This window comes from Flavobacterium sp. T12S277 (assembly GCF_048514875.1).
Lineage (GTDB): Bacteria > Bacteroidota > Bacteroidia > Flavobacteriales > Flavobacteriaceae > Flavobacterium.
Genome location: NZ_JBLYEG010000016.1, coordinates 1 through 115343 on the forward strand (window position 1 = coordinate 1; position 115343 = coordinate 115343).

Here is a 115343-nt window from a genome sequence, read left to right on the forward strand (position 1 = left end):
TTACCGGACTTCCCGTATCATCTGTAGCTACAATAGCTCCTGATATTACCGGTACAGTAACCACTGCATCATCACAATTGGTCGGGTTGAGTTTCTCACATATTCTATAAGTCAATGTATAAGTCCCCACTGGGGTACCCGGAGCAACCAAAACATTGGTTCCCGACAGAGTAATTCCAGCATTGGTAGCACTTACAAAAGTAGTATTTACATCTGATGGCACTACAGCACTTCCATTTAAGGTATCATTAGATAATACATTCGTTAGTGAGGTTCCTCCTGTTGAGCCAACCACTGAGCTTCCTGCATCATCTGTAGCCACGATAGCTCCAGCTGTAACTGTTACTGAAACTGTAGCATCATCACAATTGGTCGGATTGAGTTTCTCACATATTCTATAAGTCAATGTATAAATCCCGGCCGGCGTATTTGGTGCAACCAAAACATCGGTTCCTGACAAAGTAATTCCAGGATTGGTAGCACTTACAAACGTAGTATTTACATCCGAAGGGATTACGGCACTTCCATTTAAAATATCATTGGTTAATACATTCGTTAGCGAAGTCCCACCTGTTGAACCGTTTACGGATACCCCTGTATCATCTGTAGCAACAATAGCTCCAGCTGTTACCGGTACAGTAACTACTGCATCATCACAATTGGTCGGGTTGAGTTTCTCACATATTCTATAAGTCAATGTATAAGTCCCCACTGGGGTACCCGGAGCAACCAAAACATCGGTTCCCGACAAAGTAATTCCGGGATTAGTAGCACTTACAAAAGTAGTGTTTACATCCGAAGGTACTACGGCACTTCCATTTAAGGTATCATTAGACAATACATTAGTTAATGAAGTTCCTCCTGTGGAGCTGTTTATTGAGCTTCCTGCATCATCCGTAGCTACAATCGATCCAGCTGTAACTGTTACTGAAACTGTAGCATCATCACAATTAGTAGGATTGAGTTTCTCACATATTCTATAAGTCAATGTATAAGTCCCGGCCGGCGTATTTGGTGCAACCAAAACATCGGTTCCCGACAAAGTAATTCCGGGATTAGTAGCACTTACAAAAGTAGTATTTACATCCGAAGGTACTACGGCACTTCCATTTAAGGTATCGTTGGTTAATACATTAGTTACCGAAGTCCCACCTGTTGAGCCGTTTACGGATACCCCTGTATCATCTGTAGCGACAATAACTGACGTACATGTTGGAGTTACTAATGTTGCCGAAGATGGAAACGAAGTACATCCTATTGAGAACGATTTAACAACAACTTCATAAGCTCCCACAGTAACATTTGCAAACACATTGCTAGTTTGGAATGTTACTCCATTATCAATACTAAACTCAAGATCAGGATTTGGTGAAGAATCCGTTATTGTAATAGATCCAGTTGGTGTAGAACATGTTGGCTGCACAACTGTAACAGCTGGCGAATTAGGTGCCAGTGTATTAATTGTAATTACTACATCATCATCACTTGTACAAGAACCTTGCGTACTAGATATGGTCCACTTAAAAGTATATACTCCAACCATGTTAAATCCATTAACGCGAGAGGTAATATTGGTAGGATTAACGACAGTAGGCATCGCTGCTCCCGGTGGAACACTTACAACAGTCCAAAGACCTGTCGATCCGGATGCTCCAAAACCATTTCCTTGCAAACTCACATCAGAAGAACATTCAAATGTTTGGTTTGCACCGGCATTGGAGTTAATCTTTTCTTCAACATGAATAGTAAAGTCTGCCTGAAGTGGTTCAGGAATTCCTGAACAAGCATATTCTTGCTCTAAAAAACTTGCAACTCCATTCCCATTAAAAGCGGTCATTCTAATTACGTAATCCCCAGGCTGCGTCAAATTAGAAACTGTGGTAGAGGTACTACCTATGCCTCTTTCTCCTTCATCTTCAAAAACCACCGGATCTGAGCCCGCTGGCTGGGACAATACTGTAAAATTATACAACCCCCCAAAACCATAAAAGTAAGTCGGATTAAGAGGCGTTTCTTTGTATACGGCAGGTAAAGTAATATCTACAGCTGCAGCACCAGATCCAGGATAACATACAGAAACATCTGGAACAAATAAAGCAGGTCTGTTACCATCCGAAATATGCATATAATATGATTGACCATTTGTGCACTCACCTGAAGAAATAATCACATCAAATATATAAGTCCCTGCTTTCCATCCATCTGGTCCCGGATCAACCGATGCAGATCTGCTCATCGTACCATCTCCAAAAAGCGTTATAGTTGGAGGAGTATTTGCTCCGGGAGGAAGATCTCCAGTAAAGGTAACTGTTGTGGTAGTCGATGGATCACTATTAGGATTCAAATCGAAATAGAATGATTCCGGAGTTGTTGAACCTACAAATCCACAATGTACTTCTCCAGCAGAACCCAGCCCTGTATAAGGTGCCAACTGCTCGGGAGCACCATGCCCAGGAGGCTGAAAATTAAGATCCGAAGGACCTTCTCCATTATTAGTATAGGTAATTTCATCGGTAGTATAAGATCCGCAACAAGCAGTTTGCACGGTCACACTAAAAACATAATCTCCTAAAATGTCCGCACCGTCAAAATACATACGGAGTCCATCAAGTGACCTAAAGCTAATGTTAGCACCAGCTGGTTGGCTTGTTACATTCAGAGTAATAGTTGTTCCATTTCCTACTGCTCCGGCAGAATTAGGGGTATCGGTATTAAAAGAAGGAGCATCAAATAGATCCAAAAATGTAGAACCATTATAAAGACACTGTGCATAATTTTGAATATTAATATGTGGATTGGGACAAAATTTAACTACAGCTTCATCAGTATAAGTACATAAACCATCCAGTGACTTGATTGTCAGAACCACTTTATAAGCTGGATCAATGTCATGATTTGATTTGTTAATCAACTCAAAAGTCGGTGTTGCCGAAGTTGGATCACTAAAAGAAGAATTATAAGAATCTGAAGTACCATATTTTTCAAAAGTAGTCATATGTTTTGCTTCCCAGGTTCCTGTAAAGCCAGGCGGTATAACTCCTCCTAATGTGGTTGATCCTGTTGAGGCACAAATTCCTGAAATATCGGGTCCAGCTGTAAAAGAAGCTGGTTTGGGATGAGCTGTTACTGTAACTAATGATTCTGAAACTCCTATCGCACATGGATAAGAAAGTTTAAAAATGTAGTTTCCGTCTACTGACATTCCAGTAATACCTGTAATAAAGGAATTCGGTGAAGCAATTGTTGGCGTAGCAGGTCCTGATACAAAGGACCAGGTTGCCCCTCCAGCTCCAAGAGAACCTGCGACAGATCCCTCTAAAGTAGCCGCATCACCACAAACCGTCACGTCTCCTCCTGCATTTGCAGTACAGTTCTGAGCACTCACTTTTTCTTGAGCTCCAAGAAAAAATAAGAAAAAGACTAAGCACAATTTAAGTCTTAGCTTGCCCTGATTAATAAGTTTGAGTAAATATTTTAACATATAAATAAATTTTAATTATTATTTTATTTGTGAAATCGTTAAGGCCATTTCTCTTATCCATATCTATTAGGATAATTACTAAAACTGGTAGTAGTAGCAACCCTAAAGAAGTGATTAAGCCTAAACAACTCCCATTGAGAAAATTCTACTAAAACCAATTTAAAATTATCCTTAGAAAATTTATACATATTATATGCTTCCATAATATAGTTATATTAAAAATTAAGGTTATACTTTAATGGTTAAAGAATCTTTGACATCAAGCATACGCTTCTTTAGAACTAAACAAGTACATTGATGAGTTCTAAAATCAGTATCAAATTCAGAAAGGCATCTCATCAGAATAAATAATTCTCGCATTATAGCCTTATCATATTTATATTCCATTTTGTTTTTATAACACAGTAGGTTAGGTTTTGCTCAGTGCAACTTTTATAAAATAATAGTCACACAAACAATTAAGTATTTGGGGTACTTTTTAAAACAATTACCAAGATATGGTGATGCGAACCGTAAATAAATTTTAGCATAAAAAGTAAATGTGTAAACAAATACCAGTAGGATTTAAATGCAAAATTTTAGTGTTAATAAAAAAATCTGATTTAGTTAGTATTAAATTCTTCGAATTACATTAGTTTAAATAAATTTGATTTTCATCATATCAGCAGTACTACACTCTAGTTTAATAATCGTTTAAACTATAATAGCATTACTGCTTCCTCGATTTTACATGAAATCTTCTTAATATTTGAATTCTTTCTCTTTTCATAATCTTACACACTTTTAAAACATACTAATTCACTACGACAAATTTAGTTTTAGTAAAACTTTTACGTTGTAGAACCCTAATTAAGAAATGTAGAATTATATCTACAGATAAAACTCTACATAGGGTCTGCTGAAGAACCCTAATCACTTTGAAAATCAACAGTATAATGCTATATTTGAGTATCTAAGTGCAAGGAAATATGAAAACATTCTCAAAAAAGCGTGCACCTATACCTCAATACACTAGTCCTAAACAGTTGACTATTGAAGGATTTGAGAGTCCTTTTGATAGAAAATTAAATTCGAGTAACCGTTGGGTTGTATTATCGAGACTTCTCCCTTGGGATGAAATATGTGAATTGTATTGGCAGGAAGTCCCTAAAAAATCCACAAATCATACAACCTTGAATCCAAGAATAGTTGTAGGTTCCTTGATTATTAAACACCTTTGTGATTTAGATGACAGAGAAACGGTTGCTCAAATCAGTGAAAACATCTACATGCAATATTTTCTTGGTTATTCTTCATTTACAGACGAACCTCCTTTCGATGCTTCCTTATTTGTAGAATTTCGTAAGCGATTGGGATTGGAACAAATCAACGCCATTAATGAACGAATTGTTAAGATAAAAAAAGATTTAGAGTTATCAAATCAAGCTAAGAAAGATAACAATCAAGACGATTCTCATAGAGGAAGCCTTATTTTAGATGCCACAGCTTGCCCACAAGATATTGCTTATCCCACCGATTTAGACCTGCTCAATGATAGCCGAGAAAAATCGCAAGAATTGATGGATTTACTTTTCGGTAGTTCATCAATGGATAAGAAGCCAAGGAACTACAGAGAGAAAGCAAGAAAAGATTATTTGAAAACAGCTCAAAAAAAGAGTAAAAACAAAAAAGAAATACGCAATACTATCAAAAAACAGTTGAATTATCTCAGGCGAAATATTCAGTCTATTCATTTACTGTTGGACACCTTTGACAGCATCCCTTTTTCAAAAAAAGAATACAAATATTGGTTAGTTATTCAACACTTATATGACCAACAAAAGCAGATGTATGATAATAAAATCCACAGCATAAATCACCGCTTAGTCAGTATTCATCAACCCCATGTTCGACCCATTGTTAGAGGCAAAGCCAAAGCTAAAGTAGAATTTGGTTCAAAAATAAATTTATCGATGGTAGATGGTCTGAATTTCTTAGATGATTTATCTTGGGGTGCATTTAATGAAGGAGCTCGATTGAAGAGCAGTGTCGAAAAATATAAAACCAGATTCGGATATTACCCAAAAGAAGTTTTAGCCGATAAAATATATTGCAACAGAGAGAACAGGACATATTTGAAAGAAAAAGGAATTCTTCTCAAAGCCAAACCCTTGGGAAGACCTTCCAAAGAGGCGTTGTCAAATCAAGTAAGCCCTGGAGAACGCAACCCAATAGAAGCAGAATTTGGACAAGTTAAGACTGGATATGGTTTAGACCGAATCAAAGCAAGACTGTCTGATACAAGCGAATCTTGGATAGCCAGTATTATATTAGTGCTCAACCTAGTCAAATTGGCTCAGGTAGCACTCCTATGGAAATTTGTATGTGAGGGTTTTAGAAAAAAATATTACTATCCAAAAAAAAATTCTTGACGCATTTTTACATGTATCAAGAATATTTTATAAATCTAAAGTTCAACAGCGGTAAATTTAAAACTGAATTTACGTGCTGAGTTTTTCAGCGGACCCTACATAAACACAACGGCTTTATAATCGTACTGTATTTTATAAAACTAACCAACTACATATGTATAAATTTGAACACAAAATGTTTACTTATCTCCTTATAAAGACTGAGATCAAGAAATCTCATTAATGATACGTTGTATCTATTTACACCTAACGGATAAATAATTCACAATATAGATGTTTTTTTTAGCTAAAATCTATTAAACAGTAAAATCTTAAAATAGACCATACCCTTAAAATTCTGATGAAGGATTACGATGAATTCGAGTAATTATCCTTACGATCTTTTAGAAATCATTAAATAAAATGATTTTAGTTCTCTACGTTTTTTTGGAGTAACTCATGACTGATATCTCTTTAAGGCAAAGACAAAAAAACTACTTTATAAAAAAAAGATTTTCTCTAGTTCATCTTAGTACTTATTACTTAATCTCAATCAACACAAGTAGCTTTTGCATCATCAAAAAAAAAACACATAGTTTACAACACACAGTAAAGTAGACATCTATCTACATAAAAATACAAATATTTCTACATTTTTTTTTATATTTAACATTAAACCACGCTACATTTGCCGCAGTTATTCGTTTCTTGTTTCAAACAAAAAGCTTTTTAATTAAATACTTATAATTTCCCTAATATAAACATCAGTAAAAAGACCTTAATATTCATTAAATATAAATAATTCTAAGCTATTAAGGCATTCAAAATCAATTAATAATTTATTACTAATAATTAAGTTTTATAATAAAACCTTTACAATAACACACTATATCAATATCTTTCAAATAGTAGATTATACATTGTATAAACAATTGCATTATTTAAAATATAATCATACATATCACATATAGAAAACAAAACAACTAATTTCTCATTCATTAGAGTCCTATTCCCTTTTTAGATTTTTGAATTTTTGAAGTGTTTATTTTTGGTAGGTCAGGCAGCAATACTTTATCTTACTGTTGATAATACAGAAAACTAATAGTTTTCGCTGCCTGAAACTCTAAGAATTTTTTCACCACTAAAGCCCTTTAATTTATTTCAAATTTATAGGCCTTTTTAATAATAATACAGTAACTTTATTTTTTCCATGCCTTCAAATACAAAAGTATCCTACATTTGTATTCTTTTTTTAGTTACATTTCCAAAAAAAAAGTTAATCAGCTAAAATAATTCGATACATCAAAATAATTTGTTTCTTTTATCCTCTATACTCTCAACTTTCAGGGATTAACTCCTCAATTAGTTTTTCCCCTTACAGAAATTAAACAAATAGTTAAATTCACAATTTTTAATTTTACATTTCTTTTACCAATAACACTATTAAGTTATAAAAATCATCTTAACCTAAACCCTTATTGGAATAATCCTCTGTAATTGATTATTTTTATTAAAATATAATTGAAAAAATTTCATTAAATCAGCTAAACTATCAATTCCCAGCTTCTCGTAAATTCTTTTCTTTAATGTACTAACAGTACTTTTTTTAATTCGCATTAGACCCGTTATCTCTAAGTTACCGTAGCCATCAATTAACAACCTTGCCACCTCCAGCTCTCTATTAGACAACTGATCCAATGGATTAATTGGCTTATTTAAAACAGAATAATCAGTAATTTTATCTTTTGCCATTTGCCTAAAATCTTCTCCTGACAGTAGCATCAAATTGATAGCTTTTCTGATTTCTACCAACGAAGCCCCTTTATTCAAATAACCAGATATACCTGCATCCAAATATTTCGTACCATAAATATTTTCATCACATACTGTAAGTACTAAAATTTTAATATCCTTCTGAAGCAATTTTAGTTGCTCAATAATTTCCAAACCATTGTCAACAATAGAATTTATTTCCAAAATCAGCAGATCAATCCTATTTTTCTTTAGCTCTTTAAAGATATCTTCAAAAGTTGCACAATGACATATATTAGGATTAAAGAATACCTCTTTAATAATTAAAGAAACTCCTTGTCTTGCAACACTATATTCATCTGCAATTAAAAAACGATAATTAGTTGATGTTTTCATAATATTAAAAATTAAAAATGATTACACAAATACATTCTTTGCAATTGAATTCTTTACAATTAATACGTACAGAAAGTAATAAAACTTTTCTTTTTACTGTTTTAGATTTTACTTAAAATTAAATTAAAGATAACCTTAGTACCGTCACCATTTTTGCTTTCAATGGTAATATGCCCTTCAAATAATTCGACTATTTCCTTACAAATATTCAACCCTAAACCGACCCCTAAATCTTGTACTTCTCCCGAAATAGATCCTTGGTAATAAGACTCAAACACATACCTTAAATCATTTTCTGAAATTCCTATTCCACTATCTTGAACTTCAATCTTTAAATTTATTTTAAATTCAGAAATAGCTTCCAAATCAATCCCAATTAATATGAGTCCATTTTGCGTATGCTTATTTGCATTGCCAATAATATTATAAAAAAGTTGATATATTTTTGCTACATCTGAACAAACATTACATTCCGGAATTAAATTCGCTTTTACCTCTATCCTATTTCCCTTACATTGTACAAGCGAACTCATTGACGAAATTATTTGATATATTTCCTTCTTTAATTCAATTTTTTTACATTTTAATTCAAATTTATGCTCTTCATTTCTGGAATATTCCAGGATTTGATTTGACAAAAGAAGTAATGAATTTGTCGTAAATTCAATTGATTTAAAATTTTTTATTATATCGACATCTTTGACCGATTCGGATACTAATTTAACATAAATTGATATTATACTTAAAGGCGAACGAATTTCATGACTTATCATCCCCATTATCCTGTTCTTAAAATTCAAACTTTGATGTATCTGGGCCTGAGCAATGGTCAATCTTCTTTCATACTCAAATGCCAAACGAGTAAAATTCAAAAGAATTACTGATATAATCAACATTACCACTATCAATATGACTATCACATAATTTTTAGTCATTTTATTTAAGTCATATTGATCTTTTAATCTCTTTTGTCTATCCGCTTGAAGTGTATTTAGAGAAGTATTATAATCCGATAATATCTTTTTACTTAAGCTCAACAACTCTCCATTGAGCTCCATCAATTTCAAATCCTGATTTCTTAAATTCAAAAATGACTGCTTTAATTTAAATAATTCATTCTCATAATACTTATTTGTTTTTTTTACTATATCTACCAATTGCTCTTCAATACTACCCGATATAACTTCGTCTTTATACCTTATTGTAACAATAACATTTGACCATTCTTTTTGTATATCTTGTTTACCTAATATTGCATTACCTAATCTTGAAAATAATCCTTTTCGTGGCACGCTATCTTTTTGTATACCGGAATTTATTTCAATATCATCTAAGATCGATCTGAATTTAATTTTTTTCAAATTTAAATGATCCGAAATATCATTTAAATTTGAATTAGTTCTTTTTTCTAATATGGATTGAATTATATACTTTAAAACAAAAACATTTTCTTCTATTTTGTGCTTCTCTCCAGCTAATTTTTTAAATTTTTCATTATATTCCATAGATGAACTCAAACTATCAATTACGAGGTTCATTTCATTTAAAGATTGAAAATATTTTTTTAATGAATCACCATTTTTACTTTTAATATAATTATTAAATTCCCCTTGTGAGGTAATAAATGAATTACTTAATTTATTTACCAATCGAGATATTTCTCTTGTACACGATACATCATCGAAGCTTTTATAAGTTTCGGCATCCTTATACCAAAGGATAGCAACTATAATTTGCAAAAAAATAACACATAACAACAAAGAATAGTGTACTATTTTTCTTTGTTCAAATTTTAGTTTCTCCATAAAAGTATTTATTAGGAAAGTATTCACTAACAAAATTTGTTTTTAATTTAATAAATTCACTCCATACTATCCCTCTCATCTTTGTCAAAACAATTACATAAAACCCCTTATTATAAAGCTTTTACAAAAGTCGTTCACCTATTTATTTCTCCCGATTATATTTCATAAACTAAAATTTAATCCATTACAAATATCTGTTAGGAAGCTACCAAAATAAGTCAATAGGATCTAATCTATAAATCAAATTACTTTAAGACAACAATTCCCATACATTCATGAATTTACAATATGAAAGGAATTCCATATTATAGAAATTTAAAAAAAAACTCTAGTTCAATATATTCTGAAAGATTCAAACGTAGTAATAACGTTTGTAAGATCATACCTTACATTAAAAAGCATTATTAGTTGCTAAAAACTTGAGTAATCATTCCACAAAAACAGCAGAGTAAAGACAAAAATTGCAGTAAAAAGTAGTTTTTAAGATAACTTGTTGCTTTGATCCATGATACCATAACAACATCCAAATCACCTCTTTGACTCATAAAGAGAACCAAATCACTTCTCTTATTGAAACTAACTCTTTCTTTTAATAGAAATCTTAAATTAAAAAATGTATCGAAATTTGTAGTCTGTTTCGATATTGCAAAAAATACTAAAATTGGATTTAAAAACAAGTAGTTCTTTCTCATAATTTACGTTTAATTAATTTAAAAAAAAAAAAACAGTGTACTAATAAAAAACAACAATTACATTGTTATTAAAATATCACATTCTACTTATTGTCTGGTTTAAACAACCCAGCCAAATATTTAAATAACGTTGTGGTTTTCCACATATTACTTACACAAAAAACAATCTCTTAATTGTGAAATTTGCAACTTAACAAAACTCTCGATTAAAATAACCTGAAGTTATCTGATAGTAAAAAAAAAGAATATTTTAATCTTCAAATTTCCCATATGCTATACAAAAAACTATCGTTACAATAGAAAACTGCCATCTGGTTATTATTCATTTTTGATTTATTAATAAAATACTTGCAATCATTTTTCTTAAAATTATTAAAATTTATATTGCAAATATATAGGTAGCCATTGTATTCTTCCTAATGATCCACATAAACAAATTATATACTAGAATAATAAAGTCTTATATAAAACAGATTCATCAGTTCAAATGAAAAAATAGCACTAAGATTAGATTCTTGAATACAATCTAATACTACTACAAATATACCATTATACTATACTGATAACTTAATTTAATATTTGAAAAAAAACTACACGTATGTAGAATTATATCTACAAACGCTAAAGCATTTACATTTATTCTATATGTTTGAGGACAATATGGATCTAAATGAAGCGGAAATACCAATATTATTTTTATATTTTAATGTTATTGCATATAAATAAGGTAACTTCTCAAGAAGATTATTCTATGCGATGGTATACTTCAGACAATAATGAACTACCTCAAAGCAGTGTAAAATCAATCGTACGTGATAAGTATAACTTTATATGGCTAACGACAGAGAATGGAGTCGTTAGATATGATGGAAATACATTTCTGGCATATAATTCTTCTACTACAAAATTAAATGGATCTCGATTTGCGGATGTTTCAGGAAGCATAAAAAAAGATAGTTTATACTGCTATAATGAAGGAAGAAAAGAATTAGTTCTTATTAATGATAGAAAATTACAAATATTTAAAAAAAACACACCTTTTCATGATATCGTAAAAAATGGGAAATTCTATTTTCTACATAGTGGTCTACCTACAATCAAAACAATAAATACTGATTCTCCTTTTTATATTAACCTTTCTAATGATCAAAAATATTTTATTGACAATAAAGAGATACAGCTGTGTGACTCTAAAATGAAATCCATCTACAAGAGATCCTATAAAAATAAATCTGTTTTTAATTTCTTTACACTAAATGACACGCTTTACTATCTGTATAAAAATGGCAAGTATGACTGCATTTCTGAAAAAATACGCTCAAAAAAAATAGATTTAACACTCTTAAACGGCAAACATGAGCTTTATTGGAACATGACAGCTAACCAAGTTTTTCTCTATTCTAAAGATAAAATTTATCTACTTAGATCCAAGAATAATCACTTAATTCCAATACTTATTGCAAAATTAAAAGATTTTAAGAACTATAATATAGCTTCTATTTTATACGATTCTGAAAGCAAAAAACTATATATGGGAAGCAATACCAATGGTTTATGCATTATAACTTTTTCGAGTTTTTCAACCGTAAAGAAAAAATCATCAAAGGCTGAAGTAAATTACTCTAACCTTGCTTTTAACTCAAATTCTATTATTACACCAAATGGATTAATTTTAACTTCAAAAGAGGTCATTGACAGCATTCCATTTAAAAGTAGCAACTACTTCATCGAAAAAATATCCATGACAAAAGATAGCAATGGAGGAATCTGGAAAGTCTATGATGGAAATTTACATCATTACCTAAAAAAAACAGGATATAAAAAATGTATTAAATACGGATTTAATCAGGAAATAAAAACTTTGTTCAATGACTTAAGTAATAACATTTGGATAAGTTTACAAGAAGATACCAAACGCAAAGCAAAATTATTTGTTATAAAAAATAAATTTGACAAAAAACCTAATCTTATATTAAACTCCATTCCAAATATCAATTACATCGCACAAAAGGAAAACTCAATATTATTGCTAGGAACCCAAAAAGGATTATTCAAATACAGTAGCGCAACCAATAAGCTATACTTTGTAAAAAAAACAAAAAGCCTAAACATTCGCAGTATTTATATTGATCGAGACAAGAAAGTCTGGATTACAACTTATGAAAAAGGCTTTTTTCTGTATCTCAACAATGTCATATATTCATTCCCAAAAGATAAGAACAAGTATTTAAACTCCTCTCATTGCATTATTGAAGATAAAAAAGGTTTTTTTTGGATAACTACAAATAAAGGCCTTTTTCAGGTTTATAAAAAATCACTTCTTCTACATATCAAAGATAAAACGACCAAAATATATTATTACAACTACAGCAAATCCGACGGTTTTCTCACTAATGAATTTAACGGAGGATGTCAACCTTGTGGAAATTATCTCGAAAACAATCAAATCACTTTTCCTTCTATGAATGGTAATGTTTTTTTTGACCCAAACAATATAAAGCCATTAATTTTCAGCAAAGGCCCCTTTATTGACAAGGCAATTATCGATCAAAAAGTTACTGATATCAAAGATACAATTGTGTTGAATAATAATTTTCAAAGAGTTAAGATTTTAATTGACTATGCCTATTATGGTAACTTAAATAACTTAGATATACAAGCCAAACTTTTTGGTATAAATAATAGTAACTGGGAAGAAATAGGAAGTAACAAATCTATAAGTTTTACAACTTTACCACCAGGAACTTATACCTTAATGATAAGAAGTATGCCTGGTTTTAATTCAACCTATAAGTATAAAAAAGTAACATTAATTGTATTGGCCGAATTTTACCAAACATTTACATTTAAGCTTTTCCTTGTTATAATAATTATTACACTGATTCTTTATCTTTGGCAAATGCGTTTATTATACTTAAAGATCAGAAACAAAAAACTAAAGAAAATTATTATTCATAAAACACAAAAATTAGCAAAAACAATTGTAAAATTAAAAATTACCAAGAAAAACCTTAAACAAGAAATTTTACAAGAAAAAAGACTTATCCAAATTATAAGTCATGATATAAAAAGTCCTTTAAGGTATCTAACATTAACAATTTCTCACATTCAGGATAAAATAGAAAAGCTAAATAACGAAATACTTATTGAACAAATAAAATCAGTACACATTTCTACTCTCCAATTATACGAATATGTCGAGAATTTAATTAAATACTCTATTATTTTCATTGAAGCTAAGAAGTTTCAAGAAGAAAATTATTCATTGCAACAATTAGTTGAAACTAAAATTCAATTATTTAAAAAAATAGCAATTTCAACAAATACTATAATAATCAATAATACAAGTCCAAATGAAAAATCAAAAATAAATAATAAAATACTCTCCATAATTATTCATAATCTCATCGACAATGCGGTTAAAAATACAAAATATGGACAAATCGAATTTAAAGCTATAAATAAAAAAAACAAACTCTTTTTAACTATAAAAGATACAGGAATTGGTATGGATGAAGAGCTTATAAATTACTACCTTAACCTTTCAAAAAAACCATCTTTACAAAACCATCATCTGGGACTACATATGATTATAGAGCTTCTTAATATCCTTAAAGGCGACATAAAAATAACAAGTGAAATTAATGAGGGGACAACTATAGAGATAATCATAGAAAACAATTAATTAAAATTAATTTTAAAGACATCAATAAGCTCCACGATGTTATTTACTTTAAGTTTTTCAAAAACCCTACTCTTATAAGTACTTACTGTTGACATTTGAATATTTAAGCGATTAGCGATCTCTAAATTACCTTCTCCCATTATTAACAATTCAGCTATTTCAAATTCTCTCTTAGACAAAACATCTAAAGGATTTATTGGCTTTTTATTGAGAACAGCTTCTAATAACTTATTAACAATTTCAGGCTGGATGTATTTTCCTGTCTCCAGAATTGTTGTAACAGCTAAGACCATTTGTTCTTCACTACACAGCTTATTCAAATAGCCATTGGCACCGGAAAGTATATACCTACATGCATACTGTTCTTCTTCATAAGCAGAGAAAATCAATATTTTAACATTCGGCTGAATAACTCTTACATCTTTAATCATACCAGTACTTTTACCTCCAAAAATATTGATGTCTAAAATAATCAAATCAAAAATATAGTCTTTTAAAATTGCAAGTAATTCAAAAAAATTTTCTGCATTTGATATTTTCACACCTTTAATCTGCCCTTTTAGAACCATGGCAATACCGGTTCTAACAACTAAATGATCATCTACAATTAAGATATTATATTCCATATATTTTTTTTTCTTTTTGCGGTTAAACCAATTTATTCAATATGCTTTTTTTTAAACAAAGTCAAAAAAAAACACCAAACAACAATGTGAATTATTGTTTTTTTTTAACAAATTAATTAAATCATAAAAATAATACTAAATTGCTATATATTATTTAATACAAAAACATTAACAATGATCTAGAAAAAATAACTACAATCGTTAAACATGTAAATCCGGTGATAACTACCAATCAATGAACCGATTTATTTAACAAAACTTATTTTATTGGTCAATAATACTGTAGCATTACGGCTCACAATTGTATTCTTTCACAATCTACTCAAATTTGCTAAAGAATACTTTTATCACAAATAATATTAGATTTTTTTTTTAATGAAAAATACTATAGTTTGATCATGAAAAACTCTCTAGTCAATTTTGAAGATATTACTTACAAATTAAAATTGTATTTATAACCTAATCTAAAAAATAACTTAATTCCAAAGTTAATTTCTCATGGATTTATCAAACTAGTTTATTAAGTAAATGCATGCAAACTATTTAAGACAAAGTATCAGTAAGATCAGAATACTTTTCTTGTTCTAATCTTGATTTTAAATCTTATAAAAAAAAGTGATTATCATTATAAAAAAAAAATTAAACCAATCTCCGCTTTTATGTTTGATTTAAGTCAAAATTAGTCTCAATAAATAAGAAACCAATAACTAATTGCAATACTCCTTTTTAAAACTTATAATATCCGTTTTTAAGTGAAATAATATCTTAATTATTCTTTGACGGAAAATTTTCTTAATTGAAAATTCAATAATACGTAAATACATTCCCTTACTTTGATTAGATAAATTAATAGTTTTTAAATTCCCTTTTTTTTATAAAAAAACTTTTCTCATATACATTTTGCTCCAAAGTAGTACTGATTCTTTACTGAATAATCTTCATCAGAAGAAGCCAATATCATATTGAACATCCAACTAGAAGGATTCAGATATATTATTACACTTTGTAACGTGTTTTCAAACTTTGATGCATATAAATTACTATCGCTAACTCCAACTGCATTAAGACTGTTTGTCTGCCACAGTTTCGATCTTTATGACTTTGCGTCACTGGTATCTTCTATCCAATATATCATGGCATTCACCTGATCATTAGTAAACATATTTAACAATCTGTATATAATCCGTATGATTTTCCAAATTAGCATATACACCACAATCATTTAGCAAAGTTCTGTCAACTCCAAATACTTCAGTAGTTGCAGAGGTATCATCCATACCGTCATTAATTGGGTCAAAGTCCTTTAAAAAATATGATTTAATCCAAAATAATACCCTAATTCATGTGTAAACACTTTAGCAAAGGTTGCAGATGCCTCAGAACCACATGTACTCCCTATAATAGCATAACTGAAAATTATATGATTTTGTATCAGGTTTATAGGTAAAGTGGCACAACCCGAACCCTGATTACCTTGCTCCGGGATGAGCTCCTCAACAATAATAATATCCAGATAGAATTTTTCATTTCTGCCATACCAAACGTAGTAGTATATCTTCTTATCATAACCATCTACAATTATGAGCATCTATTTGCCAATCCATCCCTGCGACTTCCACATCATTATCATCAAGATCTATAGTTACCAAAACAAAATTAATTGGTAGTTTACTCTTTACTGTATCAAATATTGAATCTGTCTTATTAAATTCTGGAAACAAACCATTGAAATCTTTATTGGCAATTAACAGCGTATCATCCATTCTACATTTCATCTTTTCTGTAATAAGAAAACCTTTACCACTTGTAAGAATATGAAAAACTACAGGCATAGTATAGGAATCCACTTTTTCTTTTTATTATTTTAAAAAAAATGAAATTTTCAACAGGGGTTGCTTAAAGGCTGTTTGTTCCGTCTCTAACATTTCAGTACCACATCCTATGATATTCTATCCAAAAGCAAACGGAATGGAAGCAAAAAAAAGTAAGAAAGTAATAGTGACAGAATATATGTTTTCCATGTGTTGTTTTAACAATTTAAATGTATTTTGTTATAAACGTTTATTAAAATCAACCCAACATCATTATTAAAAATACCTGATAGTTTATCTAAAATACTAATGTCCTTCACAGAATTTTTCTTACAGACAACATCAGTATTAAGTCCTTGACTATCAAACACTAACAAAGCACGCATAGGTTCCAACAAAATAAACGATAATAATATTTTTTTTAGATGCAAATCTTACAAAGGTATCTTCAAAAAAAACAATACAATGTAGAACAGTACTGTAGATTTTTATAGAATAAAATCTACAAAAAGTAAAAACATTTAACCAATTAATCGATGTATGCCCCCTGAATCAAAAGAAGATCCAAAGTAGGGTTCGTTAGTGTAAAACGGTTCATTACCACAGTCATTTGCTGAATTGGGATGATTCACACCAGATTGTGTGGAAATTACTTTTACAGCATAAACATTAAAATAGTTAACATAATTTTTCCATGGAGCTTGTGTGAAAAAATAATTGGACACTTTTTTTGAGTCATCGATAAATTTAGGTTGTTCTGCCGCATTATATCCATCTCCACGAATTAAAATATTTAAATATTTATCGTTATCTCCATTAACCTTTAAAACTTCAACACCAAATTTCTACGCATTTAAAACATTAATTATTAACAGTATAAAAAATATTAGTGTGTGTTTTTCACGAATAAATTATTGCTTTTTTTAAACATTAATTGTTTTTTTGATTGTACTCTTAGAGTTTCGAATATTTTCACCTCATTATTTTTTTTTGCGTCTTAAGAACAAAATCGGCATTGTTTATTAAAGTGTCTCTATAAGTATATTTACCATTCTCATTTACATACTCAAAATGCTTGTATAAAGGATCATCGATCGTTATTGTATCAACAAGTCGTTTATCTGAGTATAAATAGAGTATCAAATAGTTTGAACTTCTGTTTTTATTTTTAGTTTTCATTTTTTCCATAAATTCTGTCTTACTAATTCAATGATGCTAGTTCAATTAGTTTTGTCTCTGTGGATATTAAACACAAAAAATAAACTTAAATTAGATTCCGTATTATAAAGATTTGTTGTCGAATTAAAATTATTTTGGTGTGAAATAGCACAACTCACTATAAGGGATTGAAGTCAAATTACACTAGTAAATTGTTTTTTATTTTTCATAAATAGTTCTTTATTTAAAAATGGCATAAAGTAAAAATAGGCACCATGACCATCTTGTATATAAACAATCAGTGAAAGGCTAAAGGCCAGAAATAAAAAAAATGATCCGTGTTCTTCAACACGTAATAAGATAGAACATTTATCCTAACTATATATATCATGATTGATTATAAAAAATAAAATGTAGAAATAATTTTAGCTCTATACGGTTATTTATTAATCACAATATACATTTTCAACTACATTTTGATATAGATAATATTCTTGCAATAAATTATCATAAGAAACATTTATCAGTAATTCCAACGCAGTTTTTCTTGATTGACTTAGTCGTAGATTTGACTATAAAATTAAAAATTTGGTCTCCTGGTCGATATTATAATAAAGATATGCTGCATACAATTTAGGGCTATTAATTTTCAATACACTTCTCTTATTAAAATCAGCATTTCATTCCTCATGGCCTAAGTAATCAAATTACAATAAAAGCATTTTAAATCTTATTAAAAACATAGAAGGTACAAGCACATTTTACAGAGTATAAAACACAGTAAATACTATTGAATCAACAACAAAAAAGCAAAACATATAACTAGTAAAATTTAAAACGTTTCTCATTAAATAAAATTTGTTAAATAGCTTTTTTAACAAAAAATTATAGATCAATTAATCCTAACAACCAAAAGAGTTCCATATAAGAGCTCTTTTTTTTAAGTATCATGTAAAAATACTTTACCAATACATCTATATTATCAAGTCTGGTGGGAAAACATTTTTTTTCGATTTAAAGCATTGTAAAATAAAAAACAACAATAAAACCATTTTAATTTCTTCGCGATATTTCCATAAATTATTGAGTACCGCCACATATAAGACATTAGTAGATTTCGTAGAATAAAAAGACACTTTGCCATGAAAAATATAAAACTATTGAAAAATTTAATTATATTTCGAATAAATAAACCCCAATTCTTTTATACTTGAAGGTATGTGCTCTTTTTTTAGTATTTTTTCATTTTTTTTACTAATCCAGGATTTTGAGAGGCAAGATCCATTGATTCTTTTTCGTCTCTTAAAAGGTTGTAAATTTCCCAAGTGGTCTTTAAATTTTTCTTTATATTTCTTTTAACTCCCTTTCAGTTTCCCATCCGGATAGCTACTTGACCTCCTCTATCAGGAAACTCAAAATAGAGATAATTATGTTTTTCTTGTTTTTTTCCGCTTTCCTAGTATTTCACGCAAGAAAGAAATCCCGTCAGCATCCATTTTCTTTTGTCCTCTCAAATCTGCTATAGTACTGAAAAAATCAACCTGAGAACTTACTAAATCGCTCGTTTTCCCAGTCGGAATTTTATCATTCCATTTTATGATAAAAGGAATACGTATTCCCCCTTTCATACAAATCTCCTTTCGTTCCTATTAATCCTCCCATACTACTAAAAAAACAGGATCAAAACCACCAGATTTGAACGTAGCCCCATTATCACTACTGAACATTATAATTGTATTTTTGTCCAATCCAACTGCTTTTATTTTTTAAAGAATTACACCAACTTGGGCATCCAAATAAGAGACCATCGCAGCATAAGTCGATTTCGGGTACATCGTTGGTGAATAACCGTTATCTCCGTAATAAGGTTTCTCCTCAAATTGTCCTTTATACTTAATAATCCATTCTTCTGGCGCTTGCAAAGATAAATGGGGTAAGGTATAAGCTAAATATAAAAAGAATGGTTTTTCCTTATTTTTGTCAATAAAGACCACTACTTTTTGGGTCATTTTTTCAGGTGCATATACTTTTCCTTTGAATATGTCAAAATCGGCTGGAGTGGCGTTTTCTGGGTTTAATGGTCTACTGTGCACATTGATGTAAGGCTGTCTTAACTCATCCTTTACAGTATAATCTTCGTTAAATGAATCATTAGAGTTTCCTGATTCAATATTTTTGTTTTTTAAAGTGTTTCTTTTTGCATCAAATAATCCTTACTGACACTTTCCTAAAGATGAGAAGGGTAAAAATTATGAAATTGCTTTTGATCTAAATACCCATAAAAATAATCAAACCCTTGATTGGTTGGCATTCCTTCTGTTCTACTATATCCAAGCCCCCATTTTCCTACAAGAGCAGTAGTATATCCATTTTGTTTCAACAACTCGGCCACAGTAAAGGCCTTTGCTTCTAGTGCAATTGCCCTTTTTCATTCTCATCGCTATAATCGCCAAACTCTTTATTTCCAGGAATATAAGAATAGCCAGAATGCTTTCCAGTTATTAACATGCATCTTGACGGAGCACAAACCGGTGCCCCTGAATAATGTTGTGTGAATTTCATCCCTTCTGCTGCCAGTTTATCAATATTTGGGGTTTTTATCATTTTTTGTCCATAACAACCTAATTCCCCATAAATCAAGTCATTGACATAAATATAAATGATATTTGGCTTCTCTTGACAAAATATCATGTTAGTAGTCAAACATATTACTATTATGTTCCATATTTTATTCATATTGTCGAGTTTTATTTTTTTTGAAATCTATTATAACTAACAGAATCCTTTTTCCCCGTTTAGAAGGTTTACAAAATAAATCACTATAAATCAATTACTATTTTTCTTAAAATTCAAGAGTTTAAATATATTTTTCCAAAAAAAAACAAAGAATATTTTTATAAAAAAAAACAGTAATCTTAGGTGACAAAAACAACAGATAGTTATTAGAGTACCAATAGAAATACTTCTTTTCAATCTAAAATTACAAAAGCTATAATGTTCTTGTCATGGAGAAATATTAGTGAAATAATAGGTTCTTGAACATCTGATAAAATGCTAAAATAAAACTCACAAGAACTCGGGTTAGGATAAAACTATACGGAGAACTCACAAGGCATTACAACCTTACGAATCAAATGTTTACCTTTTACTCACGCAATAACGACAGTATCAAAATTGCCTAGTTTATTCCCATAAATTTTATGATTCATTACATCAAGAACATTGATTGAGAAGCTATTACCTATTTTAAGACAGATTGTTTTTATGTTATTGCCTGAGTAAATATCCGTTATAGTTATCATTTTAGTTATAGTTATAGTTATAGTTATAGTTTTAGCTAAAGATGTAGTGCATCCTGCTATGTCGGTAAATATCTTGTAGTTATATATTACGGACTCTGATGGGCGATAAGAGGTGATTCCTTACTACTTCCTACTCTAGAAGTAATTATAAGGGACCATTCCCTCCAATTTATCATAATCTTTTGTTTTAAATTAGTAAATAATTTTATCTATTAATGAGAATTAAAGTCAACAAAATGCACTCAATTATATTGTTAATATATCCCTATCTCGGCAAGCGAAGCAAAAGTAGAACCATCCCACGCTGTTGATGCAATCATTTTAAAATATCTGATTTTTTTTGGCGCGGTAAAATCAAAATACTGTGCCCCATTTTTGTTGGCAAATATATAAGTCCCAGCAGAAGTAAAGTTTATTCTATCGTCACTGGTAAAAAATTCAGCATTTTCTATGGAACGCTGTAGGCCGGATCTTTGTGTAACTGTAAAACATCGGCCGTTTTAACATCCGCCATAGCGATAACAAATTGATGTAGGTAATTTGCTGCAGCTGTCGTCCATCTGGAATGCCAATAAGTAGCGGCATTTCCGTCAATCAAATTAACTGCTAAACCATCCTTTGGTGCTGTTCCTCCATTTATTTCTTCTGAACTGAAAGATGCAACAATTCATTTTTGCTTACTCACTTCAGTGCGAGTGTTAAAGTCTAATATAGGGATTCCCCCCATAAAAGTATAAGAATATATCGTTTCGATTACATTCCCGTTTTCTTGTACCAACTTCACTATTAATTCGTATGGAATATTATCACTTTTTTATTCCAAATCAGAAATAGGCATTTCTATTGCAAAACCATCTGTGCCGATAGGTTTTGAGGTCCATACGATAGCGTTATAATCCTTGTTTACGCCAGTACCCTCATTATTTACATTAGGGTCATTAAAAAACAATACATCATTAATTGCCGATGAACTAGTATATTTTCCCGAAACAATAATTGTACCTTTCTTGGAATCATAATTTACATGTATTTCTGCAATTGATCCGGTGCTAGATGTATAATAATTTTTCTTATCATCATTAAAAATCTGATTGACATTAAGTACAGCGCAGTCTGCCGCGGTTAAAAAGGTTTTAGAAATACCCCAGTGCTATTGCCTGCCGACATTAAAGACATACCCAGTGTAACTTCCGATACATATTTTTGACAATTATGGGGTAAATTTAAGCCATGTCCTAACTCATGTACCATGCCCCCAATTCACTTAGTGGCTCTTACCCATAATGTCCCACCGGTTTCTAAGTACTTGATGTCTTGATCAGCATAATCAATTGCAAAACAAAATTTGCCCAAACCGTAAAAAGGAACGCCCCCAGGCTCACCATTGGCATCGTATGTTGATGCGGGCATAATTACCAAATAATGGTCTCCCGTAAATTCAGATGGGTGTGCAACTTTGTAGTTGCCGATATCTGTTTGAGCGGCCGTAGCTCCCCCGTCATAAGTGTATCCCGATTTTCCCTGACTACCTCTTATTACAATAAGTTTAATTCTTTTTTTTACAGTGTCTTTTAATAATCCAAAAGTTTTATTGCCATAACCATTACGTTGCATTTCTGAAGCAAAAAAATCTTGAACATTTAAGATAATCTCACTTATTCGACGATGGTAATCTGTTGGCTCTGTAACATCCATTAGGAATTAGATAAACAACGTTTAGGTTGTGTGCCTTATCACTGGCATACTTATATTCTGCTTTCAGTGGAAGATTTGAAGTTGAATCAGTAGCAATAGAATCATTATTTGAACAAGACTGAAAAAAGGTCATAAGAGTTAATAAAAATAAAAGTAGAATGTTTTTTTTTAATTTGTGGCTAATTAATTTGTTAAATATTTATAGTGCTAATTCATAGATATACTCTTATAATATATTAAATTTAAGCATTTTACATTTTTTGCGCTAAAATTCATAATTTACTAAATTTTAACGATGCTATTCTACTTTTAAGTCTGCCTCAGTTCATTAATAACAGCTTCAAATTTGCTCTTAAGCACTAAACATTCAAAACTTTATATTGACTTTATAATTGCATTGAATTACTGCGGTTACTATTTAAATTTTTATAATCATTGTAATATTGTTAAAATAGTTACATTGCTATTGATAAAACACCTAATCTAAAATTTTACCTTATTTAAGCGTTCCAACATTTCCAGTACGGGTCAGTACTCCCCAACTTTGGCTTTCTCCTTTTATGGCTCTTCTAAAAGCCTTAAATAAAATAACATACATTAATTGGCGGTATACAAGTCGTTGCGGTATCAGCCAAATTAATTTTGTTAATCTATCTTTTTCGAAAATAAACGCAATAAGACTCACTAACACATCTATAAGCATAAAAACCACATAATAAAGACCTATTTTATGCAAACTATCCATGTCATTATGATTCCATATTAAACTAAGTATAAGTACTAAATCGGCTAATGGTGCAAAAATCGGAAGTATGATCTGAAAAATTAATATGTTGGGTAATGAAACCATTCCTAATCCTTTGTATTTAGGGTTAAAACAAGCATCTCTGTTTTTCCAAAATGCCTGCATGATCCCATAACTCCATCGAAAACGTTGTTTCATAAACTCATTAAGACTCTCGGGTGCTTCGGTTATTGCCACTGCTTCAATACAATTTACAATGTGATAATTATTACGTAATATCCTAATAGTCAAATCACAATCCTCAGCTAATGTATAACTAGTAAATCCACCAGCTTTATTGATGGCTTCTTTTTTAAATGCACCTATTGCACCTGGCACAACAGTTATACCATTGATTAAATCAAAAGCTCTTCGGTCAAAATTTTGAGCTGTAGTATACTCAATGCTTTGCCATTTGGTGAGCATCGTGTTTTCATTTCCAACTTTTACATTACCTGCAATAGCACCTATTTCCTGATTGCCTTTCAACTGTTTTCTAAATTCTTTCATCAATTGCGAGATCGCATCAGTTTTAAGTTGTGTATCAGCATCTATACATACGATAAAGTCATTTTGGGTAAGTGTTATACCATAGTTTAATGCCGATGCTTTACCTCCATTAGCTTTCGTATGTACTTTTACAATAGTATTATTTTTAAACACCTCTTGTACCATTTCGAAAGTTGTGTCTTTTGATCCATCATCGACAAAAACAATGTCAAAATCCGGATAATCCTGACGAAGTAGGTTTTCAATAGTTTTTACTGCATTTACTTCTTCATTATAAGCAGGAACAATTATACTCACTTTAGGGCAAGCACCAACAACAGGGCTATATTTAGCAGGATATTTATGGTCTTTCCATTTTTTTACACATACCATTGTTGCCATAAATATAATGCGTAAAAAACCCAGAAAAATAGCAACCCAGAACGCAGTATTTATAAATTCTACAAACCAATAACCAAAATCAAAAATAATATTATCCAGCGTTAAGTAATCTCCTTTTGCCTTAGGCATAATTTCATCCTTTGTTTTTCCTAACAAATGTGAAACGGTAGTAAACTGAATTCCTTTATCCTTAAAATATTTAATAATTTTGGGTAAGGCTTCTACTGTAGCTTGTCTGTTTCCTCCTGCATCGTGTAGCAAAATAATCCCTTTTTCGGGATTTGCTTCATATTGTTTTATGGTTCTCGAATAAATACTATCGGCACAAACGCCTACTTCCCAATCATTAGGATCAATACTCTCTCCAACTGTATAATAATTTTGAGTTTTACTTAAAGCAACAGGTTTTAGCTCTGTTTCTGTAGACGGTTCTGCATCAGCATTATAGGGCGCTCTAAAAAGTACTGTACTTCTTCCTGTAACGGCTTCAATTAATAGTCGTGTCGCTTCAATTTCTGCAGAAGCTCTCTCCACGCTAACCAATGCAATATTAGGATGTGTAAATGTGTGGTTTCCAACCTCATGTCCTTCATTATAAATTCTTTGCAATAAAGGTATATTACTTTCAGCCTGCAAACCTATAACAAAGAAAACTGCCGGTACTTTCTCCTTTTTAAGGATATCTAGTATTTGCGGTGTGTATATTGGATCTGGCCCGTCATCGAAGGTCAAAATTACTTGTTTATGAACATTCCCAAACTTACTAATTACATATTTGGTTGGCAATTGTACATAACTTTGTTCCGCAATTATTGACTCAACAGGATCGGTTTCCAAATGAATTAGTCCGGGTTCCGGATTTGTAATTACATTAAGTATCTCTCCGTCTCCTATATAATCCGGAGCTTCGAATCTTGTGTTTACATGTTTAAGAAGCTTAAAATCAAAAGGTTTTTCTAAAATACTTTCATCTGTTAAACTTCTATGATAATAATTCCATAATCGCTGATCTTCGCTTCCCAATCTCCACAATGCAGTTCCCGCAACTCCATATTCATCAGCAAATCGGATAGTATTAAAATTAGTAGCCGCATCTGCAAAATAAACTTTATGCTTTTTACCATTCTCATGGAGATAACTAAAAAAGTTATTATAACTAGTATTATCAAATTTAATAGTAGCTCCATATTGTTTTGCAAGTGATATGGCTTCGTTATAACTTACTGTTTTCCCTTGACTCTTTTCTTGCCAATCGTATCCATAACCTGCAAAACATAATATAATTTTACTTGAAGGAATTTCGCTGACAGTTTGGTCAACCATTCTTTCTATCCATTTCTGACTACTTATATCTCCGGGCACACTTCCGCTATAATGTTCATCGTATGCCATTAAAAACATATAGTCATTATACTTTGACAATTTTTTTAAATTAAAATCGTCATCTCCTGTCATTATATCCTGCGAAACAAGATATCCTAAAGGATGTAATTTTTCATAAAGTTCTCTTTGGAAAGCAACAATTGGCTCATCACTTTTTTCATTAAACTCCTCAAAATCAACATTAACACCCTGTAAATTGTACTTTTTAATACTCTTTACAATATCATTAATCAATCTTTCTCTTTTTACCTTATCAGGAAGAATGCGATGAATCAGGTTTCCATCAAAATCCCCTCCAACCAATGATTCATTAATATTATTTATTAACGGAACTATTTTTACATGGCTTTTCTTCATTACCTTTAAAGCCGCTGTATCAATTTCGGTTCGTAATAAATTGGTTTTTGGGTCAATAAAGAACCACTCGGGAATTACCATATTAAGTTTATTGATATTCTTTTGTAAAGAGAATAAACTCTGTGGATCCCAATCAACATAAAAAGCAGCGCGAACTTCTTCTATGTTTATCACTACTGATTTAGTTCTTAATTTATTTATTCTTCTCTTTTCTCTTAAAAAACAATCAAAACCTTTATACTTTTTTAATTCTTTGGCACTTAATGTAGCAGGAACAGCAGGATTAGATAGATTTTTTACTATTTTTTCATTATCATCCAAGAGCGGTAATGAAGGCTTCAACCCTCTCTTTAACGTAATGAATAAAATTGGAATCATTAACATGACAATAATTAAAATAAATCTGGTTAACCATTGAAAACTTTTCCAACGCTTTTGGGTTGCCGTTTGAAATATTTGCTTTTTATTGTCCATTAATGCTTATAGATTTTTAACTAATTTTAATATTATCTCTCAATTACAATTGAATAAACTGAATAAATCCTTCTTTGTAGCTTCAACAAATACTTCCTTCTTTATCAAAGTACAATTGATAAAGAGTATAAAAATACCCCCAATTACTCTGGCCTTACCAAACACAATGGCTTAATTTAAAAACACTAAAATCATGTTTTTTTGACATTGCATTTAGAAAATCAATCTATTAAATAGTTGTAAGTATCTATTCTAACTTGGCAATGCAGCTCATTGGTTTTAAAAACTATAGCTATTCCTTTTTTTTATTATTTTAAAACCATATAAATCAGCACCTTCCCTCAATCGGAATCATATAAATCTAAAAGTCCGTAGTAAATATTGCTATATAATGATGCTTGTTTTTATTTTATCAAAAAAAAGTCCACTTATATGTTGTAAAATATTCATAATATTTGAACACCAGTAGATTTAATTTACTCAAACAATACATATAGAATTATTAATTTTACCCCCTCATAAATTACTAGTGAAAATTTATTATACATATTTAAATTATGATTTGAATTACTTATCTTTATATCTTAAATTAATACAATAACGCCATAAACACTTAATAATAAACCACATATCACACAATTATTTTCGTAGATTTGAAACAACTTGAAAAGTTGATCTAACAACTTTTTAATTGTTAGATGTCAGGCAGCGAGAATTAAAATTCTTTTTATTTACTAATATGGACCCCCCAAAATAAAAGTACTACTGCCTGACCTAACAAAACTTCAAAAAACAAAATAAACAAATAAAGCACTTAGACTTTAACTCGTCTGGCATCTAAAATTTTATTTTTTTAGATACCCATTTCTTTACGATCATTCTTAACTTATCAAGAAAATTACAAAACAATGTTTCGTTGTTATTTACTAATCTTGATTTAAAAGCTATTTACGATATTAAAATAAATATGCAGATAACACTCGTTTTAAAGATTTAATACTATCAAAATATTCATTGTATTTTAATGTTTTTATTTTGTTCTCCTTTTGTTTAAAACAAACCAAATTGTTACATATAATCCAAAAGGCCTACTAAAAACATTAATTTATTCGGCAAAAGTATTTGAGTTTGAAGGTTAAAAAAAAATAAACCTGTAGAGATAGTTCTAATATCGATGTAGATATATACCTACCCAGAATTATCTCATTATCTACATTTTTTAAGTTTATTTTTTTTTGTAAATTAGGAAGCTTAAATCATATGAAATGTTTTTCCATTTTGTAAAGTACTTTAGAAAAAGAAATAATTTAATTAAAGTTTTTAAAACAGTAATTATTTAATGTAGATAAATGTTGAGCTACAAATTCTGGTAATACTCAATACAGGTTCCAAATTTAAAATGATCATCAGGTTCATACTAAAACTTTATATGCTTGTAAAGTGCAATAGAAAGCTATAACTTGGCGTAAAGCCATTCTGATTTAAGAAGATTGGGGAAATTTCTTAAAACGATTTTAATTGGGCATGCTCTTTATTAATACAAAATTAAAGAAGAAGAAAATGACACGAAAATTAAGCAAGATTTCTCTCAATAATCTTTCGAATTTTGATTAATTAACACACCTAAATTAATTGGGCGTAAAATATCATTTGTATTTTTTTCGTCTAAGATATTCTTAATAACAAAACTGCTTTTAATGTTGTCAATCATTGTTAATTTTGATATTCTTTTCAAGATGAAATCATTATAATCAGCCATGTCTTTTAAAATTACTTTTAGTATTACATCAAAATCTCCCGCAATAAAATACCCATCCAATACCTCACCAAAGCATTTTATTTCTTTTTCTAATTCTTCAAATAAATTTTCCTGATGCTGCTTTAGTTTGATTTGCATAAAAACCATCAATTTAAAATTTAATTCACTCAGCTTTACTATTACGGAGTAATTTTCAATAATCCCATTCTTTTCCATTTTTCTGATTCGCTCATGAACAGGTGATAGGGAAAGATTTACCTTTTCTGCAATCTGTTTAACAGGCTGTTTGCAATCAATAAGGAGCTCCTTCAGAATTTCATAATCAATTTTATCTATCTTTTTTTCTGTTAAATCATTAAATTTATGTCAAAAACAGCAATTTATGTCGTACATAGCCATAAGCACAGTATTTTTTCCTTATTATTATATCGAAAACAGTATTTATTTCTTTAAACTTGACTTTGCAAAAAAAATAAATGGAAAATTGGTTAAAAACGACGCACGATAGAATTGAGAAAAATTCAACTGCCTTCTTGGGATATCCTCTTGCTAAAGATTTTAATTATGAAAATTTTGCTCCTTTTTTAAATTTGTGCATCAACAATGTTGGAAATCCTGAGTTTCTCTCAACTCTTTCGATAGATACCAAGGAAATTGAATTAAAAGTAATTGCCTTTTTCGCTCAAATTTTAAAAGCCGATTTAGAAAAAGTTTGGGCTTACGTTACCAATGGAGGCACAGAAGGCAACCTCTATGGATTGTATGTTGCTCGAGAAGCATATCCTAATGCTATAGTATACTACAGTGAAAGCACGCATTACAGTGTTAAAAAAAACTCCATTTGCTTCAGCTTTCAGGAGTAGTAATTAGGGCCCAAAAAAATGGAGAAATGGATTATGATGATTTGGAAAGTGTAATTGTCCTACAAAGAGGTAGACCCGCTATCTTTTTTCTTAATATCGGGACAACTATGACAGAGGCTGTTGACAAAATAGATGAAATTAAACGCATAATCAGAAAATACGCTATAAAAAATTACTATATACATTGTGATGCTGCATTTTTAGGTGCGTTTGCACCCTTTGTTAATCAGGGTCCTAATTTTGATTTTTCCCACGGCGTTGACAGTATTGCAATATCAGGTCACAAATTTATTGGAGGGCCAATACCATGCGGTATTGTATTGGTAAAAAGAAATCACAGAAACAGAATAGCAAACTCTGTCTCCTACGTAGATACCATGGATACTACAATCACAAGTTCCAGAAATGGATTAACTCCTTTGTTCTTATGGTATTCTATTGAAAAACATGGTATAGATGGTCTTCGAAAACGAGCTTTAGCTGCTCAAGAATTGGCTAAATACACCGAACATCACCTGAAGGAAATAGGATGTAATGCATGGAGAAACAAAGAAGGACTTACAGTGGTGTTTGATTGTCCCTAAAAAAATTATTACTAAATTTCAGTTGGCAACAGATGGTGAAATTTCACACATTATATGTGTACCGGGAATTTCAAAAGAGCAAATTGATGAATTGATTGATGCTATAAAAGCAGATAAAGCATCCACAACTATGACACTTAATCCTACTTCGGTAGAGATAACGGATTTATTTATTCATCAAAGTAAAGCTACACATTCAACAAATCATACGCTTTTAGCTACATTTTTTCAAATTATTATAATACTGAAATTTCAAATTATCACATATCAAATTCCTTATGATTGTATAGCCATTTTCTCTTCTTTAACTTTTAATATCTACTTAGAAATTAAAATTGAAAAAAAATGAATACTATAAGTCTAATCATAAACATTTCCTGAGCATGGATATTTTTTTTTCTCTTTCTCTTTCAACTTAGTAATTCATTAAACAATGAACTCGAAAATATCCAGGATGTATTTCAAAGAAAAATCTTAAATGTGGAAACTGAAAAAAACATATAAATTAAAACACCCTTTATAAAATAATTATAACCCATCGGTTATTTTTTCATTTTTTAAATTTATTGTTATCCTAAAAATTGTTTTTTACTAAAACTAGTGAGATTCTTAGTTTAATTTATATTACTCATATGTAATATAAATTATTACCGCTTCATTATACGTCTTAAAAATGATGTTTTATTTTATTCTATGAGGTGCCATTACCCAACATCGGACATACCCTCAATCATAATTTATCTCAGATCAGTTATGGTAGGGCCTCCAAGTTATAATCTACTTTTTTATGTAGTACATAAAATCCAGTAACATTCTATCATACTTCTGGTATATTACATCCAATGCAGACCTGAAATGATGTCTCAATGTATCAAATTTACATTGCTTTTTTTTTCAAACAGTTACATTTCCTTCTTGGCAAAACAACCTAAAACCTAATTTAAACACAATAAACCTAGTTTTAATTCTACAAAAATTACATTTAATATTCTACAAATAGTTCTTTGAGTCCGAAGTATTTTTACCAAAAATTAATATATCTACATTATATCTTCATAATTTAAAAAAAAAGAATAAATAGAACTTAGCTCTTTTCTTATAAAATTTAGAATTCAGACTGTAGTATCATATTATTAATACATCCATTTAAAAAAAAAAAATGAAAAAAATTATTATCATCTGGGGATTATTATTTGGTACAATAGTCGGAAATGCTCAGGAAACTGGAAAACATGAAATAAGAATGGGACTTAGTGATGGACTATTTTTAAGTTTTGGAAATGGATTCGCAGACTCTTTTAGTAATGGCATTAGCTCAGGTCTTACGGGGGTTAAATATAAAGACGACGTAAAAACTAAAACTCTTGGTATGTTTGAAATCGGTTATCGTTACAATATAAATGAACGCTTTAAGGTTGGAGCAGATATTAGTTATATGAAAGAAGAAAATACATATGAATTTGTTACCCCTGGTACTACTAACACCCAAAATGAGACTAGAAAAAATCAATATGGCATGTTTTTGGCTACCGCCGAGTTCAGCTATATTAAAACATCATGGATAAATTTCTATGGTTCAGGTGGTATCGGATCAGTAATTAGAAGAAGTAATGATTATGAAGGGGCTTATATAAAGGATGAAGCACATTTTGCCTTTCAGATTAATCCTGTGGGCTTAAGAGTAGGAAAGAAACTCGGTGCATTTGTTGAAATGGGATTAGGTTATAAAGGAATTGCCATCATTGGAGCGAACTACAGATTTTAAAAGAACTATTTAAAATGTAAAAAAATCATTCAAAAAAGTCTTATCTAGAATTGTTATCAGATCTCGATTACACTTGCAATTATCAATGGATGTCACGAAGGTTCTATCGCGTAAAACTGCTGCCTCTAAAAAGCTTTTAAGTTTAAAAATAACAGGGGTTGACTTTTTAATTAAAATTAAACCCTGTTTTCAAAGATAGCTATCTCAGTATTAGTTATTTTTTCTCTCTGCATTTACATGTACACAATCTCAATTCCACCAAAAAATTCTCTTTACATATTCAAAGTTTTTAAACCCAAACCGTTTTGTATCCGCCATTTTATAAAACGATGATCCTTCTCAACAATATTGTTGAGATATTTACATTGACGAATCTTTATATTCGAGAAGGATCGTTTGTTATAAACTCGTATTGCGCTGATATTAGAGCCACTTTTATCTATATTTATTACAGTTGGCCGACAGTTATTATTTATGGCTTTAATTAGGAAGGACTGGGCACTCATTCTTTGTTGTCTTTTGGTCAGAAGAAAATCAACTGTATTACCCAACTTATCAACAGCACGATATAAATAACACCAGATACCTTTTACTTTTATATAAGTTTCATACATCCTCCAGCTCACTCCTACTCTGTTCTTTCTCTTTTTTATCTGAGATTCGATCATTGGGGAAAATTTAAATACCCAACGCTGAATCGTCGCATGATCAATTTCTATTCCACGCATTTTCATTATTTCCTCAACATCTCTATAACTCAATGTAAATCGTAATTTGAAATAAACTGCCTGAAGAATAATAGCTTTGGGATAACAATGCCTTTTAGTATTCATTTAATATTTTTTTGAATTTCTAAAGGTAATAAGTTACACAAATGCGACAAAGCCCTTCAGGAGTTGGAGTTGCCTCCAATTTTGCCACAAAAAGCTAAGGCGGTTTTGAGAAAAGGGGGAACGGCTTGTTTATTTGACACCATAATTCTAAAGATTAAAAGGAATAATACGGTCTAAATTTACAGGTATGAAAAAGACAAGAAAAAAATACACGTTGGGGTTTAAGATTCTTACTACCTCGATGAGCATTCACAGCGGAAAGGTCCTTGAAATGGCCCGGGAGCTTAATATCAGCGTAGATACCCTGCAGCACTGGAAGAAGCTTTACAAAGACGGGAAATTTGCCTCAAAAAAGCCTCCCGCCTCCGACTTTGATAAAAAGGAGCTCATAAAGATGCGCAGGCAGATTAAAGAACTCCAAACGGAATGCGCCATACTAAAAAAGGCTCAAAACATCTTCTCCAAGAACGGCGGGTAAAATATGAGTTTATCAGAGAGCATGCCGCTATTTTTCCCGTTGGGAAGATGTGCAGGGTTTTTCAGGTCGATCCCAGTTGTTACTATAAATGGCTCAAAGGGTTGCCTACCAGCAGAGCCATGCGTAAAGTTTTTAATACATCTGAAATTACCCGAATTTACTACTGGAGCCAGTGCAGATACGGAAGCCCCAGAATTGCCAAAGAACTCTCAGCAATAGGCATTAAGGTATCCAAGGCATTTGTCGCCAAAATAATGATGGAAAACCATCTGCGCAGCATCGCAAAAACGAAATTCAGAAAAACCACGAACTCCTCCCATAGATATCTGACGGCGCAGAACATTCTGCATCAGGATTTCAAGACAGCCCGCTTTAGTGAGGTATGGGTCTCAGACATAACCTATATAGAAATCGACGAAGGATGGCTCTATCTTACCGTGGTAATAGACCTTTTTGACCGCAAAGTCATCGGCTGGTCTTTAAGCGAAAACCAAAAAGCAAAAGAAACCAGCATCAGGGCTTTTAAAAATGCGATAGTTAACCGTCCTTTAGAGAGTAACCAGAAATTACTCTTTCACTCGGACCGGGGTACACAATATGCGTGTCTGTGGTTTGCGTCTCTATTGGAAGGCACCGGTCAGATAACCCGCAGCATGAGCGGAAGGGGAAACTGTTTTGACAATGCTGTGGCCGAGAGTTTTTTCAAAACGCTGAAAACCGAATTAGTCTACCATAACACATATGCCACAAAAGAAAAAGCAAATAATTCTATTTCCGGCTATATAGAAAACTTTTATAACAAACACAGAAGACATTCTGCTCTGGGCAATTTGACAATAGAAGAATTTAATAATCAATGTCGTGTTCATTAAAAAAATAACTGTCTATTGTTTCCAATTGTGTCCACATTGTAGACACAATTATTAATTGAGAACTTTTAATACATAAAAAAACTCCATTATTTCTAATGGAGTTTTTTTACTTTACAAGATTTTCTTATTCATATTTTAAATACTGCAAAACATCAGTTTTTGTAGCTGAATAAGCTCTTGAAAGAACAATTATTAAAGTCAAAACCAATAAAACAATAAACCCTAGAACAAACGGAATGATGCTGATATCAATTCTAAAAGCAAAATTCTCCAGCCATTTGTTCAGTAAATAATAAACCGGAAACAAGGCTATTATAAAGCCAATGATGCAATACAAAATATATTGTTTGGATAATTCTTTTAGTAAAACATTCGTTTCAGCGCCGAGTGTTTTTCTGATTGCGATTTCTTTCATTCGTCTTTGTATGGAGTAAGAAGCCAGTGCGAACAAACCAAAAAGCGCAATTAGAATTACTACAATGTTAAGTAGTGAAAACAAGTTTTTTTGCTTCACATACGATTCATAGGTTCTTGCGTATTCTTTATCAACAAAATCATATTGAAAGGGATATTCGGTATCGACTTTCGACCACAATTTTTCGATATTGGCAATCGTATTTTCCAGATCGTCCCGTTTTAGTTTTACATAAACTTTGTTAATGTTCTGTGTCATACCAAACATTTTGATATTATAAAAAGCAATTGGCGGCACTTTTAATTCAGGGCTTAATAAGTTGAAATCCTGTATAACACCAATTATTTTTATTTTTTGATCTCGAATTATAAGTTCCTTGCCAATAGGATCTTTAAGATTCATTAATTTTAATGCGCTTTCGTTTATGATCACAGAATTTATAGTGTCTGAAGCCAGTTTTCTATCAAAATTTCTGCCCTTAATTATTTTGATGTTCAACATTTCAAACATGCCAAAATCTAATGGAATAATACGTTCTTTAAAAAGTTCATTATTGTATAAAACCCCCGATATAGAATTGTCTAAACCGTCAAACGCAATAAGGCCAGTGGATATTTGTTCAACGCCTTTAATTGTACTGAGCCGCTGTTTTATGATGTTGTATTTGTTGTAAATCTTTTGGGTTGCATTTTCTCCATGGTAATCAATTGATGGAAAATTTAAAGAAACTGAAATTACCTGATCACCTTTAAAACCTAGATCTTTATTTTGTAAAAATTTAATTTGCTGGTAGACGATATTGGAGCCAATAATAAAAAAGGCAGCAATGGCAAACTGAAAAATAAGCATTCCGTTGCGCAGCCAGATACCGTTTTTGCTTCTTCCGTAATTTCCTTTCAAAACTTTAAAAGTTTCGAAATTGGATATATAAATGGCTGGAAATAATCCTGCAGTCAAAATTGTAATGATAAAAATCAATATCAATTGTATGCAAAACTGGCTGGCAAGAAGTACAAGGTTTTTGTTTAAAAAGTTGTTGTAATATGGCAAAGTTAGTTCTACAATTACTAAGGCCAGTAAAATAGAAAAACTCGTGGTTAAAAACGTTTCAAAAAGAAACTGACTAACAATATCTCCTTTTGATGCACCCGAAATTTTACGTACTCCAACTTCTTTCGCCCGCTTTACGGCATTTGCAGTTGCGAGATTGATGTAATTAACAATCGACAAAATGAGAATTAAAAAAGACAAGCCCATCATGATCATTAAAAACTGATAATTTCCCCGCGTTTCAGGATAACCATCTGTTATCGAATGTAATCTGGCTTTTGACAAAGGTTCAAGAACAACCGTAAAATGGCCTACTTTTTTAGCCATAACTTCAGGTGTAAAACCTGCTTCTTTGGAAAGTAGCATAATAAAATCGTGGTTGTAAAGTCTTTCGAGCTTCTGTCTTGTAAGATCAACTTTTGACGGGTCTTTTACTTTTAATAATAACTTTAAAATAAACGGATTTGGCTTCCCCGAAGTTGTTAGTTCCTTCATTTTATTGATGATGGCATTTGGCGCAATCGAAGAATTTCCGGGGATATGATACACAGCACGAACCGAAAAAAGCTGGTCAAAACATTTTATTTGTTTTCCAATGGGGTTTTCATTTCCAAAAATCCTTTCAGCCGTAATATCTGAAATAGCAATGCTTGAATCATCTTTTATGGCTGAAATTGCATCGCCCTGAATAATTTTGAAAGGAAAAAAAGAAAAGAAATTTTGTTCGACACTGATAATTTTATCTACAAATTCCTTTTTTCCCTTGTAAATAATTTTATCCTTTTGATACCAGTTGTCAGCATATAGTGTAGATTCGATATTTGGATCTTCGTCTAAAGCCGGTTTCAGGAATAAGGCGCAATCTGACCCGGCGGGCGTATCGCTTAGTTGAACCAAAACCTGATAAACATTCTTTTTTTCAGGGTTCCAGACATTGTAACTTTGTTCGTCGTTCCAGTAAAGCAGTGCAAAAATTAGCCCAGCAATTCCTATGGACAATCCGAGAATATTCAGGAAAGAGAAAAGCTTGTTGTGCTTTAATTGGTAAATAAATATGTTGATATAATTAAGTATCATAATTTTAATTGAAGTTAATTTGAAAAGCAATAATTTTTTTCCAGTTATTCGTAATTTTAGGCATTGTAAGACATCACTTTTGTTGCCTGATACGCTCTAGTTAGTACAACTAAAAGTACTAAAAACAGTAAAGCACTAAATCCTATAAAACGGATAACGAGAAATTGTAATTCCGTATGCAAAATTCCCTAACCATTTATTTAGTTGTTTAGAGTGGCAGCAAAAACATCGATATTTCTATTATTCACTTTTTCTGAAAGAATAACTCCGTCTTTCATCAAAATGGTTTTTTGGGAGAAAGAAGCATCGTAATCAGAGTGCGTAACCATCAATATTGTCGCTCCGTTGGCGTGCAAATCTGTTAGCAATTCCATTACTTCATTTCTGTTTTTACTGTCCAGATTTCCTGTTGGTTCGTCGGCCACAATAATTTTCGGATCATTGATTAACGCTCTTGCCACGGCCACACGTTGTTGCTGGCCTCCCGAAAGTTGTTGCGGATAATGTTTCAAACGATGTGAAATGCCTAATTTATTGGCGATTTCGTTTACTTTTTTCTTTCTTTCAGATGCTGGAACGTCGTTGTAAATAAGAGGCAATTCGATATTATCAAAAACCGATAATTCATCAATTAGATTAAAATTTTGAAAGATGAAACCGATGTTTTCTTTTCTGGCTTTTGATTTTGCTTTTTCTTTAGTGCCAATCATTTCCTGACCTAACAATTGATAACTTCCTCCAGAAGCACTGTCTAATAAACCAATGATATTTAACAAAGTCGATTTTCCGCTTCCGGATGGTCCCATAATCGAAACAAAATCGCCCTGATTGATGTTTAATGAAATTTCGCTCAATGCATTTGTTTCTATTTCTTCACTTTTAAAAATTTTTGATAGTTTTGTAACGTTGATCATAATTGTTGTTTTAAGATTGATACTTTTAATTTGCTGGGCATAATTATATTAACACATAGAAACATAGATTTTGTAAACTCAAAACAAGCATTTCACTTTTTTAAATACACATAGCATCTATGTGTTAGAAATAAGTTTCTTTCAATCTTCTATTTAGACAAACAAAAAACTATGTTTCTATATGTTAAATATTATATACGAATTACACGCAACGAGTTACTGTTTTTAAATTTTTTATTGCTGATGTAATAGAAACAAATTGAAATTAAGATAATGACAATATAATCGATAATTTTCTATTGTTATTACTTTTACGAGCAATAATGATTCTCATCTTTGGCGATTTGTTAATCTTAATGTGATTTTCGTGCCAAAAATTTAAAAACTGCAACTGCCTTATTTTTACTTTTTTATTTTTTCTAAAAAATTGAAAGTGTTCATTTTTGGACAGCTTTTGTCCAAAACCGAACAAAAATATAAAAAAAGAATGCTTCAATTTTAATCATCGACGATAAGGAAGACATCCTTTTTGCATCAAAAGTCTTCCTGAAAAAGTAATTTTAAGACATTTATACGCTCAATAATCCCAAAAATATTGTTGAATTACTGTCAAAAAACATTTATGTCGCTTTATTAGGTTCTGTCGCATCTGTCAGAATCAAATATAAAAATTTAAGTAATTTATAAGTTAACCCGCCAATTTACAGAATGATTTAAACATCGATATCCCCGGTCCAACCATTTGATTCTTTCTAAGCATATGCACTACTTCAATTCCGCTTAACGTCCGTTTGGCCGATTCAAAACTTTTAAAACCTAATCCGTTTTGGATGCGCCACTTGATGAACCGATGGTCCTGTTCGGCAATATTGTTGAGATATTTACACTGCCGAATTTTAATCTTTGAGAAAGAACGCCTGTTATAAACTTTAATTGCTGCGGTATTAGAACCGCTTTTATCAATATTTATTACTCTTGGCCGGTAGTTATTAATAATTGCTTTAATTAGAAAAGACTGAGCGCTCATTCTTTGTCTTTTTCTGGTCAGAAGGAAGTCAACCGTATTGCCTGATTTATCTACTGCCCTATATAAATAACACCAAATTCCTTTTACTTTAATATACGTCTCATCCATTCTCCAACTCTTCCCCACTCTGGCTTTTCTATTCTTCATCTCTGCCTCAATGAAAGGCATAAACTTATAAACCCAGTGTTGGATCGTGGCATGATCAACAATCACACCCCTAATTTTCATTATTTCTTCAACGTCACGATAGCTAAGTGTAAATCGTAATTTAAAATACACTGCCTGCAGGATTACGTATTTTGAATAACAATGACCTTTGGTATTCATTTTTTATTAGTTTTGAAAAACCAAAGATAAAACTTAATCATAGATGCGACAGAACCTTTAATTTCCCCCTTCAACTTAGTCATTTTTTCTTTTTGCATATCCCGATATCTACTATTAAGTTAGTCTGAAAAACAATAGCTAACAACAATATGTAAGTTTTATCTGAAAACAATACACAATACAAGATAATTGCTTTTTCTCTAATAAATCTTACAAATTAATTTGCTTATTCAAATTACTGTTGTATTTTCGTTCATAACTGTATTTCAAAACCCCTCTTCTTCCTACAAGAAATAAAGTAAAAATAATATGTTCATAATAGAAGCTATGGCCATATAGGATGTTAATTATTTTTAAAGTAGTAGCAATCCAATAGCAAATAGCCAAAGGAATAGCACTTAAACAACATCTAAATTAGCTATGTTATTAACCGATAACCATTTAACCATTGTGGTAGGGATAGACATCCATTTTACCACCTTACCTCCTTTTAATCCGTTTCATCCTTACATAGGTATTGTCATTGATCCTTTTGATTATATTCCGTTTTTAGGTGCCACTGTGCATGTAAATGGTTTTAAACGTGGAAACTCCGATACTAGCGGTATTATAATTCCACTGATGCACATTCCTCTTTTTACACCACCCTGGCTGATGACTCCTATTATTGGCCATGAAAGCATGAACTTTTTTGCTTCTAAAACTGTATTCTCAGACGGTACCCGAATGAGCCCCAAAGGACATATGCTGATGACCTGCAATGATATTGGGATTCCGCTCTCAATGTCTTTAGGAAAAACCAAAGTGGGAAAGAAAATGTTACCGTTTGCCCCAACCCTTTTTGCCCCAACCTCATTTTCATTGCCTATCCCAACGGGGAAACCCGTAATGGTTGGTGGGCCCTATCCTCCCGATTGGGGAGGAGTCCTTACAGGCTTATTAGCTAGTATTGGTTTTAGTACCTTAATGAAAAAAGTTAGGGGACTTGTTAAAAAGATTAACCTTAAAGGATCGAAAACTCCTAAAGGGCTTAAAGATGGACTCCGAAAATGTGTTAATGACCCGGTAAATGTGGTCAATGGCGCGGTGATTTATGAAGGCAGTGATTTTGATCTGGCAAGTCCAATTCCCTTACATTGGAAACGCAGTTGGTATTCAGATTCTCCTTATGTGGGATGGCTCGGTCATGGAACACATAGTGTATACGACAGAGCGGTAGAATTATACACCGAGGACGATGCCTTAGGACTTCGCATGGATGACGGACGACTTGTTGCTTTTCCAATACTGCTACCTGAAGAAGAGTTTTACTTACGTGAAGAAAAAACTACCCTCAAAAGAACTCAGGATGGTTATCAGGCTTACAATCATCAAAGTAAACTCTTTTATGAGTTTACCCATTTTGATAGCAAAAAATACCAGCTTACAAAAATTAGCAATCCAAACGGACTTTGCTTAATTTTCGAATTTACAGCAAACCGTTTGAAAAAAATCATCGATGCTGCAGGCAGAGTGATCAAAGTAAGCACCAAGGACGGATTTATTCAAAAGCTGGAGCTTGTCGGACCGGAACAGGACGAACTTTTAGTAGCGTATGAGTACGATCCCGAAGGTAACATAAGTGCTATTATTGATGCACTGCAAAAACCGACAGCCATTGAATATGAAAATCATTTAATGGTTAAAAAAACCGACCGTAACGGACAAGCTTTTTACTGGGAATATGACACCCAAAACCGCTGTATACACACCTGGGGTGACGGCGGCTGGCAGGAAGGCTGGATGGAATACCACCCCGAGGAAGGTTATAATCTGATAACAGACTCCAACCTAGCTGTAACCACTTATTATTACGAACCAAGCCAGCTGATTACACAAGTAAAAGACCCAATGGGCAACAGTACCTTTTACGATTATACGGAGTTTATGGAACTCTATCGCGAGATTGATCCCGAAGGACGTGTATTAGGCTTTAACTACGATGACAGAGGAAACAAAACCGGCACGGTTTACCCGGATGGTACCGAAGAAATCATGATTTACGATGAGGAAAACCGCCCGTCGATAGCCATAGATCCCGAAGGGAATAAAACCGTTTATTTGTACAAAGAAGATAGAGAGGATCAGCTTAAAACGATTATTGCTCCCGATAAAACCACCACCCACTTTAGTTATCACGATAATGGACTATTGGCGACAGTGACCAAAAACAACAACAAACTCGAACTCATTTATAATGATCAATACAATCTGATAGAATGGCGTGAGAATAACCAAAAACTAAAATCATGGGAGTACGACCATCGCGGGCGCGTACAAGCGATCTACACCCCGATGCAAATGGCCGATTATTTCAGCTACGATGCACTGGACCGGGTAAGACAAATTGTAGAAAAAGACAGCAATGTCATACAGTTTACCTACAACAATTATGACGAAGTCATAGCTCTAAAAGACAATAAAAACAAGATTAAGTTTAGTTATACCCCACTAGGAAGCCTTGCCACACGCGAGCAAAATGGCGTGAAAGTTCGTTTTGATTACGACAAGATGGAACAGTTGCAAGCCATCAAAAACGAAGACAACGAAGTCTACTATTTTACCCGTAACAAAGCCGGAGATATTATAAAAGAAACTGCCTTTGACGGTATGGTCAAAAAATACCAGCGTAATCTCGCAGGAGAAGTGACCAGAATAGATCATGGCAATGGAAAATTTACTGAGTACGAGCAGGATGCATTGGGACGCATCACCAGAGCCGACTACCACGACGGTACCTGGGAAACCTACAGCTACAATAAAAATGGATTGCTCATAGAAGCCGTCAATCAAAACGTAAGTATTTGTTTTGAACGAGATGAAATGGGGCGTATCGTAAAAGAAACCCAGCAACAGCAGCTCGATAAAAAGGATAATGCAATCACGCTTACCGCCACCTATAACAAACAGGGGCAGCGCATAGGCATAAATAGTTCTCTGGGAGCAGAGATCAATACACAGTATAACTCAAATGGGCAGCTCGAGCGTGTCGAAGCCCAAAGTAACGAGCTCAAGGAGAAGCATCAGAAGTGGGAAACCACTTTGAAACGTGATGAGCTGGGAAGAGAGATAGAGCGCTTTGCTACGGGAGGTTTGCACATTAAAACCAGTTACAACAACAACGGAAAACAAAAAGAACAGGAAGTATTTGCCAATGGCAAACGCACTGGATCACGTTATTACAACTGGGATACTAATCAGCAATTGCGGAGCGCGGTAAATCAAATGACTTCCAATATCACCTACTTTGACTATGATGATTTTGGTATTTTGGCCAAAGCCGATTACGATGGTAAAGGACAGCTTTACAAAACCCCGGATGCAGTAGGGAATCTTTACAAAACTCCGGATCGCAGCGATCGTAAATATGGTAAAGGCGGTAAACTGTTACAGGACGAAAAGTACCATTACAAATACGACGAACTGGGGAACCTGATACACAAAAGTTCCAGAAACATCAACGAAGAATTAAAATTCGAAGAACCAACCAACTGGATCGACAAACTGGCGGGCAACAAAACCGAAGAAACCAGATTACAGCAGGAACATGAGCAATGGCAGGACGGAGATACCACCTACAGCTGGCTGGCCAATGGCATGCTCGAGAGCATTACCAACCCCGATGGGAAAACAGTACATTTTGAGTACGATGCCCTGGGCCGACGTACCGCAAAAATTGCAAGCCAAAAAATAAATCGCTATGTTTGGGATGGAAACGTTCTTATTCACGAATGGAAATACGATTTAAAAGATCGTCCTAAATTAATCGCCACTGAGGATGATTTGGTCTTCGATAAACCCGAACCTGTTGAAAACCTGATAACTTGGATATATCAAGAAGGAAGTTTTGTACCAAGTGCCAAGATTATTGGAGAAGAAAAGTTCTCGATCATCAACGATTATATTGGTCGTCCTATTCAAGCTTATTCAGAAGCAGGTGAGCTCGTTTGGGAGACTGATTATGATATTTATGGAGATTTACGCAATCTGAAAGGCGATCGAGATTTTATTCCTTTTAGACAGTTGGGGCAATACGAAGATTTAGAGACAGGATTGTATCACAACAGGTTTAGGTATTACTCTCCTGATACTGGAATATATATTAGTCAGGATCCGATAAAGTATTGGGGTGGATTAAATTTATATTCATTTGTCAAAGATTGTAACCAATATGTTGATATTTTTGGTTGGGAAGACATATGGTTTAGAGCATTAAGTCCAAATGACATGGGTAGCTTAGATTCTGGAGGAAATATTATTCCCAAGGATCCTACAGCAACGAGAAGTGCATATGATCACGTTTTAAATGGATCAACTGATGGCTATAAAGATCAATATATTTCATTAACCAAGGATCGTGGTTTTGCCGAAAGATGGGCAAAAAAATCGGGTACTGATGTTGTTGAGATTGATTTAGATAAAGTATCTAACAATAAAGTTGATTTAAACACACCAGAAGGAAGAAAAAATCATTTAGGAGATGTCAGTAAAAACCCAACAGAAGAGTTAAGAAAAGTAAATAAATTTGCAAAAAATGCTAACGAACTTTTAGTTGAGGGAGAAATTAGTAAAAATGCAATTGTTAAAAGATATACCCCATGCAAATAGATTACTTAAATGAATATTTAGAATATAATGATAGCGATATTGAATTAGAATTCTGTTTAAGAATTAATGCCGAATGGAATGAAGAGAGTTACAATAAACTTTTTAATATTTTGATGTCATTTTTTGAGATTTGTAAAAAAGAAAATGAAATTCCAAAAGAGTTTGATTACTTTTTTACAAACACCATAAATAGAATTATTGGAATTTTATCAAATCCTATTTTTACACAAAACAATCTAATAGACCTCAATAATGAAGATTATAAAAAATTAATTTTAAACAAAATAAATGAGCTAAAAAAAATAAGAATAATTTATGAAAAACGTCTTTTTTTTAAATATTATTTTTTCTATGGATACAATAATCCTTTATCTCAATGGTACAATTCTACTTTTGTAATAGATGATTTGAATTTCAATTCAGCTGAACAATGGATGATGTATTCGAAAGCCAAATTATTTAATGATTATGAAAAAATGAATGAAATCATTAAAGAACCTAATCAAAGTCGTCAACGAAAATTAGGAAGACAAGTGAACGGTTTCAAAGAAGATATATGGATTAAGAAAAGAGAGGAAATTGTACGAATTGGAAATTTGAAAAAATTTACTCAAAATAAAGAATTAAATTTTTTACTAAAAGAAACTAAAAAAATGATCTTAGCAGAAACAAGCCCAGTTGATCTAATATGGGGTATTGGTTTTTCTACAAATGATCTAGAAAGATTCGATAATTCAAAATGGAGAGGCCTCAACTTGCTCGGAAACATTTTAATGGAAATTAGAGAGATAATATAAAAATATAGAATTCAAAAATTAAAAAGGTAGCCATCCATCTCGTCCGAGTACTTTGCAATACAGATCCCCGCTCTACGAAGTGTACTTTACAAACGCTACGCAAATGTGGAAATACGATTTAAAAGATCGTCCTAAATTAGTTGCTACTGAGGATGACTTAGTTTACGACAAGTCTGAACCAATTTACAATTTAATTACTTGGGTGTATGAAGGAGGTTCTTTTGTACCAAGTGCTAAGATTATAGGAGATGAAAAGTCCTCTATCATTAATGATTATATTGGTCGTCCTGTACAGGCTTATACTGAAAAAGGTAAGTTAGTCTGGGAAACGGATTATGGAGTTACCTCCAAATTTGCCACAAATAGTTAAGACTATCTACCTTGATAAAATTAAAATTTCCAATTCAAATTTTTATACCAGAATGATTTCTAATGGAGTATTATAAAAAATTTGTATCTTTGCTATTCAAAACATTAAGAATTATAACATTCATTTTAAACAAGTTAAACCGTTAAATTACCTGAATAATATTCAGAAAACTGGTAATTTGAGTTTTATGGCAACATCGTGGCAACACAGTTTCTAAAAAAATAGAAATGCAGTATAGGCAAGGGTTCCGGACTTAAGGTTCGAATCCTGCTCTCCCCACTAAAAAAAGTCCTGAAACATTTCAGGACTTTTTTTTTATGACCTAAGAAAACATGGTAAAACCTGCAAGTCTTAAGATTTGCAGGTTTTTTGCTTTTAAGACAGTTTTCAAACTTTGTAAAAACACTCAAAAGTTTTGTGGCAAAATTGCGGCAAAACTTAGCTTTAGATGCGACAGAACCTGATATTACTTAGAAGCAGATTCAATTAGCAAAAGCTTCTGGAAATCTTTTTAATTCTAATTAAAAAAAAGTAAAAGGCTTACAAAATAATTGTAGGCTTTACTTTTTTATATTTCAATCTTCTTTATAAAACCGCATTCATACAATAACCCTAAGTAATTTATCTTATTGGAATAAATCATTTTTATTCACAACAAAAAAACATCCATTCACGACAGAAAAATCTTCATTAACGACATCTTTTTCATTTTTTTTATTTTCAATCATTACTTTCATTTCAGAAAATAAAATCTAGAGTTAGAAAGCGTTTTCGAGATTAACCCAAAGAAAATACGAATACCATAGAAATCAAAAATTTTTATTTTTTAACATAAAATTTATACAAAATGGGACAGTACAAAAGTCGTCAGGAATTTTTAAAAAACAATCCGAGATCAATTGCATTCGCCGCATTGGCTGAAGCAACAAAAATGCAAAACAAGATCACCAATCAAGCGATTAAACTTAGTCCAAATCAACTAGAAGGAAAGGAGGTTATAATCATCGGGTCTGGTGTTGCTGGACTTACCACCGCGTATGAACTACTCGCTCAAGAGTCTGGTGCAAAAGTAACCATTCTGGAAGCATCTCATAAAACGGGAGGACGTTGCATGAGCTTACGCACAGGGGATACACTCATCGAAGATGCAAACAGTGATTTGTTCGATTCAAAACCTGGAAAACCACAAGTTGTTCGATTTAAACGCCCAGTGGGAGACTCAGAACCTTATCTTAATGCAGGTCCTGGTCGTATTCCAAGCAGTCACAAACGACTCCTTTCTTACTTAAAACGTTTTTCGGTAGACGTTGAAATATATGTGATGAACTCTGAATCTAATTTGGTTCAAAAGAACGAAAGTTTTGGAGGTGAACCTATGGTTTACCGTCGTTTGGATCATAATACAAGAGGTTGGTTGGCGCAAATGGTATACAAAAATGCGGAAGAATTACTTCGCAATTCAAAAGTGGGAATTAGTGACAGTAATCTTAAAACACGCGTTGAAGAATTACAAAGTTTGATGATCAGTTTCGGAGAGCTTGATGTAGATGGAACCTATAGCGCAACGGCTGGATCACCTGGCTTCGAGGATGGAAAAACACGCGCTGGATATGAAGTTTTACCTGGTGTTGCGGCTGGAATTGTAGCCGATGTTTTGAGTTTTGATACATTGCTCGAATCAAAATTTTGGGAAGGCACGAAATTCTATCAACCTACAGATTTTCTTTGGCAACCTACTTTATTTCAACCCGTTGGAGGAATGGATCAGGTGCAACACGCTTTTGCTCAACAAGTGGCAGCTTTGGGAGGAAACATTCTTTTGAATAGTCCTGTAAAAAAAATAAAATGGGACTCAACTAAAGAGAAGTACATCATTTCGGTTGGACAAGTTGGAACAGAAGAACCGATCTATTACGAAGCTGATTATTGTGTTTGCAACCTTGCGATGCCTTTTTTGAAAAACATTCTAGATACTGATCTCCTAAAATCGGGACTTGAACCTGAATTTAAAGATGCACTAGAAGCTGTTTTTGTGGCACAATTTGAACCAACACAAGCTCCAGGTTATACACCGCGAGAAGACGGATACGTTCCGCGTTTTTTAGCCTGTACCTCCAAAGTGGGTTGGCAGGCAAATCGATCCTTATGGCAAGGAAGCCCAATAAATCTTAAGACAATGGCAGTTGAAAAATCCGAAGTGGGAGTTGTACCTATTTTTGGAGGAATCTCTTGGACAGACAATGAAATTCAACAAATTTGGTATCCATCTACGGCGTATCAAGACGAAAAAGGCGTGCTCACAGGCGCTTATAATTTTGATAAAGTAGCACACGATTGGGGAAAATTACCCGTTGAAGAGCGACTTACCAAAGCACGAAATGATGCCAGTAAATTCGGTACGAAATTTGCCGAAGGCTTGGAAGAAGGCGTTGCCATAGCTTGGCAAAATATGCCAAATATCAAGGGTGGCTGGGCATATTGGCAAGCCGTTGGAGATGCGAACTACTCAACGAAACAATTTAACGCTATTGCACAAGGATCTGGAATTATAGATCCGATAACAAAAAATGCGAGCAATGCTAACTTTTTTATTGTTGGTGATCAAATTTCCTCCCTTCCTGGTTGGCAAGAAGGCGCCATTGCAGCTGCATTAAATGCAATTTCGAGAATGGCAGAACCAGAGGTTAAAATACAGCCATTGAAAAATTTACCAGACACTCGTTTGATGGTGGAAGGTATCTAAATCAATTAAATAGAAATGAATGGAACGACGTGGAAGGTATTCTGCGTCGTTTTTTTTATTTCGCAGGTTTTTTTACTTTAGACCTCTATACGTTTTCAAGATACACACTACTCCACCTCTACTCCTTTTAAGAGAGCCGTTTGCTATTTTTTTGTGTCTCCCTTAATTTTTTTATGTTTGCATCCCAATACATTTATTTAAGACATGAACGAAGAGATTACCGAATATATCAATGGTGCACCCGAGGTGCAGAAAAACATCATGGAACTGATTCGTTCCCTTATACATCAGAGTGTTGATGGTGTAGTTGAGGAATACAAGTGGAGTAGACCCGTTTTTAAGTCAACTAAAGACTTTGCTTACCTACAGACCAACAAGAATCATGTCAATCTTGGTTTTAGCAGAAATATTGAAAGACTCAATGACCTTAATGGGATTTTGGAGGGTACCGGAAAAACGATGCGCCATGTCAAAATTAGAGCTGTTTCGGATATAGATGTCCAACTCTTTAGTCAATGGTTTGTGGCTGTGAGTGAAGATTAAGCTGCTAATCAAAAGCAAACTATTATAAAAAAAAGTAGCTGTCTCAAATTTGAGGCAGCTACTTGTCCATAAAAACATAATCTTCCAAATAAATGTTTCTATATAATTATATTTTTTTTGATTACTCTTCTGGTAAATTATAAAGCAACAATGATAAATTCGCTGCGTCTATTAGCCTGATGCTCTTCTTCTGTACATTTTACACCATCAGAACATCCGTTTATCAGTTGCGTTTCTCCATATCCTTTGCCTCCTAATCTGTTCGGATTTATTCCATTTTGAACTAACCACTTAATAGTCGATTTCGCCCTTCTATCAGATAATCCCTCGTTATATTTGTGAGTCTGACGGCTATCGGTATGGGAACGTATATCCAGTTTCATTTCCGGATACTGCTTTAGAACATCTAGAATTTTCTCAAGATCCAGGACTGCCTCTGCTCTAATGTCTGATTTATCTAAGGCAAAGTAGATCATTTTTATACCAAAACACTTCGCTAAATCATCCCCAATTGTTACCGTACATCCTAATTTTTCAAGGGTAATTGGCAAGTTTGTTTTCCCTGTTTCATTTGATACCGTAACGCTTAATTCTTTAGTCAAATATTTCTCTTTTTCAGCTCTTACATGGTATATTTTCATACATTCGACAGAGAAAGTATAATTGCCGGATTCATCTGAGTAAGTTGTTCCTACAACATTAAACTGACTATCAAATAAGGTTAATTTTGTATTCGGTAAAATTTCACCGGTTCCAACATCGGTTATTATACCGTACAATTCCTGAGTACAAGTTACCTTTTTTGTTCTCAAAAATTCATAAATATCATCCGAGCCCCTCCCTCCTTCTCTATTGGAGGAGAAAAAACCTCTTTGAGATTTGGTGTCGATTATAAAAGCAAAATCATCTCGCACGGAATTGATATCAGCACCAATGTTTTGAATATCACTTACACCCGTTTCATTGATTTTTCCACTAAAAACATCCAACCCTCCCAGGCCGGGATGTCCGTCTGAAGCAAAATAGATTTCATTTTCATCTGTAATATAAGGGAATGTTTCTTTTCCCTCCGTATTGATACTTTTTCCCAGATTAACCGGAGTACCGAATCCACCATTGCTATTGATGCTAACTTTAAAAATATCCGATTGTCCAAATGTTCCGGGCATATCTGATGCAAAGTATAATGTTTTCTCATCAGGACTCAATGCGGGATGTGCTGTACTATAGTCATTACTGTCGAATGGGAGTTCTGTGATGTTTACCCAATCTCCATTTTCAAATGTGGCCTTATATATTTTAATTAAGGTCGTGTTAGTTCCATCTTTTCCTTTTTTATCATTAATGTAGTTGTTTCGTGTAAAATAAACTGTTTTTCCATCTTTTGTAAACACTGGTGTAGATTCGTGATACTTCGAATTTATTTTGGACTGAATCTTTTTTGGCTTCTCCGCTTTAAAATCCTGATCTATATCCGATTCGTACAGATTAGTAAAACTTTCATTGGTCCATTTGTGTTTGCGTTGTCCCAAACTACCGGTATCTCTTGCCGAAGTAAAAACAATCTTGTTTTTATAAAATGCAGTCCCGTAATCAGAGTATTTACTGTTTATTCCGGGGTCATTAATTTTATAGATGCCTATATTGGCTTTAATTTCATCAATATAATTCTTATCCTCTTTATAAAGTTTACCTCGTCTGTCATTTCCTGCTTTTTGATTGAACAAATCAAGCATCTGATTGGCTTTGACCACATCACCGGTAGATTTTAATGATTGTGCATAACGATAGTAGTATTCCGGTTCTATTTCCAAATTCATGGCAAATAATTTACCATACCATTTTGCAGCTTTTTCAAATTCTGAATTGAAATACAAGGAGTTCCCCAGTTTCTTAAGCATGTCCTCAGAGCTGTATCCTTTTTCAGCTAAACGTTCATATGTTTTAATGGCATCGATATAAGCATAGCTATTGTATTTTTTATCCGCAGCGATTACTTTCTTCTGTTGCGAATAAGTGTTTGATGGCAAAAAACATAGTATTGTGAGGCAAAAGAGTATAATTTTTTTCATGTTTTACTATTTTTTAGGGTAATATTTATGAGTAGTCTCTATTGTTCAATCTGACTTACTCTCTGGCAGTATTTCCGGATAATTCATTAAATTTTTTAAGCATTTCATTTGCTTTATCGTTTTCTCCAATTGATCGTAATGAAAGTGAAAAGCGATAATAATATTCAGGCTCTAAGTCAGAAGTCATTTTGAACAAATCTGCATAGCTTTTGGCAGCGCTATCCATGTCTCCATTAAAGAAATAAGCATTTCCTGTTTTTTTCAGCATATCCACCGATCTGTAACCTTTATCATACATTCTTTCATATGTTTTTATCACATCGATATAAACAGAAACATTTTTCTTTTTCTTAATCTCCGTTGTTGCAATAGCAGATGAATCTTCGATTACCCTTGATTTGGCAGCTTTTAATTTTAAAGTATTATTTTCTGCATTGGCAAACTTTGGCGTTATAACCCGAGTGTTGTTAGGTCCAAGATTGCTTGTGTTTATTAATTCAGGATCCGTTACATCGTATGTCGTTTTATGTCCTCCAAATTTCACATTAATGATTTCTTCAACGTGATAATATGCAACCTTTTTCCCCGGATAATTTTTGTCCGTCATGGCCAGGACATTCGTTTTTGAATCTCCAATTTTCTTTTGGTTCAAATAAAGATTACTGGCATTTTGCGCAAAACAATTGAATGAAAACATACTAACTATTGTTGTATAATAAAGGAGTGAATGATTTTTCATAATATCGTTTTTAAATGAATATTCCCTACTTTTTGAAGTACCACTAATATTTAAATGCTATATTTTTTCTTTCTGTAAAGCCTTTGAAGTTAAAGCATTAAAAGAATCTCGGTGTCGTTATTCTATCATTCTTTCTCAAAAATTCGTAACGCAGAAAGATTTCATGTGATCCTGAGTTGTAATTGTTTAAGTTGGTGGTTTCGTAATCATAACCATAGCCAATATACATTCCATCACTAATTTGAAAGCCCACCATGGCACTCATTGCGGCACTCCATCTGTAAGCCACTCCGGCTACAAACTTATCCATAAACATAAAATTGGCAGAAACATCTACTTGCAGAGGGGCACCTTCTACTACTTTAGTCAGTACGGCGGGTTTAAACTTTAAGTATTGATAATGGTCTAAATCAAATACATAACCAGCCATTAAATAATAATTCATTTTATCTTTATAAATCGCTACATCGTTATCATCATATCGATTGGTTTCAATAAATCCGGGCACAGATAAACCGACATAAGCTTTATCGGAATGCCAGTAAACCCCCGCTCCTACATTTGGATAAAATTTATTGGTTAAATTTTGAAATTTTGGATCTCCCTGATTGGCAGGATGCAATCGGTTAACATCCAGATTAAACAAATTGGCTGTTCCTTTGATACCAAACGAGAGCTTAAAATTTACTGATGTGCGGATAGTGTAAGATATATCCGTTGATATCGCATTTTCATTTGTGGGACCAATCTTATCACTTACAAAGGAAACTCCTACTCCTAAGTTACTGCCATTTATTGGTGTATTAACCGAAAAACTACTTGTTTCCGGAGCTCCATCAAGTCCAATCCACTGGGTGCGGTACAGTCCGAAAATACTTAAGGCTCCACGGGACCCCGCATAGGCCGGATTAATACTTATGGTGTTGTACATATATTGTGTGAACTGAGCATCTTGTTGAGCATAACCGGCAAAGGATATAAGCGCTAAAACTATTATTTTAATCTTCATTTTCGTATATTTTAAATTAATAAGTAGGGAAAGAAAATTAACCTGAACTAGTTGTTTAAATATAAATAACCAGACTTATTATGCATTTTAGAAGCGTTATCAACATACTTTATAATATAGAAATAAGTTCCATCCGGTAATTTCTCATTTCTGGAAATTGTTGTTCTACCATCTGAATAACCTCTAAAAAGATTCTCATTAGAACCATAATTAGTTGTCTCAAATATTTTAACTCCCCAACGGTTATAAATTTCAACTGTATTATTCTGGTAACATGTTAAACCTTTAATGAGAAACTCATCATTAATTCCATCTGAATTTGGAGAAACGGCGTTGAATACTTCAACATTGCAGTCTTGTATGTCGAGAATAGTAGGGTCATTTTCTAAGAAACTGTTATCATCAGAAAGATCACTAACTTTAGTATTAGTAGGAGTAGTTCCTTCTGCCATAGCCTGATTAACAACTGATCCAAAATCAATATCGGCCTGAGTAATGCGATAAACACCGCTAAAATTTGTAGTGTTTATTTCGCCAATCGCCAAATTAATAGGATTTCCGGACAAAACTAATCCCAATAAATTATCCGTTACCATTACATTGGTTAAAGGTGTGTTACCTGTATTTTTAACTTCAAAACTATATCTGATAGTTTCCCCAACTTGTACATATCCGTCCTGATTTTCATCTACAAATTGTGATTTTTTTATGATAGCAATACCCGGGCATTCACTGTTACTTATCGTAATGGGTACTGCTTCTGATTGACACCCCAGAACACTTCTTACAATCACAAGATAAGTCCCTGCTGCAAGTCCTCCTTTAACGTTATTTGCGCTAAAAGTATTACCGTTATCAAAACTATAAGTATCGCCTGCATTTTGAATTTTTATTGTAATAGTTCCACTTGTACTTGTACAGTTTGGTTGTATACGTGTTATCTCAAAAGCTCTTGGCGTTATTCTTGGTGCTGCCACTCCCGAACCAGCAAGACTTGTGCAACCGTTAACAGTAGCAGTAACGCTATACGTCCCAGCTATAGATACCGTGATACTTGATGTTGTCGCTCCATTGCTCCACAATAAAGAACCTGAAGCTGTAGTTGACAAAATAGATGTACCATCACAATTATCAACAACACTTACCACTGGCGTTACTGGTGGAACTGGAACGGCATTGATGGTTAAATTGGTTGGTAACGAAACACAGCCTGTAGAGGTATTGGTTGTTGTTACGGCATAAGTACCCGGAGCCAGATTAGCGAAGCTAGTACCCGACTGCGTTACCGCAGGTCTCACCGGACTGGTACCCGTTACGGTGTACGTTACATTGGCTGCAGGAGCCGGTGCTGTAACTACTATGGTACCCGTAGGGGTTAAACAGTCTGGCTGAGCCGTTACACTTGCGGTTGGCGCTACTGGTGGAACTGGAACGGCATTAATGATCAGATTTGTAGGCAAGGAAACACAGTCTGTGGTGGTATTGGTAGTCGTTACGGCATAAGTACCCGGAGCCAGATTAGCGAAGCTAGTACCCGACTGCGTCACTGCAGGTCTCACCGGACTGGTACCCGTTACGGTGTACGTTACATTAGCCGCAGGAGCTGGAGCGGTAACTACGATGGTTCCTGTCGGAGTTTGACAATCAGGTTGAACCGTTACACTGGCCGTTGGTGCTGCAGGGTTAGTCGGAACGGCATTGATGGTTAAATTCGTAGGCAATGAAACACAGCCTGTGGTGGTATTGGTTGTTGTTACGGCATAAGTACCCGGAGCCAGATTGGCAAAGGTAGTCGTAGACTGTGTTACCGCAGGAGTTACCGGACTGGTACCTGTTACGGTATACGTTACATTGGCTGCAGGAGCCGGAGCAGTAACTACGATGGTTCCTGTTGGAGTTAAACAGTCTGGTTGAACGGTTACACTAGCTGTTGGCGCTGCCGGATTACCCGGAACAGCATTGATGATTAAATTAGTTGGTAAGGAAACACAGCCTGTAGTGGTATTGGTCGTTGTTACAGCATAAGTACCCGGAGCCAGATTGGCAAAGGTAGTCGTAGACTGTGTCACCGCAGGTCTCACCGGACTAGTACCTGTTACGGTATACGTTACATTGGCTGCAGGAGCCGGAGCGGTAACTACGATGGTGCCTGTTGGAGTTAAACAGTCAGGTTGTACGGTTACACTGGCCGTTGGTGCTGCCGGGTTACCCGGAATGGCATTGATGGTTAGATTCGTTGGTAACGAAACACAGCCTGTGGTGGTATTGGTTGTCGTTACAGCGTAAGTACCCGGAGCCAAATTGGCAAAGGTAGTCGTAGACTGCGTTACTGCAGGAGTTACCGGACTGGTACCTGTTACGGTATACGTTACATTAGCCGCAGGAGCCGGAGCAGTAACTACGATGGTACCCGTTGGAGTTAAACAATCAGGTTGAACCGTTACACTGGCCGTTGGTGCTGCAGGGTTACCCGGAACGGCATTGATGGTTAAATTAGTTGGCAATGAAATACAGCCTGTAGTAGTATTGGTAGTCGTTACGGCATAAGTACCAGGAGCCAAATTGGCAAAGGTAGTCGTAGACTGCGACACCGCAGGTCTCACCGGACTGGTACCCGTTACAGTATACGTCACACTAGCCGCAGGAGCCGGAGCAGTAACTACGATAGTTCCCGTTGGAGTTAAACAGTCAGGTTGTACAGTTACACTGGCCGTTGGTGCTGCAGGGTTTGCGTTTGGTGCCGAAATACCGCTTCCAGCTGCACTCACACAACCATTAGCAGCTGTTGTCGTTACGGTATAAGTTGCTGAATCAGTCACTGTAATGCTAGAACCAGTTTGCCCATTGCTCCACAACAATGTACCCGGAGCCGTCGTAGATAGTACAGAACTACCACAATTGTTTACTACGGTTACTATCGGAGTTGCCGGTGGAGTTGTATCTACTGTGACAATTACCGTATCCGTTTTAGAACAACCTGATTTCGTAGTCGTTAACTCATAAGTTGTTGTTACCGATGGATTCGCAAATGGATTGGAACTGGAATACGGACTATTAAAATCTAATCCCGTTGTTGGTGACCAGGAATAAGTAACTCCTGGCTCTGCTACCATTCCAATTTGTTTCCCCACAACATTTATCGTACAGTTTTTAGTAAAATCGGAACCTGCATCGGCAGTTGGTCCTGTAATACTTGGAATTGTAAAAACTTCCGACGGGCTCGAAGTATAATCTGCCCCAATAATATATAAAGCTGCAGTATAAGCCTGATTGTAATTTAACCCGCTTATTACTCCCGTCGATGAGATGGTTACACCGCTAACTGGAGTTCCGCCAGGATATTCATAAAATCTATATTCATATTCACTTACATTATTCAGGTAGTTCGTTATAGTCGCTGTACCAGGCAGAGAACAAGTACCTCCTATGGCTATAATAGGCGTGAACAAATCGATACTTTCACATCCAAATCCATCATTATCAGACGAGGTATTGGATGGAAGAACCCAGCTAATATTAGTTGATCCCGGAAGATCTACATCTTTAAGCAAGTAAACATTTCCCGTATCATTATTAAAAAACATCATGACACCTTTGGAATCAATCCAAACTGCACCAAAATCATTTCCAATGGTATTCCCAAACCTATGGGAAACATTAGAATCTGTCAGCTTCAATACTCTGCTCTCAAGAGTTTGAGCAACTTCATCAATAATAATTAAAAAACACTCTGTTCGTGGACTAGTTCCTTTTCCTGCAATTCCATAAAATTTTCCGTCATAATACGTATAATCATTGGCCGAATAGGCTCCTCCCATGTTATTCGTAAGTGGTATCTGTTCAACATTAACGCTGAAAACTCCACCGACAAAAGGATGATTGACATTAAATCTTGTTAAGATATTATTCGCCTCATCCCTGAAATAGATATAGTCTCCTTTTGAAAACATATTGGCATAAATATCTTGCGTCCCCATTAAATTAAGGCTAATCTTTCCTACATAGGCAAAGCCATTAGCCGGATCAAAAACCCTAACATCATGTAATGGATCAGTACCATCACCATTAATATACAAATACCCTGTGTTAGAATTATAAGCCGAGGCGGCACCAGACGTAATTCCCGTAGTAACAGAAATACCTACGGAATTGAACCGCTGTAATGGTAAATTGTACTCAAATAAATTTACTGTAGTTCCAGTCCCTCCTCTGGTTTGATAGATGGAATTAAGCCCGGCACAAGTCTGTGCTTCCAGTTGATAAGAAATGCCTAATATAAAAAGTAAAAAGACAGGCTTAAGAAAATTGAAGCTTTTTGGAGTAAAGTTTTTCATATATCAAATCTGTTTAAATAAAATGGTCATTTCGAAGTTTAATTTCTTTTGCACTGCTCTTAAATTCACAACTTAAAAAATTAGGCAAATGCAATTTTGTATTCCAAAATTAAGGACAGACCAATTTTTTTAACATTTTATTCGCAACAGAGTAGTATCGGTTTATAAAATGAGACTGTTTTGAAATAGGTAAAAAAAAGACAACAGCATTTATTCACCACTTTTACAGATAGTTACAAACATTTTCTTTAAACATTAAATAATTCAGATATGATGCTTCACTTCAAGTTCAAAGTTCTTGTATAAAGAATTAAAGCATCTATTTTCACAATAAAAGTGGCTTTCACAGGTTAAATATTGAAACTTTTTCTTAAAATAATATTGATTTGAGTACTTGCAATTAATAAAAATAATCATATATATTTGACCCTATAATTGCATAGAATATTTATAATAAACTTGAATAAATTATTTAAAAGATAAATTCTGACAAAACTTTATGCAGTGAAAATATATTCTGACAAAGCCTTATGAAGCGAAGATAAATTCGCAAATTTAAAAGAAGTAAATTCAATAAAAGAGGAGGTGTTTTTAGAATTACCGGGAAAAAAAGCACAAAATTAGCTGATTCCTTTTCTGGTTTTAAAGACTATTTTACTGAATTTCAAACTCCTCTGGAAATTTTCTCATCATACATTCTTCAAAATTTATAAAATGAAATTGAAAAGTTTTCTTATAAGTAATTCTTCATCTTGCAAAACAGTACGTTCTACGGCTATAAGTAACAGGAATTACATACTATTTCAAATTGATTTCACTTTATAGCTATAACCAAAAGTAAAGTATATGGTATACACCCTTTCAAAAACATTCGGCACCAAACATCTGATTGTTTGCTCCCTGATAAAAAAGTTGTTTATCCTATTCAAATAAAACTTATTCTAAGTATTAAACCAAAAACCAAAATCAAACCATGACAAACAACCCAAAAAAAACGCCACCCCAACCGCACCTTTTTAGTAAGCCACAAAAAAGGATTAAAACATTTTTCCAAAATTCATGGTATCCATTTTATACCGGAAAAAACTACGGAGCCTTTCAATGCCTTTTCAATCCTGACTCATAGCCAAAATTACAGTACTCCTATTAACCGTTCATAAAAAATACGTTCCACAAACCTATAAAAAACCCCTAACCACCAAACGATTAAATCCGGAATTATGTAAATATTTTCGTTTTTAATTGTTACATCATTAATCAAAAAATGAACACAATACTATTAAACTTATGCTATTTCGCTTGTTTCTTAAGTGCGATATGTTTTCTAATTATTTTCTTTCAGAACAAATTTCATGTCTACTACAAATTTTTGATGCTAATTTGTCTTATTTTTTGCATACTGGTTATTGCGCCTTGGACTTTTTTTCAGGATAAGTTCCCTCTGCTCAATCATGCTTACCTTTGGGTTTTCTGTTTTCCCTTGCATTATCTTCCGGGATGTACTGTTTACTTGTATACAAAATCAATTCTCGAAAAGACAAAAAAAATTACCAAGAAAGATTATCTTCATTTTGTACCGGCATTATTACATTTTCTGGAGCTGGTCCCCTTCTATCTCCTTAATGTTGAAAGAAAACAATATTTGTTAACCAAATATCTCTTAAATCCTAATCACTTCTATCAACTTCCCTATTTTGTTTTACCCATGAATGTCCATGTTTTTTTAAAAATAGGCAGCTATCTTTTCTATATCCTTTTAACAATTCCTCTCTTTATAAAGTTTTACAAAAACAATCCTTTGTGGATTACCCGAAACAATCATATTTGGTTTTGGCTAACGAGACATATCGGGATTCATTTAATATCCATATTTACGCCGATTATTGGAATACTACTTTATAAAAAAGAGATCTACCGAGATCTTCTAATTATGACCCCCGTAATTTTTATACTCACTATTGTGGTATTTCTGTTTTTTAAGCCTACTATATTATATGGACTAAACTACAAGGATAATTACATTAAAGCTAAAGCAGAAAACGAACAGGAAATAGTCAATCCCAAAACTTTTAAATTACCTGATTTAAAAACTAAAGAATACAAGGAAAAAATTGAGTTACTAATTCAAAATGAAAAAATATTTCTCATAAAAAATTACTCTTTAACAGACATGTCTACTGATTTAGATATTCCTCTTCATCATTTGTCACAAGTCATTAATAAAGAATTTGGTACCAATTTCGTCAGTTTCATTAATAATTCCCGTATCGATTACATCATTAAACACCGGTACGATCCAGCCTGGTCACAGTTTTCACTGGAAGGTATCGCAGCTGAGGCCGGTTTTAATTCTAAGAACAGCTTTTTTAAAGCATTTAAAATCGCTACCGGTAAAACTCCTTCCGAATATTTTAAAAACAATCCCGTATAATTGTTTGAAAGCCCTCAAAAAGTTACTGACTATTTGAGGGCTTTTTTTAGGATACGAAAAGTCAAAATTTCATATTATTATTATCGATGATTCCTCCTTTATCTCGCGATATTAAAAAAGGAAAGTTTTTTTCCTTTCTGAGTTTCTTTATTTCGTGCATATATCTCACTAAAGAGCTTACTTAACAGTCTCGTTTTATAAATTGAGACTTATTCCGGCGCTCAAAAAACCTGAAAAAATAATCTAGTTGCTACATTTGATATGATAAAGAGAGTATTATTCTACTAAAGTTACAATGCTAAAGTTCAGACTAAAAATTTGATGATGTTGAACGATTATTTATAGAATATATTCTTTTGCTTTCCGGAAAACTAACTTTTAAACTTTTTGGAAGCACTTGTTCCGTACACCTATTTTGAAATGATTGACTAATTATGAATTCGTTAGTGCTTCTGATTAGTAGTTAAAATTCTTCAATTCTTTAAAAATCATTAGGTAACAATAATTTACGATAGTTCAATTGAGATTTTAGAATTAAAGAAAGTTTCATATCGTTATTGGGTGTTTATTTTTTATCTATCGAAAGTCCATTCGAATGTGTCGCTATACAGCAACGCAAGGGTCATCACTTACAGATGAAAAAAATTTAAAGTCGTTAATTTAATAATAGCAATTTGTTTAGCCTCCTAAATCATACTATGATGAAATCAACGAAAATACTAGTTTATGACAGTCAGCACTATTTTGCCAATTTTTTAAAATATAAATTCGGTAAAAATTTTGACTTCGCAATTCTAAAAAAGAATAAAAAAAATGAAGAATTCAATTTAGTCGAAAAAGATTTTTGCTTCGTTTTTTTTGTCTTTTATTCCGATATGGATTTATATGATTTTATGCAACTTTATATAAAACACATTCCCATAATTGTTGCTTCAGACAATATTGAAGTGCTAAAAAAAATGAGCCGGCTCAATAATGTTTTCGTACTCGATATTTCATTGAAAAAAAATGAAATAGCGGATAATATCAAAAATTTAATATACAACGAATTTCTTGCTGACAGAAAATGCGATAGCGCTTTCTGAAATCACTAATAATGTATGCATTTGAACTAAGATGCAAAAGAATACCCATTTACGCAAACAAGGATACTTATACATTAGAGCAACAGGAACATGATAATTCTAAAATAGAATAATGCAAATACGAAACTGACTCTAATCATCAATTATGATGTAAAAAAATTAAATGAGATAAAAATCGTCACCTGCAAATTTCAATAAATAATGACGATTCAATTTGATAGTGACTTAATTGTTTAAAAATTGACTCTATAATTATGAAAAAATCTATCTTGACCCGATTACTACTGAGAGCATCGAAAGTAATTACAATACCGAATTTGTGGTTCGTAAATAGCAAAAGAAAAAAAATCGCATCAGGTAAAAAGCAAATACGTTTTCTTTCCCCTCAGTTTCTTCAAACGCTAATTTTGGTCCTCATTTTTTCAAGTGGTTACGGACAAGAAGGCAAAAAATTTAAGGCAAGATATACCAATCAATCTATTAAAGGAAACCTTGTACTTATTGGCAATACAATGCTCGGTGTAACACGAACAGATGCTGTTATGGTACCGGGATCCCCCATACCCACTAATTTAGCTGTTTTAACCGCTCAGGCCAATTCGAATGCAGTATATACCAATCAGGCCAATGGAAGTCCCTGGAAGATCGATCCTGACTTAGATGGTGAAGATAAAGAAGATGGATTAGCCAATAATCGAAAAAGCATGGAGTATATTGATATCGATAACGATAATAGCACTTTTGCTTCGAGTAGTGCCGAACTCCATATTGAGAGTGCCTGTAAAAAGATTATATATGCAGGTTTATACTGGCAGGCCGTTTATATCAATGACAGGAGCAGGAAATTTAACCCTCATAACGAAAACAACTTTTCAGGAACAAAACGTTTAGACGATTGGGATAAAGTTAAGTTTAAACGTCCTTGGGATACCGGTTATCAGGACATAACAGCAGATGAAATCATTTTCGACGGTTTAAATGAAACCAACATACGTGAAAGTTTTAGAAATGCTCCCTACCTATGTTACGCAGACGTTACGAATCGCTTAAAGGAATTTGGAGATCCTAATGGTAATTATTTTGTTGCGAATGTTAAAGCTACCAAAGGAAGAAGGACTTTAGGATCTACTTCCGGCTGGACATTAGTGATTGTGTATGAAGACATCACACAACCCAGTAAAAAGATTGTCACTTTTGATGGTTTTGTCGGAGTTCAGCGAGATGCAAATCAGGGAGAATTGACGGAACTCAATTTTACCGTTGACGGATTTATCACCCCCGCAGGTCCCGAACCGGTAAAGGCTACTATAGGTATTGTTTCTCAGGAGGGCGAATTGGCTTATCTGGGTGACTATCTGAACATCAAAACGATAGGCAGCAATGGAAAGCCGGTGTTCAAATCTATTTTTAATGAACTTAATGATGTGAGGAATGTTTTTAATTCTTCGATAACCATTCCATCTGCCCCTTTATTTACAGATAGTCCGGTCATACCGGGTGCGGAATACATCACCAAAAGAAGCCCTTCCAGATTAAATACTTTCGGTTTTGATATGGATCTCATCAATATCAATAAAGGGTATTTACGGAACGGTCAAACATCGCTCGATCTTCAGTTAACAACCGCCGGAGATGCTTATGCCGTATCATTAGTCACTTTAGCAATAGATATTGTACAACCAAATATTGTTATTAAGCAAACGGTTACAAATGAAAATAATGTTGAAGTCAAAGACAATGAGGTTGTCAATTTAGGAGAATACTTAAAATATAAAATAACCTTTAACAATAATGGCGATGACAATGCCAGAGAAGTTTTAATTAAAAACATTCTGCCCAAAAATGTAATTTTTAATTATCCGCAAGATCTCACCAGTTTACCCAACGGTGTTACTGTAAGTTCAGTGGTCAATTATGATACCAATGGCAATCAGATATCGGGCTATAATCCCGAAACGAGAACCATTATTTTTGAAGTTTCAGACAGTTTAGTAAATATTGACGGCGCCCCATCTGTTATCGAATTCAGAGTTAAGGTCGTTTCCTGTATTACTTTAGATTCAGATCCAAATTTTGAACAGAGCTGCGACCTGAACATTACAAATGAGGTTTCTACCAGCTTCACGGGAGTTGTTAATCAAACCCATTTTAATGGTGACTCGGGTTTAATTTATAACTGTGAAAATATAGATGGAAAAACCAATAACATATTAAGTAATTTACTGTTTTGCGACAAACAGTCAGAAGCCCTATTATGTCCGCCCAGTACAGTATTGTCAGCAACCAATGGATTTGAGAGCTACAATTGGTCCAAAAATCCATCAGGGATCCCTGTGCTCCAATCCGGCCAAACCATTACTGTAGACGCTATAGGGACTTATTATGTGGTCTGCACTCCTTTTGCAAACCCCTTACCCAATCAGGCTTGCGCCACACTTAAAGAAATTATCGAAGTCAAACCTTTCATCATGTCCGATCTGGATCCTTTGGGAGGAGCTTTTGGTGAGAAGATCATTTGTACCGCTAACAATGCTAAACAGCTCACCAACTTTTATTTGTGTCCCGCTAGCCCTGTTAAAACTATTAATCTGAATATACCTGAAGGAGTATCCTCCATAACATGGGAAAAAAGTAATTGTGCTCTCATTCCCGGCGCAACTTGCCCTGACGAATCCGCAGCTTGTCAGTGGGATAATTTAAACAACGATAATAACCGAAATTATGCTATTACTTCAGAAGGACAGTACCGCGTCATACTCAGTTACGGAACTAATTGTTCGGCTCCATTTTATTTCAACGTTTATGACGAAATAGTGCCAACAGCAACTTCTGAGAATATTTTTTGCCAAACAGCAGGTAACATTACAGTCAACAGCCCGGCAATGGGAACTGGCTATGAATATAGTCTGGATAAAATAAATTATCAGGCCAGTACAAATCTGCCCGTAAAAATTGCCGGAACTTATACAGTGTACATCAGACCCAATTCAACCAATAAAGCAAAGTGCTCTTATGAGATTCCGAATATCAAAATTGAACATCAAGACTTAAATATTACCCACAAAATATCCAATTCAACTCTAAACTGTTTTGATGATACGGCTTCTATTGAAGTGACGGCAAACAACGTACGTTCCAATTATGTGTTTACTATTTATTCCGGGAATGAAATTCTAAAAACCTCCGGAACAATTGCGGCTAACACCTATACATTTGACAATTTGAAATCTGGCGACTATGACATTCTGGTTACTACAACAGACGGATGCGAAGCTCGTTATCCATTCACCATTACAGGTCCAAAAGCACTTACCGCCAGTACTCAAATTACTAAAGCTCCTACCTGTACACCTGCCGAGATTACGGTGACTGCCATAGGTGGAACGCCTCCCTACACTTTTACGGTATTGGGCAATAATGTAAATGGTGAGGAATATCAAAAATATTATACCGGTTCTAGTCCAATGAGTATCATCATACCAAATCATAGTTCCGCTATGAATTATCGATTTTATGTCATAGACGCGAATAATTGCAAAGAAGTTTATGCAGGGTCTTTCAACTATAATCCATTAGAAGCTTTAACGTTAAAAATAAATTCATCAAAAGACATCAAATGCAAAGGAAATTTAACGGGCGAGCTTTCGGCCCAGGCAAAAGGCGGTTTAGGCAACTATGTTTTTACGCTATTAGATCATGAAGGACTTGAACTTCCCTTTAACCCGACACAAACCACTCCTGGCTTTTTTACGCAATTACCGGCCGGTTTGTATCAGGTTAGCGTTACAAGTGGGGACTGCGATCCGGTCATTGTTCCCATAGAAATAAAGGAGCCCAAACTTTCCCTTACCCACCGCATAAAATATGATAATGTTACCTGCGCCGGTTTAGCCAATGTAACAATTGAAGTGGAAGCTAGCGGCGGAACCGGAAGAATTAAATATGCGATTTCGTCATTGCCCAACCAGTTTTTTGATACAGGTATATTTAGAGGGATAAAAGCAGGAACCTATAATATTACTATTAAAGATGAAAATGATTGCCGTATTAATGACGTAATTACGATTATCGATCCGAAGCCAATACACGCTTCTGTAGTACAGGGCAGTATAAAACAAGAAATATGTATTGGAGAAAAAACAGCCGCTTTTAGTATTGACATATCGGGAGGAATTCCTCCCTATAAAACAAGTTTAGACAATCGCAATGGGACTTACACTCAGGATCAGCTAGATTTCGACAACCTTTCCGGAGGCAAACATACCGTATATATTCTGGATAAAAATAATTGTCCGTTTGAATTAACAATCCTGCTCGATATTCCAACCATCGTTCTTAAACCCACTGCAAAGGTGAGCTATGATTGCGAAAATAATACTCCGGGAAACAAGGTTACTGTAAAGATCGACGCCAGTAATACAAATCCCTCTTTGATAAAGTATTCATTAGACGGAAAAGAACCTAAGCAGGACAGTAATATCTTTCGCAATGTCCCTGCCGGAAATCATTTTGTAAAGGTAGAACACGCAAGTGGATGCAGTGAGGTTTCGCCCCTGTTTGCCGTTGATGAATCAAACCCTCCTTTGACGATTTCATTAAGTCAGGGAGGATTGAATGAAATCATTATAACAATAAAAGGAGGTTCCGGTTTTCATAATAGCCTTACCATCAATGATGAGGTTTTAAAATTTACAACTAAATATATTTATTACAAATCCGGAGATTACACGGCGACAGTTGTCGATAGTAATGGCTGTACCGCAACAGCAACTAAGTATTTTGAATTTATCGATATAATAGTTCCCAACATTTTTACTCCTAATGACAGTGGCATAAATGACGGCTGGAAACCATTAAGACAGGATAACTATCCCGATATCAGAATCCGAATCTACGATCGCTATGGTCGCGAAATATGTGTATTAAAACATGAAGAGTCCTGGAATGGAAAGTATGAAAGTGCCAACCTTCCCACCGGAGATTACTGGTATGTTTTAAAACTTAGAAACACCAGAGATGACCGGGAATTTATTGGAAATGTAACCCTTTACAGATAGTCTGTAATGTAACGTTTAAGTAATAAAAATAAGATGAAGAAAATTATAAACTGCTTCTTTTTGCTGCATGTAATGATCAATTACAGTCAAGAACTTAATGTACCGGTGGCTACTCAATATTTGGCAGATAATCCCTTTATTATTTCTCCTGGTTATGCCGGAATTGGCGATGATCTTAGGATTAATTTAAATGGTTATAAGCAATGGGTAGGTATAGAAAATGCCCCGCAAAATCAATCTTTTTATGGCGATCTTCGAATATTAGACAGATCCGGAGTTGGGCTATCGTTGTATAATGATACTAATGGGAATGTCAAACAGGCTGGTGGCAAATTTACTTTTGCCCATCATCTTATTCTGGACTATTACTCAAAACAATATCTTTCTTTTGGTATTTCATACATTTACAATTCATTTAAAATCGATATCAGTAATAGTAAACCTGCTGAACCAGATCCTGATATAACCGATAATAGGTTTACATCCAATAATAATTTTGAAGCTGGTTTTTTGTATCGCAACAAAGGTTTTTATTTCAGCGCAAACATGACCAATATTTTACCCAAAAAATTAGATTCTTTTACAAGTCCTGAACCCAAAGAATTAACCAACTACCAATTCTACACCGGATATGCTGTTCGTTTAGAAAACGAAACGGAAATCGAGCCCTCTATCTTTTACCAGTGGTATAAAAGTGATGGCCGTTCTGTTACCGACCTGAATTTGAAATACCGAAAATTTAATCGGTATGAGGATTATTACTGGGCCGGTATATCGTACCGATTTCTGAATGATCAAATAGGAAAGCCGTTAACGATCGGACCAATGATAGGCTTCAAAAAAGCTTATTTTACTTTAGGTTATTCCTATCAAATCATGATGAATGATTTATCACAATACAATTCTGGTACCCATTCGATATCTATCGGACTAAGGTTCTTTCAATCCATAAGCAATTGCCCTTGTACCCAAAAATATGTACGTAATTAATAAAAAAAGATAATGTTCTCAGAAATTTATCATTCTAAATTTCGTAGTAACATCGTGGCACATGGTGTTTTTGAAAACAAGAAATACAGCAAAATAATGTGCTAAGAAGCCTAGAGTCAAATATATTAAAAGATCATATCCTGTTTAGTTAGTTCTTTTTTATAAACTAACTGTTACAAATGAATAGATCTAAACACCTTACAATCAAGCATAGTTCTTATATTTTACTTTCTAATGCAGCATCTAACATTAAATAGTGAAGATCGGTATTCTTTACAAAAGGTTTTAACAATTCGCTTCCAGGTCCATATGCTGCCAATTCTACATAATCTCCTGAATGATCCATACTAATCCATCCTATATTATTATGTTTTTTCTGGATTTCAGAAAGAGCTTTAAAAGGTAATTTTTTATAATTATACAGACCACTTTCCTGTTTTTCAATCCCGGAATAGAAATTTAGCAAATGAACAGCTTCCTCATCTGTTAAATTTATTTTATTGGTTTCGTATATCCAATCTTTGATCTGTTTTTGATTAAAATCACTATGAATAGCATTTAAAATATATTCATTGGTATACTTATACTCCGCAATACTGTTAAAGTTTTTTGTAGCATCTGTTCCATATATTAGCCCCGGATTTGCATTACCATGATCTGTCGTAATGATAACCAGCGTTTCTTTATCTCTTTCAGCAAAATCAATTGCCGTTTTTACAGCTTCATCAAAAGCCAGCTGATCATGAATCAGAGCAGCAATATCATTGGCATGAGCAGCCCAGTCAACTTTCCCCGCTTCAATTAATAAAACAAAACCATTTTCGTGATCCTTCATCTGATCAATTGCCGCCGCACTCATCTCTGCCAAAGAAGGCGTCTGTTGCAAATCCAAAATATTAGCTCTATCAATCGAATAAGGAAGTGCTCCGGAAGCAAAAACCCCCAATACCTTTTTCCCTTTTTTTATTTTTTCTAAATCTGATTTTTCCTTTAAAATTTGATATCCTTTCTGCTCATAAATTTTATAGATATCCTTTTTATCTGATCTTTTTGAGGCATTAAAAAAATCATCCCCACCCCCTAGCAGCACATCTAAACCAAGATCAGAATACATTTCTGCTATCTCATTTTCAGCATTTCTCTTTTCTGAGTTAACACAGAAACCAGCTGGAGTAGCGTGCGTAATGGTGACAGTTGTAACACAACCCGCCTTTTTACCCGCTTTTTTGAATTTCTGCCAGATTGGAAGATGTTTCTCTCCATTACTACCAACATTCAAAACGCCATTTTTAACACGCTGACCACCACCAAAGGCAGAACTTGCGGCTGCAGAGTCGGTAACAGATGAACTGGCAGATGCGGTATCCATTAAAGCTCTTGAAACCTTATTTTCAGCATAAAGACTCATCCAATTTCCATTTTTTCCCAAAATGTTCTGAGCGTAAAGATTTGCCATCTGAAGCGTCCCGGAACTCATTCCGTCACTTATTAAAAAAATTATGTTTTTGGCTTTTTTATTCTTTTTTTCTATTTTTTCTAAATCATTAGAAAAAATAACTGAAGGGCTAAGAGTGAAAAGCCCCGTTATTACAGTTGATCCTTTTAAAAATTTACGTCTGTTCATTATCAGTTTTAATTTATTTTTAATACGTTCGACATCGTATATTTTTGTTTAGATTGATTAATCCTTTTTTTATTTCTAAAATATTGTTCTACATGTCCAATTCCGTTCTTGATTAATTCTGAGTCAGAAATATAGAATAACTAACGAAAAAACGACAAATCTGTAATTCTTTTTCGGAAATATGTACTACAGTTTCAGAAAATCGATCTGTTCTTAACGCAATAAAAATACAAATAAATATTACTAATGCAATTTTGTTGCGTTAATTTTTTTATTAGTCAATCAAATAAAGATTGCAACTGTGAAGTCAGTAGACATTCGTCTTTCCGTATTTACGCTTCAAAGAGCGGGCTTTCAGGGTCTAACTTTCAATAAACTACAAATGTAAATTAGAATTACTAATCTTTTAATTTAGTACTTCTGCCCCTATTTCACAAAATACTCGTTAGCAAATAATTACTCTTCACGCCCCTATCATACTTGTCTGTATAGTACAGGACGTGAAAGTGCTATAAGCAATAATATTTCAATTATTATCATCAAAATTGGTCTATGCCAGGAAACTGTTATCCAAAGACTAGTCTGCTGTTGAAAGTCAATACTGTCTGTAATATTTTTAAATATTTCCAATTTTTTCGCAAAGAATATACTTATTACTGTGATATACATATAGCAGATGAATGCTGATAGGACTAATTTTTTTCGACTTGGGATTTTCCAATTAAAAATTAATGACAGCACAAGTGTAAGTAAGATTAAAAGATGAACGGGTATCCAAAACTTTATGGCTTGCCCTAAGTTGTTATTACTTTTGGTTATCATTGTTGACGGACTTTTTAGCATTTCCGGAATGCCAAATAAATGTTCGTAAAGTCCTGCTGATGCACTTATACTTAAAAAGATAATACAGGCAATTAAAATCGGGTTTGTCAATTTCGTTTTCATACTATTTTATGTTTGATAATTTATTGATTAAAGATTTTACTATTGCTTTTTGCCCATCAATAGTAAGGTGTATACCATCATACTGAACAAATTCAGGATTTACAGGATTTCCAAATTCTTCTGTTAAATCAATTACGAGTTCTGGTTGGGCTTTCAAATATTTACTAATTTCATTTAAATCTAAATTTTTTAAACTCAGTTGTTGCGTTTTGAATGGCTGAAAATTTTCTGCTTTTTTCTCATCAATTGATACTGGTGTAAGCCAAACAATATTTGCTTTTGTATCTTTATTAATTATTTCTTTTATAGTATTGAGATTTGCAATCGTCTCTGTTAAAGAAACTGATGTTTTTTGATTTCCATAACGAATACAATCATTTGTGCCCAAATGACAAATTACCCAATCGGGACTTAATTTTACTTGTGCTGTTATTTTGCGAAGTGCTTCTGTTGTAGTTTGTCCTGAAATCGCAGCATTAATGATGCGAATATTGTCTTGTGGTCGTCTTTGATCTAAAAGATATTGCAAAATATAAACCCAGGAGTTTAAAGCATCTGCTGTACTTTCGCCAATTACTAAAACAGTCTGATTTTTCCTGAAAGGAAGTTTATCAATTTTAAATGTAAAGTCTGAATTTGTCAAAAGTTCTGATGCTGTATTTTTGGCCTGGTCATCATAAACTTTTTTAGCTAATCGATATTCTTCTATTGACATACCGTATAGCTGTGCAATTTGATCATCATTTAAGTTTGGTAAAAAATTCAAGAACTTTTCCGGGTGCATATGAAGCAATATTTTGTCTGCGTATGCTATTTTTTTTGTTTCCATTTTATTAGTTGTTTTTTGTTGTGCGTTTATGTTTCCTATACTAGTTAAAAAGAGCAGCGTGAGAAATACTTTGTTTATTGTTTTCATAATAATTAAATAATTTTAGTTTATAAATAATTCTAGTTTGTAATACAAACCAAAAAAGCAAAAAAATTACAGATGCAGATATTTTTTTATTTTTTCTACATAATTTTCAAAGGCATTTTTGCCTGTTTTTGTAAGTTTACAAATTGTTTGCGGATAGTTTCCTTTAAATGTTTTTTCTACTTCAATATATTTTGCTTCATTTAGTTTCTTAATCTGATGGCTTAAATTGCCTTGTGTTGTTTTGGTAATCTCTTGCAGATAACCAAAATCAGCTTGTTTCATTTTTACAAGAGCAGAAACAATAGCCAAACGAACAGGTGCATTCAAAACAGGGTCTAATTCATCAAAAGTCTCCGCCATTCTATTATGATTTTGAATTTTTAAGTATATATCCCGGAATTAAATAACCAACAATAATTGCAAAACCGTGAAGTAGAACTTTGAATTCGTCTGTAATAAAAACACAACAAACAGATGCAATAAGAAAACAAACACCACCAAACATCAACGGTTTAAATTTCAATACCATTCCCGAAACTGTTGTGCCAATTGCCGCTAATATCAATGTATAAGTAAAGGGTTCAATTTTTTGATAAACACTTACAAATACTATGGCAATAAACCCAAAAGCCAAAGCCATCCAAAGTTTTTTAAGGAAAAAATTCAAATGAGTTTCCGATGTTTTATTTCGGTTGTAATTAATTGTTAATAGCAACGCAATAGCAACCAAAATAGGGAATGGCAAAAAATAGTATTTAAAGTCTGTTTTCGTCTCAAGCAAAAATTGAAGAATACTTGCCGTAGCCAAAGTCCAACCCCAAAGCAAAAATATAAAGCTATGTGACTTGATGTTTTCTTTTGTTTGATTAATTACTTCTGTAATAAGCTTCAAACTCTGTTGTGGTGTCAATTTGATTTCTTTTTCCATAAAGAAGATATTAATTTACTCTGTAAATGTAAAGTAGTTTGCGTTACAAACCAAATTTAATGATAATTTTTTTAGCTTGTTTTGGAGTTCCCATAGTGGATTTAATATTTTTTTCTGTCCTAAAGCTTCCTTTATACCAATAACATTCTAAATTAAGTATTTTGAGGGCTGACTTTTTATTTAACCAAAAGAGGTTGATTATTTAATCCAAATTTAAAATTAGGATAATCTGAAGAAATTACTTTTGCAAATAAAAACATGAAATCTTTTTCGTTTCTTATTGTACTTTTTATAGGTTTTGTAATAATGTCTTTCAACCCTGGTTATAATGAATACACCACTACAAATGCTATAATTAGTCAAGGATTAAAAAATTTCAAAGATCAATTGGTAGTTTTAAAATCGAATGCACATCTTTTTCAGGAAAATAAAATTTCAAAAGAAGGTTTGCAGGAGTCGTTAAAAAAAGCCCGAAATTCATATAAGGAAATAGAATTTTATATTGCGTATCATTACCCTGAATTTTCCAAAACTAATATTAATGCCGCACCACTATTTCACATAGAAAGTACAGGAACAGCAGCAAATACATTGCCTCCTGAAGGGTTACAGGTGTTAGATGAACTTATCTTTTCGGAAGAAGCCGATATCCAAAAAGATAAAATAGTTGAACTATCCGATTTTCTTTATAATAGTTATAATGATTTTTATCTGAGTTCGCTAAAAAACGGATTATCGGAAGAAAAAAATAAAACGTTACTATTGCGTATCGAACTAATCAGGATTTATACCATGGGCGTTACGGGGTTTGATACACCCGGATCACTTAATGTTTTTGAAGAATCCATTCATGCTTTGAGGGGAATTGAGAACTACATAAAAAAGGATGATTATTTTAAAAAGATAGACACTCAAAAAGCCGAAAAAATATTGGGGACTAGTATTGAATACCTTTCTAAAAGTACCAATTTTGAAACTTTTGACCGAATAGAATTTTATAAAACTTACCTTCAGCCTTTGTATGAAGAACTAGGAAATTGGGATAATTCTCCAGATGATTTAAAGGAAATCTCGGGTTGGAATATCAATAATAAAAATTTCTTCAGTGATGATTTTCTGAACCCCTATTTTTATACGCTCCTAAAACCAGCTGAAGATAATGCCAATTTAAGATCTTTAGGTAAAGAGATTTTCTTTGATGAAAGCTTAAGTAACAATACAAAAATGAGCTGTGCTTCCTGTCATTTGCCAGAAAATGCTTTTACCGATTTAAAAGTAAAGTCATTAAGCAATGTCGAAGGCAAAACAGTTTTAAGAAATTCTCCATCGTTATATAATGCTGTTTTTGCCAAAAGATTCTTTTATGATATGCGTGCTTACTATTTGGAACAACAAGTTGAACATGTAATTTACAACGAACAGGAGTTTAATACCAGCTACCAAAGTATCATCAAAAAGCTAAAGATAAATCCTGAATATAAAAAAGCTTTCAAAAAGGCCTTTAAAAATGGTAACATCGACAAACAAAATTTCTCAAAAGCCCTGAGTTCTTATGTCGCATCACTGTATTCTTTCAACAGTGATTTTGATAAATTTATGAGAAATGAAAAAGAAATTTCTGAAGATGCAAAAAAAGGTTTTAATCTTTTTATGGGAAAAGCGGCCTGTGCAACCTGTCATTTTGTCCCGAATTTTTCAGGATTAGTTCCTCCGTTTTATAATGAAAATGAATCCGAAGTTCTGGGGGTAACCAAGAATCCATTGCAATTTCTGCCCATTGAAATAGACACTGATAAAGGCCGAATAAACAGCAATGTAAAAAAAGAGAGTTCATGGATTTATGAAAATTCTTTTAAAACAATGACGATAAGAAATGCTGCTCTTACAAAACCCTATTTTCATAATGGAGCCTTTTCAACTTTAGAAGAAGTGATCGCCTTTTACAATGAAGGCGGTGCCGAAGGAATGGGTTTAGAAATTAAAAATCAAACCTTGTCTCCTACTAAACTTAATCTTGACGAAAAAGAAATAAAACAGCTTGTCGCTTTTATTAACTCCCTGACTGATACGAGTAAAGCACAATACTAACTTAACATTAATCTGTTAACATTAATCTTAAGATTTGCTAACGTATTAATGTGTTTATTTAAAGTAAGCGTAATACAAAGCTCGGAGCAGAAAAATAACTTCGCATGGTATAACAAAACATACTAGACCGTGAAAAAAAAATTACTTTCAATTACAGCTCTTTTATTAATAACAAATTCGGTAATTCAGGCTCAGACTACCGTTTTTGATAAAGGTTCATCATGGAGCTATGATGACAAAGGTGTACAGTTAGCCGATCAATGGAAGAATACCGATTTTGATATTTCGGCCTGGAAATCAGGAAATGGACCATTAGGATATGGGGACCCTGTGACAACTACGATCACAAAGCCTTTAAATGCAGCTTATTTCACTAAAGATTTTACCGTTAATTTATCCGATTTGAGTGCCACTATGGAGCTTGGAGTAATGAGAGATGACGGAATTATTGTCTTTTTAAATGGTGTTGAAGTAGTAAGAGATAATATGCCTGCAGGTACCATTGACTATAATACACTTTCAAGTACAACAGTCGATGGAGCGAATGAAAGTATTTATAATATTTTCTCCATTCCAAAATCAAAGTTTGTACAGGGAGTTAACAGAATTTCGATTGAACTACACAACAGAGGAGCAAGCAGTTCTGATTTAAGAGTGGATGCCTACCTTAAAACAGTTGCTGATAATGGTTTTGAAAAAGAATCGCCATGGCGTTTTAATGACAATGGTGTACAGTTAGCTGACCAATGGAAAAATCCCGGTTTTGATATTACAGCCTGGAAATCAGGAAATGGGCCATTAGGCTATGGGGATCCTGTGACAACTACGATCGCAAAACCTTTAAATGCAGCTTATTTCAATAAAGATTTTACCGTTAATTTATCAGATTTGAGTACCACTATGGAGCTCGGAGTAATGAGAGATGACGGAATTATTGTGTATTTGAATGGTGTTGAAGTAGTAAGAGATAATATGCCAGCGGGCGCAATTTTGTACGATACTTTTTCAACTACAACAGTTGATGGAGCAAATGAGAGCATTTATAATATTTTCTCTATTCCAAAAGCTAATTTTGTACAGGGAGTTAACAGAATTTCGATTGAACTGCATAACAGAAGTGCTAGCAGTTCTGATTTAAGAATGGATGCCTATCTTAAAAAAGCAGTTCCACCAGTAGTTATACCTCCGGATACCTCTTGCAACGACGGAAATCATATTAGCTGTTTTACCTCTATAGTGCCTACAGTACAAACGTCTAAATTAATTATTCCTAAACAGCACAAATACCAATTGATTCTTAAAGAAGGAGACAATTACACTGAAGGTGGAGGATTTGTAGGAGGCCTAAATGACTTTACTGGTTATGTAGCTAAAAAAACAAGTGGGGTATCTAGCAGTACAGATGGCTATCTTTCGGTAAACCACGAAACAAATCCGGGTGGAGTTACAATGGCTGAAATTAATTACAATGCAACAACAAAACTTTGGCAATTAACAAAATCAAGAGCAGTAGATTTTTCATCAGCGAGTTTGGTGCAAACAATCAGAAACTGTTCCGGAGGAGTTACACCTTGGGGAACTATCGTTACTGCAGAGGAATCTGTAGCTGGCAATGACACAAATGGTGATGGTTATAAAGATTATGGCTGGTTGGTAGAAATTGATCCGGTTACAGCTCAGGTTTCTTCTAAAAATGCCAATGGAACAAAAGGAAAACTTTGGCAAATGGGAATCATGAATCACGAAAATGTTGTGATTAATAATGCCGGAACTATAGCATATTATGGTGAAGATGGAGGAACCCACATGGTATACAAATACACCATGGATACTCCAAATAACCTTTCTTCAGGAAATTTATATGTTTTGAAATTAGACCAAGGCATAACAAATGGAAACCCAGTAGCTACAACAGCAACCTGGATTCAGGTTCCTAACAAAACACAAGCAGATCAAAACAATACGACTTCTTTGGCGGAATCTTTAGGTGGGACAAAATTCAACGGGGTAGAAGATGTTGAAATAAGTCCTTTGGATGGTAAAATATATTTTACAGCAAAAGGGTTAGACAAAGTTTATCGCATGAAAGATAACGGAACGACCGCGTCAGAAGTGGAAGTTTTTGTAGGTGGAGGATCAACAGTTTATACTTTAAATACAACAGATGGAGTTAAAACGGAATCTTGGGGAGATGGTAATGATAATTTAACTTTTGATGAGTTAGGAAATCTTTGGGTTCTTCAGGATGGTGGAAAAAATTATATTTGGGTAATAGCACCAGATCATACTCAGGCAAATCCAAAAGTAAAACTTTTTGCTTCTATGCCAGCCGGATCTGAGCCTACAGGTCTTACTTTTACACCAGATCATAAATTCGGATTTTTCTCTATTCAACATCCTGGTTCAGGTATCGATAAGGATGTTGATGCTACAGGAAATACGATTGATTACAGAGGAAAATCAGCTACAATCGTTATTGCTTTAAAGCAAAATTTAGGTGTAGATAATTCATTGGGTGTTATTGATCACAATCAAAATGAGATTGTAGTATCTCCTAATCCTACTTCAGGTATCATACAGATTACTTCTGGCAACCTTAACAACCTGCAAGTTACCGCTTATAACCTGTTAGGCCAAATTGTTTATAAAAAGGCTTTTTCACAAAATCCGGTTACGGAATTAGATTTGACAACACAACTTCAATATTCAAATATGTTGATTTTAAATATAGAAGCTGACGGTTTTCAAAAAACTGTAAAACTTCTAAAAAAATAAGCATTAATTTTATTTTTTAGCTGCCAATAGAAATGTTGGCAGCTTTTATTATTTATGAAAAAATTACTTTTATTTATTGTCATTGTTTTTTCGGTCTGTAATGCTAAAGCACAAATTGACCCGGTTAAATATCCAACTTATACCGATATCGATGCTGCGCTTTTGAGTAAAAAAACCGTATACAGTATGAGCTTCAGAGATAAAGGATTATACAACCTTCCTCCGGATATTATAAAAATGGATTCTCTCTTTTTTTTAAATATAATGGGAAATCATTTAGAGAAAATGGATAAAGCAATATTTTCGCTAAAGAAACTTGAAATTTTGAATGTTAATAAAAACAGTATTAAATTTATTCCGGATGAAATAAGTGAACTAAAAAAACTAAAATCTTTTTCGATAAACCTCAACAGTCTGACCGCTATAAATTCAAACATTTCAAAACTTCAAGACTTACGCATGGTGAGTTTTGAATCAAATAATTTAAGTGTTTTTCCGGAAGCTCTTTTAGATATCCCTTCCCTTGAAGAAATAAACCTCCATAGTAATCAGATAAGTAATGTTTCAGAACGTTTGGATAAAATAAAAAACTTAAAATACCTAAATCTCTCTTCGAATCAAATTAATGATTTAGGAGAAATGAAATTGCCAAAAAAACTGAAATACCTTGAATTACAAAAAAATAGCATTGTAGAAGTTCCCGGGACATTATTTCAATCTCAAAATATAGAATACTTAAATTTGAGTGATAATGCTATATCTCGGATTTCTCCAAAAATTATGAAATTAAAAAATGCTGTAAGTGTAAATTTAGCCAATAATAAACTAAAAAGTCTACCCAACGAAATTCAATACATGAAAAAGCTTAAAACACTAATTTTAGTTGGAAATCCTATGAATAAAGAAACTATAGATAAACTGAAAGCGCTGATGCCTAATACAACTATTTATTTTTAATCATACCCTAACTTAGGTTCGAAAATACTAAACATCTGAAAAAACAAACTTTTCCACTATGTAATTAAAATTTATATAGTTAAGTTTATAGGCAGGCTATTAATGCTAAATAAATATAGAATACTTTTGCTAACAATAAGATTTTGAATACAGTTACTATTATTGAATTTCACAAAAAATGTCATACTCAAAATACAGACTTATTTCATTTTTAACCAGCGTTTTTATCTGCTGTATCATCGTTAATGGTAAAGCACAGGTAATCCCTTTTTACACTGTCATTCCTTTTGAGGAGGAAATTTATTTCACCAAAACAGTCTTTCCTTTCAATTCCTCTTTTATGAAGAACCATAAAGTAAAAAGTATTGTTCTAAAAAATAATGACGAAAATGGGATCAATTCTATTTACGATTTTAACCCGGATGGTCAGGTAGTGAGTATAACTAATATACATCGCACGAAAGAGAAAACAGACACCACTTTCTATACAAGAAATTACTACAGTCCAAAAGGGCTGCTCGATAAAAAAGCAAACATTGATTATAATAATGGCGTTGTAAAAATCAGTTCTTACCAATACGATGAAAAAAACAGAATCGATAAAATCCGAGTCTTTTCATTGAATTCTGAAATGCCTAATAGACTCCAAAATAGTGCCTGGCTGGCAGAATCATATCCAGGAGTAGATAAAATAGTAACACTTGGTACTTTACCAGATGAAAACCTGCTCAATAAAATGATCGAGGAAAACTCTTTTTCTTCATGGCACTATCGCTATTATACCGAAGATAAATTTGAAGTTGAAGAGTGTACAGAATACTATGATTTTTTAAAGAAGTATGACAATCAAGAGACTTGTAAGCAGAAAAAAACGTATTATTATTTAAACGAACGCCCTGTTGCTTTGTTTCTTCATAACGGCTGTGCCGATAAAACCACTCCCTCTAAACTGTACCAATTTAAAGAAGGATCTCTTTCAACTCTGGCAGATGTTCCAAGCAGCATAGAACCCCAAAGCGAAAAATACACCTATAATAAGAATAAAAATCTGGTACTGATGGAGGATATATGGAGTGCGCAAAAAGTAAGTGAATTGGTGATGACTTATGATAAAAAAGGTTTTCTCACCACCATACAAAGAAAATCAGATACGGCTAAGATGAGTCACTATTTTGAGGACCGAGTTCTAAACATAACCTACAGCTTTTACTAATTGTCGAACTTAAATTTATCTTTCTTAAATTCGCTTCAACAGCTATAATTTTTAATTTCTAACGCCTAACAAGAAATGGATTCTCAGAATAATGAATTTTCAAAAATAGAATCATTAGAATCAAAGAAAACAACTTTTATAGTAAAGTTTTTAGGGACAGCTATTTTTGCAGGTACCGTTTTAGGAATAATTTACTTAGAGATAATTATTATCGAATCTAAACTATCTGCTGAATTTAAAATTTCTTCTGCAATACTATCCGTACTTCTTTTATCTTTTTTGGTGTATTTTGGAATAAAGGATATGATTATTCACCAAAAAAACAAAATCACAAAAGTAATAGTGGATCAAAATGGTTTGCACCATTATCAAGATGAAATAGTTATTGAATCCCTAACTTTTGAGTCTTTATGTCCAACTCCCGATCTGAAAAATTATGATATCGTTTTATCAGTGGGAGAAGATGTCGCTCATGATATTTGTGTGTATTATTTCGATAACTCCGCAAACGCAATAATTTATAAAGCCATTATATTCAACACTCCGTTCTCCATACGCAATGCAAAAGAATTAAAAAGACATTTCATAAAGGGAGTTCTAAGGTTCCGATCCGATTTGAAAGTTTCGCCCAAGGTGTTGGATTTTTTAAATTTAAAGAGCTGATAAAATTAAAAAATGTCTCGTTCTGAATTTTGTAGTTTACAACTCGTTGCAAAGAAACTACAACAACTTTCTTCTAATCTTGCTTAAAAACTCATGCGAAATACCTAAATAAGCAGCAATTTGATGCTGTGGAATTCTTTGCTCTAATGTTGGATATTTATTTTTAAAATCTAAATAACGTTTATCTGCTGTTTTATTTAACATGCTAATCATTCGCAACTGAATTGATTCTAAGGCTTTTTGATTCATCAAACGAAAAAGTCGTTCTGCCTTAGGCATTTCGGCATATAATTTTTCCTTATCCTCTTTATTAATGGTCATAATTACGGAATCTTCCAGAGCCTGAATGTTTAATTTCGAAGCTTTACCAGATACAAAACTTCCAATATCCAACACCCACCAATCTTCTATTGCAAAATAGAGAACATGATCTTTTACGTTGTCTTCTTTATAGAAAATTTTAAAACAACCTTCTAATACGTATCCTTCAAAATCACAAATTTGACCTTCAGAAAGTATCATTTGATTTCGCTCTATCTTTTCAACATGATAAAACGAACTCAATTTTTCAAACTCAGCTTCCGTTAAATCAGCATACTTTCTTATATTTTCATAGAATAGATTTTTCTCCATCATTTGTTTTATCAAATTCGTTTAGCCGCTTTTCTCAGTTCTTATACATTGTACAAAACTTTGCTAGTAATCATTTTTCATAGTAAAACTAAATTAAAAAATTCTTCCTGCTATAACAACCTGTCTTCATCTTTCATTCTTTTTTCATTTATACCGAAAAAATTACTTTTTAAGTATTTGGTGAACTAGTTCAACCTACGTTTCTTTTCTGTCATGATACCTTTGAAAAAAAATAAAACATGGAAAATAAAACACAAAAGAAAGAAGCTTTACTCCTTATCGATATTCAAAATGATTATTTTGAAGGTGGGGCTTACGCATTAGTTCATCCGGAAAAAGCATCAATAAATGCCAAAGCCGTGCTTGAAAAATTCAGATCAGATCATAAAACAATTGTTCATGTACAGCATATCGCCGAAGAAGGATTCTTCTTGCCTAATACTGAGGGAGTAAAAATACACCAAGATGTACTGCCTATAAAAGGAGAAAAAATCATCACAAAGCATGTACCCAACAGTTTTCAAGGAACCGATTTATTGTCCTATCTGCACGAAAACAAAATTACTGATTTGGTTATTTGCGGCATGATGACACAAATTTGTGTTGACTCAGCGGTTAGAGCAGCTAAGGACTATGGTTTTACTGTCACACTGTTAGCAGATGCCTGTGCAACTTTAGATCTTGAGTTTCAAGGGAAAATCATCGAGGCCGAACATGTTCAAGCCTCATTCATCAGTGCATTGCAATTTTACTATGCGGATGTAACTACTACAAATCAATTTTTAAACTTATAAAAAACTATAATTAAGTGATGCTACTGATGGTTTATACGCTAAAGTAGCATGTGGTAATGAATTTCTATCTGGTAAAAAGAGAATCTCAATAAAACAATTCCTCTCTTTTAATTACTACCCTGCCCCTCTAAAAGTATCAGAAACATACTAGTTGTATCTAATACTTTTAGAGGGCATTTTTTTTATTCTTCCTTTAATACTACCCTCAACTTTCCCGAACATTACGAATGTAATTTCTTAAAGTCTTCCTTCTTATTCCCAACGAAGCTGTCAATTACTTTGACCAACTGGTTTCGGTTTTCATTCCAATAACCGTAAGTTTTCATGCAAAATGCCGTAGATTTTTACAATTACAAAGAGCTAAATTTAAGTTTTAATTGGCTGTAATTGAAACACTGAACAATATTTTAGAAATAAAATTTCCTCTTTAGTTATCAAAAAATGAAACAAATACATTAGATAACCGTTCGGACGAATCAAAAAAAACTATAAGAATCATAAAAAAAGAAGTTTTTTTTTACACACAAGCTAATAATAAACCCATATTTAAAGTTTTTGTAAAAAAATCATTATAAAATTAATGTTAACACTTAAAAATTAGCAGAAATTTATTACTTTTATTCCACTATACCACATTAACTAAATTGTACCATAAAGGTCATGATTATAGTTATTAGCATTTCCAAATCTCATTTCAATCTTATCAACCTATGAAAAATTTAACCCTTATAGGATTAACGCCTTTTGAAAAGCCTGATGTCAACCTGATGTCTAAACTATATCAGGCTGGAGCATTCCCCGTATTAAGTTTGGGATATGATAAAACAATCGCTCAGGAAGCATTAAAACAACTTGAACAGATCGATATACCTTCCTATGGTATACATCTCACAAATGACAAGCTAACCTCACTTCAACTGTCGGGGCAGGTAAGTCATCTTATCCTTCCCTTTGAGCTCTCAACAAACGCCTATCCGAACGTATCACGTATTTATCAGGTAAACAGTCTGGAGCAAGCTAAAAAAGCCGAACAGCTGGGAGCTATTGGAATTATTGTGAAAGGAAATGAAGCTGGAGGATTAGTGGGTTACGAATCCACATTTGTTTTGTTTCAGCGTGTCATACAAGAAATCAAAACTATACCTGTATGGGTACAAGGAGGAATAGGTCTTCATACCGCCGCCGCTGTAAAAGCACTTGGAGCAAATGGTATTGTATTAGACAGTCAATTGGCACTATATCCCGAAAGTACCATTCCTCAGGACCTCAAAAATTTATGTTCCAAATTAAATGGGACGGAAACCAAGATCATCGCCGACCATCGTGTATTGGTTAGACCCAATTCACCTATTTTATCTGAGAATGTTTCTATCGAAGAGTTAGAACACTATTATAATGACCTTGACCCGAGCAAAAGTTACATTCCAATGGGACAAGACATTGCTTTGGCAACAGAGCTGTATGAAAATTTCAAAACGCTAAAAAAACTGGTTTTTGGATTTAAAGAAGCCCTATATGGTCATCTGAAACAAGCAAAAGCCTCTCCAATCATTGATCAAAACAATCCGTTAGCCAAACAACTTGGCCTGCGCTACCCTATCGCACAAGGACCAATGACCCGCGTGAGCGACGTTGCGGCATTTGCCAATGCTGTAGCAGAAACAGGAGCCTTACCTTTTATAGCTCTTTCTTTACTCAAAGGAGAGCAAGCAAGAACATTAGTTCTCGAAACTCAAAAACTTGCCGGCGACAAAACCTGGGGTGTGGGTATATTAGGATTTGCACCACAAGAGTTGCGGGAAGAACAAACCGCTTATATCCTTGAAGCCAAACCTCCGGTAGTATTGATCGCGGGAGGTCGGCCTGCACAGGCTAAAGTATTTGAAAAAGCCGGTATAATCACCTTTTTACATGTCCCTTCCCCTGCTTTATTGGATATTTTCCTAAAAGAAGGTGCCAAAAATTTCATCTTTGAAGGCCGGGAATGTGGCGGACATGTTGGCCCACTCTCCAGCACCGTACTCTGGGAAAAACAAATCGAACGTATTCTAAAAGAAGATCATCCGGAAAATATAAGTGTATTTTTTGCCGGTGGAATTCATGATGCTTTTTCCACAGCCTTTGTCGCTATCATGGCTGCCCCTCTGGCTGCTCGTGGTGTAAAGGTTGGGGTACTGATGGGAACAGCCTATTTGTACACACAGGAAGCGGTGAGTACAGGTGCGATTCAGCAAGAGTTCCAGCAACAAGCGATGCAGGCCAAAGATACCGTCCTGTTGGAAACCGCACCTGGTCATGAAACACGCTGTTTAAATACAGCATTCGCCTCACATTTCGACAATGAAAAGAAAAAACTGCTGGCCATTGGAATGGACAAAAAGGAAATTTGGGAACAGCTTGAAAAATTGAATGTAGGACGTCTGAGGATTGCTGCTAAAGGCATTGACCGTCAAGGTGACGCCCTTGTTACTATACCTAAAAACCAACAGCTTGATTTAGGCATGTACATGATCGGACAAGTAGCAACCATGCACAATCAAGTAATTACACTTGAATCACTCCACCATGACGTTGCGATCGAGAATCAAAAATATATTACACAGGCAGCATTACCAGAAAAACCTATATCAACCGAAAAAGCATTGGACATCGCTATTATAGGTATGGAATGCGTGTTTCCGGGTGCCAAAAATTTAGCAGAATACTGGCGCAATATCATTCTTGGAAAAGACTGCGTTACCGAAGTACCGGACGAGCGATGGAATAAAGAGATTTATTATCAACCCGACTCCAATGCTTCAGATGTATCCCATTCAAAATGGGGCGGTTTTATTCCGAAAATAGATTTTGACCCCATAGAATTTGGTATTCCGCCACAATCACTTGCCGCGATAGAGCCAACCCAGCTTCTAACTTTACTCGTTGCCAAACGTGCCATGGAAGATGCCGGTTATGGTGAAAAACAAATTAACAGAGAAAACATATCGGTTATCATCGGGGCTGAAGGCGGAAATGATCTTGCCAACAGTTACAGTTTCAGAGGTTATTACAAACAAGTTTTTGGAGAACTTCATGAAGAAGTCGAAAAAGCATTTCCACACACCACCGAGGATTCGTTCCCGGGTATATTAGCCAATGTTATTGCCGGAAGAATCACAAACCGTCTGGATTTGGGTGGAAGAAATTTTACTGTAGACGCGGCTTGTGCCTCATCGATGGCTGCCATTGATCTGGCCTGCCAGGAACTGATACTGGGCAAATCGGATATGGTACTAACCGGAGGAGTCGATTTACATAACGGTATCAACGATTATCTGATGTTTTCCAGCACACATGCCCTCTCCCGCAAAGGACGCTGCGCAACGTTTGACAGCACTGCCGACGGTATTGCTCTTGGCGAAGGAGTTGCCATTTTGGTCTTAAAACGATATGAAGATGCCCTACGCGACGGTGACCGAATTTATTCTGTTATTAAAGGTGTCGGAGGATCCAGTGACGGTAAAGCTCTTGGTCTTACAGCACCGCGAAAAATCGGTCAGGTACGCGCATTAGAACGTGCCTACGATCAGGCGGGTATTAGTGCAGCAGAAGTTGGTTTAGTTGAAGCTCATGGCACCGGAACGGTAGTTGGAGACAAAACAGAACTTAGCGCGCTCACCAATTTATTTAGCCGATCCGGAGCTTTACCGGCTCAGACACATCTCGGATCTGTAAAAACCCAAATTGGGCACACCAAATGTGCGGCAGGTTTGGCCGGACTTATCAAAGCCTCTATGGCGGTATACCATGGCGTAAAACCTCCTACTCTTCATCTCCAACAGCCCAATGCCTATTACAATGTGCATACAAGTCCTTTTGCTTTTCATTCCATAACAGGATTATGGTCTGAAGAAAAACGGTATGCCGGAATTAGTGCCTTCGGTTTTGGCGGTACCAATTTTCATATGGTAATCGAAAATCACCCGCAAAAAGAAGAGGCTGTCACACTACAATCCTGGGCATCTGAGCTATTCGTCTTCCGTGGTGATAATTATGATCAGGCCAAAATTCAATTGGAACAGGTAAAAACACTATTAGAAATCAATGATAGTTTATCCTTAAAAGACATTGCCTACAGTTTAGTCGCCGGTTCCGAAAAACCGATCCAACTAAGCATTGTTGCCGATACAGCCGAAGATTTGATGATGAAAATCGAACTCTTGTTAACGGGCATTGAAAGTAAAGATATCTTTATTGTCAACCAACAAGCCGGTAAAACTGCATTTCTGTTCCCCGGTCAAGGCAGCCAAAACATTCATATGGCACAAGATCTTTTTGTTTTGTTTCCGGTCCTGCGCAAACTTATAGCACAATATTCTGATTTAGAAAAAGTTGTTTTTCCTGCAGCCACATTTGATACCGCGGCATTAAAAAAACAAAAAGAAACCATTAAGGATACGCGTCTGGCACAACCTCTTTTAGGTATTGTAGATCTTGCCCTAGCTCAATTGTTACAATCATTCGGCATCCTGCCTGATATGTTGGCAGGACATAGTTATGGAGAATTACCGGCATTGTGTTTCGCCGGTGTATTTGACGAACAACAGTTGGTTGAACTCAGCAGCAAACGTGCACAAAGCATTTTAGAGGCTGTTGAAGATGGTGATCCCGGAACTATGGTAGCCGTAAACATTGATGCAGATCGTCTGAAAGCGATTCTTGAACAGCATACGGACTGCTATCCTGTCAATTATAATTCACCAACTCAATGCGTTGTGGCCGGAAGTACTGCAGCCATTGACAAATTTATGGAACATCTTAAAAACGAGCGTATCTCTTCCAAAAAACTAGAAGTTGCCTGTGCCTTTCACAGTCCATTGGTAAGCAAATCCAAAGATTTGTATGCGGATGTTCTGAAAGAAATTCCTTTTCAGGAAATGCAAATTCCAGTTTGGTCAAACACCACCGCAAACTTATACCCAAGCCCGGTATCTGATATCAAAGTACAATTGACCGATCACTTGGTTCAACCCGTACGTTTTGTTGACGAAATCCAAGCGATGTATGCCGATGGAGCGAGAATATTTATTGAAGTAGGTCCCGGAAAAGTTTTGACCGGATTAACAAAATCCTGCCTCAACCAAGATGCGATAACCCTGCATGTCGAGGACAACAACCGTAACAGTCTCACCCATTTCCTTTGTATGCTTGCGCAATACCTTGGAACCGGTCGCAGCTTTAATTTAAACAAACTTTTTGAAGGCAGACACACGACTTTAATCCAGATCGATCAACCCGATCTTTATAAGAAAAGCCCAACCATTTGGCGTATAAATGGACAAGCCGCTCATCCAACAACAGGAACATTACCTACTCATGGTGCCTTACCCATAATAACTCCCATTCATATGACAAACTCGACGATCATCCAAAAAACAGAGACACAACCAGTCGCAGAACACGTATTACAGGAGTATTTAAACAGTATGAAGCTGTTGATTCAGGCGCAGCGAGATGTAATGCTTTCCTTTTTAGGACAGCAGGTACACATCAATCCTATCCCGGTTTATGCCGCAACAGCACAAAATACCACCGCTGATCCATTCGTACCCACACGAATTACTCACGATAAACCGGTAGCTACGGTGACCTTGCCAGTATCATCAACAGATATCAAATCACTAGATATCAAATCCTTGCTATTAAACGTAGTCTGCGAAAAAACGGGTTATCCGCATGAAATGTTAGGTATGGAAATGGATCTGGAAGCTGACCTCAGCATAGATTCTATTAAAAGAGTTGAAATCATCGGAACGCTCCGCAATGAGTTGGGTATTCTTAACAGTGATTCTGAAAATGAAGATACAGTGATGGAACAACTGGCAGCAATAAAGACTTTAAATGGACTCGTAATCTGGCTTACGGAATACACAGGCACTGTTGCTTCTTCTGTCGCAACGGTTGAATTATCACTCGAATCGCCTGTAATAGCAACCAAAGCCATCCGTACACTTGCAGAACTGCAAACGGCCATTTTAGATATTGTCAGCGAAAAGACCGGCTATCCAAAAGAGATGTTAGGACTGGATCTGGACTTGGAAGCCGATTTAAGTATCGATTCTATTAAACGAATGGAAATTATCAGCGATCTAAAATTCAAAATCGGATTTGGTGATGACAAGGAGCAAGCTGATGATCTTATGGAAAACTTAGCAGCTATAAAAACACTAAATGGTTTAGCCACCTGGATAAGTGAAATGAGTACAATCGAACCTGTACAAAGTTTACTAACACGCCTGCGATTTGACTTGATACCAACCGGTATTTTCGAAGCACAAAACACCGAAACACTTAAAGGAAAGCGATTTGCAATAGCCCCGGACAATGGCACACAAACAGCGGCAATTAAAACGATATTGGAACAACATGGTGCAATTGCACAATTGGTTCATACGGATGAGGATTTGACGCTCTTTGATGGACTGATTATTTCTGATATAGGCTCTGCTACTGTCAAACATAGTATCATCGACCACGTTGCTTTGATTAAAAAAATGGATCTTGAAAAAGCACAATGGATTTATTTGATCTCAGATATCCCGGCACATATTGAAAAATTAGAAGACACCCGTGCACTGCGTCACTATCAGGGTTATTCCGGCTTATTCAAAAGTTTAGCCCGTGAGTATGAACAAACCAACTGCAGGCTGATCAGTCTCAATACTCCACAGGAAATAGATCAAATAGCCGAAATTACATTACGCGAGATCCTGACCGCAGACCAATCTGCTGAAGTCATTTACAAGCACGATCAACGACATAAAGTCGACATCATACCTTCACCCATGTTAACGGCTCTTGACCAGGCACACATTCACCTTGATCAAAAATCGGTTGTTTTAGTTCTTGGCGGAGGACAGGGTATTACCGCTGAACTGGTAAAACATATGTCGGCAGCTTATCCGTGTACCTATATCCTTGTCGGCAGATCAACAGATCCAAGAGAAGTTAACACCGATTCAAAAGAATTAGGGTTGATGAAATCGCGGGAAGAAATCAGAAGTTACCTCATCAAGACCGGTAATTTTACTACACCACCCCAAATTGAAAAAGAGACCTCGCGCATTTTCAAAAACAATCAGATCCTGCGTACCATTCACGATATGGAACAATTGGGAAATAAAGTAGTCTATCGATCCTTAGATGTTTGTGATGAAGAAGGATTGACTCAGCTTCTCCATGATATTTATGAACAATACGGCCAATTAGATGGTGTCATTCATGGTGCAGGTCTTTTGGAGGACAAACTTTTCAAACAGAAAACAACCAGTTCATTTGAACGTGTTTTTGACACAAAAGTAAAGCCCTTACGTGTCCTGGCAGAACAATTGCGTTCAGATTGCCAATTTGTAGTCTTGTTTTCAAGCATCGCTTCTGTCTATGGCAACAAAGGCCAGACCGATTATGCAGCAGCAAATAGTGTGTTGGATGATTATGCCAATGCATTAAACAAAAGGTTAAAAGGAAAAGTAATCTCGATCAACTGGGGGCCATGGAAAGGTGCAGGAATGGTTTCTACCTCATTGGAAAATGAGTACGAACGCCGCGGAATTTCACTGATCCCATTAGAAGAAGGAAAAGAGCTGTTTCTTAACGAAATCAAGTATGGAACAGAAAGTCAGGTATTAATCATGTCCGGTAAAAATTGGTAAAAAACCTCTGTATTCGTCTATTATGAAAAAAACAGATATCGCTATTATAGGTTTATCCTGCCTGTTTCCCGGAGCAAAAGACGCGGAAGCATTTTGGCAGAATATCATCAATAAAGTCGACTCGACGCAAGCAGCTCCGGCTGAACGTATCGATCCTATCCACTTTAGCGATAGCAAGCAAACTATGGATCGCTTTTATTGCAATCGGGGCGGCTTTATTCCTGATTATGAATTTGACCCTACCGCCTTTGGTATTTTACCTCTTGCCGTTGAAGGCACTGAACCCGATCATTTGTTAACACTGGATCTCGTTCAGAAAGCCTTAGAAGATGCAGGAATATTCCAAAAAAAAGTTTCATTGGAACGAACCGGAATTATCATCGGAAAAGGAAATTACACAGGCCCTGGAGCTACACGTGCCATTGAAATTGTACGTACAGGCGAACAAATCTCTTCCTTATTACAAGAACTATTGCCGGAGGTATCTTCAGCCGATATTGAAAAAGTAAAACAGGCCTTTCAGAAACGTAAAGGACGGTTTTCTGCAGATACAGCCATGGGATTAATCCCAAACCTTGTGGCCTCATTAGTCTCCAATCGATTCAATCTTGGAGGTGTTGCTTTCACCGTGGATGCAGCCTGTGCAAGTGCTCTTCTGGCTGTAGATCATGCCGTACAGGAGTTACAGCGTGGCCGTAGCGATATGATGATTGCGGGAGGAGTACATACAGGTCAAAATGCTGCATTTTGGAGCATCTTTAGCCAATTGGGAGCCTTATCGCATCAACAGCAAATCAAACCCTTTAGTGAAGATGCCGACGGATTGCTCATTGGAGAAGGCTGCGGTTTCGTTGTTTTAAAGCGACTGGAAGAAGCGGTACGCGATCAGGATAAAATTTATGCCGTCATTAAAGGTGTAGGCGTGAGCAGTGATGGCAATGGAACAAGTGTCATGAGTCCTTCCGTAAAAGGTCAGTTAAAAGCTTTAGAACAAGCATGGGCACACGCCAATTTAGATAAAGAACAAATCGGTTACCTCGAAGCTCATGGCACCGGAACTCCGTTGGGAGATAAAACAGAACTGCAAACTCTGGCGCAATTTTTCGGTAAAGACGAAACAGCTGTACGTGCCGGTATAGGATCTGTCAAATCCAATATAGGTCATGCCATGCCAGCTGCAGGAATCGCAGGTTTAATCAAGACCTGTCTGGCCTTGCATCACGACATATTACCCCCTACCTTATATTGCGAAAACCCTACTGCCGCCCTGCAACTCACCCGGTTTACCCCTATACAGGAAGCTAAAAACTGGTCGCAAACCGGTTTACCAAAAATCGCAGCAGTAAATGCATTTGGCTTTGGAGGTATCAACGCCCACGTAGTTCTGGAGGGGTATGATATCCCTAAAAAAGACGAAGTATTGTTGCTTGCAAGACCAACACGTGAAGCCTTGCTTACGGCACTACAGGATAACGATACTGCCACAGGAGAGGGCGATTACCGTATTGCGCTCTTTGATCCAACACCCGAACGCATCCAAAAGGCAATCAAAATTGTGTCTAAAAATAATGCCTGGCGCAACAAACAAGATATATGGTACACCTCCACTCCCCTTTTACAGGATGGTGGCAAAGTTGCCTTTGTATTCCCGGGACTCGATGGTTTAGCAAAAGGCGAAGTCGCAACAGTCAGTCAATATTTTGGATTGACAGCTCCCATAGAAACAGCCGGTGAAGGACTGTTGAACGAAGCATTAGGTGTTTTTAACAATTGTGGTATACTCGATAGTGCTTTAAAAAAACTGGGGATCTATCCGGATATGAATGCCGGACATAGTTTGGGAGAATGGTTAGCGGGATATGCATCAGATCTGGCCGAAGCAAGTACTGTCAAGGATCTGATCGATGTACTTGATCCAAAAACATTTGAACTAAAAGACTCTAAATTTATTGCCATTGGAGCAGGTCTGGAAGATGTAGCTCCTTTGATTGAACAAATTCCGAACCTCTATGTTTCAAATGATAATTGTCCACATCAGGTAATTCTGTGTGGTACCCTTGCGGCACTCGAAGAATTGACGCCTTTGTTAAAATCAAAACAGATCTTTCATCAGATTTTACCCTTTCAATCCGGGTTTCATTCCCCTTTTGTTGCCGATAAACTGGAGGTAATTTTAGCGGGGATGGAAAAAGTTCAATTCCAAAAAACAAAAATCCCGTTGTGGTCGGCCACTACACTCCTGCCTTATCCGGCAGATTTGCAGTCCATCCGTCAACTAAGCGCCGAACATCTTGTTCAGCCAGTACGATTCCGTGAACTGACCGAAAAACTTTATGATGAAGGAGTACGTGTTTTTATCCAGATCGGTACGGGCGGATTAATTGGGTTTATTGATGATACCTTAAAAGGGAAAGCCTTCAGCACACTTGCTTCAAGTGTAGCCACCCGAACAGCACTTGCCCAGTTGCAACGGGTAGTTGCCGCATTATTTGTAGAAGGCAAAGTTCTGGCACTCGATTTTTTAGACATCCAAAATCACAGAAAAGCAGTACCAAAAAAAGGTATAAAATTACAATTAGGATCACCTATCATTCGTGATTTTGAAGCTATAAAAAACCTGCGAAAATCTATCAATACCGTACGTCCAAGAGAGGTTTTTACCAAAACGGCAGCAAAAGTAAGTCACCCCTTAGTTCAGGCCTTTCAGGACAATATCGCCGATATGATCCGAATGCAGGAAGAAGTATTGGACGTCTTTCAAAATCATACACAAACGGCTGTTGCTGCACCTGTTTTAATAAAAAAACAACTGATCGACAGTCGTTTTTCAAAAACACTACAGGTCAATTTGGTTACACATCCCTATCTAATTGATCACAGCCTTTTACGACAACCCAAAGGCTGGTCGGAGGTTGCCGATATGGAACCTGTGATTCCAATGACCATGATCTTTGAAGTATTGGCAGAAACAGCACTGGCAGAACAACCGGAGACAAAAATTCACAAGATCATGCACGTCAGTGTATTTCAGTGGATGAACGTTGCCACGCCTTTTGAAAAAACAATAAAAGGCGTTTGGCGCTCCAACCATCACGCCTATCTGGATATAGAGAATTTTGCCAACGCCGAAATCTTTTTAGCAGCCTCACATCCGCAACCACCTGTCTTTGATCTTTCGATAGGCAAACGATTACCGATTGAGCGAACTCCTTTAGAAATCTATGAGAAGCATATGTTTCATGGTGATGCTTATCAAGGTATTACAGCTATATCGGCTGTTGGAGAAAAAGGTATTGCAGGACGGATAAAAGGAAATGGCGGTAAGGGTTCCTTATTGGACAATGCAGGACAATTATTTGGATTATGGTTACAACTCACCTTAACCAAAGATCGCATTGCTTTCCCGGTAAAAATCAAACAAATTGAATTCTTCGAAGACATGCACGATCAGGATGGCGAATTTGAATGTACCTGTATACTGACGGAATTAAACGATGAATTTGCAATCGCTGACATTGTACTGGAGAGAAACGGAAAAGTATGGTGCTCAATAAAAGGATGGCAAAACCGCAGATTAGAAATTGACGAAGCGTTGTGGAATGTTTCCATGTCGCCACTCCATAACCGTCTGTCAGAAGAAATCGCCCCGGAAGTCTTTTTCTTTCATCAGGCCTATTCCCGTGTATCTTCCTGGGATTTTATACTGAAACGTTATTTCAATCAAAGGGAGAAACAATACTATCAGGAACTCCTGCCCAACCGCAGAAAGAACTGGATGGTAAGTCGTGTAGCGGTAAAAGACGCCGTACGCCATGTATTGAGTGAACAGAAAAATCAACCCAGTTACCCCATAACCTTTGAAATTTATTCTGATAAAGCGGGCAAACCTTATCTCAAAGGGAATGCCACAGAACAGATCGAGATTTCATTGGCCCATAAAGGAAAAGATGCGGTAGCCATTGCACGGCAGGATAAAGCTGTGGGTATCGACATGGAAATCATAGCCGAACGCAGCTCTGAATTTTATCAATTGGTCTTCACCGATACAGAATCAGCCTTATTAAAAGAACGCGATCAGGCGGAATGGACGACCCGCTTTTGGGTAGCCAAAGAAGCTTATAGCAAATTATTAGGCACAGGGCTACAAGGAAACCCAAAAAAATACGAAGTAAAACGCATACAAGGCGATCATCTGTGGATCGATCAAATAGAAATCAAAACAGTCAAACACCAAAACTATATCATCGGATGGACACTTTAAACACGACATTAAAAAGGAATCATGAGGAGTTATTTACCCTTTTAAAGGGTTTTATTACAGAAATTATCGGTGAAGAATTTGTAGAAGAGATGGATATCACGCCAGACAGTTCGTTCACTAAAGATCTGGAAATGGACAGTATAGAGATTGTTTCTTTTTCAGAAAAAATCAAAACACACTTTGGTGATCAAATTGATTTCACGGGTTGGCTGTCTGCTATGGATTTGGATCAACTGATTAATCTTGATCTGAATAACATCATCAATTATATCTACGAATGCCAGTAATTACTGTTAACCATAAAAAAGTTCACGTACAGGAACTAAATAAAGATGCCGAAGATACCGTGGTACTGATCCACGGTATGTTCAGTAATCTTTCTATTTATTATTTCAATATTGCTCCTATTTTGGCGCAGCATTTTCATGTGGTCATGTACGATCTAAAAAGTCATGGCAGGAGTGAGCGCGTATTAGAAGGATACGATTTAAAAACTATGGCATCCGATTTAATCGCAATGATGGATTACCTCCAAATCAAAAAAGCAAAACTTGTGGGTTATAGTTTTGGAGGGCTTATTGCACTCCAAACCGCATTGATAGCCCCTGACCGCTTAGAGCAATTGGTGGTCATCGAAGCACCGGATCCGCAAGATGAAAAAGCGCGAGATGTTATCGAAGCGTACAGCAAGGAATTTCTCGAACATTACGTAGCCAATTTTACGGACACCACAAAAATAAAAATGGGAAAAAGACAGTTGGAAAAAAACCATCGGTTGTATGAATTTTTATTCAACCAAACCAGCATCAAAGCTGATATGGTTAAAGAAAAGCATTTTCTGCATCAGCTTGCTATTTCCAACTTACCCCTATCTACCCTGTTGTTATATGGATCGACTTCCAATTGCAAACCAACAGGAGAATGGTTGCAATCTAAAATCGGTACAGCCGAACTAAAACTCATCGAGGGAGATCACAATATTCCCATTCAGGACCCCATTCAGATAGCAGAAATTATTGTTCAATTTTTAACTAACCCTTTATTACAAAACTATGGCTAAATTTGTATTTGTTGTTCCCCCGCTAACAGGTCATGTCAATCCAACCTTGAGCATTGGCGCCGAACTTTTAGAAAGAGGACATGAAGTAGCGTGGATCAGTCTTGACCAAAATTTAAACGCCAAACTTCCTGAAGGCGGACAACTGTTGCTTATTCAATACGATCAGACAGACGAAGAAAAAAGAGAGAGCGAACAATACCTGGATATCATTTCAAAAAAGATCGTTTACGGCATTGATAGCATCAAGTTTTTATACGAAGAAGTACTGATTCCTTTAAACAGACATTGCTATAGAGGAATCGTTAAGCTCCTGGAAGCTTACGAACCCGATTTAGTCATTGGCGATCATCAATTATTTGCTGCGGCAATTGCGGCAAAAAAAGTGAATCTTCCTTATGCGACCACTGTAACAGCCCCCGCAGCAATCAAAATTGTCAGCGAGCTGCCGAAGGTACATGAATGGGAAGAAAAGCAGATCATAGCGCTGCAGGAAGAACTTGGTGTACAGGAAAACCGATCACTGGATTGTTCGGAGCTACTTACTTTGGTGTTAACTTCCCCCTATTTCTTTGGAGAAATGGATCTCGCTTCCAACTATAAATTTACAGGTCCGGTAATAACAGAACGTCGTTTAGCTTGTGCTTTCGATTGGGAGCAGCTGAAAAGTAATCCCAGGAAAAAAATCTTAATCAGTATCGGTACCACATTCGACCACGAGCATAAAAAAGCATTTTTTCAGAAAGTAATCGACGCTTTTCAGGATGAAGAGCTGACGGTTGTCGTTGTTTCAGATCCGGCTCTATTTGATCAATGGCCTGATAATTTTATGGTCTATTCGCAAATCCCACAATTGGATTTGCTGCCGCATTTAGATGCTGTAGTTTGCCATGGCGGACACAATACGGTCTCAGAAGCCCTTTCACAGGGTCTGCCGCTCGTTGTTATTCCAATTGCATACGATCAATCACATGTTGCGGGACGTGTTGTACGTACCGGTGCTGGTGAACGTCTCAATTTTAACCGATTTAAAGCCAATCACCTCAGAAATAGCGTTCATACTATCCTGAATCAGCCACAATACCGTGAAGCCGCCCTCAAAGTTCGTCAATCTTTTATAGAAGTAGGCGGAACGAAAACCGCAGCCGATCTTCTTGAAAACGCCATAGCCCCTACCCAATCGGCTGTTGAAACTCCGGCCAAATTTCTTGTTGTTGTCCCTCCCTTTTTTGGACATATCAGTCCAACATTAAGTATAGGTGCCAGTTTATTGGCCCGTGGTCATGAAGTCAAATGGTTTGGCATTACGCCATTGGCGGACGAACATATTCCAACGGGAGGAAGCTATATCTATCCCGAGAAGGATCTTATCCCCTTTCAGGACGAACTTAAGCGCATCTTAAAACGACAAGATGACGGCCCTTCTTGTTCCGGACCGGAAGTCATGAAATTAGCACTCGAAGAAACCTATGTTCCCTTTGCTAAAATGATGATGCCGGGATTGGAAACACTACTCGGTCACTGGCAACCTGATGTCATCATCAATGATTGTATCACCTTTGGTGGAGCTTTATTTGCCCATAAACATCGTATACCCGTTGTAACCACAACCCCTGTACCACCAGATGTAATGGGTGACACAGAGAAAAGTTCACCAAAAATATTTGAATGGCAGCAAAACCTAATCAAAGGGTTACAAAAAGAAGTGGGTATTCTTGATGAGGGTATCTTTATACATTCTCATCAATTAAATCTGGTGTTCACCTCGCAGGCCTTTGCAGGTTTTGAAACTGTACCCTCGCACATGAAATTTGTAGGGCCGGTAAAAGGCCGTCCCAACAATAGTCCTTTTGACTGGGAACGATTGGCAGCCAGCACTACACCTAAAATATTTGTGTCATTGGGTACTTTATTAGTGGACATCCGAAAAGCTTTTTTTGGTAAACTTATTGAAGCCTTTGCAGACCAGCCCGTTACTATAATTGCAGCAACACCGCCCGAAATATTTGAAAAATGGCCCGATAATTTTATCGTAAATGGTTTTGTCCCACAATCCACTTTGATGCCTCATATAGATATGGTGATCTGTCACGGCGGTTTTAATACGGTGAACGACACCTTTACTAATGGTCTGCCTATGTTGATTACCCCCATCGCTTACGATCACTTCCATACCGCAAAGCTGATTGAACAGGCCGGCTGTGGAATCAGTATCCGATACAAACGACTTCGAATAGAAGCACTGAGAGAGACTGTCTTTGAACTGTTGGAAAACCCTAAATACAGAAATGCCGCCAAAGAAGTTCAGACCGCTTTCCTAACCGCAGGCGGTAATGATCAGGCGGTTGCCTTATTGGAAGATTTTGTAAAACAAGAACGTTCGGTACTAGCTACACTATAAAATATGAAAAGAAGATTGTTATTTGGAGAGCGCATGTTATTGGGCGAAGGAAAAGACCCCTTCCATGTCGTTATTCCTTTTCGACTGCGCGGTGTATTTGCCGAAAAAGACATTCAGGATGCTTTGGGCAGACTTCAGAAAAAACATCCCTGGTTACGGGCATGCATTCATCTTGATGAGCAGAACGTCCCCTGGTTTGAAGTCTCTAAACTAACGAATCCTATTCCGATCCGTATAGTGGATCAAAAAAGCGAAGAGGACTGGCAACAAGAAGCTATGCAGGAATGGCAAACCCCCTTTGATTACAAAAATAAACCTTTGATCCGCCTGGTGTGGATCAAAGGAAACGATCGTTCCGATATGTTGCTGGTCTTTCATCACTGCCTGTGTGATGGCGGTGCTGCCATGACTTTAATTCATGAATTTTTAAAAGTATTGGATGATCCGACAGCAGATATAGGCACTGAAAATCCTATTTTAGGTATTCAGGACGTTGTTCCTGCCCCTATTTTAACAAATAACAGGCAAAAGTTTAAGGCAAAAATGATTGGCCGATTGGCAACATTAGCGATCAAATGCATTCCCGTCGGCAAAAAAGCAATTGATAGGCAAACCGACTATTTGATTCATTGGAAACTAGACCCTGGCACGAGTCAGCAGCTAATTTCCCACTGCAAATCGCTAGAAATCACGGTCAATACTTTTTTAAGTGCTATCGTTCTGGACACCTTTAAAAAAGTACGCGGAAACAAAGCCTTTAATAAGATTTCCTGTCCGGTAGATATCAGGCGTTTCGCTCCACAGGTCAAAGAAGATCATATTTTCGCCTTCGGTTTGATGATCGTCATGTCATCCAATCCCAAACTTGATTTCTTAGACAATTTGCGTGTCATGCAAAATGATGTAGACCGCAAAACAGCCAAACTTAATCCTTATATCGTCCTGATGGTTATGGAATCTGCCCATAATGCATTAAATAACTTTACAAAGCTTTTAAAACGGGGCAAGTCGTCCAATGATTGTATGTTTTCCAACCTCGGACGTATTCAGATACCTCATCAATACCAATCCTTTACCGTGGAAGCTATTATCAGTCCAACCGTCATTGGACCATTGGGCAATACAACGACCATACTCACCTCTACTTATCAAGGTGTTATGGACTTCACCTTTATGGGAAGCGAAGGTTATTTGCCTTATCAAGAAGCCTTAGCCATTCGTGATGAAATAATTGATTCTATTAAACGCCGACTAAATTATCAAGCAGCCTCATGATCAAACGAAAACTCTTATTAGTGGAACGAATCATGTATATTGATCCCACTACACCTTTAAACTGTGTATTTACTGCAAAAATCAAAGGTGAAATTTCGAAGGAACAGATCGAAATTGCCTTAGCAAAAATCCAAAAGAAACACCCGCTGCTTCGTGCTGCAATTGACTTACAGGATAAGCAACATCCTGTTTTTGTGGTCAAAGAAAATATGAAACCAATTCCGCTTCGGATCGTAAAACGTCAAACCGATACCCATTGGCTGGAGGAATCTGAGCAGGAATGGTACAGGCCGTTTAAAGCGGAAGACTCCCCTTTGGCTCAATTGGTATGGATCAAAGGAGAAAAATTTTCCGAACTGTTATGGGTATCGCCACATTGCATCTGCGATGGAACGAGCATGGTAAGTTTGATGCAGGAATTACTGGCTTTAATAGATGATCCGACTCTTGATCTAGAACCTTATGAATTGTTCCAATCGGTAAACCATTTTTTATCACCACAGTTTGATCTTCAAAAAAAAGAACGCAAAGCAAAGCTATTTTTACTTCTGGGAAAATGCTTCTTTTTACTGCAGCGAAAAAATAAAAAAAGAAATCTCGGAAAAAATTATGCCATTCACTGGAAATTAGACCCGGCAGACTCAGCTGTTGTCACCCAGAAATGCAAAGACAATGGTATTTCTGTACATGCCATTCTGTGCACAGCCTTTATGCAGGCTTTTCAGGACGTGCAAGGCAAATCAGCAAAAGAAAAAGTAATTAGTCCGATAGATATCCGCCATTTTATTCCTGAAATCAAAAAAGATCATATGTTTGCCTTTGCCCCAACCGTAGAATTGTCCTTAAAAAAGAAAACGCCTCAGGCACTGGATCAGGCGAAACAAATCAAAAAGGAGCTTACTCAAAAAATAGAAAAAATGGACGCCCGGGAATTGTTATGGATGGGAGAACAAATGCACCCGCTGGCCCATCGCATGATTGCGCTGCTAAAATCAAGCCGGGGCGCACACGATCTGACACTTTCTAATATGGGGAACCTTCAGATTCAAAATACTTACAACAATTTCATTCTGGAAGATATCTTTAGTCCGACAGTAGCGTTTCCGTGGTTAAATTCAAACACTTTAGTTACGACTAGCTATCGCAATCAAATGGACTTTACGCTGATGTCTAATCAGGATTTCCTGCCGAAACAAGAAGCCTTAAAAATTAAAGATAAGGCCATCGAGTTGTTGACTTTATCCCTTTAAATTACGTATGACAAAAGCTGCTCAGCCCAAAAAAACAACCCTCAAACGCTTTCTTCGAAAACGGGCGATTTACTATATTCTTCCTAATGTAGGTTTCAATTCTATTATTGCTTATGCCAGTTTTCAGGAATTAGGGTATACTCATTTTTTTGCCGGTCCCCAAAGCTTAGCGCGTTTAACATTGCCAATGGCGCTGTTTTTACCTGTAATCCTGACAATGGATATCATCAAACGGGTTATTGTAGCCGCCGAACAAAAAGCAATCGAAGTGGCAATAGACCCTAAGCTGAATAAAAACAGGTTTATAGCCAAATTATGTCTGATACACGGCATTATAACCAGTTTATTGGTATTAGCGGTATTACTCGCTGCGCAGCAGAGCCTAACGGTTGACCGTAAATTAGACCCTACCCTTATGGCCCTACTTGATGCTGTTCTAGCAGGCGTGCTTTCGATATTGTTTACCTATCTTCCCATATACAGGCTGAAAAAACATTTACATGCCCCTTTACCAAAGGTGCAGCTAAAGGAGGCTGAACAGTACCAGGAAGCTTAATATCGGCACAGATGACCTGCTGCATTGGAAGAAACTTTACAAAGATGGATAATGTTTTTGCTTTAAAATTACTATTGCCCGTATTAATTGGGGCCATCTATTATTGGCTTCGGATCTAATTTGAATTTATTGGTTTTTGCATTAAATGTAATGGTTAAATAACCGCCCATTCTTCCAACATCATTCCAGACAATCAACTCTTTTTTCTTATTATCGGTTATTTCAACGTTATCGAAAATTATAGTTCTTATGTTACCGGTTAAGGTTTTTATTTTTGAAAAATCAATTATTTGAAAAACAGTATTGTCTTTTTTATGGATTATTTTCAGTTTGTCCATTTGTGCTTTATCGTAATTGCTCTTTTTGGAATATACACCAATAAAATAGAATTCTGTTAAGGAACCGGCTTGCAAAATTTCAATATCGTTAAATTCATTTTCTTCTATTTGATCAATTAAAATAGAAGTATTGGTTAATTGTAACGGCAAATGCTGATTGGTCGAAAGATTCGTCCAAACGCCAACACATTTCTCTTTAGAGAATTCAAACTCAAATATAGCGGTGTATTTTTCATTACTGATTTCATATAATAAAATTTTATTCTTTTTAAAATCAATTACACCTTCAAGTCTGATTGGGTTGTTATGGCTGTCATATTTATAAACTCCAATAAGATTGAAGTCTTTTTTCTTTTTTTCTCCAAAATAGCCATCCTTAATTTGGAAGGAAAGGGAAATAGGATATTTATCAATTTTACCTTTGTAGCTAAAACATTCGTACCAGCCTGCATAAGTTTTTGTTACGGCCATTAAAACTATCAAAATTGCAAATATTGACTTCTTCATATTCATTTTTTTACTTTCTTTGACTTTGTAGATTAGTACGTAATGCTTAGTCCTACTTAGCAGTGATTTTTAATAGCGTCTACACTTCTATTGAAATCGAACATCCCAATAACATTGTTAATGCCGATTGTCACATTGAATAAAAATCTCCTCATTTGATTTGTCAATAATTGAAATTTCCGGGCATCCAAAAGAATAATATTCAAACCCAAAAACAACAGCTGGTTTATTTTTAAAAAGTTTTCCGGCCCACTGATTAACTTCGTTGTCCCCCTCTTCATAATTCAAAGGAGCAGGAGAAGTACCTTCACTTTGACTGTAAAGCTTTTCAATGATGATGGCTTTTGTTTTAGCATCAGCCACTAAAAGACGTCTGCAAAAAATTGTTTTATTAGTATCTAAATAGTCTTGCAAAAAATACTGATAATCGGCTGTTTTAAACGCGTAAGTATTACCTGTTAACTTGTTTTTCAACAAAGCACGATCTTCACTTTTCATTGGTTTTGACGGATATTCTTTACTGCTAACTTTTTTCCAGTCCATTGGCTTTAAACCTTCTTTCGAAAATGGATTTTCTTTCCCCACATATACGAATGCAGCTCTAAAATAGTCACTGAATCCGTTTAAATATTTCTTATTGATTTCAAACCCAATCATAAAATCATAGTTGTGATACGGCCAATCTCCCTCTGAAGAATACCCATTTAACATAGCAGCAGTTTTCAGGTTTTTCACAACAAACGAAACCAATTTGCGCTTCGCATAATCGAATATAAAAACAGAATCGGTTTCGGATATATTGGTTTTAGATAAAAATCTTTTTCGGTAATTTTTATCAAAAGTAAAATACTGAGCATCGTATTTTCCCAGTTTTTCGATGTTAGGTAAAACAAGCGTGTCCTTTTCGTCATTCACAGGATAAATATCCGAAAGCGAAACAAAAGCAACATCACTGCTGTCTTTCGGAGTTAAAGTGAATAAATTGATATTTTCCTTTTTGAGCCCTGCTTCTTCTCCTTTTGGTATAGAATCGGTTTCAACCTGAGTATTTTCAGCTAAACCCGATTGGGCACTTTTAAGGTTTTCTTTTTTATTGCAGGCAAAAAGCAAAATCAGTAAGGAGGCAGACAAGAGGCGGGTTATTTTCATTTCTAATGCTGTTTAGGTATATTATAAGATGGATTAATTTAAGTGTGTATTTTGAGATTGGCTATCAGTCTGTTTTATGGTTTTTCTGGATATAAATCTTTTAAAGGAATGACCACGCCATTTTTAGAAATTTCACATTGGGGATAAGCATTTTTATGCACTCTCAATGTCAAAATTATAGCGTCAGATGCATCGGTTTCATTTAGTTTTCGGAAAGCATTTAAAATTTCAATTGGTCTCAATTCGTACTGAATATTGTATTCTCTTTTGTTTTTATTTTTCCAATAAATATAAAATACTTTCGGAATATTTCGAACTACAGCTGTATCATTTTCTTCTAAAATTTCAACTCTTTCCTCTTTAAAAGAATACGCATCAACGCTCGTTACTACATCCTGTTCTTCCTTTTCGATCTTCACAGCCCATTTGTATTGATTTTGAAGCAAGTCTGAATAATCGGTAATATTCTCAATACTTTCATAGCGATTGTACTTTTCTCCTAACGATTTTTCATAAACCAGCATGTCTAAATCTCCGGTAGTTTCTTTAGCAGTAAATGTTTCTATCAGTTGCGATTCAGCATTTTCTTTCTCATCCTCTACTATTTTCAAAAGGATTTTACCTTTAGGCTGTATTTCTAAAATTAAAATGGGAGTCACCTTCTTTTCATCCACCCAATCTTTTATTTTTTTATAGGGAACCGGGCTGGTAAGCCGATAAAATTTACGTTCGTCTATCGAAAAATATTTCAGGTTTAAAGAATCGGGTAAAAGTTCTTTGTACCAAATTTTAAAATGAACGTAATCTTCACTTTTAGCGCTTGTTAGCAGTTTTGATTCAGAATCAATACCACTTTCAGATTGGTTGAAATTATTAAAAAAAACGGCTTCTATAATTCTGATACCATTGGAATTTTCTGCTAAAGAATCGCCTGCTGTACTGTGAATTTCTGCTTTCCACAATAGCTTATCCTGTTCTTTATTTTTAAATCTTACACCAAAATTGAGGATCACAAATGCTCCTAAAATTATAGCTAAGAAAATGTTGATATAATCTAATCTTGTTGTTTTCATGTGCTTTTAATGTTGATATGCTCCTCCTAAAGCCATAAAAAAAGACAATGCTCCAAATATGATAATGGAAGCAATCAGAAGAAATATTGAAAAGTATCGAAATGCCTTTTTATAGGCAATATCTTTAACAAAAGCCAAAATCAAAAGCGCAATTACAGGAACTATAAAACAAAAAACAAGCATAACCAGCTCTGAATATCCGGACGATGGCACTATCAAATTGGTATAATCTATATAAGAATAGACTAGTATTTCTATAGCAAACAATAGGAAAACGGTAATAAAAGGGTTGCTTCTCATTGATGAATTGTGTTTAGGCTTAAAAATTTTACTTTTCCAATTTTACAAATGATAAATATTTTTCATCGCATTGTGTAAAGTGTTCGTATTCATTCATGGCGTTTCCATAATTCTGAATTTGAATTTTATTTGCGCTGTACATCCCTCCCATCTTTCCAAAAGTGAGATAGACAACATGATCGCTTTCTTCCTTTTTAAGTTTTCCTTTTGAGATCACTTTATTCTTATCCAAAACTAAAAAGAAATACACGCCCGCTTTCTTTTCAATTTTAATTTTAAATCTCGAATTTTCGCAGGAGGTCAGGACATAAATGCCTGTAATTTCCTGATCGGCGTTATCTCTAAATTTGTCTTCGATCCGATAAATACTTTTAAAGCTGACTAATGATAAAAACACCACCACTAGTAGGGCACTGAAGGCTATTTTTTTATTTTTCATTTATTATTATTTTTTAAGCTTTCCTAATAAGTTCGAAAACCAAACTATCTTTTAGCGGTTGCGTTTATTTTATTCTGGTATAGATTTTTCCCTTCCAAAACATTATTTTTTCCGGATTTTCAGGATGGTCAAACTTCATATCAAATTGGGCTTTTAAGATTCCTTTTTGCATGGCTTTTTTGTCCATCTTTATATTGCCATCCTTACACAAATAGGTTCGCTTTCCATCAGCAATACTATTCAATTCAATTCTTGGATTACGAATGACATTATTGACAACATAAAAGTGCAACGCAGAATGGGTAGCCACATTGGTCAGTGTATAACATTCAATGCTGTCTTTATTCAATCGTTTTGCGATTATTTCGGTAGCGCCAGCGTACTCATAACACCAGGCTTCACATTTTAAGCTCTGTTTTCGTGAAAAAGAAAAATCGCCATCGAGATTCTCAATCCATTGTATCTCGAAATCTTTGAAAGGAAACAGGCAAAAAACAAGGCTGAATAAAAGAGCTGTGTATTTCATAAGAATTTTGAATTAGTATGATACGAATTTTAAAAACAGACCAATCCCGATTTGATGTTTATCATTAACACCTGCCTAATCGTTGCTTTTATTTAAATTCACTAAGCTTATCATTGCCCAAATCATATTCGTAAAGTTTATCCGTATCGCCATCGTAATACAGCCATTGCATAATAGTAAAACGATTTTCAAATTCATAACCAATTCCCATAACTGTAAAATCCTTGTTTTCTCTTTGTTGATTTTCTATGGAATAACTAATTTGCTCTTTATTTTTGAGATGTAGCTGCAAAAGTTCATTTTTGGAATTGGCTATGTAATATTCCGTCAATAAATAAATCTTATCTAAAAAACCTCTTGAATAATCATTCTCTTTACCCCAATGGTATTTAAATTCTTTCTTGTACTCTTTTCGCATTTTAGAAACATTTCCATCTTTGATTTTCCTAACCGAAATCAACCAATCCTCAAGCATTGGAGTTTCTCCATCACCCGCAACATAAATGGTGTCTTTCTTCCATTGAATTTCACAAACATCTCCTCTTAATAAACTCCTGTCCTGATTTTTATCATTGACAAAGCTGTACAATTCATCTCCTTTTTTTGCAAAGAGAGAAGTGTAATCTCCATCGTCATTGTAATCTGCAAATTCAAAAATATCCTTAAAAACTTCTTCTTTTGCCTGAGCAATTTTAGAGTCCGTTTGTTTGGTATCCGATTTATGCTGATCTGTATTTTTTATCTCGTCTGTGTTTTTTGCTTTGTTTTCACAGGATTGCAGAGCAAAACTTAAGATGATGATGATGGATAAAAATAAGCTCTGGTTATTTCTCATTGTTTTTCTTTTGGTTGTTGATGGAAGGTCTTTTTTGTTTTACTATTTCGTATTTGAGTTAAAGTACTGTCTGACAGCCTTGGATTTTAAGGAGTTATTATTTTACAAAAATTCCTGAGAACAGCTTGTCTTTGTCAAAATTCAAGGTTGTTTTGTACCCTCCATTTTTAATTTCAATATAGTTTGCGAATTTTAATTCTTCATAGTCAATTATTGATTTTTTGTCAAATAATTTGACTACGTCATCGAATTTCATCCCTACTTTCAATCCATTTTCAAATGAAATTTCAACCTTTCTGAAGTCATTTATAGCATACCCTGCAATTCGGTTTTCTTTTTTATTCTCAGGATTAACTTTACTGGCGGATAAATAAAAATAAAAGTCATGGTATTCATCCTGATACATAATTTCATTTACATTTCCGGTACTTCCATCAATTTCCTCCATTCGTTCAAAATTTTTGTTCGTCTGAGATTTTGCAAAATCCTCTTCAGTTGATTTTCCCGTAATTAGATTATTTACATTCCAGTTTTTATCAATTTTTATAATGGGTTTGTTTTTAGTATCCTCCGGTTTGGTACTGTTTTTTGTTAATTCTTTGGTGTATTTTTCGCTATCACAGCCACCAAAATCAATGAGTCCGTTGAAAGTGTCCCAATAACAAGTAGTAGATAAATTGGTATTGTTCAGGATAATGAGTCTGTCATAATCGGGTGCGAAAAAAATATATTTGTTTTCCTTTTTCAGATTCCAATACAAACCATTGGCCGTATTGGCATTTCTTGTACCCTTACCGTATTTTAACTCTATTTTCTTTAAAATTTCCGATTTTAAACCCTGAGTTTTCATTTCTATTCTCAGTCCGTAAATTTTACTTTCTGCATTAAAACTGAGCAAAGTGCTCTTTAATTCGTCTTCATTTTTGATTGGTTTTAAATCAATATGACCACCGCCAAATCTTGAAATACTATCTGTTTTGAGTTTTTCGGAGTTTATTTGAAAAAAGACTTTTTGCCCTTCCAGATCAATTCCTTCAAAACTATATTTTTCAGATTCTTTTACTTCAATCAACAAACAAAACGGGTATTCAACAGTTTCAACGCCAATAAGCAACTTGTCATTGAAGTTTATTACATCTTTGATGGGTTCGTTTAGATTTAATTTTAGTAAATCCATCTTCTTTTGTCCTTTGCAAGAAATCATAAATGGTAAAATTAAGAGCAATAATAAAAGTTTTTTCATTTTTAATTGGGTTAATCATTGGGTTAAAAAATTCCATTAGCGTAAAATAAAGCAATAACCAAAAGGGTTATGAACCCACTGAAAATTAGTGCTGCATTACGTAATTTATATTGTTGTCGTTTGTTAAACAGATAGATTTCAGCGAATAGAAATAGTAAAAATACAATTGAAAAAATCAAACTTAATTCAAAAATTCGATCAATTTCAGCAACAAAACTAAACCTGTCTTCTTGTAAAAATTCTGATAAAGTATAATAAGCTCCATTGTAAATTATTAGAAGAGCAATCAATACTATCGCAATTCTAATCAATATGAATTTGTGTATGTTCATAGGTTGCTATTTATCATTCTTTATGGATGCCGATTCGTTTGTTTCGTTTTTAGTATTATCGTCAATAGATCTTGGAACACAAATTTTAAAAAAAAGATAACGCGAATGTAAGTTGATATAAATTCGTATCAAACAATTGAATATTCGTAAATATTCTTTATAAATCCGTATAAACCTTTTCGGCTGTTACCTGTAATTTGGATTCGAAACTTTATTATGCTGCTTTTTTTTCCCGGTTCAATAATGAAGACTTCTGACCCGGAGAATTAAAAATTCTGAATTCTCGACTATAAAAACAGGTAGAATTACGCTTAAAAATCCAGATTTTACTGAGTTTATTTGTTACAGAATTTCATTCACCAAATGAATAAACCAAAAACTAAACTACCTGATTATGGAAAACTATTTACACGGCTTACTCGACGAAGACAACGACCCTATTATCAAGAAATACTTAGAATACATTGACGAGGGAATCCCGCATACGGGTAAATCGAAAAATGTACTGATCATTGGTGCCGGAATGGCCGGAATGGTAGCCGCAAGTCTTTTAAAACAAGCCGGTCATAAGGTTACGATAGTCGAATCAAACACCCGTGTTGGCGGCAGGATCAAGACTTTCAGGAATTCTAAACACAAAAAATATTTTGAAGACGACAATGTTTATGGCGAAGCCGGTGCGATGCGTATCCCAACCATACACAAGATGGTGCTCAAATACATTGCTAAACTCGGACTCAAAACCGAGCCTTTTTATTATAAGTCTGTCGATAAAGAACAGGCAATCGCCTATCAGGCAGACCCCACTAAACCAGAGCCGGATACTACTCGAAATTCCCTTTTGTACGTCAACCGCAAACGTGTTGTTCAAAATGAATACATCCGAAAAGATGAAGCAAAGGTTGATATAAACAAGCTACTGGGCTTTGATCTGGGGACTAGCGAAAACAGACGTGCCGACGAGTTAATGGCTGATCTCATTAATCCGCTTAAGGCTTTTATTGCCGAAAATCCCAAGAAAAACTGGCCTTTACTGATCGATCGCTATGGAGAATATTCGATGCGTCGTTTCTTAAAGGAAAATTCGATGTATTCAGAGAATGCCATCGAGATGATTGGGGTCTTACAAAATCTGGAGTCCAGAATGGCTTATGATTTTATCCAGAGTTTTATTGAGCAAAATATCATCAAAGATTCTACCACTTTTCTGGAAATTGTTGGTGGAAGCGACTTACTGCCAAATGCCTTCTTTAAAGCGCATCAGCTCGAAGAAAACACCTATTTTGATTGCAGAATGACCAAAATGAAGCTCGTTAACAACAAGGTAAAGATAGAAGTGGATATTGAAGTAGAGCGTGACTTTCAGTTTTATGAAGACGCAGGATTCAAAGCCTTAAAAACACCTGTCGGTGATCTGGAATTTGATGAAGTGATTGTCACCATCCCCTTTTCCGCATTACGACATGTGTACGTAACACCTCAATTCGATCAGCCCAAACGAAAAGCAATCCGCGAACTGCACTACGATTCAGCTACAAAAATATTGCTCGAATTTCGTGAGAAATGGTGGCAGGAAGCACCTTATAATATTGTTGGCGGCGGTACGATTACTGATTTTTCGAATCGTTTTACCTATTATCCAAGCAATGATTTGGGAAGCAAAGGACATGGTCTCATACTGGCATCCTATTGCTGGTCTGACGAAGCAAGTCGCTGGGATTCTATGGATGATGACGACAGGTATTTTTATGCCCTTAAAAACCTGGCCATCATGCACTCTGATGACGAGAAGGAACAGCAGCGCATTATCAACCTTGCCGTAATTACCTCAAGCATCAAGGACTATAAAAAGAAAGGTGGAAAATTAATTGGTGGTGCAACACAAAGCTGGATGCGCGACCCGTATGCTTATGGTGAAGCGGCTATCTTTAATCCCGGACAGTTACAATTATTGCAACGTCACATCATCTCAACCGAATGGGAAGGGAAGGCACATTTTGCCGGAGAGCATACTTCGCTGAAACATGCCTGGATTGAAGGTGCCATCGAGTCCGGAATCCGTACCGCACTCGAAGTCAACGAAAATACCGGTAACCTGAATAACCCTATTTAAGATGTCACAGCAAAAAATAACCGTTGCAAAATACCTGCAGCTACGTCTGGAGCAACTAGGACTCATGCATTTATTTGGCATTGCAGGCAATTATACTGCACCGTTTTTAAATACGATTCACGAAGACAAAAATGCAAAAATTAAAATCGTTAACGACACGAATGAAATAAACGCCGGACATTGCACCGATGCTTATGCACGTCAAAACGGTTTCGCCGCAGTAGCGGTAACCTATGGCGTGGGAGCTTTTACGCTGCTCAATTCGGTTGCAGGTTCGTATGTAGAGCACTGTCCCGTGCTTGTCATTAATGGCGCTCCAACGAACAAAGACCAACAACGAAGCCTCGTTCAGGGCATGCTGGCATCACATATGACGGGTGATATGTACAGCAACATCAATGTGTTTCGAAACGTTACGGTTGCGGCAGAACAAATCACAGGTTCATCGGATGCTCCTTATAAAATTGATGCAGTGCTGAATGCCTGTATTTTATATGGAAGACCCGTTTATCTTGAGGTTTTTGAAGATGCTTGGCGAATGGAATGCGATCCGCCTGCCACTCCATTGGTAGAAAGAGAATCCTCTAAATGTCAAACAAGTGCACGCAAGGCTGCTCAAAGAGTAGCTGCAATGGCACGCGGAAAAGAAATTATTTTCTGGGGTGGTATCGAAATCCAGCGTTACGGTATTCAAGACGAATTCCTTGATCTGATCGAAACTACCGATACCGAATTTGTGACCTCTATACTCGGAAAATCAATCGTATCTGAAAACCATCCGAAGTTTAAAGGTGTGTTTAATGGCAAGGCATCGCCAAAAGATGTCAAGGAACAATTCGAAAAAGCTCAGCTAAAAATTGGTCTTGGCGTATGGACCACAGGTAAAAACCTGGGTGGTTTTGATGTCTGGAAAGAAGATACTGTACTTGCCAATCACAGCGGGGTAAGGATTGGTGCTTCTTATGTGGCCAATGTATCGCTAAGAGACTTTATCCTATTCCTGAAAGAAGAACTTACCAAAGTTACCTTTAGCGCTTACGAAATGTATGCTGCAAAAGAACTGTCGGAATCCTTTTTTCTAGCAGATGACAGCAGTACAAAAAGAGGGAAGCCGGCGCTTACTTATGATACCTTTTTCAAGCGAATCAATACTTTTATAGACGAAAGGCACATAGTGGTTGCCGATGCGGGATTTCCTTTATTGGGTGCCCAGGGCATCCGTATTGCAGAACCTAACGGGTTCGTAGCACAGGCATCATGGCTTTCGATAGGATATTCTGTTCCTGCGGCAACCGGAATAAAATGTGCCAGACCTGATAAAAGACCGGTAGTATTTGTTGGGGACGGTGCTTTTCAGGAAACCTGTCAGGCCATCTCTACACAAAATAAACTGAAACACGACACTATTGTATTTGTTTTGGATAATGGTATTTATGGTATTGAACAAATGCTTGTTAATCCAAATCCGTTTCGTGGTGCAGACAAGGTAGAATACAGCATCCCCGATTTAAACGACGTTTATAATTACAACGAAATGCACCGTTGGAAATATGCAAAACTCGTTGATGTATTTGGAGGAAAAGGTTTTGAAGTCAACACTCTCGACGAACTTGAGGAGGTTTTGAACCAGCTTGAGAGCATTACCGAAAATACCATTGTACATGTAAACATACCTAAGACCTCTATTCCCGAAGCCATTGCTTATAAAACAGAGGAGCCCGGAGAGGATGAATTTCTGGATAAAAACTGGAGTTTATGTTAGGTTTAAAATGGGTTATTTTGTAAAACATTCTATCGGGATAAACAAATTAGCGCCAATTGTAGAACAACAAAGCACAGCAAAAAATGGACATTGTAAAATATAACAAAGCAGCTTGGGACAATTATGTTGACAAAAAAGATCGTTGGACAATTCCCGTTTCCGAACAAGAATTAGAAAATGGAAAAAATGGAAACTGGAATGTTGTTTTGACACCGAAAAAAAGCGTCCCTCACAATTGGTTTCCCAAACTGAAAGGTTTGAAAATTTTAGGACTGGCATCTGGTGGCGGACAACAAGGGCCCATTTTTGCTAGTTTGGGGGCGGAAGTTACTATTTTTGACAATTCTGAAAAACAGTTGCAGCAAGACAAAACTTTAAGCGACAGATTTAACCTTAACATAAAAATAGTTCAGGGAGATATGAAAGATCTTTCTGTATTTGCAGACAATTCGTTTGACCTGATTTTTAACCCTTGTTCAATAGTTTTTGTTGACAATATTTTACCCGTTTGGAAAGAATGTTTCCGGGTTTTAAAACCAAACGGAATTCTAATGACAGGTCTAATCAATCCTATTTCATTCCAAATTGACGAAGAAAGTTTGAAGTTAATTTACAAACAGCCATTTTCAGACCTGCACTCATTGCCGGCTGAAAAATTAGAAGAATTGAAAAAAGATAAGGAGGCTTTGGTATTTGGCCATAGTCTGACCGACCAAATTAATGGGCAATTAGACGCCGGTTTTAGCTTGACCAATCTGTATGAAGACAATTGGGGAGAAGAAAACAAAATAGACGATTTTTTCCCCTCCTTCATAGCAACCAGAGCTGTAAAACGTCTATAATAACAGACGCCACAAGGGTTTATACGTCAGACTAGCTGATGTAAAACCCTTGTGTGCGAAAGTTATTTTTGCATTCTACCTTTTACAAAATGATGATGCCATTCAACTTCTTTGTTGAGATACTTTCTTTATATTCTAAAAACGAACGTTTCAAAACTTATAGATCCTTTTTAAAAAGCCCAGCTTTTAGGTTTGAACCAATTGAACCTTCTGCTAATTGCAGGTAATTGCGTTTACTCTGATCTTTTTCAATTTTTACAGTTCCGGTAGTTTGTACATTTTCCATCTTTAAAAAGTCTGTTGATGTTGCATCGTTACCACTCAATGGACCGCTTCCGTATCCCGCCAGATTGGTATAATCTGCAAAAAGGCAATCTGATGCTTTATACTGGCGCGTGCTTCCTTTTTCTCTTATCCATACCGTACTGCTGTTTGCTATTATGTTATGGTGAAAGTCGAAGTTTTCTCCATTTGTACTTTGTGTAGTCCAGACACCACTGAAATAACAACCATATACCAGTGAATAACGCATGACATTTGGACTGCCGGTGCCTCCGTCGGTTTTCCAAAAAACAACCGGATTTTTGCAGTTGAAAAAAACACAATGATCGATAACCAAACCATAACCATTGGCTATAACCCCAACATGCAAGGGCAATACATCAACATTCCCTGCAAACAGGCATTGGGTAACGAGCAAATCGTCTAAACTTTTTCCATTACGCCATATCGGATAAGAACGACGCAGGTTGTTACCATCCATATAAGAGTAATCCGGACTGCCTGTAAATCGCAGACCTTCAATGGTTACATGACTTACCTCGGGCTGTATGCCTTTTGCTTCTTCCCCTCCCACTCCCGGCAAAAGCGGCACTGCCGTTACTACGACCGGCATTTTTTGAGGAGTCCAGTCGGCGTCGTCAGGCATAACAACCGCACGGATCACAAGACGGTTTTTAAAGCTGTACTTGTCGTTTGTGAATACTACTGTTTCGGTTAGCAGGTGTATCCCTTCTGAAAGAAAGATTGTGGTTGCGCCCTGTTCTTTGTTTGAGTTTACGCGTCTGGCCGCCTCTGCAAGTGTTTTTAAGGGGTGGGTTTTCAATCCGGAATTTGCATCGTGACCCGTCTGAGGATTAACGTATAACTGTTCTGCCTGTAAGCACAATACGCTCGTAAAAAACAATAGGAAACTAAGTGTGAATTTTATCATATTCTTTTTTTTGTAAAATTAGAATATTCTCATCCTGCCAAAATGGTCATTTTATCTTTAAAAAGGTCATTTACATTTTCTTTCGATATTGTTGCGGTGTAGTCCCCGTAAATTTTTTAAAGAAGCGGTTAAAATTAGATGGGTCTGAAAATCCAAACTCATACGAAATCTCTTTTACCGATTTGTTCTGACAAAGTTGTTTCTTTATTTCTGAAACTAGCTTGTAGTGAATCATTTGCTGAGCTGATAATCCGCTAAATTGCTTGCAAATTTTATTAAGAAATCCCGAATTTACATTAAGCATTTTTGAATAGGCTTCCGTACTATGGTGGTCTGCAAATTTCTTTTCCAATAAAGATCGAAATCTATAAAAATCTAAATGCACATAAGTATCTCTTTGAACATTGTGAACCTCTGCATAATATCGATTGAGAAGGACCAGCAATTGATATAGAAGTGATCGAATCAAATGACTGCTATCGTTCTGAAGCTGCCCAAACTCCTGTTCAATTCCATATAACAATTCGAGACATTTTTTAAATGACGTCACGGATAACTGCATCTCGGTTGGACGTGAATATTGATGGAAATATTGAAAGCGATATAAAAATAGTTCATCCGAGAAAAAAAGATGAAGAAAGTCTTTTTCAAAGAAAAGGGTATAACCTCTTACCTCCTTCTCAATCTCCCAACAACGCACTTGTCCCGGACTTGTAAAAATAATAGTTCGCGGGTTTATTAAGATCTTATTTTCGTTTAGTGTAATAGTACCCGCTCCCTCTTCGATGAAAATAACTTCATAAAAACTAAGTTGGTGTAACGTATTGTCTAAAACATAATTATCCAATGTTTCGATACGCCCAATATCCAACAACAATTCAGAGCCATACTTGTATGGAAGAAAATGATACGTCTTGATTTTGGGTACTACTGTCATTCCTTATATAATTTCCTGTTGTTTTGCAGCCGAGCTAAAAATATAACTTTTCATGGTTAAAGACAATACCTTTTTTGATGCAAAACCTTAAGACTACTTTTTTCTGCTTTTTCAATCCTTTCAAAAACTCCTAAAACAAAAAACCTGTGAATCCAAAGACTCACAGGTTTTTACTTTATGGCAGTTATGCAATTTTTAAAATCAAACAACTCTGCGTGACAGCATCGTGGCGCATTTGGATACCCCCTGAATTCCTGCAACTATTTTTTTATATTAGGAATGACGATGCTTTATTTATTGAAGTTTTCAGCAAAAAAACCTAACATGCATTTATAAAGTTCAATTCTGTTTTTTTCTTTTTTAAACCCATGTCCTTCGTCATATTTTACCATATAAGGCGTTTCAAATCCTTTGCTTCTAAGCGCTTTCACAATTTGATCCGATTCATTAATGTTGACCCTCGGATCGTTTGCACCCTGAACAACAAATAATGGTTTTTTAATTTTATCTGTTTGAAATACCGGTGATACTTCTTTCGCTATTTTTGCTTCTTCCGGATCATCTAAATTATACCATATTTCTTTAACCTGTTCTCTTAAAGGTTTCCAATATTCAGGGAACGAGTCAAAAAAGGTAAAGATATTTGAAACTCCAACATAATCTACCCCACAAACGTATAAATCGGGAGTTTTAATAAGTCCCATTAAGGTAGCGTAACCCCCATGACTTCCACCATAAATGGCTATTTTACCTTTATCGACCCAGCCTTGCTCAATTACATATTTTACCCCATCTTCAACATCATCCATTACTTTTCGCCCAATTTGTTTATAACCAATTTCCTGGAATTTTTTTCCATAACCTCCAGAAATTCTAAAGTTAACTTGTAAGGTCGCATAACCTCTACTTGCAAATAATTGGGCCTCCTTATTATATCCCCAAGTATCTCTTATTCCTTGTGGACCACCATGTGGATTAACAATAAGCGGGACCTTTTCACCATTAAGTGCCGATTTTGGCAAGGTAATATATCCATATATCGTCAAACCATCTCTACTAGTGAATTGTATTGGACGCATTTCTGCCATATCTTCTTCTTTCAACTGCGGCATTAGGTCGTACAATAGTTTTATTTTTGTTGTTGCAACATCGTATGTATAATACCTCCCAAACAATTTATCACTGTTTACCAGTATTAAAAATGTTTTTTCATTTTTATCATGTGAAACTACTGAGAATTCTTTATCGCTAAACTCTTTTTTCAAATTGTTGTACATCTTTGTATAAAACTTACTTATAGGAATTATTTCATGCTTAATTCCTTCGTAACCAACAAAATCAAGTTCATAATTTCGTTTTTTTCCTCCTATGCCCATTTCACTTAAATCAAATATAGGATTGCTATAGATCTCTTTTATAATGCTATTTTTTTTAAGATCATATAAAACAATTCTTGTCTTGTCACTGTTAAGATTTGTAGAAACATAGACTTCATCTTTATTAGCAGAATTATAATTAAATTTTATAATATTAAAATTGCTTTTCCAATCTGTTTCTTTCACAAGATTAAACTTGTTTGAATCTAAATCTTTGTAATACAATTGATCGACAACTCCATCTTTCAACTTGTAATATCCCCTTATATTACCGTCTCTGTCGAAAATATAGCTGCTGATAGGATCTTTAAGATCCTTGTTTTCCATCAGCAGTGTTAACTCTCCGGTTTTATAGTTAATTTTAAATGGTTCGTTAATTTGTTTATTGTTTTTGTTCATTACAACAATTACATAATCCGAATCCTTCAGCATCTCAAAATGGCTCACCTTAACACCATCAAAAGGGGTGATATCCTTAACAGTTCCGTTTTTAATGTCTGCCACATTCACGTGCATATTTTCATCTCCGCCTTTATCTTTGAAAAAATAAAGATGCTCATTATCAAACCAGTCATAAGAATGAATTAATTCATCCTTTTCTTCAATTACACGGGACACTTTCTCCGTTTTTAAATTTTTTACATAAATATGATTTTTACCATCCTTATCTCTTTCTTTATAAGATAGAAATTTTCCATCAGGCGAAATTTTAAACGCAGATGCTTTGGGGTTTGCAAAATAATCTTCTACCTGGTATTTAAAACTACCCTTATCAAAAGCAGTAATTTTTTGAAGCTCAGTTTTTGAAGAGGGCAACTCTGGATTGCCGCGAACTGTTTCGGTATTGTTTTGGGCATTCATTGCTGCCACTATAAGCAAAATGCCAATCGAGAAAATTTTTGATTTTAGTATCATGTTTTACATATTTTATTGCGCAAATTTCAGCATACTTTAAACCATAATGGGTTATCACAGGGTTACATAATGTTAAATAGTGTTAACCGATTTTATTTAGCCTGTTTTAGTCCGTAATTTTATACCTCATCAAATACAAATTATGCGAAGTTTCTTTTTCCGTTTCGACAAATACTTACTTGTTCTGACAATAGTAATTGTTTTAGCCTTTCAATGGTATTGGCTGCAAAACAGTTATCTCAATAAAAAAACGGAGATTCTTGAACAGACAAAGCTAGAAATACGACAAGTTTTAGTAAATCAGTTTGTGAATAATTTATCCTTAAATCCGAAAATAGATTCTCTCTTAAATCACGTAAAAATAGATTATGACAAAATAACTCAATCTCAGTCAGGTGCTACAGTATTAACTACAACCCCCTATAAAGGAGAGAAGTTTCAGGAAGTAAGTAAAAAAATATTGCTCTCGTACAATAAAGCAGATAGTCTGATTTACCATTCATTGAAAAAATTACATCCCGAGTTATTCAGCGAAAATGGAGTAACCATCTACCGACAAAACAGTAAAGAAACCACGACGTATCCTAAAAACCGTACTATTCAGAATAAAAATACCACAGAACCTGTCGCTAGTCTTATTATGAAAGAAAACATCACTTTCAGGGCTCATATAGACAACCTTTCCAGTATTATCATTTCGCAAATATGGAAATCCATCGCTTTTTCAATATTCTATATAATTCTTTTTATAGGTACTATAAGTTTGTTTATCCATAACATTACAATCAATCGAAAGCTTCTTAAAAACAAGGAAATCTTCACGCAAAATATGACTCACGAGCTTAAAATTCCTATTTCGACTATAATGGTTGCCACAGATGGGCTTGTAAAATATGATATTGCGAGTGAGCCTGAAGCAGCAAAAAAGTATGCGGGTATTATTCAACGAGCTGCGACCCAACTATACTCTCTGGTTGAAACGATTCTGCAACATGCAAAAGCGGACAGCAACTATCAAAAACAAATCCTCAGCCAGGTCAATTTAGTAACTTTGATCGAAGAAGTAGTCGAAACAATATCAGGTATTATCCTGAAAAATGAAGCTAAAATTATATTCAATGGAGTTCCTGAAAAAATAAATTTAAAAGGAAACTCCGATCAGTTGAAACAAATTTTTCTAAACCTGATCGATAACTCATTAAAATATTCAGACAAAGCGCCAATTATTATGATTTCTGCGAAACAAATTCAAAATAGAGTTTTAATCTACATTAAAGACAATGGAATAGGGATTCCGGATAAGTATGCAGAAGAAATTTTTGAGCCCTATTTTCGAATCTCCGAAAACGACCTCCATGATAGAAAAGGCTTTGGTCTTGGACTTAGCTTTGCCAGAAATTCATTAAAAAATCAGGGAGGATCCATTAAAGTAATAAAATCTCATCTTGAAACTGGTACATTAATTGAAATCAATATGCCTTCTTATGAATCGTAAACCTAAAATATTATATATTGAGGATGATCCGAATTTGGGCGAAATTACAACTGATATGCTCTTGCGGGCAGGCTTTAAAGTACAGTGGGTAACTAACGGTGAAGAAGGTTTAGAAGCACTTAACAATCAAATTTTTGATATTGCTGTTGCCGATATTATGATGCCAAAGTTAGATGGATACACTTTCATAAAAATGCTTCGCGAAAAAGGGAATCAAATGCCAATTATACTTCTTTCGGCTAGAGTTTTAACCGAAGATGTCTTAAAAGGTTTTGAAATAGGAGCTGACGATTACGTAAGGAAACCGTTCAGTATAGAGGAATTGATTGCGAGAGTAAACAGATTATTAAAAGATAAATCTTCTCAAACAAATGAAAATAATTTTCAATTGGGCGATTACAAGTACAATCACCACAATTATGAATTAAATTATAATGGCAAATCAATTTATTTATCTT

General features: G+C 34.8%; 73 protein-coding genes and 2 pseudogenes (1 of these 75 running past the window's edge). 36 read left to right on the plus strand and 39 right to left on the minus strand.

Translation table 11 applies throughout. The features are described from left to right. Positions 1 to 3481, minus strand: a 3481-nt coding sequence (locus ACN1CN_RS19440; protein WP_419136937.1) for a hypothetical protein, incomplete at its 3' end; no start/stop codon positions are given. 968 nt (positions 3482 to 4449) lie between these two features. Between ACN1CN_RS19440 and ACN1CN_RS19445 the strand changes: the two genes are divergently transcribed. Next, positions 4450 to 5892 carry an IS5 family transposase gene (locus ACN1CN_RS19445; protein ID WP_419136939.1) on the plus strand — a complete coding sequence of 481 codons (1443 nt, stop codon included), beginning with the start codon at positions 4450 to 4452 and terminating at the stop codon, positions 5890 to 5892. A 1446-nt stretch (positions 5893 to 7338) separates the two neighbouring features. Here ACN1CN_RS19445 and ACN1CN_RS19450 read toward each other — a convergent pair. Further along, on the minus strand, positions 7339 to 8019 hold the full coding sequence (locus ACN1CN_RS19450) for a response regulator (protein WP_419136941.1): 681 nt from the start codon (positions 8017 to 8019) through the stop codon (positions 7339 to 7341). Positions 8020 to 8120: 101 nt separating this feature from the next. Beyond that, positions 8121 to 9824: a sensor histidine kinase gene (locus ACN1CN_RS19455; protein ID WP_419136943.1), complete on the minus strand. Its 1704-nt coding sequence runs from the start codon at positions 9822 to 9824 to the stop codon at positions 8121 to 8123. Between the two features lie 1362 nt (positions 9825 to 11186). Between ACN1CN_RS19455 and ACN1CN_RS19460 the strand changes: the two genes are divergently transcribed. Beyond that, a complete protein-coding gene (locus tag ACN1CN_RS19460) occupies positions 11187 to 14201 on the plus strand; it encodes a ligand-binding sensor domain-containing protein (RefSeq protein WP_419136945.1) in 3015 nt (1004 codons plus the stop codon). On the opposite strand, the gene ACN1CN_RS19465 is transcribed toward ACN1CN_RS19460, so the two are convergent. The 11 genes and pseudogenes from ACN1CN_RS19465 to ACN1CN_RS19515 form a co-directional block, all read right to left on the minus strand. Beyond that, complete coding sequence (locus tag ACN1CN_RS19465; RefSeq protein WP_419136946.1) at positions 14198 to 14827, minus strand: response regulator; 630 nt, start codon at positions 14825 to 14827, stop codon at positions 14198 to 14200. The two genes, ACN1CN_RS19460 and ACN1CN_RS19465, sit on opposite strands and share 4 nt — an antisense overlap. Positions 14828 to 16130: 1303 nt before the next feature. Further along, positions 16131 to 16415 carry a M43 family zinc metalloprotease gene (locus tag ACN1CN_RS19470; protein ID WP_419136948.1) on the minus strand — a complete coding sequence of 95 codons (285 nt, stop codon included), beginning with the start codon at positions 16413 to 16415 and terminating at the stop codon, positions 16131 to 16133. Continuing rightward, complete coding sequence (locus tag ACN1CN_RS19475) at positions 16390 to 16674, minus strand: hypothetical protein (RefSeq protein ID WP_419136950.1); 285 nt, start codon at positions 16672 to 16674, stop codon at positions 16390 to 16392. Before ACN1CN_RS19475 ends, ACN1CN_RS19470 begins: the two co-directional genes overlap by 26 nt. Positions 16675 to 17159: 485 nt before the next feature. After that, positions 17160 to 17450 (minus strand): annotated as a pseudogene (locus ACN1CN_RS19480) (M64 family metallopeptidase); the annotation flags it as partial. 1773 nt (positions 17451 to 19223) lie between these two features. Beyond that, a pseudogene (locus ACN1CN_RS19485) lies at positions 19224 to 19967 on the minus strand (sulfatase-like hydrolase/transferase). A gap of 56 nt (positions 19968 to 20023) precedes the next feature. Continuing rightward, positions 20024 to 20188 (minus strand): sulfatase-like hydrolase/transferase, encoded by a 165-nt coding sequence (locus ACN1CN_RS19490; RefSeq protein WP_419136952.1) that lies wholly within the window; start codon positions 20186 to 20188, stop codon positions 20024 to 20026. 17 nt (positions 20189 to 20205) lie between these two features. Further along, positions 20206 to 20532, minus strand: a complete 327-nt coding sequence (locus ACN1CN_RS19495) for a sulfatase-like hydrolase/transferase (RefSeq protein WP_419136954.1) — start codon at positions 20530 to 20532, stop codon at positions 20206 to 20208. A 1014-nt stretch (positions 20533 to 21546) separates the two neighbouring features. Continuing rightward, entirely contained in the window at positions 21547 to 21696 is a 150-nt protein-coding gene (locus ACN1CN_RS19500; protein ID WP_419136956.1) for a hypothetical protein, read from the minus strand. Between the two features lie 662 nt (positions 21697 to 22358). Continuing rightward, positions 22359 to 22793 (minus strand): hypothetical protein, encoded by a 435-nt coding sequence (locus ACN1CN_RS19505; RefSeq protein ID WP_419136957.1) that lies wholly within the window; start codon positions 22791 to 22793, stop codon positions 22359 to 22361. A gap of 496 nt (positions 22794 to 23289) precedes the next feature. Next, on the minus strand, positions 23290 to 26682 hold the full coding sequence (locus tag ACN1CN_RS19510) for a polysaccharide deacetylase family protein (protein ID WP_419136959.1): 3393 nt from the start codon (positions 26680 to 26682) through the stop codon (positions 23290 to 23292). Between the two features lie 1588 nt (positions 26683 to 28270). Further along, positions 28271 to 28777 (minus strand): Lrp/AsnC family transcriptional regulator, encoded by a 507-nt coding sequence (locus tag ACN1CN_RS19515; RefSeq protein WP_419137076.1) that lies wholly within the window; start codon positions 28775 to 28777, stop codon positions 28271 to 28273. 140 nt (positions 28778 to 28917) lie between these two features. On the opposite strand from ACN1CN_RS19515, the gene ACN1CN_RS19520 reads away from it, so the two are divergent. The 4 genes from ACN1CN_RS19520 to ACN1CN_RS19535 all read left to right on the plus strand — a co-directional run bounded on the left by ACN1CN_RS19520 (position 28918) and on the right by ACN1CN_RS19535 (position 31653). Further along, entirely contained in the window at positions 28918 to 29304 is a 387-nt protein-coding gene (locus ACN1CN_RS19520; RefSeq protein WP_419136961.1) for a hypothetical protein, read from the plus strand. Continuing rightward, positions 29283 to 29888: an aminotransferase class V-fold PLP-dependent enzyme gene (locus ACN1CN_RS19525; protein ID WP_419136963.1), complete on the plus strand. Its 606-nt coding sequence runs from the start codon at positions 29283 to 29285 to the stop codon at positions 29886 to 29888. Before ACN1CN_RS19520 ends, ACN1CN_RS19525 begins: the two co-directional genes overlap by 22 nt. Positions 29889 to 29910: 22 nt before the next feature. After that, positions 29911 to 30237 carry a hypothetical protein gene (locus ACN1CN_RS19530; RefSeq protein ID WP_419136964.1) on the plus strand — a complete coding sequence of 109 codons (327 nt, stop codon included), beginning with the start codon at positions 29911 to 29913 and terminating at the stop codon, positions 30235 to 30237. Positions 30238 to 31047: 810 nt separating this feature from the next. Then, a complete protein-coding gene (locus ACN1CN_RS19535) occupies positions 31048 to 31653 on the plus strand; it encodes a hypothetical protein (protein ID WP_419136966.1) in 606 nt (201 codons plus the stop codon). Between the two features lie 272 nt (positions 31654 to 31925). On the opposite strand, the gene ACN1CN_RS19540 is transcribed toward ACN1CN_RS19535, so the two are convergent. Next, complete coding sequence (locus ACN1CN_RS19540; RefSeq protein ID WP_419136968.1) at positions 31926 to 32486, minus strand: IS6 family transposase; 561 nt, start codon at positions 32484 to 32486, stop codon at positions 31926 to 31928. 187 nt (positions 32487 to 32673) lie between these two features. Here ACN1CN_RS19540 and ACN1CN_RS19545 point away from each other — a divergent pair, with 187 nt between their 5' ends. Together ACN1CN_RS19545 and ACN1CN_RS19550 are read left to right on the plus strand one after the other, a co-directional pair. Next, complete coding sequence (locus ACN1CN_RS19545) at positions 32674 to 32964, plus strand: transposase (RefSeq protein WP_419136970.1); 291 nt, start codon at positions 32674 to 32676, stop codon at positions 32962 to 32964. Then, positions 32913 to 33836 carry an IS3 family transposase gene (locus tag ACN1CN_RS19550; RefSeq protein WP_419136972.1) on the plus strand — a complete coding sequence of 308 codons (924 nt, stop codon included), beginning with the start codon at positions 32913 to 32915 and terminating at the stop codon, positions 33834 to 33836. Before ACN1CN_RS19545 ends, ACN1CN_RS19550 begins: the two co-directional genes overlap by 52 nt. A gap of 124 nt (positions 33837 to 33960) precedes the next feature. On the opposite strand, the gene ACN1CN_RS19555 is transcribed toward ACN1CN_RS19550, so the two are convergent. The 3 genes from ACN1CN_RS19555 to ACN1CN_RS19565 form a co-directional block, all read right to left on the minus strand. Continuing rightward, complete coding sequence (locus ACN1CN_RS19555) at positions 33961 to 36378, minus strand: ABC transporter permease (protein ID WP_419136973.1); 2418 nt, start codon at positions 36376 to 36378, stop codon at positions 33961 to 33963. A gap of 200 nt (positions 36379 to 36578) precedes the next feature. Continuing rightward, the gene (locus tag ACN1CN_RS19560) at positions 36579 to 37292 is read right to left on the minus strand and encodes an ABC transporter ATP-binding protein (protein WP_419136975.1); all 714 of its coding nucleotides are present in this window, start codon (positions 37290 to 37292) and stop codon (positions 36579 to 36581) included. Between the two features lie 688 nt (positions 37293 to 37980). Next, a complete protein-coding gene (locus ACN1CN_RS19565; RefSeq protein WP_419136977.1) occupies positions 37981 to 38646 on the minus strand; it encodes an IS6 family transposase in 666 nt (221 codons plus the stop codon). A gap of 420 nt (positions 38647 to 39066) precedes the next feature. On the opposite strand from ACN1CN_RS19565, the gene ACN1CN_RS19570 reads away from it, so the two are divergent. From ACN1CN_RS19570 to ACN1CN_RS19590, 5 genes are all read left to right on the plus strand, one after another. Then, positions 39067 to 43293, plus strand: coding sequence for a DUF6531 domain-containing protein (locus tag ACN1CN_RS19570; protein WP_419136979.1), 4227 nt, complete (start codon positions 39067 to 39069; stop codon positions 43291 to 43293). After that, positions 43284 to 44090: an NADAR family protein gene (locus ACN1CN_RS19575; protein WP_419136981.1), complete on the plus strand. Its 807-nt coding sequence runs from the start codon at positions 43284 to 43286 to the stop codon at positions 44088 to 44090. Before ACN1CN_RS19570 ends, ACN1CN_RS19575 begins: the two co-directional genes overlap by 10 nt. A 103-nt stretch (positions 44091 to 44193) precedes the next feature. Continuing rightward, positions 44194 to 44460, plus strand: coding sequence for a hypothetical protein (locus ACN1CN_RS19580; RefSeq protein ID WP_419136983.1), 267 nt, complete (start codon positions 44194 to 44196; stop codon positions 44458 to 44460). Positions 44461 to 45307: 847 nt separating this feature from the next. Beyond that, positions 45308 to 47203 carry an FAD-dependent oxidoreductase gene (locus ACN1CN_RS19585; RefSeq protein WP_419136985.1) on the plus strand — a complete coding sequence of 632 codons (1896 nt, stop codon included), beginning with the start codon at positions 45308 to 45310 and terminating at the stop codon, positions 47201 to 47203. Between the two features lie 204 nt (positions 47204 to 47407). Then, positions 47408 to 47746, plus strand: a complete 339-nt coding sequence (locus ACN1CN_RS19590) for a DUF1801 domain-containing protein (RefSeq protein WP_419136987.1) — start codon at positions 47408 to 47410, stop codon at positions 47744 to 47746. A gap of 137 nt (positions 47747 to 47883) precedes the next feature. On the opposite strand, the gene ACN1CN_RS19595 is transcribed toward ACN1CN_RS19590, so the two are convergent. From ACN1CN_RS19595 to ACN1CN_RS19610, 4 genes are all read right to left on the minus strand, one after another. Then, on the minus strand, positions 47884 to 49818 hold the full coding sequence (locus ACN1CN_RS19595; protein ID WP_419136989.1) for an OmpA family protein: 1935 nt from the start codon (positions 49816 to 49818) through the stop codon (positions 47884 to 47886). Positions 49819 to 49873: 55 nt separating this feature from the next. Continuing rightward, positions 49874 to 50557: a tetratricopeptide repeat protein gene (locus ACN1CN_RS19600; protein WP_419136991.1), complete on the minus strand. Its 684-nt coding sequence runs from the start codon at positions 50555 to 50557 to the stop codon at positions 49874 to 49876. A gap of 97 nt (positions 50558 to 50654) precedes the next feature. Further along, positions 50655 to 51566: a type IX secretion system membrane protein PorP/SprF gene (locus tag ACN1CN_RS19605; protein WP_419136993.1), complete on the minus strand. Its 912-nt coding sequence runs from the start codon at positions 51564 to 51566 to the stop codon at positions 50655 to 50657. 47 nt (positions 51567 to 51613) lie between these two features. After that, a complete protein-coding gene (locus ACN1CN_RS19610) occupies positions 51614 to 55900 on the minus strand; it encodes a gliding motility-associated C-terminal domain-containing protein (RefSeq protein WP_419136995.1) in 4287 nt (1428 codons plus the stop codon). Between the two features lie 1930 nt (positions 55901 to 57830). On the opposite strand from ACN1CN_RS19610, the gene ACN1CN_RS19615 reads away from it, so the two are divergent. From ACN1CN_RS19615 to ACN1CN_RS19630, 4 genes are all read left to right on the plus strand, one after another. Beyond that, complete coding sequence (locus ACN1CN_RS19615; protein ID WP_264524396.1) at positions 57831 to 58331, plus strand: helix-turn-helix domain-containing protein; 501 nt, start codon at positions 57831 to 57833, stop codon at positions 58329 to 58331. Positions 58332 to 59032: 701 nt separating this feature from the next. Beyond that, complete coding sequence (locus ACN1CN_RS19620; protein WP_264524397.1) at positions 59033 to 59416, plus strand: hypothetical protein; 384 nt, start codon at positions 59033 to 59035, stop codon at positions 59414 to 59416. 254 nt (positions 59417 to 59670) lie between these two features. Then, a complete protein-coding gene (locus ACN1CN_RS19625; RefSeq protein ID WP_419136997.1) occupies positions 59671 to 64473 on the plus strand; it encodes a T9SS type B sorting domain-containing protein in 4803 nt (1600 codons plus the stop codon). A 33-nt stretch (positions 64474 to 64506) separates the two neighbouring features. After that, positions 64507 to 65463 (plus strand): type IX secretion system membrane protein PorP/SprF, encoded by a 957-nt coding sequence (locus tag ACN1CN_RS19630; RefSeq protein WP_419136999.1) that lies wholly within the window; start codon positions 64507 to 64509, stop codon positions 65461 to 65463. Between the two features lie 217 nt (positions 65464 to 65680). Here ACN1CN_RS19630 and ACN1CN_RS19635 read toward each other — a convergent pair whose 3' ends face one another. The 5 genes from ACN1CN_RS19635 to ACN1CN_RS19655 all read right to left on the minus strand — a co-directional run bounded on the left by ACN1CN_RS19635 (position 65681) and on the right by ACN1CN_RS19655 (position 69876). Then, positions 65681 to 67087, minus strand: coding sequence for an alkaline phosphatase (locus tag ACN1CN_RS19635; RefSeq protein WP_419137001.1), 1407 nt, complete (start codon positions 67085 to 67087; stop codon positions 65681 to 65683). Positions 67088 to 67561: 474 nt separating this feature from the next. Then, positions 67562 to 68032 (minus strand): hypothetical protein, encoded by a 471-nt coding sequence (locus ACN1CN_RS19640; RefSeq protein WP_419137003.1) that lies wholly within the window; start codon positions 68030 to 68032, stop codon positions 67562 to 67564. A 1-nt stretch (position 68033) separates the two neighbouring features. Beyond that, positions 68034 to 68948, minus strand: coding sequence for an SGNH/GDSL hydrolase family protein (locus ACN1CN_RS19645; protein WP_419137005.1), 915 nt, complete (start codon positions 68946 to 68948; stop codon positions 68034 to 68036). A 66-nt stretch (positions 68949 to 69014) separates the two neighbouring features. Then, positions 69015 to 69308, minus strand: a complete 294-nt coding sequence (locus tag ACN1CN_RS19650) for a winged helix-turn-helix domain-containing protein (RefSeq protein ID WP_264524406.1) — start codon at positions 69306 to 69308, stop codon at positions 69015 to 69017. 4 nt (positions 69309 to 69312) lie between these two features. Then, positions 69313 to 69876 carry a hypothetical protein gene (locus ACN1CN_RS19655; RefSeq protein WP_419137007.1) on the minus strand — a complete coding sequence of 188 codons (564 nt, stop codon included), beginning with the start codon at positions 69874 to 69876 and terminating at the stop codon, positions 69313 to 69315. Positions 69877 to 70134: 258 nt separating this feature from the next. Between ACN1CN_RS19655 and ACN1CN_RS19660 the strand changes: the two genes are divergently transcribed. The 5 genes from ACN1CN_RS19660 (at position 70135) to ACN1CN_RS19680 (ending at position 77572) form a co-directional block, all read left to right on the plus strand. Beyond that, on the plus strand, positions 70135 to 71964 hold the full coding sequence (locus ACN1CN_RS19660; RefSeq protein WP_419137009.1) for a cytochrome-c peroxidase: 1830 nt from the start codon (positions 70135 to 70137) through the stop codon (positions 71962 to 71964). Positions 71965 to 72093: 129 nt separating this feature from the next. Continuing rightward, complete coding sequence (locus ACN1CN_RS19665; protein WP_419137011.1) at positions 72094 to 74739, plus strand: alkaline phosphatase PhoX; 2646 nt, start codon at positions 72094 to 72096, stop codon at positions 74737 to 74739. Between the two features lie 264 nt (positions 74740 to 75003). Continuing rightward, entirely contained in the window at positions 75004 to 75696 is a 693-nt protein-coding gene (locus tag ACN1CN_RS19670; RefSeq protein ID WP_419137013.1) for a leucine-rich repeat domain-containing protein, read from the plus strand. A gap of 178 nt (positions 75697 to 75874) precedes the next feature. Then, positions 75875 to 76909 carry a hypothetical protein gene (locus ACN1CN_RS19675; protein ID WP_419137015.1) on the plus strand — a complete coding sequence of 345 codons (1035 nt, stop codon included), beginning with the start codon at positions 75875 to 75877 and terminating at the stop codon, positions 76907 to 76909. A 75-nt stretch (positions 76910 to 76984) separates the two neighbouring features. Next, the gene (locus ACN1CN_RS19680) at positions 76985 to 77572 is read left to right on the plus strand and encodes a hypothetical protein (RefSeq protein WP_419137017.1); all 588 of its coding nucleotides are present in this window, start codon (positions 76985 to 76987) and stop codon (positions 77570 to 77572) included. 57 nt (positions 77573 to 77629) lie between these two features. Here the strand turns inward: ACN1CN_RS19680 and ACN1CN_RS19685 are convergent, their stop codons facing one another. After that, positions 77630 to 78208, minus strand: coding sequence for a Crp/Fnr family transcriptional regulator (locus ACN1CN_RS19685; protein ID WP_419137018.1), 579 nt, complete (start codon positions 78206 to 78208; stop codon positions 77630 to 77632). Positions 78209 to 78444: 236 nt separating this feature from the next. On the opposite strand from ACN1CN_RS19685, the gene ACN1CN_RS19690 reads away from it, so the two are divergent. From ACN1CN_RS19690 to ACN1CN_RS19730, 9 genes are all read left to right on the plus strand, one after another. Further along, positions 78445 to 78999, plus strand: coding sequence for a cysteine hydrolase family protein (locus ACN1CN_RS19690; protein ID WP_419137019.1), 555 nt, complete (start codon positions 78445 to 78447; stop codon positions 78997 to 78999). A gap of 710 nt (positions 79000 to 79709) precedes the next feature. Further along, positions 79710 to 86690, plus strand: coding sequence for an SDR family NAD(P)-dependent oxidoreductase (locus tag ACN1CN_RS19695; RefSeq protein WP_419137021.1), 6981 nt, complete (start codon positions 79710 to 79712; stop codon positions 86688 to 86690). Between the two features lie 22 nt (positions 86691 to 86712). Continuing rightward, a complete protein-coding gene (locus tag ACN1CN_RS19700; protein WP_419137023.1) occupies positions 86713 to 90951 on the plus strand; it encodes a beta-ketoacyl synthase N-terminal-like domain-containing protein in 4239 nt (1412 codons plus the stop codon). Beyond that, positions 90939 to 91238, plus strand: a complete 300-nt coding sequence (locus ACN1CN_RS19705; protein ID WP_419137025.1) for an acyl carrier protein — start codon at positions 90939 to 90941, stop codon at positions 91236 to 91238. The genes ACN1CN_RS19700 and ACN1CN_RS19705 overlap by 13 nt, the downstream gene beginning before the upstream one ends. After that, positions 91229 to 92011, plus strand: a complete 783-nt coding sequence (locus tag ACN1CN_RS19710) for an alpha/beta fold hydrolase (protein WP_419137027.1) — start codon at positions 91229 to 91231, stop codon at positions 92009 to 92011. Before ACN1CN_RS19705 ends, ACN1CN_RS19710 begins: the two co-directional genes overlap by 10 nt. Further along, entirely contained in the window at positions 92004 to 94409 is a 2406-nt protein-coding gene (locus ACN1CN_RS19715; RefSeq protein WP_419137029.1) for a glycosyltransferase, read from the plus strand. The genes ACN1CN_RS19710 and ACN1CN_RS19715 overlap by 8 nt, the downstream gene beginning before the upstream one ends. A 3-nt stretch (positions 94410 to 94412) precedes the next feature. After that, positions 94413 to 95684: a condensation domain-containing protein gene (locus ACN1CN_RS19720; RefSeq protein WP_419137030.1), complete on the plus strand. Its 1272-nt coding sequence runs from the start codon at positions 94413 to 94415 to the stop codon at positions 95682 to 95684. Then, the gene (locus ACN1CN_RS19725; RefSeq protein WP_419137032.1) at positions 95681 to 96934 is read left to right on the plus strand and encodes a condensation domain-containing protein; all 1254 of its coding nucleotides are present in this window, start codon (positions 95681 to 95683) and stop codon (positions 96932 to 96934) included. The genes ACN1CN_RS19720 and ACN1CN_RS19725 overlap by 4 nt, the downstream gene beginning before the upstream one ends. Positions 96935 to 96941: 7 nt before the next feature. Then, entirely contained in the window at positions 96942 to 97490 is a 549-nt protein-coding gene (locus ACN1CN_RS19730; RefSeq protein ID WP_419137034.1) for a hypothetical protein, read from the plus strand. Positions 97491 to 97573: 83 nt separating this feature from the next. Here the strand turns inward: ACN1CN_RS19730 and ACN1CN_RS19735 are convergent, their stop codons facing one another. The 8 genes from ACN1CN_RS19735 to ACN1CN_RS19770 all read right to left on the minus strand — a co-directional run bounded on the left by ACN1CN_RS19735 (position 97574) and on the right by ACN1CN_RS19770 (position 103900). Next, complete coding sequence (locus ACN1CN_RS19735) at positions 97574 to 98335, minus strand: hypothetical protein (protein WP_419137035.1); 762 nt, start codon at positions 98333 to 98335, stop codon at positions 97574 to 97576. Between the two features lie 117 nt (positions 98336 to 98452). Next, positions 98453 to 99484 (minus strand): oxidoreductase, encoded by a 1032-nt coding sequence (locus ACN1CN_RS19740; protein ID WP_419137037.1) that lies wholly within the window; start codon positions 99482 to 99484, stop codon positions 98453 to 98455. A gap of 74 nt (positions 99485 to 99558) precedes the next feature. Then, entirely contained in the window at positions 99559 to 100557 is a 999-nt protein-coding gene (locus ACN1CN_RS19745; RefSeq protein ID WP_419137039.1) for a hypothetical protein, read from the minus strand. Between the two features lie 6 nt (positions 100558 to 100563). After that, complete coding sequence (locus ACN1CN_RS19750; protein WP_264524428.1) at positions 100564 to 100857, minus strand: hypothetical protein; 294 nt, start codon at positions 100855 to 100857, stop codon at positions 100564 to 100566. A gap of 28 nt (positions 100858 to 100885) precedes the next feature. Continuing rightward, positions 100886 to 101296, minus strand: coding sequence for a hypothetical protein (locus ACN1CN_RS19755; protein ID WP_419137042.1), 411 nt, complete (start codon positions 101294 to 101296; stop codon positions 100886 to 100888). A gap of 64 nt (positions 101297 to 101360) precedes the next feature. Beyond that, positions 101361 to 101822 (minus strand): hypothetical protein, encoded by a 462-nt coding sequence (locus tag ACN1CN_RS19760; protein WP_419137044.1) that lies wholly within the window; start codon positions 101820 to 101822, stop codon positions 101361 to 101363. A gap of 88 nt (positions 101823 to 101910) precedes the next feature. Further along, complete coding sequence (locus ACN1CN_RS19765) at positions 101911 to 102657, minus strand: hypothetical protein (protein ID WP_419137046.1); 747 nt, start codon at positions 102655 to 102657, stop codon at positions 101911 to 101913. A 97-nt stretch (positions 102658 to 102754) separates the two neighbouring features. Then, positions 102755 to 103900, minus strand: coding sequence for a hypothetical protein (locus ACN1CN_RS19770; protein WP_419137048.1), 1146 nt, complete (start codon positions 103898 to 103900; stop codon positions 102755 to 102757). A gap of 726 nt (positions 103901 to 104626) precedes the next feature. Here ACN1CN_RS19770 and ACN1CN_RS19775 point away from each other — a divergent pair. The 3 genes from ACN1CN_RS19775 (at position 104627) to ACN1CN_RS19785 (ending at position 108949) form a co-directional block, all read left to right on the plus strand. Then, positions 104627 to 106345, plus strand: coding sequence for a flavin monoamine oxidase family protein (locus ACN1CN_RS19775; RefSeq protein WP_419137050.1), 1719 nt, complete (start codon positions 104627 to 104629; stop codon positions 106343 to 106345). Position 106346: 1 nt separating this feature from the next. Beyond that, positions 106347 to 108107, plus strand: a complete 1761-nt coding sequence (locus ACN1CN_RS19780) for an alpha-keto acid decarboxylase family protein (protein ID WP_419137052.1) — start codon at positions 106347 to 106349, stop codon at positions 108105 to 108107. Positions 108108 to 108190: 83 nt separating this feature from the next. Next, on the plus strand, positions 108191 to 108949 hold the full coding sequence (locus ACN1CN_RS19785; protein ID WP_419137054.1) for a class I SAM-dependent methyltransferase: 759 nt from the start codon (positions 108191 to 108193) through the stop codon (positions 108947 to 108949). A gap of 157 nt (positions 108950 to 109106) precedes the next feature. On the opposite strand, the gene ACN1CN_RS19790 is transcribed toward ACN1CN_RS19785, so the two are convergent. The 3 genes from ACN1CN_RS19790 to ACN1CN_RS19800 all read right to left on the minus strand — a co-directional run bounded on the left by ACN1CN_RS19790 (position 109107) and on the right by ACN1CN_RS19800 (position 113390). Further along, complete coding sequence (locus tag ACN1CN_RS19790) at positions 109107 to 110162, minus strand: hypothetical protein (RefSeq protein ID WP_419137056.1); 1056 nt, start codon at positions 110160 to 110162, stop codon at positions 109107 to 109109. Between the two features lie 70 nt (positions 110163 to 110232). Beyond that, the gene (locus ACN1CN_RS19795; protein WP_419137058.1) at positions 110233 to 111099 is read right to left on the minus strand and encodes a helix-turn-helix domain-containing protein; all 867 of its coding nucleotides are present in this window, start codon (positions 111097 to 111099) and stop codon (positions 110233 to 110235) included. 290 nt (positions 111100 to 111389) lie between these two features. Beyond that, positions 111390 to 113390 (minus strand): prolyl oligopeptidase family serine peptidase, encoded by a 2001-nt coding sequence (locus ACN1CN_RS19800; RefSeq protein WP_419137060.1) that lies wholly within the window; start codon positions 113388 to 113390, stop codon positions 111390 to 111392. Between the two features lie 142 nt (positions 113391 to 113532). Between ACN1CN_RS19800 and ACN1CN_RS19805 the strand changes: the two genes are divergently transcribed. Further along, entirely contained in the window at positions 113533 to 114885 is a 1353-nt protein-coding gene (locus tag ACN1CN_RS19805; protein WP_419137061.1) for a sensor histidine kinase, read from the plus strand. Continuing rightward, a protein-coding gene (locus tag ACN1CN_RS19810; RefSeq protein WP_419137064.1) for a response regulator transcription factor crosses the window boundary here: on the plus strand, positions 114875 to 115343 show its 5' portion. Its footprint extends 215 nt past the window's final position; only the first 469 of its 684 coding nucleotides appear in the window; the start codon lies at positions 114875 to 114877; its stop codon lies off the right edge, out of view. The genes ACN1CN_RS19805 and ACN1CN_RS19810 overlap by 11 nt, the downstream gene beginning before the upstream one ends.

Excerpts from the sequence above, each read along its gene's own strand:
- ACN1CN_RS19505 (WP_419136957.1), bottom strand. The coding sequence starts at position 22,793 with ATGGATGTTACAGAGCCAACAGATTACCATCGTCGAATAAGTGAGATT.
- ACN1CN_RS19610 (WP_419136995.1), bottom strand. The coding sequence starts at position 55,900 with ATGAAAAACTTTACTCCAAAAAGCTTCAATTTTCTTAAGCCTGTCTTT.
- ACN1CN_RS19605 (WP_419136993.1), bottom strand. The coding sequence starts at position 51,566 with ATGAAGATTAAAATAATAGTTTTAGCGCTTATATCCTTTGCCGGTTAT.
- ACN1CN_RS19645 (WP_419137005.1), bottom strand. The coding sequence starts at position 68,948 with ATGAAAACAATAAACAAAGTATTTCTCACGCTGCTCTTTTTAACTAGT.
- ACN1CN_RS19550 (WP_419136972.1), top strand. The coding sequence starts at position 32,913 with ATGCGCCATACTAAAAAAGGCTCAAAACATCTTCTCCAAGAACGGCGG.
- ACN1CN_RS19630 (WP_419136999.1), top strand. The coding sequence starts at position 64,507 with ATGAAGAAAATTATAAACTGCTTCTTTTTGCTGCATGTAATGATCAAT.
- ACN1CN_RS19770 (WP_419137048.1), bottom strand. The coding sequence starts at position 103,900 with ATGAAAAAACTTTTATTATTGCTCTTAATTTTACCATTTATGATTTCT.
- ACN1CN_RS19535 (WP_419136966.1), top strand. The coding sequence starts at position 31,048 with ATGAAAAAAATTATTATCATCTGGGGATTATTATTTGGTACAATAGTC.
- ACN1CN_RS19520 (WP_419136961.1), top strand. The coding sequence starts at position 28,918 with ATGGAAAATTGGTTAAAAACGACGCACGATAGAATTGAGAAAAATTCA.
- ACN1CN_RS19690 (WP_419137019.1), top strand. The coding sequence starts at position 78,445 with ATGGAAAATAAAACACAAAAGAAAGAAGCTTTACTCCTTATCGATATT.
- ACN1CN_RS19705 (WP_419137025.1), top strand. The coding sequence starts at position 90,939 with ATGGACACTTTAAACACGACATTAAAAAGGAATCATGAGGAGTTATTT.
- ACN1CN_RS19595 (WP_419136989.1), bottom strand. The coding sequence starts at position 49,818 with ATGAAAAAAATTATACTCTTTTGCCTCACAATACTATGTTTTTTGCCA.
- ACN1CN_RS19590 (WP_419136987.1), top strand. The coding sequence starts at position 47,408 with ATGAACGAAGAGATTACCGAATATATCAATGGTGCACCCGAGGTGCAG.
- ACN1CN_RS19765 (WP_419137046.1), bottom strand. The coding sequence starts at position 102,657 with ATGAGAAATAACCAGAGCTTATTTTTATCCATCATCATCATCTTAAGT.
- ACN1CN_RS19775 (WP_419137050.1), top strand. The coding sequence starts at position 104,627 with ATGGAAAACTATTTACACGGCTTACTCGACGAAGACAACGACCCTATT.
- ACN1CN_RS19540 (WP_419136968.1), bottom strand. The coding sequence starts at position 32,486 with ATGAATACTAAAAGGCATTGTTATCCCAAAGCTATTATTCTTCAGGCA.
- ACN1CN_RS19545 (WP_419136970.1), top strand. The coding sequence starts at position 32,674 with ATGAAAAAGACAAGAAAAAAATACACGTTGGGGTTTAAGATTCTTACT.
- ACN1CN_RS19580 (WP_419136983.1), top strand. The coding sequence starts at position 44,194 with ATGTGGAAATACGATTTAAAAGATCGTCCTAAATTAGTTGCTACTGAG.
- ACN1CN_RS19795 (WP_419137058.1), bottom strand. The coding sequence starts at position 111,099 with ATGACAGTAGTACCCAAAATCAAGACGTATCATTTTCTTCCATACAAG.
- ACN1CN_RS19660 (WP_419137009.1), top strand. The coding sequence starts at position 70,135 with ATGAAATCTTTTTCGTTTCTTATTGTACTTTTTATAGGTTTTGTAATA.
- ACN1CN_RS19675 (WP_419137015.1), top strand. The coding sequence starts at position 75,875 with ATGTCATACTCAAAATACAGACTTATTTCATTTTTAACCAGCGTTTTT.
- ACN1CN_RS19640 (WP_419137003.1), bottom strand. The coding sequence starts at position 68,032 with ATGAAAACGAAATTGACAAACCCGATTTTAATTGCCTGTATTATCTTT.
- ACN1CN_RS19785 (WP_419137054.1), top strand. The coding sequence starts at position 108,191 with ATGGACATTGTAAAATATAACAAAGCAGCTTGGGACAATTATGTTGAC.
- ACN1CN_RS19585 (WP_419136985.1), top strand. The coding sequence starts at position 45,308 with ATGGGACAGTACAAAAGTCGTCAGGAATTTTTAAAAAACAATCCGAGA.
- ACN1CN_RS19455 (WP_419136943.1), bottom strand. The coding sequence starts at position 9,824 with ATGGAGAAACTAAAATTTGAACAAAGAAAAATAGTACACTATTCTTTG.
- ACN1CN_RS19725 (WP_419137032.1), top strand. The coding sequence starts at position 95,681 with ATGATCAAACGAAAACTCTTATTAGTGGAACGAATCATGTATATTGAT.
- ACN1CN_RS19510 (WP_419136959.1), bottom strand. The coding sequence starts at position 26,682 with ATGGACAATAAAAAGCAAATATTTCAAACGGCAACCCAAAAGCGTTGG.
- ACN1CN_RS19745 (WP_419137039.1), bottom strand. The coding sequence starts at position 100,557 with ATGAAAACAACAAGATTAGATTATATCAACATTTTCTTAGCTATAATT.
- ACN1CN_RS19470 (WP_419136948.1), bottom strand. The coding sequence starts at position 16,415 with ATGCTCATAATTGTAGATGGTTATGATAAGAAGATATACTACTACGTT.
- ACN1CN_RS19445 (WP_419136939.1), top strand. The coding sequence starts at position 4,450 with ATGAAAACATTCTCAAAAAAGCGTGCACCTATACCTCAATACACTAGT.
- ACN1CN_RS19695 (WP_419137021.1), top strand. The coding sequence starts at position 79,710 with ATGAAAAATTTAACCCTTATAGGATTAACGCCTTTTGAAAAGCCTGAT.
- ACN1CN_RS19700 (WP_419137023.1), top strand. The coding sequence starts at position 86,713 with ATGAAAAAAACAGATATCGCTATTATAGGTTTATCCTGCCTGTTTCCC.
- ACN1CN_RS19670 (WP_419137013.1), top strand. The coding sequence starts at position 75,004 with ATGGGAAATCATTTAGAGAAAATGGATAAAGCAATATTTTCGCTAAAG.
- ACN1CN_RS19655 (WP_419137007.1), bottom strand. The coding sequence starts at position 69,876 with ATGGAAAAAGAAATCAAATTGACACCACAACAGAGTTTGAAGCTTATT.
- ACN1CN_RS19800 (WP_419137060.1), bottom strand. The coding sequence starts at position 113,390 with ATGATACTAAAATCAAAAATTTTCTCGATTGGCATTTTGCTTATAGTG.
- ACN1CN_RS19735 (WP_419137035.1), bottom strand. The coding sequence starts at position 98,335 with ATGAAGAAGTCAATATTTGCAATTTTGATAGTTTTAATGGCCGTAACA.
- ACN1CN_RS19680 (WP_419137017.1), top strand. The coding sequence starts at position 76,985 with ATGGATTCTCAGAATAATGAATTTTCAAAAATAGAATCATTAGAATCA.
- ACN1CN_RS19750 (WP_264524428.1), bottom strand. The coding sequence starts at position 100,857 with ATGAGAAGCAACCCTTTTATTACCGTTTTCCTATTGTTTGCTATAGAA.
- ACN1CN_RS19685 (WP_419137018.1), bottom strand. The coding sequence starts at position 78,208 with ATGATGGAGAAAAATCTATTCTATGAAAATATAAGAAAGTATGCTGAT.
- ACN1CN_RS19760 (WP_419137044.1), bottom strand. The coding sequence starts at position 101,822 with ATGAAATACACAGCTCTTTTATTCAGCCTTGTTTTTTGCCTGTTTCCT.
- ACN1CN_RS19780 (WP_419137052.1), top strand. The coding sequence starts at position 106,347 with ATGTCACAGCAAAAAATAACCGTTGCAAAATACCTGCAGCTACGTCTG.
- ACN1CN_RS19620 (WP_264524397.1), top strand. The coding sequence starts at position 59,033 with ATGAAATCAACGAAAATACTAGTTTATGACAGTCAGCACTATTTTGCC.
- ACN1CN_RS19625 (WP_419136997.1), top strand. The coding sequence starts at position 59,671 with ATGAAAAAATCTATCTTGACCCGATTACTACTGAGAGCATCGAAAGTA.
- ACN1CN_RS19560 (WP_419136975.1), bottom strand. The coding sequence starts at position 37,292 with ATGATCAACGTTACAAAACTATCAAAAATTTTTAAAAGTGAAGAAATA.
- ACN1CN_RS19615 (WP_264524396.1), top strand. The coding sequence starts at position 57,831 with ATGACCCCCGTAATTTTTATACTCACTATTGTGGTATTTCTGTTTTTT.
- ACN1CN_RS19460 (WP_419136945.1), top strand. The coding sequence starts at position 11,187 with ATGAAGCGGAAATACCAATATTATTTTTATATTTTAATGTTATTGCAT.
- ACN1CN_RS19730 (WP_419137034.1), top strand. The coding sequence starts at position 96,942 with ATGACAAAAGCTGCTCAGCCCAAAAAAACAACCCTCAAACGCTTTCTT.
- ACN1CN_RS19805 (WP_419137061.1), top strand. The coding sequence starts at position 113,533 with ATGCGAAGTTTCTTTTTCCGTTTCGACAAATACTTACTTGTTCTGACA.
- ACN1CN_RS19495 (WP_419136954.1), bottom strand. The coding sequence starts at position 20,532 with ATGAATAAAATATGGAACATAATAGTAATATGTTTGACTACTAACATG.
- ACN1CN_RS19465 (WP_419136946.1), bottom strand. The coding sequence starts at position 14,827 with ATGGAATATAATATCTTAATTGTAGATGATCATTTAGTTGTTAGAACC.
- ACN1CN_RS19635 (WP_419137001.1), bottom strand. The coding sequence starts at position 67,087 with ATGAACAGACGTAAATTTTTAAAAGGATCAACTGTAATAACGGGGCTT.
- ACN1CN_RS19450 (WP_419136941.1), bottom strand. The coding sequence starts at position 8,019 with ATGAAAACATCAACTAATTATCGTTTTTTAATTGCAGATGAATATAGT.
- ACN1CN_RS19740 (WP_419137037.1), bottom strand. The coding sequence starts at position 99,484 with ATGAAAATAACCCGCCTCTTGTCTGCCTCCTTACTGATTTTGCTTTTT.
- ACN1CN_RS19715 (WP_419137029.1), top strand. The coding sequence starts at position 92,004 with ATGGCTAAATTTGTATTTGTTGTTCCCCCGCTAACAGGTCATGTCAAT.
- ACN1CN_RS19555 (WP_419136973.1), bottom strand. The coding sequence starts at position 36,378 with ATGATACTTAATTATATCAACATATTTATTTACCAATTAAAGCACAAC.
- ACN1CN_RS19790 (WP_419137056.1), bottom strand. The coding sequence starts at position 110,162 with ATGATAAAATTCACACTTAGTTTCCTATTGTTTTTTACGAGCGTATTG.
- ACN1CN_RS19570 (WP_419136979.1), top strand. The coding sequence starts at position 39,067 with ATGTTATTAACCGATAACCATTTAACCATTGTGGTAGGGATAGACATC.
- ACN1CN_RS19565 (WP_419136977.1), bottom strand. The coding sequence starts at position 38,646 with ATGAATACCAAAGGTCATTGTTATTCAAAATACGTAATCCTGCAGGCA.
- ACN1CN_RS19720 (WP_419137030.1), top strand. The coding sequence starts at position 94,413 with ATGAAAAGAAGATTGTTATTTGGAGAGCGCATGTTATTGGGCGAAGGA.
- ACN1CN_RS19600 (WP_419136991.1), bottom strand. The coding sequence starts at position 50,557 with ATGAAAAATCATTCACTCCTTTATTATACAACAATAGTTAGTATGTTT.
- ACN1CN_RS19755 (WP_419137042.1), bottom strand. The coding sequence starts at position 101,296 with ATGAAAAATAAAAAAATAGCCTTCAGTGCCCTACTAGTGGTGGTGTTT.
- ACN1CN_RS19575 (WP_419136981.1), top strand. The coding sequence starts at position 43,284 with ATGCAAATAGATTACTTAAATGAATATTTAGAATATAATGATAGCGAT.
- ACN1CN_RS19710 (WP_419137027.1), top strand. The coding sequence starts at position 91,229 with ATGCCAGTAATTACTGTTAACCATAAAAAAGTTCACGTACAGGAACTA.
- ACN1CN_RS19650 (WP_264524406.1), bottom strand. The coding sequence starts at position 69,308 with ATGGCGGAGACTTTTGATGAATTAGACCCTGTTTTGAATGCACCTGTT.